Here is a 110,148-nt window from a genome sequence, read left to right on the forward strand (position 1 = left end):
CCGGCAGCAGATCGTTGTTGGGGTTGGGAAACTCGCCGCGCAGCGTCACCTGGCCGGTGGTCGCGTCGACGGCCGCCTCGGAGAAGAGCAGCCGGCCCTTCAGGCCATAGGGCGTGCCGTCATCGAGGATGAGCTGCACCTCTGCTTCGTTCTTGCCGCTGATCAGCTGGCCGTCCTGCAGCGCCTTGCGCAGCCGGATCAGGTCGGTCGCCGACTGGGTGAAGTCGGCATAGACGGGGTCGAGCTGCTGGATGGTTGCAAGGTTCTGTGTGTCGGTCGCGCTGACGAGCGCGCCCTCGGTGATCAGCGCCCGGCCGATGCGGCCGCTGATCGGCGCAGTCACATCGGCATATTGAAGATTGAGCTTCGCCTCGGCGAGACCGGCCTCGGCAATGCCGATATCGGCCTCGGCCTGGGCGAGCGTCGCAATCGCGTCGTCATACTGCTGAACGGCGGCGACCTGCGCTTCCTTCAGCCGCGACTGTCGGTCGGCGGTCTGCTTGGCCTGATCGCGCACGGCAATTGCCCGCTTCAGCGTCGCCGCGGCGCTGTCGACCTTGACCTGGAACGGCGCCGGGTCGATCCGGTAAAGCACGTCGCCTTCCTTGACCATCGTGCCCTGCTCGAACACCCGCTCCACCACGATGCCGGAAATGCGCGGCCGAACCTCGGCGATCCGCGTCGGCGTGATGCGGCCGGGAAGCTCGTTGGTGATCGGCAAGGGTTCCGCCGCCGTCGTGTAGACGGCGACCGCCGCCGGAGGGAAGGCCGGCGCGGCGGCCTGCTCTTCGTTCTTCTGGCAGCCGGCGAGAATGAGCACGGTTGCCAGCGAGGCGGCCAGTATCGGTCGGGTCATATGCATCGCAATGTCCAATATGCAAAGGACCGCCCGCGGCGTCTGCCGCGCGGTCCGTCAGGGAGATGAAGCGGTGCCGGAATCGGGGGGAAGATACCGGATAGCTAATATACAAACAGGAATGTATGTTAATTTCGGGCGGGGCGCAACCCCGGCTCGGTGCGGCGCGCCAAGGGTAGGAAAGCCATCAGTCGCAGTGCCTTTGGGCTTGTCGCTGCTTTCTGCTCACGCAGTTGTGATCGCCGATTGTGTTGGACTGCCCCTCATCCGCCTGCCGGCACCTTCTCCCCGCAAGCGGGGCGAAGGGACATGCCGCGCCGCTCAGGCCCTCTCCCCGTTGCGGACCGCAGAGAGGAAAAACGTGCCCGGATAGGTAGTGTGCCATCGGCGTCCCCTCTCCCCGCGTGCGGAGAGGGCTAGCCTGAATATCTCAAAGTAAGAGGTGCATCGGGCCCGCGAATCTGAGAAACTTCTTTTGCTACAAAGGGTTATCAGATTCGTTGAGGGGGTCCGATGCAAACACACTGTATCGCCGAGCAGCTCGAATTTGAAGGCTTCGACGGTCACAAAGTGGTCGCTGGTTTCGACGGCGGAGCGATCACCTCGGATGCCGGCGCCCTGCTGCTTCGCCATGTCGATGGGGTCATCGGACTGTTCGACCGGGTGGCCGCTTGCTTCGTTGATGACCGCGATCCGACGTGCACGGTCCACAGCGTGCGCACGCTGGTCGGGCAGCGCGTTGCGGCGATCGCGCTGGGCTACGAGGATGTCGATGACCACGACAGGCTGCGCCACGACCCGGTGCTCGCGCTTCTGTCGGAGCGGCTGACGCCGAAGCGGCAAGACTGTGCGGTGCTTGCCGGCAAATCCACCTTGAACCGGCTGGAGCACGGCCGTCTCGGCCAGCCGACGCGCTATCACAAGATCGCTTACGACAGGCAAGCGCTGGAAGCGCTGTTCATCGAGCTGTTCCTGGACGCGCACGACAGCCCGCCTGAGGAAATCGTGCTCGATCTCGACGCCACCGATGATCCGCTGCACGGTCACCAGGAGGGTCGGTTCTTTCACGGCTATTACAACTGCTATTGCTATCTGCCGCTGTACATCTTCTGCGGCCGCCACCTGCTTTCGGCCAAGCTACGGCGTTCGAACATCGACGCCAGCGCAGGCTCGGTCGCCGAAATCGATCGTATCATCGGGCAGATCCGCCAAAGCTGGCCAAACGTGCGCATCATCCTGCGCGCCGATTCCGGCTTCGCCCGCGACGAACTGATGGACTGGTGCGAGACCAACAAGGTCGACTATGTCTTTGGCCTTGCTCGCAACCCGCGGCTGGAAAGGCAAATCGCGCCGGCCATGGAGGAAGCAAGCCTGTTATCCCAGGCAAGCGCCCAGGCGACCCGCGTCTTCCGCGACTTCCTGTGGTCGACCAAGGACAGCTGGACACGACGACGGCGGGTCGTTGGAAAAGCGGAATGGACGCTGCTGGGCGCCAATCCGCGCTTCATCGTCACCTCCCTTAAGTCAGAGCGCTGGGCGGCACAGACGCTTTACGAGGATCTCTACTGCGCCCGCGGTGACATGGAGAACCGCATCAAAGAATGCCAGCTCGATCTCTACGCCGACCGCACCAGCGCCCACACCATGCACGCCAATCAACTGCGCCTCTGGTTCGCCTCGTTGGCCTACGTGCTGATCTGCGCCCTGCGCCGCCTTGGCCTTGCCCATACGCGGCTCGCCGAGGCGACCTGCGGCACCATCCGGCTGAAGCTGTTAAAGATCGGCGCCCAGGTCCGCGTCTCGGTGCGTCGCATCAAAATCGCGATGGCATCCGCCTGTCCCTATGCCGACGAATTTGCACTGGCACACGCCCGAATACGTGCCGCGGCCCGCTGATGCCGCCGGCCTGAAACCCTTCCGCAACCAGAACAGGAGACATCGCCGAACCCAGACCCGCCGCTCACAGTGGCGCCGACTCCGTTCGTCTTCGAAGCCGGAGCGCCAAACAGGCGTCCCGGCGGGCCGAGTTGCGCCACCGGCGCTAAAGGCGGTGAGAGAAGCGGGCTAGTCCTCGGGTTAAACCCGAGGAGAGGGGCGACATGCAGTGCTCCGCGCTACTGCCCGGAGTTGATCGCCCGGCCCTCGGAGTCGAAGCGGTGCACGCCGCCGATCACCGGGGTGGCGTGGACGACGTCGTCGGCCGCATAGCGGTGTTCGCCGAAGAGCCGCACCGTCAGCGGCCCGACCTCGTCGGATTCCAGATAGACGATGGTGTCGGCGCCGAGATGCTCGACATGGATCACCTTCGCCTTCCAGTTGCCGCCGTCGCGCGACAGGCCGATATGTTCGGGGCGGATACCGACGGTCTTGGCCTCGCCGTCGCCGAACCTGTCGCCGTCGATGAAATTCATCTGCGGCGAGCCGATGAAGCCGGCGACGAAGAGATTGGCGGGACGGTTATAGAGTTCCATCGGCGAGCCGACCTGCTCGATGCGGCCGCCGTTCAGGACGACGATCTTGTCGGCCAGCGTCATCGCCTCGACCTGGTCGTGCGTGACATAGATCATCGTCGCCTTGAGGCTGCGATGCAGCCGGGCGATTTCGAGGCGGGTGTTGACGCGCAACGCCGCGTCGAGGTTCGACAAGGGCTCGTCGAACAAAAAGAGTTTCGGCTCGCGCACGATGGCGCGGCCGATCGCTACGCGCTGCCGCTGGCCGCCGGAAAGTTCGGCCGGGCGGCGGGCGAGATAGGGTTCCAACGACAGCATGCCGGCCGCCTTGCCGACCTTCTCCTCGATCTCGGGCTTCGGCACGCCGGCCTGTTTCAGCCCCAGGCCCATATTGTCCTTCACCGTCAGGTGCGGATAGAGCGCATAGGACTGGAAGACCATGGCTATGCCGCGTTTGGCGGGCGCCACATGGCCGACTTCGACGCCGTCGATCTGCACGCTGCCGGAGGTCGCGTCCTCGAGGCCGGCAATGGTCCTGAGCAGGGTGGACTTTCCGCAGCCGGAGGGGCCGACGAAGATGACGAATTCGCCGTCCTTCACCTCGAGGTCGATGCCCTTCAGCACCTCATGGCCGCCATAGGCCTTGCGGATGGATTTGAGTTGCAGTGATCCCACGTGTCGCCCTCTTGGGTTAAAGCTTGACCGGCTTGCCGGTGCGAACGCTTTCGTCCGCCGCCAGGCAGATGCGGAGCGACTGCACCGCATCGTCCATGTGCCGGTCGAGATTGATGTTTTCGCGAATGGCCTTGAGCACGAAGGCCTGCTCGCGGTCGCAAAGGTCCTGATGGCCAGGCTCGCCTTCCATCTCGAGGTCCTCGTCGGGCTTGAGAAAACGGCCGTCCGGACCGGTCGCCGCGCTGTGCAGGCGGATGACGGCGGTCTTGGTGTGGACGTCGATGTCGTCGGACCTGGCGTCCCGATCCATGACGATCGACACGGAGCCGTTCGGGGAGATCACGTCCTTCACGAAAAAGGCGGTCTCGGAGATCATCGGCCCCCAGCCTGCCTCGTACCAGCCGACCGAACCGTCTTCGAAGATCACCTGCAGGTGGCCGTAATTGTACATGTCGGCGGCGATCTCGTTGGAGAGCCTCAGGCCCATGCCGCGCACCTCGACGGGTTTGGCGTCGGTGATCTGGCACATGACGTCGACATAATGGACGCCGCAGTCGACGATCGGCGCGGTCGTCTGCATCAGCGACTTGTGCGTCGCCCAGGTCGGTCCGCTCGATTGCTGGTTCAGGTTCATCCGGAACACATAGGGCGAGCCGAGCTTGCGCGCCTCGGCGATCAGCCGCATCCAGGACGGATGATGGCGCAGGATATAGCCGACGATGAGCTTGCGGCCGTTGGCGCGGGCACAGGCGACGACCCGCTCCGCATCGGCGACGGTCGTTGCCAGCGGCTTCTCGACGAAGACATGGCAGCCGGCCTCCATCGCCGTCACCGCATAGGCCGCGTGGCTGTCCGAATAGGTGTTGATCGAGCAGAGCTCCGGCCGGAGTTCGATCAGCGCCTCCGGGAAGGACGGCAGGATCCCGTAGCCGGAAAGCGCTTCCGGCAGAGCGACATTAGAGCGATTGACGAGGCCGGCGATCTCGAAGCCCGGGTTCTCGTGATAGGCCAGCGCATGGCTGCGCCCCATATTGCCGAGACCGGCGACGAGCACGCGGATCGGATTTGCGGAAGAACTCATTTGACCGCTCCTGCCGTGATGCCGCGGATCAACTGCCGCGAGAAGATGACGTAGAGGACGAGCACCGGGAAGATCGCCAGCGACAGGGCTGACAGAACCGCGTTCCAGTTGGTGACGAACTGGCCGATGAAGATCTGCGAACCGAGCGTCACGGTCTTCGTCGTTTCGGCCGGCGCCAGGATCAGCGGGAACCACAAATCGTTCCAGATCGGGATCATGGTGAAGACGGCGACCGTCGCCATGGCCGGCCGCACCAGCGGCAGCACCAGCCGGAAGAAGATCGCATATTCCGACAGCCCGTCGACGCGGCCGGCGTTCTTCAGGTCGTCCGAGACGGTGCGCATGAATTCCGACAGGATGAAGACCGCGAGCGGCAGGCCCTGCGCCGTATAGACGAGGATCAGCGCCGTCAGTGTGTTGACGAGGTTTGCCGCCACCATGCCCTGCAGGATCGCCACCGTGCCGAGCCGGATCGGGATCATGATGCCGAGCGCCAGATAGAGGCCCATCAGCGTGTTGCCGCGGAACCGGTATTCGGAGAGCGCGAAGGCGGCCATGGCGCCGAACAGCAGCACGAGCGCGATCGACACGACGGTAACGACGACGCTGTTCTGGAAATAGCCGATGAAGTCACCCTGCTTCAGCACCGTCTCGTAGCCGATCAGGCTGAAGCTCTCGGGCGTCGGGAAGGCGAGCGGCTCGCGGAAGATCGCATTGCGGCTCTTGAACGAGTTGGCGATCGTCAGGAACACCGGGAACAGCGCCACGAGCGTATAGGCGATCAACGCGACATGGACGGCGCCGGTCCGGGCGAACGAGGTTCTTGCTTTCGACATCCTGGTCTCCCTCAGAACTGGTAGCGGCGCATGCGGCGCTGGATGGCGAAGAGATAGAGCGACACGCCGGCCAGAATGATCAGGAACATGATCGCTGCGATCGTCGCGCCCATCGACCGGTCGCCGAGCTGGAGCTGGAACCCGAAGAAGGTGCGGTAGAGCAGGGTGCCGAGAATGTCCGTCGACTTGTCCGGGCCGGCCAGCGCGCCCTGCACCGTGTAGATCAGATCGAAGGCATTGAAGTTGCCGACAAAGGTCAGGATCGAGATGATACCGATCGCCGGCAGGATCAGCGGCAGCTTGATCTTCCAGAACTGGCTCCAGCCGGTGACGCCGTCGAGTTCGGCCGCCTCGATCACCTCGTCGGGAATGTTGAGGAGGGCCGCATAGATCAGCATCATCGGAATGCCGACATACTGCCAGACGGAGATGAGCGACACCGCGATCAGCGCCGAATCGGGCCTGCCGAGCCAGGGCGCGAACAGCCATTTCAGGCCGACGAGGTCCATGAGATAGGGCGCCACGCCCCAGATCGGCGAGAGGATCAGCTTCCAGATGAAGCCGACGATGACGAAGGACAAGAGCGTCGGCAGGAAGATCGCCGTCCGGTAGAAGGCGGTGAAGCGCAGCTTCGGGATCGACAGCATGGCGGCGAGCGCGATGCCGATCGGGTTCTGCACCACCATGTGGATCAGGAAGAAGACGAAGTTGTTCCGCAGCGCGTTCCAGAAATCCGCCGCCCAGCGCGGATCGCCGAACAGCACCTTGAAATTGCCGAGGCCCACGAAGCCATACTGGCCGTCGACGGTGTTGTAGAAGGACTGCCGCAGCGTCTCGATCAGCGGCAGGATCATCACCGCCGTGTAGACGATCAGAGCCGGCAGCAGAAAGACGAGGATATGCCAGCGGCGGGGGCGCTTGAGCGCGCCGGCGTCCATTGTGGTTTCGCGTGGTTTCATCGGCCTCTGGCCCGCTTTCTCAGGAGCTGTCGCCATCGGCACAGCCCGATTTCGCTCGAATTGCCGCCGTCCTTCGCGCGTCACGGCGCGCGGGTCACGGACATCGTCGGCACGGCCGCGTTCCGATCCGCCCGGCCTTGGGCCGGCGCTCGCCGCGGCGTCGTTCCCCTCACGAAATGGCTCGCGCGGGGCTAGGTGCGGCGCCGGTATAGGCGCCGCACGCGGGTTCAGTCTTATTTTGCCGGCTTGTACCAGCTGTCGAGACCGTCCTGCAGCTTCTTGGCGGCCACTTCCGGCGTGTCGGTGCCGTTGATGACGTTGGCCGATTCGACCCAGGTCTCGTTCTCGAGGTTCGGCGTGCCGCGCGACAGGATCTGGTAGGTCGAACGGATCGTCGACTTGCACTTTTCGCGCCAGGCGACGAATTCCTGGGCGAGCGGATCGGTCATCTTCACCGCCGTCGAGTTCAGGCTGAAGAAGCCCGGGAGCGCATTGGCATAGATTTCCGCGAATTCCGGCGAAGCGACCCAGGTCAGGAAGGTCTTGGCGGCTTCGGCGTTTGCGCTCTTGGCGTTGAGGCCGATACCGATGTCGTTGTGGTCGGAGATGTAGCAGGTGTCGCCGGCCTTCTTCACCGGCGGCGGGAAGGCGCCCATCTTGAACTGCGCCTGGGTGTTGAAGCCGGAGATTTCCCAGGAGCCGGCGGGGTAGATCGCCGCACGGCCGAGCGTGAAGAGGTTCTGGCTGTCCGGATAGGTCTGCGCCTCGAAGCCGTCGCCGAGATAGTCCTTCCACTTGGCGAGCACGCGATAGGGCTCGACCCAGGCATCGTCGGTCAGCTTCTGGTCGCCCTTCAGCAAGGCCAGGCGGCCTTCCTCACCCTTCCAGTAGTTCGGTCCGATATTCTGGTAGCCCATGGTCGCGGCCTCCCAGAGATCCTTGGTGCCCATCGCCATCGGGATGTAGTTGCCGTCGGCCTTGATCTTGTCGAGCGCCGCGAAGAATTCTTCCTCGGTCGTCGGAACGGAAAGCTTGAGCTGGTCGAAGGCGTCCTTGTTGTAGATGAAGCCGTGGATGACCGAGGCCATCGGCACGCAGAAAGTCGTCTTGCCGTCATCGGTGGTCCAGGCCGACTTGGCGACATCCGAGAAGTTCTCCATGCCGGCCAGGCTCGTCAGGTCGGCGAGGTGCTTCTTGTTGTAGAGTTCGAGCGAAGCGTCGAACGGGCGGCAGGTGATGAGGTCGCCGGCGGAGCCCGCGTCGAGCTTGGCGTTGAGCGCGGCGTTGTATTCGGTCGGCGCGGAGGGCGAGAAGACGACCTTGATGCCGGGGTTCTTGGCCTCGAAGGCGGGGATCAGCTTTTCCTGCCAGATCGCCAGGTCGTCGTTGCGCCAGCTCTCGATGGTCAGCGTCACGTCCTGCGCATGCGCATGCCCGGCCGAGCCGAGAATGCTCGATGCGAGCAGCAAGCCCTTGATTGTCGTACGGGTCATTCAGGTTCTCCCTCTTATAAGCGCCATCCCGGCGCGGTTTTGAATCCCAGTTTCATTCGCCCGAGGCGATCGCGATCGCCCGGCGCAAATTCTGATCGGCCTTGTCGAGTGCGGATTCGGCGGTGGCCAGGTCCTTGGCGCCCGAAGCCAGCAATATGGCCAGCTTGACCGAACCGGCCGCGGCGCTGATGAGCCTGCCGGCCTCGGCGGCGGAAACGCCGGTAATGTCCGAAACGATCCGGATGGCCCGGCCGCGCAGCTTGATATTGTCGGCGCGCAGGTTGACCATGTGGCCGTCGAGCACGTGGCCGAGATGGATGCCGACCAGCGTCGAGAACATGTTGAAGGCGATCTTCTGTGCCGTACCGGCGCCCATGCGCGTCGAGCCGGATATCACCTCCGGCGGCGTCTGGAGCAGGATCGCGACGTCGGTGTCTTCAAAGAGCGGTGCGGCGGGGTTGTTGGCCATCGCAATGACTTTCGCACCGCGCTTCCTGGCCTCCGCCGCGGCGGCGAGCGCATAGGGCGTCGAGCCGCTGGCGGAGACGGAGATCAAGCAATCGCCCGCCCGGATGCCGGCGCTTTCGACGTCGGCGCGCGCGAGATCCATGTCGTCCTCGTAGCCGCCGGCGAGATCGCCGAGGCTTGCGGTTCCACCGGCAAGAAGCACGACAATCTGTCCCGGGGCGATGCCGTAGGTGCCGGGAAGCTCGAGGGCATCCGCCATCGCCATCAGGCCGGAACTTCCCGCTCCCGCATAGACAAGCTTGCCTCCGCGGGAAAGCACGTCCGCGGCAATGGCCGCTGCGGACGAGATCGCTTCGATTGCCGCGTCGACGGATTTCGCTGCAGCCTGCTGGCCGGAGGCGAGCAGCCGAAGCGCAAGCGCCGGATGCATCACATCCAGGCCCTTGGCTTTGTCGTGGCGCTCTTCGGTCTTGGCTGCCGGCATTGTTGTTCTCCTCTTTCCCAAATTAATGCCAAAAAAATACCAATTGTCTAGAAGAAATTTAACTTTTGGCTAAACAAAAACAGCGTTACCAGAATTAAGTTAGTTTTTTCAAAAGTTTATATGAAAGGCGCAATGTTGGATCGAATAGCGCTTGGTTAATGGTATTTTTTTGGTATGTTAGGTGACGGAGGTGCCCATGACATCCTATCTGATCGGAATCGATGGCGGCGGAACGAGCTGCCGGGCGGCGGTCGCCGGTCCGGACGGTCGTATTCTCGGCCGCGGCAAGTCTGGCGCCGCCAATATTCTCACGGATCCCGAAACGGCGCTTCAGAATATTGCCGATGCGGCGGGGGCTGCCTTCGAGGATGCGGGGCTCGATCCGGCCGGCATAAGCCAGGCGCACGCCATTCTCGGCGTCGCGGGCCACAATGTCGGCGATGCCGTCCACTATGTGAAGCGGCGGCTGCCCTTCGCAGCCGCCGATATCGAATCGGACGGCCTGATCGCGCTGCAGGGCGCCCTCGGCGACAGGGACGGTGCCGTCGCCATTCTCGGAACGGGCACGATCTACATCGCCCGCCAGGGCGAAGCGGTCAGCTATGTCGGTGGATGGGGCTTTACGATCGGTGACCACGGCAGCGGTGCCCGTATAGGCCATGCCTTGCTGCAGGAGAGCCTGCTCGCCTATGACGGCATTCATGACGCCTCCCCGGTAACGGACTCCGTGTTGGCGGAATTCAACAACGATCCACGCGATGTCGTCGATTTTGCGCGGCTGGCGAAGCCCGGCGAGTTCGGCCGCTACGCCCCGCGGGTCTTCGACCATGCCGGGCGTGGTGATTCCGTGGCGAAGCGCTTGCTGAACGCTGCCGCGACGACTGTGGATGAAGCGCTTGACGTGGTTGTTTCCCGGGGGAGCCAGACGATCTGCCTGCTCGGCGGTCTGGCGCCGCTCTATCGTCCCTGGCTCGCCGAACGGCACCAGCCGCTCTTCGTCGAGGCGGAAGCCGATGCGCTTTCCGGCGCGGTTGCGCTTGCCGCGGCCCGCTTCGGGGCCCGGCCGGGAGCCGTCGCATGAACCAGCAGCTCGCCGCCATCCTGCCGCTCGAAAGCCTCCAGTCGGGAGGTGCGGGTCCGCTTTACCTGAAACTCCGGCAATCGCTCGAAGAGGCGATCCTGTCGGGCAAGCTCAATCATGGCGATGCGCTGCCCGCCGAGCGGGATCTCGCCGACTACGCCAATGTCAGCCGGGTCACGGTCCGCAAGGCCGTCGACGATCTCGTGCGAGACGGGCTGCTGGTGCGCCGCCACGGCTCCGGCACCTTCGTCGTCCGCCCTGTCTCGCGCGTCGAGCAGTCGCTGTCGCGTCTCACCTCCTTTACCGAGGACATGGCGCGACGCGGCCTCAACACGCGGGCCGAATGGCTGGAGCGGGGGCTTTTCCACCCGTCGCCCGACGAGATGATGACGCTCGGCCTTCCGGCCGATGCGCTGGTCGCGCGTCTCGGACGCCTGCGCATCGCCGACGACATGCCGCTTGCGATCGAGCGCGCCTGCGTTTCGGCCGAGTTCGTTCCAGATCCGCTTGCCGTCACCTCATCGCTCTATTCCGCGCTCGAAAAATCACAAGCCCGACCGGTCCGCGCCGTGCAGCGCATCTCCGCCTGCAACATCAAGAACCCCGATGCAACGATGCTCGGGGTTGCGGTCGGGGCGGCCGGCTTGTCGATCGAGCGCGTCTCCTATCTCGCGTCGGGTCGCGTCGTGGAATTCACCCGCTCGCTCTACCGGGGCGACACCTATGACTTTGTCGCGGAGCTGACGATTCCGGAAAGCTGACCGCCGGAGGGTGCGGTTTCCCGCCCGCGTCCCGCTCACGCCTGTTTACGAAAGGACTTGACGATGCAGACCAACATGCGGCGCGAGATCGACGAGATTCCCGAGGCCGTCGCGAGATTGCTCGATCGCTCGGCCACGGCACTTGCCGCCGCCGGCGCGGCACTGCGCGCCAAGGACCCGGCTTTTCTGGTGACCATCGCCCGCGGTTCCTCCGACCATGCAGCGCTGTTCCTGAAATATGCGATCGAACTCGCGGCGGGCCGTCCGGTCGCCTCGCTCGGGCCGTCGCTGGCATCGATCTACTGCGCCGAGCTGAAACTTGGCGGCGCCGCGGCGATCGCCATTTCGCAGTCCGGCAAAAGTCCCGACATCGTGGCAATGGCCGAGGCCGCAACCCGGGCCGGTGCCGTCTCGATCGCGCTGACGAACACCTTGCCCTCGCCGATCGCCGAGGCCTGCAGCCATCCGCTCGATATTCTCGCCGGCCCCGAACTCGCCGTCGCCGCGACCAAGTCCTATGTCAACTCCATCGTCGCCGGCCTTGCCGTCCTCGGCGAATGGACCGGTGACGCGGCCCTGAAGCGCGCCGTCGCCGACCTGCCGAATCAGTTCGCCAAGGCGGTGAAGCTCGACTGGCAGGATTTCGCCGCCGACCTCGGCGAGGTAGAGTCGCTCTATGTGCTCGGCCGCGGCCCGGCGCTGGCGATCGCCAGCGAGGCGGCGCTGAAATTCAAGGAGACGTCCGGCATGCATGCCGAGGCCTATTCCGCGGCGGAAGTGCTGCACGGGCCGGTGGCGCTGGTCGGCGCCCGCTTCCCGGTCCTGGTGCTCGCCGCCCGCGACGCCGCCGAGGCCTCGGTCGCCGAGATCGCCGACGCCATGAGCGCCAAGGGCGCGGTGGTGCACGTCACCTCGGCCCGGGCGCAACAAGCCAAGCGCCTGCCCTTCGTCGAGACCGGCCACCCGATTACCGACGCGCTGGCGCTGATCCTGCCGTTTTACGGCTTCGTTGAAGCCTGGTCGCGCTCGCGCGGTCTCAACCCGGACGCACCGGCGAGCCTGAAGAAGGTAACGGAGACACGATGACTGCGAGAAAGAAGATCACCGGAGCGCGGATTTTCGACGGCATCGACTGGCACGACGGATGCACGCTCCTCATTGAGGCAGGGCATATCAAGGGGATCGCGCCGCCCGGTGCCACTGCCGGCGAGGCGGAGACGGTCGACGCGCGCGGCCTGCTTCTCGTGCCCGGCTTCATCGACCTGCAGGTCAACGGCGGCGGCGGCGCGCTCTTGAACGAGCAGCCGACGCTCGACGGCATCCGGCAGATCTGCGCGGCGCACGCCAAATTCGGCACGACGGCGCTGCTGCCGACGCTGATTACCGACACGCGCGAGATCCGCGCCAAGGCGATCGAGGCTGGTCTTGCGGCCCAGGCCGCGGCGGTGCCCGGTTTCCTCGGCCTGCATCTCGAAGGCCCGCATCTCTCGGTCGCCCGCAAGGGAGCCCACGACCCGGCGCTGATCCGCCCGATGGAGGACGCCGATCTCACCGAGATGCTCGCCTGCGTGAAGGCGCTCGGCTCCCTGATGGTCACCGTCGCGCCGGAAAATACGACGAAGGAGCAGGTGCGCGCCCTTGCAACGGCCGGCGCCGTGGTCAGCCTCGGTCATACGGATGTCGGCTTCGAGACGGCCTGTGCCTATGCGAAGGCGGGCGCCCGGACCGTTACGCATCTCTTCAACGCCATGAGCGGCCTTGGCCACCGCGAGCCGGGGGTCGTCGGCGCAGCACTTGCCACCGGCACGCTGCATGCCGGGCTGATCGCCGATGGCTTCCACGTCGATCCGGCCTCGATGGGCATCGCGCTGCGCGGCAAGCGGGGGCCGGGGCAGATTTTCCTGGTGACCGACGCCATGTCGCCGATCGGCACCGATATGAAGAGCTTTTTCCTGAACGGCCGCGAGATCCTGCGCAAGGACGGACGCCTGACGCTTGCCGACGGCACTCTCGCCGGCGCCGATATCGACATGCTCTCTTCCGTCCGCTTCGTGCATGAAAAGCTCGGCCTGCCGATCGAGGAGGCGATCCGCATGGCCTCCGCCTATCCGGCCGACGTGATGGGCATCGCCTCGCACAAGGGCCGGCTCCTGCCCGGCACTGACGCCGATTTCGTGCTGTTGACGCCGGAACTCGGTATGAAATCGACCTGGATCGGTGGGGAACGGGTCTTTGCCGCTTAGGGCGGAAGACATCGGCTTGCAGAGGGGGTGTTCGTGTGCGCCTCCCTCTACGCGCTGCCAGATGCTCGCGGCAACCAGCCAGCTAGACCCAATTTCTCTCTAGGTCGTGAAGGCTCCGAGTCTCGCCTTCAGCGCCATGACGGTTGCCGTATCCGTGCGGCGGCGTTCCGGCGGCGCAAAGCCCATCTCAACCACCCTCGCATCATTAGCCGGCTCAAGAATTGAGCACGAGGAATGAACCTCGGTGACGCGCAGCTTTGGCAAGATCTGACCGATCATATGCACGGTGACGCCGGAGCCCGGCATGATCGAGAGCCGGCCGTCGGCCAGTTCCATCAACCGGGCCAGCATATCGACCGCTTCCGGCGCGGTTCTGGCGCCGCCGGAGGTCAGGATACGCTCGAAGCCGAGGTCCACTGCGCTGGCGATCGCCTCAGTGAAATCCGGCACAAGGTCGAAGGCGCGATGCAGAGTCAGCCCCAACCCAGCGGCCTGGCAGGTGAGCTCGCCGAGCGTCCGTGCGTCGAGCCGTCCGCCCGGCAGCGATGCGCCGAGCACGACGCCGGCGAGCCCGGCGGCGCGTACCGCATCGATGTCGCGGCGCATGATGTCGAGTTCGTCGGCGTTGAACACGAAGTCGCCGGGGCGCGGCCGGATCATCGCATAGGCCGGCACCGGCGCGCCGGCCGCAAGCGCCATTAGGCCGGCGCTCGGAGTCAGCCCGCCGACGGCGAGCGCCGAACAGAGTTCGATGCGGTCCGCGCCGCCTTCGACCGCAGCCGCCAGACCTTCGGCGTCATCGACGCAGACCTCGAGCAGGATGCTGCTCATCGGCCGGTCCCCCCGAAACCGAGCAGGGCGGCGCCGATCAGCCCCGGCTCCACCCGGCATTCGCCGCGCACAACCAGCGGTCTTTGGAAGCGGCGGAGGCTGCGCTCTCGTACCGCCCGGTCGATCTCGATGAGCAGCGCCTCGGAATTGGAGAGACCGCCGCCGACCGGCACGATGGTCGCGCCGGTGATGTTGATGACGAGCGCCAGCGGCGCGCTGACGAGGTCGACGAAGATGTCGATGGTCCGCGCCGCCTCGGTCTCTTCGGCCTGCCAGGCCGCGATGATTTCGCGGCTGGAAAGCGACCTGCCGTGGATCGTCTCGTGGAGACGCTCGAGCCCGCGCGCGCCTCCGACGGTATCGACGCAGCCGCGTTGGCCGCAGCCGCAGTCGAAGGTCGGGATCGCGATGGGTGGGTGCCCGGCGTATGACGCAGCCACCGGGCCGTGGCCCCATTCGCCGGCAAAGCCGCCATCGGCATTGATCAGCCTGCCATCCACCACCAGACCGCCGCCGACGCCGGTGCCGAGGATCGCCCCGAACACGATGCGATGGCCGCGACCGGCGCCGATCCCGGCTTCCGCCAGCGTGAAACAGTCGGCGTCATTGGCGATCACCACCGGCAGGTGAAGCGCCGCCTCGAGCTCGGCCGCCAGCTCGCGCCCGTCGATGCAGGGGATGTTAGCGCATTTGATCCGCCGCGTATCCGGATCGATGACGCCGGTGACCGAAATGGCAACTCGGTCGGGCACGCCGCCCGCCTCGTCGAGCACCGATTCTAGTGCTTCGACGAAACGGCGGAAATCGGCAAGCGGCGTCGTCCGGCGGGGCAGCGGGAAGATCCGCTCCGGCGAATGGGTGATGGCGCCCTTGATAGCCGATCCGCCGATATCGAAGCAGACGATCATGCCTCGCCCCGGATCAGCGCCTCAAGCGCCAGTGCTGCGGAAAGCAGCCGGTCGTCCTGGTGGTGCGGCGCGGAGAGAAGGAAGCCGACCGGCATCCCCGCCGCCCCGGTGCCGCAGGGAATGGACACGCCGCAGAAATCGAGGAAATTGCCGATCGACGTATTGCGCAGCGTCTTGGCGTTGACCTTGAAGAACAGATCGTCGTCGGCAAGCAGCGGATCGACCGGCGGCGCCACATGGGGCACTGTCGGATGCGCGATCAGTTCGCCAGGCTTCAGGCTTTCGACGGTCTCGTGGATCAAACGATCGCGGGCATAGAGAAGGGCGATGTAGTCGCCAACGGTGATTTTCTCGCCGAGGCGGGTCCGGACGACGACACGCTGATCCATGCGGGCGGCGTCCGATCCGGCAAGCCGCTCGCGGTGCAGCGCATAGGCCTCCGCATTCACCAATGCGCCGTGGCGGGCAATCAGCTCGAAGATTTCGGCGAAGCTCGGGAAAGCCTGCCGCCGTACCCGGACCCCGGCAGCCTCGAGCCTTTTGATCGCCGTCTCGAAAGCGGCGACGACCTCGGCCTCCGCCTCGTCGAAGACGATCGTCTCGGGAATGACGAGCGAGAGATCGGCAAGCTCGGCGCGGCGGATCACCGGCGCCGTCAGGCTGTGCATGGCCGCATCCGCCCAAACGGCATCCTGCACGCTGTGGCACAGGGGGCCGAGCGAATCGAGGCTCTGGGCGAGCGGAAAGACGCCCTTCATCGTGTATCGGCCGCGCGTCGCCTTGTAGCCGACAATGCCGGTCATCGCCGCCGGAATGCGCACCGAACCGCCGGTGTCGGTGCCGATCGCCAGCGGCACGAGCCCGGCGGCGACTGCCGCGGCCGAGCCGGAGGAGGAGCCGCCGGGAATGCGGTGCACGTCCGGCGACGCCGGATTGCGGGGCGTGCCGTAATGCGGATTGACGCCGAGGCCGGAGAAGGCGAACTCGCTCATATTGGTGCGGCCGACGCTCACCATGCCGGCACTGCCAAGCGCCGCAACGACGGCTGCGTCCGAGGAAGCCGGGGGATTGTCCTTCAGCACGACGGAGCCGGCGGTGGTGACGCTGCCCGCCATATCGAAGAGATCCTTCCAGGCGACCGGCAATCCGTCGAGCAGGCCGAGCGAGCGGCCGGCCTTGATCCGTTCGGAGGCCGCCTTGGCTTCCCGCTCGGCGCGCTCGCGCGTCAGCCCAACGAAGATCGACTGGTCGGCATGGGTTTCGATCCGCGTCAGCGTGTCGCCGGCGAGCGCGACCGGATCCAATTGTCCCGATTGCACGAGAACGGCGAGGCTCGCGAGCGTCTTGTGATGGGTCATGGCTTTTCCCCTGGCTGTCATCGGGTCCGGCGTAGCGGCCCAGCTGTTTTTCCGCTTTAGCATATCGCCGTGCACTGTGTTTGCCAGCGTCAGATTCTTAGGTGCAATGCCAGAGGACGCGGCGCAAGTGCCTTGCCGACGCCCGTGCGGCTGCCTACATCGGTCCCACTTGTCCTTTGCGGAGATCCATGATGATTCTCGACTCGGCGCGGCTCGCCTTCACCAATCTCTTTGCTTCGGAGACACGTGCCGTTTTCTGGAAGGTCATCGGCCTCACGCTGCTGGCGCTCGTCGCCCTCTGGTTCGCGCTGCGCGAACTGTTCGTCTGGCTTGCCCTTCCCTGGATCGACGTATTGATGCCCGGCACGCCGGAATGGGCCGGCTGGATCACCTTCGTCGTCGGCATTTTCGCCAGCCTGGGCCTCGCGCTCGCCTTGGCGCTGCTGCTCGCCCCGGTGACGGCGCTGATCGCCGGCTTCTTCCTCGACGATGTCGCCGAAGTGGTGGAGAAGCGCGACTATCCGGCCGAGCCGCCGGGGACCCCGCTGCCGCTCGCCGAGGCGATGGTGAGCTCGGTGAAATTTCTCGGCGTCGTCGTTCTCGGCAACATCCTCGCGCTCTTTCTGCTGCTCGTGCCGGGCGTCAACCTCATCGCCTTCTTCCTCGTCAACGGCTATCTGCTCGGACGCGAATTCTTCGAGTTCGCCGCCATGCGGCACCGCACGCCGGCCGAGGCGCGGCTCTTCCGCGCCAAGCACCGCGCCACGGTGTTTCTCGCCGGCCTGGTGGTGGCGGCTTTTCTGGCCGTGCCGTTCATCAACCTGCTGACGCCGCTCTTTGCAGCGGGCATGATGGTGCACTTGCACAAGCGGCTTTCGGCGCGCGATCCCGGCTTCGCCGCCGCGGACCCGGTTGCCGCCGGGGCACGCGGCTGACCGCTCGCTTGACGGGGTTGCCAGGCTGGTCAATCGGCCATCGAACAGGGAAAAACATGGAGACGCGCATGAGCGAGATGGAAAGCCGGATCGTCGGTTTGGAAGAGATGGTAGCGCATCAGGCGAAGACCATCGAGGAGCTTTCCGACCAGCTCGCCGAGCAGTGGAAGGTGGTCGAGCAGACGCGCGCCAAGCTCGACCGGCTGACCGAGCGGTTCCTGAGTCTCGAGGAAGAGACCCGCGAAGCGATCCCGGTGACGCGTCCGCCGCATTTTTGATGCGCGGCAGCAAGAAGCCGCCGGCTCCTTCGAACCGGCGGCTCCTTTGTCAGGCCGTGCCGATCAATACGGGCAGGTCTCGTCCGTCATGTAGTCGTGCACCTGCACCTTGCCGGCGATGATGTCGGCTTTCACCTTCTCGACCGCATCGAGCATTTCCGGCGTAATCAGCGGCTTGTTGTTCTCGTCGAGCGCGTAGCCGACGCCGTCTTCCTTAAGGCCGAGGTTGGAGATGCCGAACTCGAACTTGTCGTTCTTGGCCGCCGTGAAGGCGTCATAGACGGCGACGTCGACGCGCTTCAGCATCGAGGTCAGCACCTTGCCCGGCTGCAGCATGTTCTGGTTGGAGTCGACGCCGATGCCGAGCTTGCCGGCATCCGCCGCCGCCTGTAAGACGCCCACACCCGTGCCGCCGGCGGCGTGATAGACGACGTCCGCGCCCTGGTCGATCTGCGACTTGGCGATTTCGCCGCCCTTGACCGGATCGTTCCAGGCGTCCGGCGTCGTGCCCGTATAGGCTTCGAGCACCTTGACGTCTCCGCCGACCGACTTGGCGCCGCCGACATAGCCGCAGGCGAATTTGTGGATCAGCGGGATGTCCATGCCGCCGACGAAGCTGACGGTCTTCGACTTGGAGGCAAGCCCGGCCAGCACGCCGACCAGGTAGGAGCCTTCCTGTTCCTTGAAGACGATCGATTTGACGTTCGGCTTTTCGACCACCATGTCGATGATGGCGAATTTCGTATCCGGGTATTCCGCGGCGATCTTCTCGAGCGATGCGGCCCAGTTGAAGCCGGCCATGACGATCGGGCTATTGCCGTCGCTGGCGAAGCGGCGCAGCGCCTGTTCGCGCTGGGCATCGTTGGCGATCTCGAATTCGCGGTATTCGATGCCCGACTCGGCCTTGAACTTTTCGGCGCCGTTGAAGGCCGCCTCGTTGAAGGATTTGTCGAACTTGCCGCCGAGGTCGTAGATGAGCGCCGGCTTGGTGTCGGCGGCCAGCGCCGTCGCCGACATCATCGAGAAAGCAAAGAGACCGAGAATGGTTTTTTTCATCTTGCAGCCCTGTTGTCGCAATTGGATCTTTTTCGGGATTTCCGGCGGCGGCAGGAGCCTTCTCCGCGGAACCCGCCCCTCTTCTATTTAAGGCTTGGGTGGCCGCATCCTTGCACGGCTTCTCGCAAAAAACATCCAAAATTTTTCGGATGGTAAAAATGCCGCCGGCTCCCCGCTAAGAGCCGGCGGCTGGCGAAGATGGACGTGGATTTGGCTTCAGCCGATCGGGCAGCTGACGCCGGTGCCGCGCAGGCCGCAATAGCCGTCCGGGTTCTTGGCGAGATACTGCTGGTGGTAGTCCTCGGCGTAGTAGAAGGGACCTGCCATGGCGATCTCCGTGGTGATCTCGCGGCCGTGGTTGAAGGCGTTCAGCGCCCTCTTGAAGGCGTTGCGGGCCGCGTTCGCCTCGGCAAGCTGCCCTTCGTCAAAGACATAGACAGCCGAGCGATAGGTCGTGCCGATATCGTTGCCCTGGCGCATGCCCTGGGTCGGATCGTGCTCCTCGAAAAAGGTCTTGAGCAGGCGGGCAAGCGAGACCTTCTCCGGGTCGTAGACGACCAGCACGACCTCCGCATGGCCGGTCAGCCCAGTCGTCGTCTCCTGGTAGGTCGGGTTCGGCGTCAGCCCGCCGGCATAGCCGACCGCGGTCACGTAGACGCCGGGGATCTGCCAGAACAGCCGCTCGGCGCCCCAGAAGCAGCCCATGCCGAACAGCACTTTCTTCATGCCGTCCGGATAGGGGCCTTTGAGCGGCCGGCCGGAAACGAAGTGCGCCGCAGCCGTCGGAATTGCCTCGGCGCGGCCGGGAAGCGCGGTCTCGGCGTCCGGCAGGATGGTCTTCTTGTTGAACATGTCGATCAGAAACATCTGCGGCTCCTTTCGATGCACCAAAAGCGTTGAGCAAGGGAGACGGCTTCAGGCCGCAAAGCGCCCGGCGGCCGGCTTTTTCTTGTATCCCGCCATCCACAGGAGGAGGGCGATGACCAGGAACACGGCGAAGGCCGGCTGCATGAAGACCCAGTGCAGGGCGGTCAGCCAGATGGCGGGTCCCGCATCGGTTCGCTGCAGCGATTGCACCCAGTTGAGCGCGTCCGGGCCGAGCAGCGCGATCCCTTCCGCCAGCGGCGTCAGAACAGGCTCGGAAGCCGCCACCGACTGGATCGAATCGACCGTGCCGGCAAGCACGGCGGCCGTCAGCGCAACAAAGCTTGCAAACCGCAGCAAGAGCCGCATTCACCCTCCTCGGCCGGGTTCGCCTCCCGCGCCAGTCGATCGATTCCAGCCGTGTTTCTCCAACGCCGAGCGTCCTTTGACGCGGGGCCGATTCACGCTGGGCGTGTCTTGCGCAAAGAGATAGGCGCGCCGCCGGCCAAGCGCAATGGCGGGCCGAGCCACAACATCTCACGCAATGTCAACAATCTGTCAGAAACCAGTTGATCCGGCGCCAATCATCGGTATATATCGCGCCCGTCCGCCGGTTCTTGCCGGCAGTAGCCGGACTGACCAACGGCTGCAGACGGATGGACAGGTGGCCGAGTGGTTGAAGGCGCACGCCTGGAACGCGTGTATACGTGAAAGCGTATCGAGGGTTCGAATCCCTCTCTGTCCGCCATCCTGCCTCGTTATTCAAGCTTCGCAGGACCGTCAGAATGTCTCCAACGAAGCAGGGCGCTATCTTGATGCCGGGGATGCGTGACAGCGGCGCCGGCCCGTGGCATAGGGGTGCCCGAAAAATCCCACCAGGTCTTCTCCCCACATGATCCGCATCGAGAACATCAGCAAGTCCAACAGTCATCGCATTCTCTACATCGAAGCCTCGGCAGCCTTGAACCGTGGCGAGAAAATCGGCCTTGTCGGTCCGAACGGGGCGGGAAAGACGACGCTCTTCCGGATGATCACCGGCGAGGAACAGCCCGACGAGGGGCAGGTTTCCGTCGAAAAGGGCGTGACGGTCGGCTATTTCGACCAGGATGTCGGCGAGATGACCGGGCGCTCGGCGGTCGCCGAGGTCATGGAAGGCGCCGGCCCTGTCAGCGCCGTGGCGGCGGAGCTGCGCGAGCTCGAGGCGGCCATGTCGGACCCTAACCGGATGGACGAAATGGACGCGATCATCGAGCGCTATGGCGAGGTGCAGGCGCGTTACGAGGAACTTGACGGCTATGCGCTGGAGGGGCGTGCCCGCGAGGTGCTGGCGGGCTTGAGCTTCAGCCAGGAGATGATGGACGGCGACGTCGCCAAGCTCTCGGGCGGCTGGAAGATGCGCGTCGCGCTCGCCCGCATCCTGCTGATGCGCCCGGACGTCATGCTGCTCGACGAGCCGAGCAACCATCTCGATCTCGAAAGCCTGATCTGGCTGGAAGATTTCCTGAAAACCTATGACGGCGCCCTGCTGATGACCTCGCATGACCGCGAGTTCATGAACCGGATCGTTACCAGGATCATCGAGATCGATGCCGGCGCGCTGACGAGCTATTCCGGTGACTACGGCTTCTACGAGGAGCAGCGGGCGCTGAACGAGAGGCAGCAGCAGGCCCAGTTCGAGCGCCAGCAGGCCATGCTCGCCAAGGAGATCAAGTTCATCGAGCGCTTCAAGGCCCGCGCCTCGCATGCCTCGCAGGTTCAGAGCCGCGTCAAGAAGCTTGAAAAGATCGACCGCGTCGAGCCGCCGCGCCGCCGCCAGACGGTTGCCTTCGAGTTCCTGCCGGCGCCGCGCTCCGGCGAAGACGTCGTCAATATCAGGAGCGTGCACAAGGCCTATGGCAGCCGGTCGATCTATGGCGGACTCGACTTCATGGTGCGCCGGCGCGAACGCTGGTGCATCATGGGGATCAACGGCGCCGGAAAATCCACGTTGCTGAAGCTCGTCACGGGTTCCGCCCAGCCGGACAAGGGCAGCGTGACGCTCGGCGCCAGCGTCAAGCTGGGCTACTTCGCCCAGCATTCCATGGACCTGCTCGACGGCGACAGCACCGTCCTTCAATGGCTGGAGGAACGTTTTCCGAAGGCCGGGCAGGCGCCGCTCCGCGCACTCGCCGGCTGTTTCGGCTTTTCCGGTGATGACGTCGAGAAGCGCTGCCGGGTGCTCTCCGGCGGCGAGAAGGCGCGGCTGGTGATGGCCGCCATGCTGTTCGATCCGCCGAACTTCCTCGTGCTCGACGAACCGACCAACCACCTCGACCTCGACACCAAGGAGATGCTGATCAAGGCGCTCTCGGCCTATGAGGGCACCATGCTGTTCGTCTCGCACGACCGCCGTTTCCTGTCGGCACTGTCCAACCGGGTGCTGGAACTGACGCCCGACGGAATCCATCAATATGGCGGTGGCTACACCGAATATGTCGAGCGCACCGGGCAGGAGGCGCCGGGCCTGCGCGCATGAGAGGTCGGAGACGCTGCAGGGCTCAGTCTTCCTCCAGAGGCTCGATCGGGTCCAGAATATCGGCCGCCTCATACTTCGGTGAACCGACTTTCCGGTCGATCGGCCACATCGTCATCAGTTTCGCCGGAAACGGCTTCATCAGATCGGAAGGGTCCGCTTCCGGGGAAAGCCAGCGTTCGTAGTCCTGCGCGTGCAGGATCACCGGCATGCGGTCGTGGATCGTCGCGATCATCTCGTTCGCCGGGCAGGTGATGACGCAGAAGGTGCGGATGTCCTCGTCGGTCTTCGGGTCGCGCCAGGTATCCCAGAGTCCGGCAAGAGCGAAGGGCTGGCCGGATTCCATGGCGATCGCGTAGGGTTGCTTGTTCTTGCCGGTGCCGTAGATGTCCTTCCATTCGAAGAAGCCGTCGACCGGGATCAGGCAGCGGCGCCGGCGATAGGCTTCCTTGAACAGCCCGACGATCGAGATGCCTTCGCAGCGCGCATTGATCGGCGGCGGCCGGCCGGGCTGCGCCTTCGTGAAGCGCGGGATCAGCCCCCAGCGGGCGCTGACGAAGGTCGGGCCGAACACGTCCGGGTCGCGGATCACGTCGGTGATGATGATCGGATAGTAGAGCGAGGGCGCGCCGTTATAGCGCGGGAACTGGTTCGCCATCCCCTCGACCGCGTCCCGTTCGGCAAACGAGAATTCGCGCAACAGGCCGTCGAGATTGCTCTTGATGTAGACGCGTCCGCACATTCGCCTGCCTCCCCTTTCGGCAAAGGTATCGCGGCGGCCTCCGACGTCAATGTCGGGATAGCGCGCAGGCGCAGCCGCGGGATCAGGCTTCAACGAAGGCCTTTATGTTCTGGACTTGGATCTCCCATCCCTCCTCGTTGCCGTCCCGGGCCTCTTCGCGGCGGTCTTCCGGCAGTGTTTCGAAGCCGGATTCGCTGATCGTCAGATGCGTCCCCTTCGCCGTTGGCTTCAGGCGAAATTCGACGCGTGTCGAAGGTGCGCTCGAAATATCGGCGTCGGGGTTCTCGGAATGCGGCCAGCGGAACGCAAACAAACGGGGCGCATCAATCTCCTCCGTCACCGACGTCCACTTGACGCCCTCGTGACCGGGATAGGTGATCTGGCCGGTGGTGACCTGGCCGACGACGAAGGGACCGTCGAGCTTGACGCGAAACCATTGCCCGAAGGCCTCATGGTCGGTCAACGCGCTCCAGACCCGTTCGATCGGGGCAGCGAGTTCAATGCTCTTTTCGATACCGTTGGCCATGATCTGCTCTCCCGGATGGGCATGCTATCACGTGTCGATTGCCGCGGCTCAGCCTTCGGCCTCGCCCGGCCGCGTCCTCAGCCGGTTCTCGACGCTCTGCACGCCGATGACCGAGGCCGCTGCCTCCCCGGCGCAGGCGATGTCCGCGTCGCGCGCGACCGTGCCGGACAGAACGACCATATGGCCGAGTGCGATAACCTCTATGTCGCTCGTGTCGATGAAGCCGGCGTAGCGAAGAAAGCGCAGGACCTTCTGGGCCAGATCGTCATCGGTCAGATGCGGGTCGTCGTCCTTGTGCGAATAGATCGGATGCTCGTTCGACATTCCGGTATCCCCGTCCTCAAGCGCAACGCGCTGTAACACCGGAATGTTCCGGGCCCAGGAGCGCCGCCTTTTCCCGGACGCGCCCTTGCCTCGGCAGTCTAAACGAGTCTATGGCTCGGGAAGCCATCTGCATGAACAAGGCGCGGCTTCGGGCGCGCCCCCTCCGACCTGTTCCCTGGAATCGATCGTCATCGGTCGGTTTGCCGAAACGTCGTGTTTCAAGGCTCGCGCATGTCCGAAGTTTTCCTGAATGTGCTCCCGATCTTCATTTTGATCCTGACCGGCTGGCTGATCGTCAAGGTCGGCTACCTGAAGCCGGCCGTCGGCGAAGCGCTCGGCGATTTTGTCTTCCGGGTGGCCGTGCCGGTCCTGCTGTTCCGCACCATCGCCGAAGCGGATTTCAAGGAGGGGTCACCCTGGCCGCTCTGGGTCGCCTATTTCTCCGGCGTCGCGGTCACCTGGACCCTCGGCCACCTGGCCGCGACGCTCGGCTTCGGCCGCGATCCGCGCATGGGTGTTCTGGCGGGCGTCTCTTCGGCCTTCGCCAACACGGTGTTCATTGGCCTGCCGCTGGTTTCGCGCGTGGTCGGCGAGGAGGGGATCGTCGCGCTTTCGATCCTGCTTTCAGTGCATCTGCCGGTGATGATGATCGCCGGCACCGTGCTGATGGACCGTGCCGACCAGAAGGCCAGCGGCCGGCCGCGGCAGAGCCTCGTCAAGCTACTGGCCGGCGTCGGCCGCAATCTCGTCCGCAATCCGCTGGTGATCGGGCTCGCCTTCGGCGCGCTCTTCCATCTTCTCGGCCAGCCGCTCGGCGGCCCGGCCAAGATCGTCGTCGACCAGCTTGCCGGCGTCGCCGCACCCGCCGCGCTCGTCTCGATCGGCATGGCGCTCGATAAATACGGGCTCGCCGGCAATACCGGACTTGCCACCGTCACCAGCACGCTGAAGCTCGTCGTGCTGCCGGGCGCCGTCTTCGCCGCCTGCCATCTCCTGGGATTGAGCGACAGCTGGACCGCCGCCCTCGTCCTTACCTCTTCCGTGCCGACCGGGGTCAACGCCTGGCTGATCGCCAACCACTTCAATGTCGGCCACGGACTTGCCTCCTCGACCATCACCCTGACAACGGCGCTCGGCGTCGTCAGCGTGTCGGCCTGGGCCTATCTGCTGATGTGATGGGGGGGTACCCCCGGTTTTTGCCCCTCATCCCGCTGCCGCGACCTTCTCCCCGTTTTGACGGGGAGAAGGGACTATGCCGCACCGGCTCCGCTCCCCACCAAGCGCTTGAGAGCTAACTTCGGGCAGGTGCTCGCCGCGAGTCTCCTTCGCCCCGTTTACGGGGGAGAAGGTGGCCGGCAAGCCGAGGTTTTAGAACAGCCGGTCGAGCCAGCCGTGCCGGTCGGGGGCGCGGCCGTTCTGGATGTCGAGCAGCGTCGCCTTCAGCCGTGCCGCCACCGGGCCGGCACCGCCGTCGCCGATCGTAAAGTTGCGCGTCCGGCCCTTGACCTTGCCGATCGGCGTCACCACCGCGGCCGTCCCGCAGGCAAAGGCCTCGGTCAGCCGGCCGCTCTCGGCATCCGCCTGCCACTGGTCGATGGAATAGGGCTCTTCGCGCACGGTGAGGCCCAGGTCGCGGGCGAGGGTGATCAGCGAATCGCGGGTGATGCCCGGCAGGATCGTGCCGGTGAGCGGCGGCGTCTGCAGCGAGCCGTCTTCGAAGACGAAGAAGACGTTCATGCCGCCGAGCTCCTCGATCCAGCGCTTTTCGACGGCGTCGAGGAAGACGACCTGGTCGCAGCCCTCGCGTGTCGCTTCCGCCTGTGCGGCGAGGCTGGCGGCATAGTTGCCGCCGCATTTCGCCTCACCCGTGCCGCCCGGCGCGGCCCGCGTGTAATTTTCGGAAACCCACAGCGTCACCGCCGGCGCGCCGCCCTTGAAATAGGAGCCGACCGGCGAGGCGATGACGCAATAGAGATAGTCGGACGATGGCTTCACGCCGAGGATCGCCTCGGTGGCGATCATGAACGGCCGCAGATAGAGCGAGGCGCCTTCAGCCGCCGGAATCCAGTCTCGGTCGGTCCTGACCAAAGCCCGCACGGATTCGACGAACAGGTCTTCCGGCAACGGCGCCATCGCCAGACGGTTGGCCGAATTCGTGAAACGGCGTGCATTGGCGTCAGGCCGGAACAGTGTTGCACCGCCGTCGGGCAGGCGATAGGCCTTCATGCCTTCGAAGATCTCCTGGGCATAGTGCAGCACCACCGTCGAGGGGCTGAGCTCGAAAGCCTTTCTCGGCTCGATCTTGGCATCATGCCAGCCGCGTCCTTCGGAATAGCGGATCGTCGCCATGTGGTCGGTCAGCACGCGGCCGAAACCCGGGTTCTGCAGCAGGGCCTCGCGCTCGCTGGCTGCCATGGGGCTCGGATGCGTCTCGAACAGGAAAGTCTCTCTACCGCCGCTGGTCATCTATCGTCCGCTCCTTCGCTCCGAGCGCATCCGTCCCGCTCGCATGAAGAGGGGACCCGGCTTCGATCGGATTGCATTTGGTTACATTCTCAGTTGCACAGATATTAGCATCGCCAAAGGAAAATCCGATAGGCGCGGCATCGGCGCGAAGTTTTCCGGCGCTTCTGCGGGGCTGCGTCCGATCGGATAGAAAAAGCCCGGTCGATGACCGGGCTCTCCGAAATAAATATCGAGCGCTTAGTTTGCCGGGGCCGGAGCCGGAGCAGCAGGCGCCGCCGCCTGACCGCCTTCGGCCGGGGTTGGCGTGGCGGCCTGGCCTTCGGCAGGGGCGGCAGCCGGGGCTGCTTCCGTCGCGCCGGTGGCATCCGCCGCAGGCAGCGGTGCCGGGCTGTCGGCCTGTTCGCGCAGCCAGGCGAGCAGGTTGGCGCGCTCGTCCGGCTTCTTCAGGCCGGCAAAGCCCATGGCCGTGCCCGGCACATGCTTCTTCGGCGCTTCGAGGAAGTAGCTCAGGTGATCGTAGTCCCAGACGACCTTGCCGCCTTCGGAAAAGGTTTTCATGCCGGCCGAGTAGGAGAAGCCCTCATGCGAGGCGACCGGGCGATTGACGACGCTCCAGAGATTGGGGCCGACCTTGTTCGGTCCGCCCTTCTCGATGGTGTGACAGCTTGCGCATTTCTTGAAGACGGCTTCGCCGGCGCTCGCGTCGGCCTTGGCGAGCAGCGGGCCGATCGGCTCCGGCTTTGCTTCTTCGCCGGCGCCGGCACCGGCTTCGCCCGTCGGTTCCTCGGCGACGATCGCAAAGCCTTCCTTTTCGGGAGCTTCGGAATGGAAAATGCCTTCGGACGCAATGGACACGGTCATCAGCACGAAGACCGTACCCAGCAAGGCACCCACACCCATGTTCACATATGGATTCATCTGCAAACGCTCCCTTTGCCACCGGTGCAAACAAAAACCCGGCCCATCTTGAAATCGCGCGGAACCTATGTCTTTTGGCTCTGCGTTGCAACAGAGATTATCGACCCCGAAGTGAGACGTTTTGACACTTTCTGCGGGGTTTTTGAAGGCAAGACGATGAATCGTGAAAATTCAGGCAAAGCCCTCGTGCTCATTCCGGCGCGCATGGCCTCGACGCGCCTGCCGGGCAAGCCGCTTGCCGACATCTGCGGCCTGCCGATGATCGTCCAGGTGGCCCGGCGCGCCGCGGAAGCCGACGTCGGCCGAATCGTCGTCGCCGTCGATCATAGCGATGTCTTCGAGGCGGTGCGCGATGCCGGCTTCGAGGCGATCATGACGCGCATCGATCACCAGTCGGGCTCCGACCGGATCTACGAGGCCCTGCAGAAGGCCGATCCCAATGGCGAGGCCGAGATCGTCATCAACGTCCAGGGCGACCTGCCGACCATCGAGCCCGGTCCGATCCGCGCCGCACTGAAGCCGCTCGAAAATGCGGCAACCGACATCGCCACGCTGACGGTGGAAATTACCGACGAGCACGAAAAGACCAACCCGAACGTCGTCAAGGTGGTCGGATCGCCGCTGTCGGAGAGCCGGCTGCGCGCCCTCTATTTCACCCGCGCGACGGCGCCGCATGGCGCCGGGCCGCTCTACCACCATATCGGCCTCTACGCCTACCGGCGCAGGGCACTCGAGACCTTCGTGTCGCTGATGCCTTCGACGCTCGAGAAACGCGAATCGCTCGAACAACTTCGGGCGCTCGAAGCCGGCATGCGCATCGATGTCGAGATCGTCCATTCCGTGCCGCTCGGCGTCGACACGCCGGCCGACCTCGAGAAAGCCCGCCGCATACTCGCGGCTTGAGAAGGACAGCCAAAGTGACCGTCAAGACCAACAGGATTGCCTTCCAGGGCGACTTCGGTGCCAATTCCGACATGGCTTGCCGCGATATGTTCCCGTCCATGGAACCCTTGCCCTGCCAGACCTTCGAAGACGCCTTTCTGGCGGTCGAGAACGGCGAGGCCGATCTCGGCATGATCCCGATCGAGAATACCATCGCCGGCCGCGTCGCCGACATCCACCACCTGCTGCCCGAATCGCGCCTCCACATCGTCGGCGAATATTTCATGCCGATCCGCTTCCAGTTGATGGTGCTTCCGGGCGTCAAGCATGACGAGATCCGCACTGTGCACAGCCACATCCATGCGCTCGGCCAGTGCCGCAAGATCGTTCGCGCCAATCGCTGGAAGCCGATCGTCGCCGGCGACACGGCCGGCGCGGCGAAGCTCGTCGCCGAGACCGGCGACCGCTCGATGGCGGCGCTCGCCCCGCGGCTTGCCGCCGACCTCTACGGTCTGGAGATCCTCGCAGAGAACGTCGAGGACACCGACAGCAACGTCACCCGCTTCGTCGTGCTGTCGCGCGAGGAGCAGCGGACGACCCGCAAGTCGGACGACGAGCTGATCATCACCACTTTTGTCTTCAATGTGCGCAACATCCCGGCGGCGCTCTACAAGGCGATGGGCGGCTTTGCCACCAACGGCATCAACATGACGAAGCTCGAAAGCTATCAGCTCGGCGGCAAGTTCGTGGCGACGCAGTTTTATGCCGACATCGAGGGCCACCCGGACGACGAGGGCGTCCGCCACGCCATGGACGAGCTTCGCTTCTTCTCGGAGAACGTGCGGATTCTCGGCACCTACAAGGCGCACCCGATGCGCGGCGTGCTCTGAGGCCAGCGCCGGTATGATGCGTGGTGCGCCTCGCCCGCGCAGGCACGGGCTGACGTATGAGGTATACGCCGCTCTTGAAGCAGGCCGCATAAGCTCATTGGATGCTGCGCGCTTCGAAAGCGCAGGTCGTCCATCGCACCTTCTCGCAAGATTCGCCAATACCCGTCGCCAGCCTCCCCCTCCGTCATCCTCGGGCTTGACCCGAGGATCCAGGTCACGCTGGCCGGGATCGCCGTGGGCAGCGGGGCTTGCAACTGGATCCTCGGGTCAAGCCCGAGGATGACGAATTGGTGTGATGATGCCCGCCGCGCGCCGACCCGACTCCGAAAAGCGGCGAATCGCCGTTAACCGGCTACGCGTCCAGCGCATGCCTAATCTGCAATCATGGAACTACTTAAATCTTAGGCAAATGCCTATTTGACCTTCGTCAAGAAAAAGAAAATGGAGTGTCAAAAATGAAGATCCGTCAGAAGATCATGGAATACGCAAAGTTGCGCCGTGCGGTACGCGAGCTGAACGCTCTGGACGATCACGCGCTGAGCGACATCGGGCTTTCCCGTTCCCAGATTCAGGCTGCCGTCTACGGCCGCTAATATATAATGCATGGCCGCGCATCCTTTGGATACGCGGTGCCAAGTCTTCCGCACCCCGCCGCTCTTTGCGCGGGGTGCGAGCGTTTTACGGGCTCCTTCGAGCCTCATTCATCGAAGAGGCAGACCCGCAGGCGGTGCCCGTCCGGATCGAGCGCGACGAATGTCGGGCCGAAATCCATCTTCGTCAGCTCCTGCGCGATCGGCAGGCCCATCGCCCGCCATTCGTCGTAATGGGCGCGAACAGCGTCTTCCCCTTCGACCATGAAGGCCAGCTCGGCGCGGCTGCCTTCGCCGACCGGCTGAGGCTGCACGCCAGCCTTTGCCCACAGACCGAGAACGAACCCGTTCTGCAGTTCGAAGGATGAAAAGGTCGGGAAGGTGACCACCGGTTCCCTGCCGAGCAGCTTGCGATAGAATTCGACGCTCGCCAGTGGATCGGCGACATAGAGGACGATGAGATTGGCTTTTGCCATGACGGTCTCCTTGTTTCGAGACCCTGAAGCTACCGATCTCTGCTGTCAGTTTCTGTCAGCAGTCTACATCTGGCGCGAAGGAACTCATGCTCAGACTCCGACGGGGTTGACGCCCTGCGTGGCACGCCAATCCTTGAGCAGCGCCTGGCGGCGGCGTGGATAGCGACTGTCGAGCATTGCCGCCTCTGCGATCCGGTCCGTCCGGAAATGGCGGAAATCCTGGCGGAGCTCGCACCAGGCGGCGAGCACCCGCGTCTCCTCGAAAAATCCGAGCGCGAAGGGCCAGACCGTGCGGCCGCTGTCGCGGCCGTCAGTGTCGAGGTAGTGCAAGTCGAGCTTGTGTTCCGAGCGGATCGCCCTGCGCAACAGGCCGAGGTCGATCCGTTCGGCAATCGCTTGGCGCGGTCCCACGAGCAGCGTCGAACCGTCGAGCTTTTCCTTGAGCTCCGCCGGAAGCACCGAGCCGATCTTCGCCAGCGCGTCGGCGGCCGCAGCGAGCCTCTTGTCGCCACGCTTCGCCACCCAGCGCGAACCGAGCACCAGCGCCTCGATCTCCTCCTCGGAGAACATCATCGGCGGCAGCATAAAGCCCGGCTTGAGGACATAGCCGATGCCCGCCTCGCCCTCGATCTCGGCACCCTGGGCCTGCAGGCTGGCGATATCGCGATAGACGGTTCGGAGGCTGACGCCGGTCTCCTCGGCGAGCTTGCGGCCGCTCACCGGTCGCCGGTGACGTCTCAGCACCTGGAGGAGATCGATGAGCCGTTCCGATCGGGACACGGGTTCCTGTTCCTTCGCGCTCAGCTTCGTTCCGGCCAGGCCAGCCAGTCGCGCATGAGCTGGTGGGCGATCGCACCCTTCGGCGGCGGTATGTGCTCATCCGGCGTATTGGCGACCCCGGTCGAGCGCTCCAGCATCGCCTCGGTCTCGGCGCGGGTGAACCAGCGCACGTCCTCGAGTTCCTGTTCGTCGCGCTTGATGACGGTTGATCGCGCCTCGGCGTAGCAGCCGATCATCAGCGAATGCGGCAGCGGCCAGGGCTGCGAGGCATGATAGCGCACCCGGCCGATGCGGATGCCCGATTCTTCGTGCGTTTCGCGCCGCACGGCATTCTCGATCGTCTCGCCCGGCTCGACGAAGCCGGCCAGGCACGAATACATGCCGGGCGCGAAATGCGGGCTGCGGCCGAGCAGGCAGAGGTCGCGCTCGACATCGACCGTCAGCATGATGACGACCGGGTCCGTGCGCGGGAAGACCATGTGGCCGCAGGCCGTGCAGATGCGCCGGTAGCCGCCCGCCGCGCCGTCCATCGGCCCGCCGCAGCGGCCGCAGAAGCGGTTGCTGGCGTTCCAGGTGATCAGGCTCGACCCTTGCGCGAACTGTCCGAGCAGGTCCTCCGGCAGCATCTGCTGCCGGTAAAGCATGCGCGCATCGGCGATCTTGAATGGCTCCGGCACGGTCTCCTCGGTCAAGCCGGAAGGCACGGCGAGCCGCGGCTCGCCGTTCGGCAGGAAGCCGAGCAGGATCGCCTCGTCGATCGTCGGTTCGAGACCGGCGAGCTCATAGGGGGCGAAGAGCGGATCGATGATCTTCTCGTCGTGCTTGACGATCAGCTTGGCGCCGGAAAAGGCGAGGAAATGCGCGCCGGGATGTTTGAGCGCCTTCTCGACGCAATCGTCGGCGCGGTGCTCCGATTGCCGGTCGAGATGGTTTTCCGCAAAGGCGACGAAGGTGCTCGGCTCCGGATGGGGGCTGTGAAGATCGAAGATCGTTTTCGTCATGTTCAGAGATTTTCCAGGATACGTGCTGCAAATGCCTGATGCTCGACTTCCGGCCATGGCTCGGCCTTGCCGATGCCCCAGACCGGACCCGGCCAGTTGGGATCGCCCTCGCGCCGCGCGATGACGTGCACATGAAGCTGGCGGACGATGTTGCCGAGCGCGCCGATATTGATCTTCTCAGCTCCGGTGACCTTTTTGAGCGCGGTTGCCACCATGTTCGTCTCGAAAGTCAGCATCGTCTGGTCGAGCGGCGTGAGCTCGAAGACCTCGGTGACGTCGGCCCGCTGCGGAATGAGGATCAGCCATGGCCAGCGGCGGTCGTTCATCAGGCGCATCTGGCAGAGGCCGATCGAGGCGATCGGGATGCCGTCGCGCTCGAGGCGCTCGTCGAGCGTGAAACCGGTCAAGAAATTCTCCTGGGCAGCAACGGGATTCGCCTTGTATTCTATATCGATAGCAGTTTTTTGGCGGCTTGGCTTGCATTTGCTTGAGATATTGCCGATATGGAAGCCGGGAGGTTGGTGGTGGACGAGCCACTCGCCAACCGGGTCAGGTCCGGAAGGAAGCAGCCCTAACGAGCCCCGGCACGGGTCATCGTGCCAGCCTCCCACCTTCTCCGTCCTGTCGGGACAAGAGTTCGAACAGCGGCAGGGTCGATGAGCGACGAAGCGCCCATTTCATCCCCAGTTTCAACCGTCGAGAAACCGGCCGCCTACCGCGTCCTGGCGCGCAAATATCGCCCAAAGGATTTCTCCGATCTGATGGTCGGCCAGGAGCCGATGGTGCGCACGCTCACCAACGCCTTCGAGACCGGCCGCATCGCCCAGGCCTATATGCTGACCGGCGTGCGCGGCGTCGGCAAGACGACGACGGCGCGCATCCTGGCGCGGGCGCTGAACTATAAGACCGCCGAGATCGACAAGCCGACGATCGACCTGCGCATCCCCGGCGAGCACTGCCAGGCGATCATGGACGGCCGCCATGTCGACGTCATCGAGATGGACGCCGCCTCGCATACCGGTATCGACGACATCCGCGAGATCATCGAGCAGGTGCGCTACCGGCCCGTTTCGGCGCGCTACAAGGTCTATATCATCGACGAAGTGCACATGCTCTCGACCCAGGCCTTCAACGGCCTGTTGAAGACGCTCGAGGAGCCGCCGGAGCATGTGAAGTTCATCTTCGCGACGACCGAGATCCGCAAGGTTCCGATCACTGTCCTGTCGCGCTGCCAGCGCTTCGACTTGCGGCGCATCAGTGCCTCCGACCTGGTCGGGCTGTTCTCCACCATCCTCAACAAGGAGGCCGTGCGTTTCGAGCCGGAAGCGCTGGCGATGGTGGCGCGTGCCGCGGAAGGCTCGGCGCGCGACGGCCTGTCGCTGCTCGACCAGGCGATCGCCCATGGCGGCGGTTCGGTCGAGATGGAGACGGTGCGCTCGATGCTCGGTCTTGCCGACCGGGCCCGCATCGTCGATCTCTTCGAACACATCGTCAAGGGCGATGCGGCCGCGGCGCTCGGCGAATTCGCGGCACAATACGAGGCGGGCGCCAACCCGACGGTCGTCTTGACCGATCTTGCCGACTTCACCCATCTGGTGACGCGGATGAAATATGTGCCCGAGGCGGCGAACGACCAGTCCTTCAGCGAGATCGAACGCCGGCGCGGCGCCGAGTTCGCCGGCAGCGTCGCGGTCACCACCCTGTCGCGTATCTGGCAGATGCTCCTGAAGGGCATTCCCGAGGCGGAAAGCTCGGCGCGCCCGGCCGGCGCTGCCGAGATGGTGCTGATCCGGCTCGCCCATGCCGCCCATCTTCCTTCGCCGGAAGAGGCGGCGCGGCGCCTTCTCGAGCTTTCGGGCGGCGAGGCCGGCGACGGGCGCCCGGCGCCGGCCCGCACTAGCGGCAATACCCAGGCTCAGGCCGGTCAGCCGGTCCAGGCCCGCTCCGTCGAGGCTGCACCCGTCCAGCGCCCGTCCGCGAATGGCGCCACCATGCTGCGGGCCGTGCCCGATGTGGCGGCCCAGCCGATCACTGTCGGGCGGATCGAGGACAGGCCGGCGCAGGCACCTGCCGCGAAGGCGGAGCCCAAGGTTCCGGTCAATTCGGTGGGCGACATCGCCGATCTCTGCGCGAAGAACCGCGACATCAAGCTGAAGACGCTGGTGCGCGGCTTCCTGCGGCTCGTGCATATCGAGCCCGGCAGGCTCGACGTCAACCTTTCCGACGATGCGCCGAAGACGCTGCTCAACGAGCTGGCCGTCAAGCTCAAGGAATGGACCGGAATCCACTGGGTCGTCAGCTACAGCCGCGAGCCGGGCGAACCGACGCTCGTCGAGGCCGAGCAGCGCGCCCAGGAGCAGCGCGTCAACGACGCCCGTCAGGATCCGGACGTCGCCGCGATCCTGGCGCGCTTTCCGGGCGCGAGAATCACCGACGTGCGCATTCGCGCCGCGGAGGAGGAGGTCGAAGACCTCGCTCTGGCGGCGGCCGAATCCGCCGATGGCGACATCGTCCCCGGCGACGACATCGAGTAGCGCATCGCGAGACGCGGCGCTCTGAATTCAGGCATAAATACCAAAGGACAGGAGACGACGATGCGCGACATCATCGGCATGATGGGCAAGGTCAAGGAAATGCAGGCCAAGATGGAAAAGCTGCAGGCGGAGATCGCCGCGCTCGAAGTCGACGGCACCTCCGGCGGCGGCCTCGTCACGGTCCGGCTCGACGGCAAGGGCCACCTGAAGAGCCTGAAGATCGACCCGTCGCTCTTCAAGGAAGACGATGTCGAGATCCTCGAGGACCTGATCGTCGCCGCCCACAAGGACGCCAAGGAAAAGGCCGAGGCCGTGCAGGCCGAAAAGACCCGCGAACTGACCGCCGGCCTGCCGATCCCGCCCGGAATGAAGCTGCCGTTCTGACCGGCCGGTGCGGCGGTGGCGATCGCCACGCGGTGATCGCCGTCAAAGCGATTCCGTTTGTCGGTGAGATGCGCTAAAAGCCGGCCATGGCAAAGCGAGTCACCGGTCCCGAAATCGAAAAGCTCATCCAACTCCTGGCAAAGGTGCCAGGGCTTGGGCCCCGTTCCGCGCGCCGCGCCGCGCTGCATCTCGTCAAGAAGAAGGAGCAATTGCTCGGTCCTCTTGCCGAGGCGATGGGCGAGGCGCACCGCAAGGTCAAGATCTGCTCCTGCTGCGGCAATGTCGACACGATCGATCCATGCACCGTCTGTACCGATGAGCGGCGCGACCGGTCGGTGATCATCGTCGTCGAGGATGTCGCCGATCTCTGGGCGCTGGAACGCGCCGCGGCGCTGAACGCCGCCTATCACGTGCTCGGCGGCACGCTGTCGCCGCTCGACGGCATCGGCCCGGACGACCTGAACATCAAGGGCCTCGTCGACCGGGTCGCCAAGGGCGGGGTGCGCGAGCTGGTCATCGCCGTCAACGCCACCGTCGAGGGCCAGACGACGGCCCATTACATCACCGACCAGCTCGAGGGCATGGAGGTGAAGATCACCCGTCTCGCCCACGGTGTCCCCGTCGGCGGCGAGCTCGACTATCTCGACGAAGGCACGCTGACGGCGGCGCTCAGGGCCCGCACGACGATCTGAAGGGATGCCGATGCATTTGAAGTGTCGTATTCGCTCGTGGTTTGCCGGTTTTCGCGCCGGGGTCACCCCCCTCTGCCCTGCCGTGCATCTCCTCCACAAGGGGAGAGATCAGGTTGCGGCGCGCGCTCAATCCCACAGCGTTGCCGCGAACACGACTCTCTCTGCAGGCGGAAGCGGCCGCCGCCCGCCGATCTCCTCCCTTGTGGGGGAGATGCCCGGCAGGGCAGAGGGGGGTAGGCGCCGCGCGTGCCTCATCGCCGCCCTCGCTGCATTCCTAGCCCTCCACCTTCCCGCCCACGCCGCCACCAAGGCCGGCGTCGAGGCGCAGTTCCGGCAGTGGCTGCAGAGCGAACTCTGGCCTGAGGCGAAACAAGCCGGCATCTCCGCCGCTGCCTTCAAGGCCGCCTTCGCCGATGTGAAGCTCAATTGGGACCTGCCCGATCTGGCACCGCCCGGCTTCCCAAAGGCGAAGGAGCGCAAGCAGAGCCAGGCGGAGTTCTCCTCGCCGGGCTCCTATTTTTCCGAAAAGCGGCTGCAGGGCCTGGCGGCGAGCGGCCGCGGCCTCGCCTCCGCCCATGCCTCGACGCTGAAACGGATCGAGCGGACCTACGGCGTTCCGGGGCCCGTCGTCCTTGCCATCTGGGGGCGGGAATCCGGCTTCGGCCGGGCGAAGATCCCGCATCCGATCATGGACGTGCTGGCCACCAAGGCCTTCATGTCGACGCGGCCGGAGCTTTTTCGCCGCGAACTGATCGCGGCGCTGACGATCCTTGAGAGCGGTGACGTCAAGGAGGCGGAGATGCGCGGTTCATGGGCTGGCGCCATGGGCCAGCCGCAGTTCCTGCCGTCGAGCTTCCTGAAATATGCCGTCGACTTCGATGGCGACGGCCGCCGCGACATCTGGAATTCCGTACCCGACAGCCTCGCCTCGATCGCCAACTACCTTTCTGAGAAAGGCTGGCAGGGCGGCCGCGACTGGGGCTTCGAGGTGTCGATACCGGGCGGCGTCTCCTGTGCCCAGGAAGGGCCGGATCTGGCGCGGCCGATCGCCGATTGGGCCGGCATGGGGATCACCCGCGTCTCGGGCAAGGCCTTTCCGGCCGCCGAGCGCTCGGCATCGGGTATGATGCTGGTGCCGGCCGGCACGCACGGCCCGGGCTTCGTGGTCACGCCGAATTTCTACGTGATCAAGGAATACAACAATTCCGACCTCTACGCCCTCTTCATCGGCAACCTCGCCGACCGCATCGCTTTGGGCGGCGGGCCGTTCCGCGGCGAATGGGGCGACGTCGGCAAGATGCTGCGCTCCGACGTGCTCGGCATGCAGAAGGCGCTCGTCGCAATCGGCTACGACGTCGGCAAAGTCGACGGGCTGCCGGGCTACAAGACCCGCCGCTCACTCGGCGACTGGCAGGCGAAGAACGGCCTGGCGCCGACCTGCTTTCCGGACCCGTCGCTGAAGGCAAAGCTGCGCTGATAGCGATTAATTCTGCCCCTCATCCGGCCTGCCGGCCACCTTCTCCCCGCAAGCGGGGCGAAGGGGACGCGCGGCGCCGCCCCAATACCCCCTCCCCGTTAGGGCGGGGAGAGGGTTAGTCCTCGGGTTAAACCCGAGGAGAGGGGGCATTCGACGCGCCGCATGCCTCGGCGGCTGCGCCCCGGAGTCAGGGCCACGGCTCAATAGGAACTTCCGGAGCCTGGTGCCGAAGCAGCTTCGGCTTTGCCGCTCAATCCTGCGATCAGAGTGTATCGCGCTCGGTGCGCAGGTTGGAGACGACGCGCCGGTTCTGCACCTTGCAGGAGCGGTCCGTGCAGTCACGGACCTCGCGGTCGTTGCCGTAACCCTTGGCCCACAGGCGGTTGGGGTCTACGCCCTTCGAAACGAGATAGGCCATCGCCGCGTCGGCGCGCTGCTGCGACAGCGTTGCCATCTTCGAGGCGGAACCGGAATCGTCGGCAAATCCCTGCAGCTTGACCAGCCAACGCTGGTTGCTGTTGAGCCAGGTGGCCTGCTTGTCCAGCGTTGCCTTGGCGACGGCATCGAGCGTGGCCGAATCCTGCGTGAAATAGGTCCGCCGGCCGACATTCAGGATGAAGTCCTCTTCGCTGCCGGCCACGACATTCTCGAAACCGGGCGCCGGATCGTTGGTCTGTCCGGTGATCGGCGCCGCCGTCGGCTCTTCCAGCGCGGCGGTATCGGTGGTGTTGCAGGCGGCGAGCGTCAGGAGCATGGCCGCAGCGACAAGCAGCCGCGTATATCCGGGCAAAGCAGACATCAGGGTGGCATTCCTCATTCGACCGGGCCTCATTCGACCGGGCCTCATTCGACCGGGGTTGCTTGGCTGACCTCAGCGGCACTTTCAGCCTGGTCGGCAATGTGCGGCAGGACTTGAACCGCAGTGCCGATGGGGCAACGCTGATAAAGATCGATTGCATCTTCGTTGAACATGCGGATGCAGCCGCTGGAGGCATCCTTGCCGATGCTGCCCGGCTCCAGCGTACCGTGCAAGCGGTAGCCGGTATCGACGCCATCGCGAAGCAGGTACATGGCGCGCGGGCCAAGCGGGTTCTTTGGCGAACCCCCGTCGACCGATTCGGGCAGTTCGGGGTGGCGCTCACGCATCTCCGGCGGCGGCGTCCAGCGTGGCCAGAGCGATTTCCGGTCGATCGTAGCGCGACCATACCATTTGAAGCCCTCGCGCCCGACGCCGACGCCATAGCGGATGGCAGTCTTGTTCTCCATGATCAGGTAGAGAAAATGGTGCCCGGTATCGACAACGACGGTGCCGATCGGCTCGCTGCTGAAATATTTGACAACCTGGCGGCGCCACCTTTTGTCGATCTTGGCAAAGTTGGTGCTTCGGAACGTCACGCCATTGTCGGCGGCGGTGCCGGAAAAATAGGAAGAGGCCGCTGCGAATGTGGGTTCCTGGACAGCCACGGTGCCAAGTGATGCCAGACCGCCAAGCACAATATCCCTGCGTGTCCACCCCATCGGCAATATCCCCCTAAAGCCAAGCAGCGAAGTGGCAGTAAATCAGATTTTTCATTTGCCACAACATGAAACTTTTCCGCAGTCTCAAGAACAGTGCTTGTCTCTTTCTCCGCTCAATCTTCGAGGAATGGCAACACCGGGTCGAACCCTGTATTTTCGGCTCCGTACTGGGCGTCAGGTTTCGTGCCCATCCTCAATGCATCTCGGCCGGCTGCTTGTAGCGCTCGTAATGCCCGGGAACGATCGTCTGGCGCTCGATCAGCCGGTGGACATAGGGTGGCCGGGCGCCGCGGTGCAGTTCCGTCAGCTTGTCGCCGACGGCCGCGTCGGCCTGCGTGCGCCGCTGGTTGTGGCGAACATATTCGACCCAGGTCGGCACGTGGTAGGTCTCGGTCCATGTGGTCGGGTTTTCAAGGTCGCGCATCAGCGCCCAGTGGCCGGCGCCGTCGCGGATGCGGATGCGGCGCCGTTCGGCCATGGTCGTCAGGAATTCCGGGATGTCCGCCTCGTCGATCTCGTAGTCGATCATCACGACGATCGGACCGCTGCGCGGCTTCAGGTCGAGGGCGAGCAGTGGTTCGTTGAAGCGGTTGAGCGGATCGAGGTTCAGCGACGTGAATTCCGGCAGCGCGAAACGCAGGCCGATGGCGATGCCGGCCAGCATGAGAAGACAGGAGCCGATCAGCGCATTCGACGCGCCGTATGCCTCGGCGGCTGCGCCCCAGAGCCAGCTGCCGCCGGCAATTCCGCCGAAGGTCGTCGTCTGGTAGAGGGAGAGCGCCCGGCCGACCACCCATCGCGGCGTCGAGAGTTGCACCGTGGTGTTGAACAGCGACAGGGCCAGCACCCATGAGGCGCCGGAGACGGTGAGCACCAGCGAGGTGAGCCAGGCCGTCGTGCTGAGCGCCGTGACGATCGCGCTTGTGGCGAAGCCGGCGAAGGCTAAGCGCACGATCGTCTCGCTCGACAGGTGTTCCCTAAGCCGGGCGCTGAGCAGGGCGCCGCCGATCGCCCCGAGGCCGAAGGCGCCGAGCATGATGCCGTAGGTGAGCGGCCCGCCCTTGACGAGGTCGCGGGCGACGAGGGGCAGGAGCGCAAGGATCGCGCTTGCCGAAAGGCCGAAGGCGAAGCCGCGCAGCAGCACCTTGCCGATATTCGGCGACATCGCCACATAGCGAAGCCCGGCCGAAACGGCCCGACCGAGCCTTTCGCGCGGCAGCGGGCTTTGGGGGAGGCTCGGCCGCCAGCGGAAAATCGCGAACAGGATCGCGAAATAGCTGAGCGCGTTGACCGCGAAGGCCGCGGCCGCTCCGGCGGCGGCGACGATCGCGCCGCCGATTGCCGGGCCGACGCTGCGGGTGATGTTGAAGCCCATGCTGTTCAGGGCGACGGCCGCCGGCAGGTCGTTGCGTGGCACCATGTCGCCGACCGAGGCCTGCCAGGACGGATTGTTGAGCGCCGTACCGCAGCCGATCAGGAAGGTGAAGAGCAAAAGCAGCCACGGCGTGATGAGCCCGAAATAGGCAAACGCCGTGAGGAGCGCCGAAACGGCAAGCATGAATCCTTGCGCGACGAGCATGATCCGCCGCCGGTCGAAATTGTCGGCAAGCGCTCCCGAGACCAGCGAGAAGAGCATGATCGGCAGCGACGTCGAGGCCTGCACCAGCGCCACCATGTTCACCGATTGCGAGATCGACGTCATCAGCCAGGCCGCCCCCACCGCCTGGATCAACCCGCCGAAATTGGAAGCGAGGCTGGCGATCCAGATGATCCGGAAGGTGTCGTGGCGGAATGGCGCCAGTGGCGATATGCGGTTGGTCACCTCGGGTCTCTTTCATTGGGCGCGCTGATCGGAGAGCTTCGTTATAACCCTCGAAATCCGGCACGCCAGCCGCTTAAACTTGCCATTCGTGAAGCGTGGTCGCGATTTGTGCCCATTGCCGGCCGGGCCTGCCGCAAGCCTTGCAATTTGTGGCGATGGAGCGTATATGAGCCTCAAATTCTTGATCGGTAGATGAAGAGTGGGCCCGTCAGGACCCGCTCTTTTTTGTTAGCCGGTCCGACGAGGAGATGATCGTTTGTCTGATCCGACAACGGCTGAAATTGCAAACGAACCGCGGTTGATCACCGAAACCGGTCTCGACCGGCGCATAGCCGACATCATCGAACCCGTGCTCGTTCAGATGGGGTTCCGCCTGGTGCGCGTGCGCATGTCCGGCCAGAACGGCCTGACGCTGCAGATCATGACCGAGCGCAACGACGGCACCATGACCGTCGAGGATTGCGAGGACGTCTCCAAGGCCGTCTCGCCGGTTCTCGATGTGGAAGATCCGATCGACAAGGCGTATCATCTCGAAGTGTCGTCTCCGGGCATCGATCGCCCGATGGTGCGAAAGTCCGATTTCGTCCGCTGGCAGGGCCATCTGATGAAATGCGAGACTTCGATCATGGTCGACGGGCGCAAGCGCTTCCGTGGCAAGATCGTCTCGGTGGACGAGGAGGGCTTCCGCCTCGAACGCGACCAGCCCGCCTATGGCGAAGAGGCCGTCGTCGCCATTCCGTTCACCGCCCTTTCGGACGCACGGCTAATCCTGACCGACGACCTGATCCGCGACGCGCTGGCGGCCGACAAGAAGGCGAAGGCGGCGCGCGCCGCCAACGAGAATTTCGAAGACGAAGATAGAGATATCGAATGAGGCAGGGCGCGCTTTCCAGGCCCCTGTAACCAGACGGAGACAAGACATGGCAGTCAGTGCTAACCGGCTCGAGCTTCTGCAGATCGCGGACGCTGTGGCACGCGAAAAGGTCATCGACCGCGAGATCGTTCTGGCCGCGATGGCAGACGCGATCCAGAAGGCGGCCCGTTCGCGCTACGGTTCGGAATCGAACATCCGGGCGGACATCAATTCCAAGACCGGTGAAATCCGTCTGCAGCGCCTTCTCGAAGTCGTCGAGAAAGCCGACGATTACTCGACGCAGATCCCGCTCGAGCTTGCCCGCGACCGCAACCCGGATGCCAAGCTCGGCGATTTCATCGCCGATCCGCTGCCGCCGATGGATTTCGGCCGCATCGCCGCTCAATCCGCCAAGCAGGTGATCGTCCAGAAGGTGCGCGAAGCCGAGCGCGACCGCCAGTACGAGGAATTCAAGGATCGCGTCGGCGAGATCGTCAACGGCACCGTCAAGCGCGTCGAATATGGCAACGTCATCGTCGACCTCGGCCGTGGCGAAGGCATCATCCGCCGCGACGAGATGATCCCGCGTGAGAACATGCGCTACGGCGACCGCGTCCGTGCCTTCGTTTACGACGTCCGCCGCGAACAGCGCGGCCCGCAGATCTTCCTGTCGCGCACCCATCCGCAGTTCATGGTCAAGCTCTTCACCATGGAAGTGCCCGAGATCTACGACGGCATCATCCAGATCAAGTCGGTCGCCCGCGACCCGGGCTCGCGCGCCAAGATCGCCGTCGTCTCGAACGATTCGTCGATCGATCCGGTCGGCGCCTGCGTCGGTATGCGCGGCTCGCGCGTCCAGGCGGTCGTCGGCGAGCTCCAGGGCGAGAAGATCGATATCATCCCCTGGTCGCCGGATCCGGCTTCCTTCATCGTCAACGCCCTGCAGCCGGCCGAAGTGACCAAGGTCGTCCTCGACGAGGATGCGGAGCGCATCGAGGTCGTCGTGCCGGACGAGCAGCTGTCGCTGGCGATCGGCCGCCGCGGCCAGAACGTTCGCCTCGCCTCGCAGCTCACCGGCTGGGATATCGACATCCTCACCGAGCAGGAAGAAAGCGAGCGTCGTCAGAAGGAGTTCAACGAGCGCACCCAGCTCTTCATGGACGCGCTGGACGTCGACGAGATGGTCGGCCAGGTGCTTGCGTCCGAGGGCTTTGCCCAGGTCGAAGAGCTCGCCTATGTCGATCTCGACGAGATTTCCTCGATCGATGGCTTCGACGAGGAAACCGCGACGGAGATCCAGACGCGGGCCCGCGAATACCTCGACAAGGTCGAGGCCGAAATGGATGCCAAGCGCAAGGAACTCGGCGTTTCCGACGAGCTGCGCCAGATCGACGGGCTGACCAGCCAGATGCTGGTTGCCCTCGGCGAGGAAGGCATCAAGACGATCGAGGATTTCGCCGGCTGCGCCGCCGACGACCTCGTCGGCTGGACCGAGCGCAAGGATGGCGAGACGAAGCGCTTCGAGGGGACCTTCTCGAAGCTCGAAGTCAGCCGCGAAGAGGCCGAAGCAATGATCGTCCAGGCGCGCCTGGCGGCCGGCTGGATCACCGAGGAAGACCTCGCGGCCGATCAGGACGAGCCGATCGAGGTTGCCGAAGGCTCGGAGCAGGATGCCTGATCCACGATGACAGCCGCCACCGAAATCTTGCCTTCGGAAGTCCTGCCTTCGGACAAGGGCCCAAAGGACCGGAGCGGCAGCAGCCGGACCTGCATCGTCACGCGCGAGAGCGGCTCGCCGGATGAGTTGCTCCGCTTCGTTGCCGGGCCGGACGGGCGCGTCGTGCCCGACCTGAAGCGGCAGCTCCCGGGACGGGGCTGCTGGGTGAAGGCGGAGCGGCGCTTCGTCGAAAAGGCGGTGGCGAAGAAGCTCTTCGCCCGCGCCCTGCGCAGCGAGGTCAAGGCCGAGGCGGCGCTGGCCGACGAGGTCGACAGGCTGCTCGTCGAGCAGCTTGCCGGAATGATGAACATGGCGCGCAAGGCCGGCCAGTTCGTCTCCGGAGCCACGAAGACGGAGCAGGCGGTGCGCGGGCTCGCGGCGCTTGGCGTTTTCCACGCGATCGACGCGGCCGCCGACGGTGTGCGCAAGATCGACCAGGCTCGCAAGGCGATGAGCTTCGTCGCCGATGATGAAACGGAAATACCTGCGTTCCGCCCGTTTGCGGCGGCGGAAATGGAGGGGCTTTTGGGAAGTAATGCTTTTATCCATGCCGCAGCGCTTGCAGGGCAGGCGGGTGAGGGTGTAGTGAAGCGCGCAATCATGCTCGAAAAGTACCGAGGATCCGTCCCGGTCCGGGCCGAAGGCGGCGCTGATAAGCCACAGCAATGACACGCGTCACCGGCAGAGGCCGGCATCGCGAGCGCTGTTTGAGACAAATTGGAAGACGGGGTCAGGTGTTTCGCATCCGGCCCTGATCGCTAGGAACGGAACGGAATGACCGACAACAAAGACGACAAGACACTCAGCGTAGCGGGCAAGAAGACGCTGACCCTGAAGCCCTCCGGGGTGACGCAGGGAACCGTGCGCCAGGATATGGGCCGCGGTCGCACGAAGGCGGTCGTGGTCGAAACGAAGAAGACACGCGGCCTGACGCGGCACAAGGACGAGCGACCGATCACCCCGGTGAGCGCCGCGCCGGTGGCGCGGCCTGCCGAGCCGCGCCCCGTTCAGCCGCATCCGGCCGGTCGGCCGGCCCCGCAGCCGCAGCCGCATCAGCCGCGCTCCGAGCAGAACCGTCCCCGCATCGGTGTCGTGTTGAACGACCTTTCGGCCGGCGAGATGGAAGCCCGCCGTCGTGCGCTTGCCGACGCTCAGGTCCGCGATGCCGAGGAGGCCAAGCGCCGCGCCGAAGAGGAAGCGCGCCGCCGCGTCGAGGAAGAAGCGCGCCTTGCCCGCGAGAAGGAAGAGGCGGCCCGCCGCGCCGCCGAAGAGGCTGCTCGCCCCGCCGTCGAAGTCGAGAAGGCCGAGCCCGCCGTCGAGGCAGGGCGCCCGCTCGTCGCCGAGCGCCGTACCGACACCCGTCCGCAACCTGCCCGTCCGGCGTCCGCCGCACCGCAGGCCCCGGCGGCACCTGCTGCGGCCCTTCGTGGCCGTCGTGCAGGTGCCGAGGAAGAGGAAGAGCGTCCGCGCGGCGGAGCCGGCCCGGCCCGCGGCAAGGTCGTCCGTCCCGAGCCGGCAAAGCCTGCGCCCCGTGCCAAGGGCGACGAGGGCCGTCGCCAGGGCAAGCTGACGCTGACCGCTGCCGTCGACGAAGACGGTGGTCAGCGCGGTCGTTCGCTTTCGGCCATGCGCCGCCGCCAGGAGAAGTTCCGGCGCAGCCAGATGCAGGAGACCCGCGAGAAGATCTCGCGCGAGGTCGTCCTGCCGGAGACCATCACGATTCAGGAACTGTCGCAGCGCATGTCGGAGCGCGCCGTCGACGTCATCAAGTTCCTGATGAAGGAAGGCCAGATGATGAAGCCCGGCGACCTGATCGATGCGGATCTCGCCGAACTCATCGCCGGCGAATTCGGCCACACGGTCAAGCGCGTCTCCGAATCCGACGTCGAGGAAGGCATCTTCAACGTCGCAGACTCGGATGAAACCATGGTATCCCGTCCGCCGATCGTGACGATCATGGGCCACGTCGACCACGGCAAGACGTCGCTGCTCGACGCGATCCGCCACGCCAATGTGGTCGCCGGCGAAGCGGGCGGCATCACCCAGCATATCGGTGCCTACCAGGTCGAGCAGAACGGCCAGAAGATCACCTTCATCGACACCCCCGGCCACGCCGCGTTCACGGCGATGCGTGCCCGCGGTGCCCAGGCGACGGACATTGCCGTTCTCGTCGTCGCGGCCGATGACAGCGTGATGCCGCAGACGATCGAATCGATCAATCACGCCAAGGCGGCCGGCGTGCCGATCATCGTGGCGATCAACAAGATCGACAAGCCGACGGCGAACCCGCAAAAGGTCCGCACCGAGCTCTTGCAGCATGAGGTCTTCGTCGAATCGATGGGTGGTGAAGTGCTCGACGTCGAGGTTTCGGCGAAGAACCAGACCAATCTCGACAAGCTGCTCGAAGCGATCCTGCTGCAGGCCGAAATTCTCGATCTCAAGGCCAATCCGGACCGGACGGCCGAGGGCACGGTGGTGGAAGCCGAGCTCGACCGCGGCCGCGGTGCGGTTGCCACGGTTCTCGTCCAGAAGGGCACGCTGACGCCCGGCCAGATCATTGTCGCCGGCGACCAGTGGGGCCGCGTGCGCGCGCTCGTCAACGACAAGGGTGAACACGTCAAGGAAGCCGGCCCGTCCATGCCGGTCGAGGTCCTCGGCCTTTCCGGCACCCCGGCGGCCGGCGACAAGTTCGCCGTCGTCGAGAACGAAAGCCGTGCCCGCGAGATCTCCGAATATCGCCAGCGGCTTGCCCGCGAGAAGATGGTTGCCCGCCAGTCCGGCTCGCGCGGTTCGCTCGAGCAGATGATGAGCCAGCTACAGGCCTCCGGCCTGAAGGAGTTCCCGCTGGTCATCAAGGGCGACGTGCAGGGCTCGATCGAAGCGATCGCCGGAGCGCTCGACAAGCTTGGAACCGACGAAGTCAGGGCGCGCATCGTTCATTCGGGCGCAGGCGGCATCACCGAGTCGGATATCTCGCTTGCCGAAGCCTCGAACGCCGCGATCATCGGCTTCAACGTCCGTGCCAACAAGCAGGCGCGCGATGCGGCCGACCGGTCCGGCATCGAAATCCGCTACTACAACATCATCTACGACCTGGTGGATGACGTAAAGGCGGCGATGTCCGGCCTGCTTTCGCCCGAACGGCGCGAAACCTTCCTCGGCAATGCCGAGATCCTCGAGGTGTTCAACATCACCAAGGTCGGCAAGGTCGCGGGTTGCCGCGTCACCGAAGGCAAGGTCGAGCGTGGTGTTGGTGTCCGCCTGGTGCGCGACAACGTCGTCATCCACGAAGGCAAGCTCAAGACGCTCAAGCGCTTCAAGGACGAGGTCTCCGAGGTCCAGTCCGGTCAGGAATGCGGCATGGCCTTCGAGAACTACGAAGACATCCGCGCCGGCGACACGATCGAGTGCTTCCGCGTCGAACACATCACGCGGACGCTCTAAGTCGATCCGGCAACAGATTGTGGGAGCGCCGGATCATCTCCGGCGCTCCTTTTTTGGTGCGGACGAGAAGAGGTGCTCGCGGTGTTCCGTCTGCATCCGTCCCGCCTCCACTGCATGTTCCTTAAATCGGAGCCGATTCAAGGATAAGAACATGCAGCATTTCAAAGTGCTGCAGCGACCTTTGTGCGTCTGATATGACGCACGGCGCTGTAGCGAACCGATCGCGTCTCGATTGAGGTCGATGCGACCGCAATCGCCGTGATCCAGGATAAACACGATGACCAGATCCACATCCTCCGCTCCGTCCCAGCGCATGCTGCGCGTCGGTGAACAGGTGCGCGCCGCGATCACCCAGGTCCTGCAGCGCGGCGAGGTTCGCGACCCGTTGATCGAGAAGACGGTGATTTCGATTTCCGAAGTGCGCATGTCGCCCGACCTGAAGATCGCTACCGCCTATGTGACGCCGCTCGGTGTCGCCGATCACGCGGCGGTCATCGAGGCGCTGAACAAGCATGCGAAATTCATTCGCGGCCGGCTCGGGCCGCAGCTCCGGCAGATGAAGTACATGCCGGATGTCCGCTTCAGGGACGACACCAGCTTCGACAACTACCAGAAGATCGATGCGCTGCTGCGCTCGCCGGAAGTCAGCCGCGACCTCGATCCCGATACCGACGACCAAGAATAAGAAAGATCCATGTCCAAGCCGCGCAAACCCAAGGGCCGCCCGATCTCGGGCTGGCTGATCCTCGACAAGCCGCTCGATTTCGGCTCCACCGAGGCGGTGTCCAAGATCAAGTGGCTGTTCAAGGCGCAGAAGGCCGGCCATGCCGGCACGCTTGATCCGCTCGCCTCCGGCATGTTGCCGATCGCGCTCGGCGACGCCACGAAGACCGTTCCCTATGTCATGGACGGCCGCAAGATCTATGAGTTCACCGTGGCCTGGGGCGAGGAGCGCTCGACCGACGACCTCGAGGGCGATGTCGTCCGCTCGTCTTCCGAGCGTCCGAGCGAGGAGGCGATCCGTGTCCTGCTGCCGAAATATACCGGCGTGATCAGCCAGGTGCCGCCGCAGTTTTCGGCCATCAAGATCGATGGCGAGCGTGCCTACGATCTCGCCCGCGACGGCGAGACCGTCGATATCCCGGCACGCGAGGTGGAGGTCTTCCGCCTCGCCCTGATCGGCAGCACGCCGCACCTCGCCCATTTCGAGATCGAATGCGGCAAGGGCACCTATGTCCGTTCGCTCGCCCGCGACATGGGCCGCGATCTCGGCTGTTTCGGCCATATCGCCTCGTTGCGCCGTACTTTCGTCGCGCCCTTCGGGGAAGAGGATCTGGTCCCGCTCGCCGATCTCGTCGCACTGGAGAAGATCGAAGACGATGCGGAACGACTTGCCGCGCTCGACGATTATCTGATCGACACCGGCGAGGCGCTTTCCGATCTGCCGCATGTTGCGGTGAGCGACGATCAGGCGCATCGGCTGAGGATGGGCAACCCGATCATCCTGCGTGGACGGGATGCGCCGCTGCCGGCCCCCGAGGCCTATGCGACGGCGCGCGGCAAGCTTGTCGCCATCGGCGAGGTCGCCGAAGGTGAATTTCGACCGAAGCGTGTGTTCGCCGACCATTGACCGGCGGCCGGCGCCCCGCCAAGAATCGGTCCGGACTGCGTGAGCGGCGCATGGGCGCTTAACGCGGCGGCTGCATGTTTCCTTTAATCCTAGCCGGTTTAAGGATCAAAGCATGCCGTGATTCAAAGGCTACAGCGTCCTTCGTGCACCTGAAAAGACGCACGGCGCTGTAGGAAGCCCGGGGCCGCAGTCGCGGCACGGTCCAGGCGGCGAAAGGCGGTTCGGATGCTCAAGGCGCCAGAGAAAAGCGAGGGCGAGGTCTCATCCGGCGGTCTTCAGGCCGTTGCCGCCTTTGTTCGCCAATATCTTCGCAGGCCGTTCAGCTTCTATCTGCTCTCGCTGCTGCTGATCGCGATCGTCCCTTCCTTCATCTTCTCGTTCGTCATTGTGAAGCGTAGCGTCGACGCGCAGGAGCAGGTCGTCACCTCGCTGCTCAAGGCCTCGACCGGGTCGGTTACCCGGATCGTCGAGCGCGAGGTCGAGGGTATGATGACAACGCTCAAGGTGCTGTCGACCTCCGGGGCCGTCGATCTCCGCAATCTGCGCGGCTTTTACGACCGCGCTTCGAGCGCACTGGCCGGCACTCATTCCAACCTGATCGTCGTCGACAGCGACCACAATTTGCGGATGAGCACCGGCGTCCCTGTCGGAACGCTGTTGGGGCGGGCATCCGATCCGGACCTCGACATTGCCTTCAAGAGCAGCGGACCGGTCGTTTCGGGCGCCTTCTTCGCCAACACCGCCAAGAGCTGGGTCTTCAACGTCTATCTGCCGATAAACGGTCCGGACGGCGAACGCTATCTGTTGGGCCTCACCCAGGATGCCGCCCGCATGGCCAAGGCGGTCAACCGCGACACGCTTTCACCCGGCTGGAATGCCGCACTGGTCGACGGCAAGGGCAAGGTGATCGCTTCCTCGGATCCCTCGACCCGTCCCGGTGAAGCGTTCTTTCTGGACGCGCTGCCTCAGATCAGCATCGGCGTCAGCGATATCAACGAGCATGGCGTGGCCTACCGCGTCGTTTCGGAATTCTCCGTCGTCACCGGCTGGCGCATCGTTGCCTGGGCGCCGCGTGAGATCGTCGATGCGCCGATCCTCTGGTCGTTTCTCTGGCTGTCGCTCGGCGGCATCATCTTCGCCAGCATCGCCATCGCCGGATCGTTGATCATCGCGCGGTTGCTGACGCAAGGCGTCAAGCTGCTGGCGCTCGACGCGCGGCGCCTCGGCGCCGGCGAAGTGATCGAGCCACGCCGCTACGTCATTACCGAAGTCGAGGCCGTGTCGGCGTCACTTGCCCGCGCGGCGGCGGCACGAACCAGGGCCGAGGCGGAAATCCGGCTCCTCATGCGGGAGGTCGCGCACCGTTCGAAGAACCAGCTCACCGTCATCCAGTCGATGCTGGCCCAATCCGCCTGGTCGAGCGAGGACACGTCGGAATTCGTCGATGCGTTCCGCAAGCGGCTGGCTGGCCTCGCCCGATCGACCGATCTGATGATTGCCAATGCAGCGATGGGCGTGGATTTCCGCGAGCTTGCCGAGGAGCAGTTGCAACCCTTTGCCCCCGACGAGCCGGGCCGCATCGTGCTTGACGGGCCGGCCTTGCGGCTGGAGACGCAAATGGCGCAGACGCTCGGCATGGTGCTTCACGAACTCGCGACGAACGCGATCAAGCATGGGGCACTCGCCAATGCGACGGGGACGATCAAGCTCGAATGGTCCTCGTCAGCTGGTGCAACCATCATCCGCTGGCGCGAAAGCGGCGCGGATCTCGTCGAACCGGCACCGACGCATCGAAGGGGTTTCGGATCGGTGGTGATCGAGCGGATGCTCGGCATGGCCTTGCGCGCCGAACTCGAAAGGACCATGCATGCCGACGGCATCGAATGGTGCATCCGCATCCCTCGTACCGGCGGTGTCGAGGACGGTGCGTAGCAGGGGCTGCGGTCGCCCGTGGGGGCCGGTGGCGCCGATCGGCGGCCGGCTCGATCGCCCTTTCCTTTTGCGTCCGTTTCGGTTATAGGCACGCCAGCGAAAGGCACCGCCTCTTCGTGTGAACGGCCGCGGCTGGACGACATCCCGGCTGCCGGCGACCCCTAATCCTCGAAATCGAAAGGATCAACCGATGTCGATCACTGCAGAGCGCAAGGCTCAGCTCATCAAGGATTTTGCAACCGTTGAAGGCGATACCGGTTCTCCGGAAGTCCAGGTTGCGCTCCTGACGGAACGGATCAACAACCTGACCGAACACTTTAAGGACCACAAGAAGGACAACCATTCCCGCCGTGGTCTTCTCGCGATGGTTTCCAGCCGTCGCTCGCTCCTCGACTATCTGAAGAAGAAAGACGAAGCGCGCTACAGCAAGCTGATCGGTGCCCTCGGCATCCGTCGCTAAACGACTGTCCGGCGGGTCGCTCGGCGATCCGCCGGCTTTTTTATTTGGGCGTTGAGCGCCCGCCAATACTCTCCCTGGGCGCCGGAGGCGCCTAGAACGGAGAGATGTCCAGCGAGCCGGATGGGCCGGTATCGCGGATCAACCGATGGCCCGTCATGGGGCAGGATTGCAGGATGCTTCGGCGCCTGCTTGCCGAAGCGCTTCCATGCGGGTGAGCGCGGCAAAGCGGTGAGCGGCCGGTTCCATTTGAAGCCTCCCGTTGTCTTGCCCGTGATGCGCCACACCATGCGGCACCAAGATCGCCTGCGCTGCAACAGCCGCGGACGATCTCCCGCACATGAAGGACAGAACATGTTCGAGACCCACAAGGTAGAAATCGAATGGGCTGGGCGTCCGCTCAAGCTCGAAACCGGCAAGATCGCCCGCCAGGCCGACGGCGCCGTTCTCGCCACCTACGGCGAAACCGTCGTGCTCGCCACGGTCGTTTCCGCCAAGGCACCGAAGCCCGGTCAGGATTTCTTCCCCCTGACCGTGAACTATCAGGAAAAGACCTATGCCGCCGGCAAGATCCCCGGCGGCTATTTCAAGCGTGAAGGGCGCCCGAGCGAAAACGAGACGCTCGTCTCGCGCCTGATCGACCGGCCGATCCGCCCGCTCTTCCCGGACGGCTACAAGAACGACACCCAGGTGATCGTCACGGTCATGCAGCATGACCTCGAAAACAATCCCGATGTCGTTTCCATGGTTGCGGCCTCCGCGGCGCTGACGCTTTCCGGCATCCCCTTCATGGGACCGATCGGCGGTGCCCGCGTAGGCTACATCAACGGCGAGTATGTGCTGAACCCGCATCTCGACGAAATGGACGAATCCTCGCTGGATCTGGTCGTCGCCGGCACGCAGGAAGCCGTGCTGATGGTCGAGTCGGAGGCCAAGGAACTGCCGGAAGACGTCATGCTCGGCGCGGTCGTTTTCGGCCAGCAGGGCTTCCAGCCGGTCATCGACGCGATCATCAAGCTTGCCGAAGTCGCCGCCAAGGAGCCGCGCGAATTCGATCCGGAAGATCATTCCGCCCTCGAAAACGCCATGCTGGCAATCGCCGAGGACGAACTGCGCAACGCCTATAAGATCACCGAAAAGGCTGCCCGCTACGCCGCGGTCGACGCCGTCAAGGCCAAGGTCAAGGAGCACTTCCTGCCGGAAGGCATCGAGAACCCGGCCCATACGGCCGAGGAAATCGGCTCGGTCTTCAAGCACCTGCAGGCCAAGATCGTCCGCTGGAACATTCTCGACACCAAGAGCCGCATCGACGGCCGCGATCTCGAAACCGTTCGCCCGATCGTCTCTGAAGTCGGCCTTCTGCCGCGCACGCACGGTTCGGCGCTGTTCACCCGCGGTGAAACGCAGGCGATCGTCGTTGCCACGCTCGGCACAGGCGAAGACGAACAGTACGTCGATTCCTTGACTGGCATGTACAAAGAACGCTTCATGCTGCACTACAACTTCCCGCCCTTCTCGGTCGGCGAAACCGGTCGCATGGGCTCCCCGGGCCGCCGCGAAATCGGTCACGGCAAGCTCGCCTGGCGCGCTATTCGCCCGATGCTGCCGGAAGCCGAGCAGTTCCCTTACACGCTGCGCGTCGTTTCGGAGATCACCGAATCGAACGGCTCCTCCTCGATGGCAACCGTCTGCGGCACCTCGCTGGCACTGATGGATGCCGGCGTGCCGCTCGCCAAGCCGGTCGCCGGTATCGCCATGGGCCTGATCAAGGAAGATGAGCGCTTTGCGGTTCTCTCCGACATCCTCGGCGACGAAGACCACCTCGGCGACATGGACTTCAAGGTTGCGGGCACCGAAGCCGGCATCACCTCGCTGCAGATGGACATCAAGATCGAGGGCATCACCGAAGAGATCATGGGCATCGCGCTCAACCAGGCCAAGGGCGGCCGTCTCCACATCCTCGGCGAAATGGCCAAGGCCATATCCGAGAGCCGCGGCCAGCTCGGCGAATTCGCGCCGCGCATCGAAGTGATGAACATTCCGGTCGACAAGATCCGCGAAGTCATCGGCTCGGGCGGCAAGGTCATCCGCGAAATCGTCGAGAAGACCGGTGCCAAGATCAACATCGAGGACGACGGCACCGTCAAGATCGCTTCCTCTTCCGGCAAGGAGATCGAAGCGGCTCGCAAGTGGATCCACTCGATCGTCGCCGAACCGGAAGTCGGCCAGATCTATGAGGGAACGGTCGTCAAGACCGCCGATTTCGGCGCCTTCGTCAACTTCTTCGGCGCCCGCGACGGCCTCGTCCACATCTCGCAGCTCGCCTCCGAGCGCGTCGCCAAGACGACCGATGTCGTCAAGGAAGGCGACAAGGTCTGGGTCAAGCTGATGGGCTTCGACGAGCGCGGCAAGGTTCGCCTTTCCATGAAGGTCGTCGACCAGGCGACCGGCAAGGAAGTCGTCGCCGAGAAGGGCGAAAAGAAGGACGGCGGCGAAGCGGCTGAATAAGCCGGCTTCAGCCAGTTGAGACGGGGCGCGGAGCGGATGGCTCCGCGCCCCTTTCTTGTAAGACGAATGGAAACGACCCATGAGCCGCGACGCGCTGAAAACCCTGTTCCACCCCTTCGAAACCGGTATCATCGATCCGCCGGGGGAAGGCGAGCGTGTGCTCTTTCTCGGTGCCGAGGCGGGCTACAGGCTGCCCGAGGGCTTCGTGGCACCGATTTCCGCCGTGCAGCCCCTGCGGCCGCTCTATCGGGCCCTTGAGGCGATGCGGGCCGATGTGAGCCCTGTCGTTGCGGGCGAGGACTATGACGTCGCTCTGGTGCTCTGCGGCAAACACAAGGGCGAGAACGAGGACCGCATCGCCGAGGCGCTGAAGCGCACGCGCGAGGGCGCCCTCATCGTCGTTGCCGGCAGCAAGGAAGACGGCATCCAGTCGCTGAAGAAGCGCGTCGCCAAATTCGAATGGGATGGCGACCATCTGCCGAAGTACCACGGCGTCGCCTTCTGGTTCACGCGGCCGGAGGATGTGGCCGATGCCATCCAGAAACTCGCCAAGGCTCCGGTGCGGGTGGACGATGTCTTCGAGGCAGCACCAGGCATGTTCTCGCATGATCGCGTCGACGCCGGTTCGGAACTTCTCGCCTCGCGCCTGCCGAAGGATTTCACCGGCCATGCGGCCGACTTCGGCGCCGGCTGGGGTTATCTTTCCGTGATGCTGGCGCAGGCCTCCCCCGGGCTCAAGGGCATCGATCTGTTCGAGGCCGATCACGAGGCGCTGGAAGCGGCGCGCCGCAACGTGAAGGCGAACGCGCCGACAACCCCGGCGCGTTTCTACTGGCACGACCTGACCAGTGAGGAAACCCGCGACAAATACGACCTGATCGTCATGAATCCGCCCTTCCACGAGGGGCATGCCGCCGAGCCGGCGATCGGGTCAGCGATCATCAAGGCGGCGTTGAAGGCGCTAAAGCAGGGCGGCAGGCTCATGCTCGTCGCAAATCGCGGCCTGCCTTACGAGCAGGTCCTGGCAGAGAACGCCAAGGAGTATGGCGAGACCTGCCGCAATGCGCGCTTCAAGGTGCTCTGGGCGAAGCGCTGAACGGCGATACCTGAAGACGACCCTTTTCCCGGTCTCCGCCCCTCATCCGCCTGCCGGCACCTTCTCCCCGCAAGCGGGGCGAAGGGACTCGCCGCGAGCTCTCAGTTCCCTGTCCCCGGGTGCGGGGAGAGGTTAGTCCTCGGGTTAAACCCGAGGAGAGGGGCAATCTTCAAAGGTCCTGGTAAAGGCGCGAGCCTGGAGAGTGCGTCTACTCCGAGTCGGCGACGCGCAAGGTCTCGAGCGCCGGCATCGAGGTGATGTTGTAGCCGGAATCGACGTAGTGGATTTCGCCGGTGACGCCGCGGGAAAGGTCCGAAAGCAGGTAGAGGGCCGAACTGCCGACGTCCTCGATGGTGACGGTGCGGCGGAGCGGCGAGTTCTTCTGCTGCCAGGAAAGCATGGCACGGGCATCCGAAATGCCGGCGCCCGCCAGCGTGCGGATCGGGCCGGCCGAGATGGCGTTGACGCGGATGCCGCGCGCGCCGTAATCGGCGGCGAGATAGCGCACCGAGGCTTCGAGCGCCGCCTTGGCGACGCCCATGACGTTGTAGTTCGGCATCACCCGCACCGAGCCGCCATAGGTCAGCGTCAGCATCGTGCCGCCGTCGCTCATCAGTTCGGCGGCCCGCCTGGCGATCTCGGTGAAGGAGAAGCAGGAGATCACCATGGTGCGGCTGAAATTTTCCCGCGAGGTGTCCGCGTAGAGCCCCTTCAGTTCGCTCTTGTCGGAGAAGCCGATGGCGTGGACGATGAAGTCGAGCCTGCCCCAGCGCTCTTTGATGGTCTCGATGACGGTGTCGACGGAGGCGATGTCCTCGACGTCGCAGGGCAGCAGGAAGTCGGAATTCACCTCCGCGGCAAGCGGCTTGACACGCTTGCCGAGCGCCTCGCCCTGATAGGTGAAGGCCAGTTCGGCGCCCTGCGCAGCGAGTGATTTGGCGATCCCCCAGGCAATGGAGTGGTTGTTGGCCACACCCATGATGAGGCCGCGCTTTCCGTTCATCAGTCCGTTCATCTGGTTATCCGTTGTAGCGCTGGAAGACGAGCGTCGCATTGGTGCCGCCGAACCCGAAGGAGTTCGAGAGAACCGTGTCGATCTTGGCATTGTCGATGCGCTTGCGGACGATCGGCACGCCTTCGAACTCAGGGTCGAGCGTGGCGATATGGGCGCTTTCGCCGATGAACCCGGCCTGCATCATCAACAGGCCGTAGATCGATTCCTGCACGCCGGCGGCGCCCAGCGAATGGCCGGTCAGCGACTTGGTCGACTGGATGTGCGGGATCTTCTCGCCGAAGACCTCGCGGATGGCGCCGATTTCCTTCTGGTCGCCGACCGGCGTCGAGGTGCCGTGCGTGTTGATGTAGTCGACGTCGCCCTTCACCGTGGACAGCGCCTGGCGCATGCAGCGCACGGCGCCTTCGCCTGACGGGGCGACCATGTCGTAGCCGTCCGAGGTGGCGCCATAACCGACGATCTCGGCATAGATCTTGGCGCCGCGGGCCTTGGCGTGCTCCAGTTCCTCGAGCACGAGGACGCCGGCGCCGCCGGCGATCACGAAGCCGTCGCGGTCGACGTCATAGGCCCGCGAGGCCGACGACGGCGTATCGTTGTACTTGGAGGACATGGCGCCCATGGCGTCGAAGAGGTTCGACATGGTCCAGTCGAGGTCCTCGTGTCCGCCGGCGAACATCACGTCCTGCTTGCCCCACTGGATCATTTCCGCGGCATTGCCGATGCAATGCGCCGAGGTCGAGCAGGCCGACGAGATCGAGTAGTTGACGCCGTGGATCTGGAACCAGGTGGCGAGCGTCGCGGAGGCCGTCGAGGACATCGCCTTCGGCACCGCGAAGGGGCCGATGCGCTTCGGGCTGACGTTCTTGCGGGTGGTTTCGGCGGCCTCGACGATGGTGCGCGTCGAAGCGCCGCCGGAGCCCATGATGATGCCGGTGCGCTCGTTGGTGATGTCGGAGGCTTCGAGACCGGCATCGGCGATCGCCTGCTTCATCGCCACGTGGTTCCAGGCGCCGGCCTGCGACAGGAAGCGCATGGCGCGCCGGTCGACGAGATCGGTCGGGTCGAGCGTCGGCTGGCCCCAGACCTGGCACTTGAAGCCGTGCTCGGCGAAGTCCGGGGAAAACGTGATGCCAGACTTTGCTTCGCTGAGCGACGCGGTGACTTCGTCGGCATTGTTACCGATCGAGGAAACGATGCCGAGGCCCGTTACAACAACCCGTCTCATGGTAGATGACCTTTTGTTCGTTTGGATCCGTGCGGGGAGAGCGATGGCCCCGCAGCTCAGTCGGCCTTTTCCTGGAAAAGGCCGACTCTGAGGTCGGTAGCCTTGTAGATCACTTCGCCGTCGGCCTTCATCCAGCCGTCGGCAATGCCGAGGACCAGCCGGCCGCGCATCACCCGTTTGAAGTCGATGCCGTATTCGACGAGCTTGGTCTTCGGCGTCACCATGCCGGTGAACTTTACCTCGCCGGTCGAGAGGGCGCGGCCCTTGCCGGGCTCGCCGAGCCAGCCGAGGAAGAAGCCGGTCAGCTGCCACATGGCGTCGAGGCCGAGGCAGCCCGGCATGACAGGGTCGCCCATGAAGTGGCAGGGGAAGAACCAGAGGTCCGGGGTGATGTCGAACTCGGCCCGCACAAATCCCTTGTCGTGGGGGCCGCCGGTTTCGGAAATCTCGGTGATGCGGTTGAACATCAGCATCGGCGGCAGCGGCAGCTGCGCATTGCCGGAGCCAAACATTTCGCCTCGGCCGCAGGTCAGGATTTCCTCATAGCTGAAGCTGGATTGCCTGGTGGTCATGAATGGTTGCTTCCCCGATTTCTCAAGTGTTCTCCGACCTGCTTTAGAGCAAGTTCGGCCCGAATTGAAGCGCGGCCTGCATTGGTCGCCGCCGGTTGCAGTTTGTCACGTTCTTCCAAGTAGAGCGACATGCGGGTAGGAAAACCTGTCTCGCCGCTCCCTGTGGCGATAGCGTTCCGCCGTCGCTTACAGTATGAATGTGGCGTCTGCCAGAGTTAAATGCCAGCCTTCCCCCGCTTTAGGCCGATTTTCAGGCCCTTGCGGCCGCTTCCACGGTCGGAATCTATTGAAAGCCTCGGCGCCAGAAGTTATATCGCAAGCTGATACTCCATAAACTTGGCAGGAATATCGGAACGGCTCTGCATGACGAAAGCAATGGAAATCTCTTCGCAGGAGCGGCTGCGCAATTCGGGACTGCGCCCGACGCGCCAGCGGATCGCGCTCGCCGATCTGATTTTCGCCAAGGGCGACCGCCACCTGACGGTCGAGGAATTGCATGAAGAGGCGGTCGACGCCGGTGTCCCGGTATCGCTCGCGACCGTCTACAACACGCTGCACCAGTTCACCGAAGCCGGCATGATCCGCGTTCTCGCCGTCGAGAGCGCCAGGACCTATTTCGACACCAACGTCTCGGATCACCACCATTTCTTCATCGAGGGCCAGAACGAGGTCCTCGATATTCCGGTCAGCAACATACAGATCGGCAATCTCCCCGAGCCGCCGGAAGGCATGGAGATCTCCCATGTCGACGTCGTGGTCCGGCTGCGCCGCAAGTCGCAGCGCTAGCGCCGTGCGTCTGCTCTGACGCCCAAAGGAAAATGCTGCAGCACTTGATGCAGCAGCTACATCACCTCGTCCGGATCGCGGCCCGGACCCGCCTTGCCGGTCGGCAGCGTCCAGCCATATCGAAGTGCCCCGCCGCGCACCGCAAAGGCAGCAGCCACACCAAGCGCCGAACTCGCAACGAGCGGCAGGCCGATGAGCGCCGCCACGACGAAGGCACCGGCACCGACCATTGCGGCGGTGACGTAGATTTCCGGCCGGAGCAGCACCGAGGGTTCGCCGGCCAGGAGATCGCGCAGGATGCCGCCGAAGGTCGCGGTCAGCATGCCGGTGACGATCGCGACCGTCGGCGAGCCGGTCGCCGCCAGCCCCTTGGCCGCGCCCATCACGCAATAGGCCGAAAGCCCGACCGCATCGAGCCAGACGAGCAGCCGGTACCGCGATTCGAAGCGGTGCGAGGTCAGGAACACAAGAAGCCCGACCGCGGCGCACACGAGCACATAGGCCGGGTTCAGCACCCAGAAAACCGGCGTCGCACCCAGGATCACGTCGCGCATCGTCCCGCCGCCGATACCGGTGACGGAGGCGAGGAACAGGTAGCCGATGATGTCGAGCTGCTTGCGCGAGGCCGAAAGCGCGCCGGTCGCGGCGAACACGGCGATACCGCCATAGTCGAGAATTTCAAGAATCGGCATGTATGCTCCGGTGCAACTGCGTGGATCCGGGATCGACGCTCTAGGCGATCTTTAGCGCAACGCCGCGATTAAGTCAGGGGGCAGGCGGATGAGGGGCGTCACCGGTACCTTACGGCAGCAGCGTCTGCGTCCGGCCGAGCAGATAGTAGGCGAGAAGCCCGGTCCATTCCTTTGCGGCGGTCGTCGCCAGTTGCGCGTTGAGCGAGGGCTGGCTGAAATCGAAGCCAAGCCGCACCTTGCCGCTCGTCCGGTAGTCCGCCGGCCAGGGAACGACCGCGATGCCGTTGGCGCGGAAGAGGCCGACGGAGCGCGGCATATGATAGGCCGAGGTGACCAGCGCGCAGCGTTCAAGGCCGTTCGCTGCCAGCAGATCCTTGGTGTAGCGCGCGTTCTCGAAGGTCGTGCGAGAATCTTCCTCGCGGATCACCCGATCGGCGCCAATCCCGAACGCGTTGAAGAAGCCCTGCGAGGCGCGCGCATCGCCCTCATAGGCGCCGCTGATCGAGCCGTCGCCGCCCGAAACGAGAATGCGCGCCGCCGGATAGGCTTTGGCGAGCCGCACCGCCTCGACGAAGCGATCCGCCGCCTGGTTGAATTCCATGCCGCCGCGGCTCGCGATCACCACATTCTCGAAGGCGCCGCCGAGCACGATGATGCAGGCGATTTCCGCCGGCGGTGGCGAGGGGCGGGGAAACCGGTCCTCGAGCATCTGCAGGAAATAGGGACCGGTGGTGGTGAAGAGGCTGAGGAACAGGACGATCAGGCCAAGCGAGGCGAAGACGCCGCCGCTGCGGTGGAAACGGGCGAGTATGAGCAGCATGCCGACCAGGATGCTGAAGAAGGCTAAGGACAGTGGCTGGGCGATGAGCCAGAAGATCTTCGAGGCGAGGAACATGCAGATTGCTCTTCGGCTCGCTTGGTTAAAATTTTGTGAACTCCATCGTCAACGGCGAGTAGCGTGACGCGAGATCGCTCAATATCGTATCGCATGGAGTGTGGAGAGATTTTGGTGGAGCTAAGCGGGATCGAACCGCTGACCTCTTGCATGCCATGCAAGCGCTCTCCCAGCTGAGCTATAGCCCCATCAAGGGTCCGGCGGTGCCGGTTCCGGGAAACCGTCGGGCGTTGTGTCCGGCGAGTGGCGGCTTATTACTTCTGCTTTTGGCAGATGGCAAGCCGAAAATTGAGGGCCGGGGCGATTTTATTTTCTCTTCCGGCCGTCCGCCCGGCCGCCGCATGGTCTGGCGGCCGAAGCGGCTTTTATCTGTCTTTTGAAAGTCTTAGACGTCTTCGTCTTCGTCCGAGACGCCGATGAGGTCGCTCATGTCGTCGTCATCGTCCTCGTCGTCGGCCTCGAGGAAGGTGTCGTCGTCGTCGCCGTCGATCTCGACGTCGTCATCGCCGAGATCCGGCAGGTCGTCGCCGCCCGATGCCTCGTCGTCGGCGTCCTCGAGCGAAACGAGTTCGACCTCGGTATTCTCTGCATCGACTTCCTTGACGTCTTCCTCTTCCTCCTTCTCGAGCACCTTGGCGACGGAGCTCTCCTCGAAGAAGGACAGCGGATAGGACTTGCCGGTATAGGGGGAGACGATCGGTTCACGGTTCAGATCGTAGAATTTGCGCCCCGTTTCCGGGTCGATGCGCTTTGTTCCAAGTTCCGGTTTTGCCACAGTCAAAGCCTCTTGAATGGCCGGGCGAACCGGCTCTTGCCGGTCAAGCCGGCGGGTGGAAAGGTATCAAGCTGATGATGATGATTAGCCGGTCCCCATAATCGTCTTGCCGTCGTCTGTCAAAGACAAACTTCCGCGGCAAACCTCGCGGTCGGCCGAGGCGCATTTTCTTCCTGGGGGAGGATGACCCCTTTTGCGCTTTATGTTACGGAGCCCGCAACACTGGCGGCCCCTCGTTCCATGCCCAAGCAGGGCTTGATCCTTGCGCCGCCGCCGAGCCGGATTGTCAGAGGTAAACATCATGTCCCATGGCCTGAGCCCGCGGCCCGCCACCGCAAAGAAGTCCGCCGATCTCAAGGGCACGGTCCGCATTCCCGGCGACAAGTCGATCTCGCACCGCTCCTTCATGTTCGGCGGCCTTGCCTCCGGCGAGACGCGCATCACCGGTCTTCTCGAGGGGGAGGACGTCATCAACACCGGCAAGGCGATGCAGGCGATGGGCGCCAAGATCCGCAAGGAGGGCGACACCTGGATCATCAACGGCGTCGGCAACGGCGCGCTGCTGGCGCCCGAAGCACCGCTCGATTTCGGCAATGCCGGCACCGGCTGCCGGCTGACCATGGGTCTGGTCGGCGTCTACGATTTCGATTCCACCTTCATCGGCGATGCCTCGCTGACCAAGAGGCCGATGGGCCGCGTGCTCGATCCACTGCGCGAGATGGGCGTCCAGGTGAAGTCGGCCGAAGGCGACCGGCTGCCGGTGACGCTGCGCGGGCCGAAGACGCCGAACCCGATCACCTATCGCGTGCCGATGGCATCCGCCCAGGTGAAATCCGCCGTGCTGCTCGCCGGCCTCAACACGCCCGGCATCACCACCGTCATCGAGCCGGTGATGACCCGCGACCACACGGAAAAGATGCTGCAGGGCTTCGGCGCCAATCTGAGCGTTGAAACCGATACCGCAGGCGTCCGCACCATCCGCCTCGAAGGCCGCGGCAAGTTGACGGGCCAGGTGATCGACGTCCCGGGCGATCCGTCCTCCACCGCCTTCCCGCTGGTCGCGGCGCTGCTCGTGCCGGGATCCGACGTCACCATTCTCAACGTGCTGATGAACCCGACCCGCACCGGCCTGATCCTGACGCTGCAGGAAATGGGCGCCAATATCGAAGTCATGAACCCGCGCCTCGCCGGCGGCGAGGACGTCGCCGACCTCCGCGTCCGCTATTCGGAGCTGAAGGGCGTCACCGTGCCGGAAGAGCGCGCCCCGTCGATGATCGACGAGTATCCGGTGCTCGCGGTCGCGGCCGCCTTTGCCGAAGGTGCGACCGTGATGAACGGCCTCGACGAACTGCGCGTCAAGGAGTCCGACCGCCTTTCGGCCGTCGCCGACGGCCTCAAGCTCAACGGCGTCGATTGCGACGAGGGCGAAGCCTCGCTGGTCGTGCGCGGCCGCCCCGGCGGCAAGGGCCTCGGCAATGCTGCGGGCGGCCAGGTGAAGACCCATCTCGACCACCGCATCGCCATGAGCTTCCTCGTCCTGGGCCTCGCCTCCGAGCACCCCGTGACCGTCGACGACGCGACGATGATCGCCACGAGTTTCCCGGAATTCATGGACCTGATGACGGGGCTCGGCGCGACGATCGAGTGAAGAACCTATTAGGTGATCTGCAGGGCTCGCACGCACCGAAAGTCGAATTGGTAGCTACCGGACGACGGACGTGCCGCAAGCACCGGTGGAGGCGGCCTTCTGACAGCCTCGCTTATGAGCCGTCGCCCGAGAGCGACGGCTCTTGCGTTACTGCGTGCCACCCGATGGGGCTTGCTGCGTGCCCTGTCCGCCTGCGGGAGCGGGTTGTGTGGTTTGTCCGCCTTCGGGCGCCTGTTGTGTTGTCTGCCCATCAGCCGGCGTTTCGATGGTCGGTGCGTTGACATTCACGTCGGTGTCACCCTCCGCCACCAGCACCGTCGAACAGGTCGCCACCAAAGAGGAACAAGGCGCCGACGACAAGCAGAACTAGAACTATAGCGACGGCCCAGCCGCCGCCACTACCAGTATTCACAACCGTTGGACCTCTATCAGCCATTTAATTTCTCCTTATTCTTCACGCTGTGGCAAAACTCATAGGAATGATTTAGGTTCCACCAAGAACAAGGACCGCAAATCGCAGTGAGATGAGCCTTTGGATGGGTTTGAAAACCGCAGTTAAAGAGCTCGACGCAAAATAATGTTGGTGTTCTTCAACCGGATGGAAGAATTCTCCCATAGTTTGCCCGCTGTGCAGGTTGAATGTCGCATCGGATGGTGCCTTGGTGATCCGCGCCTGACCCGCGGGCAGGTGCCCCAATCCGCAACAGGCTGGCCGGCGAACGGTAAATTATCGGATGATCGTGGATTCTCCGCCGATTCTGATCTAACAGGCCCGGAGAAAAGACCGCAGGACCAAATATGATCATCATCGCCATCGACGGGCCCGCAGCCGCCGGCAAGGGGACGCTTTCGCGCCGGATTGCCGAGGAATACGGCTTCCACCATCTCGACACCGGGCTTACCTATCGCGCCACGGCGAAGGCGCTTCTCGATGCCGGGTTGCCGCTCGATGACGAGGCGGTGGCCGAGACGATGGCGCGCGAGGTCGAGCTTGCCGGGCTGGACCGCTCGGTGCTCTCGGCGCATGCGATCGGCGAGGCGGCCTCGAAGATTGCCGTGATGCCGGCGGTGCGCCGGGCGCTGGTCGAGGCGCAGCGCGGCTTTTCGCTGAAGGAGCCGGGCACCGTGCTCGACGGCCGCGACATCGGCACCGTCGTCTGCCCGGATGCGACGGTGAAGCTCTATGTCACGGCCTCGCCGGAAGTCCGCGCCAAGCGCCGCTATGACGAGATCATCGCCGTCGGCGGGAGGGCCGATTACGCGGCGATCTTCGAGGACGTGAAGCAGCGCGACGAGCGCGACATGGGCCGCGCCGACAGCCCGCTGAAGCCCGCCGAGGATGCGCACTTGCTCGACACGTCCGAAATGGGTATAGAGGCCGCATTCCAGGCGGCGAAGACCCTGATCGACGCTGCCCTGAAGACGATTTGAGGGAAGGTTTTTTCGGCCCATGGTCGGATGTGTCTTCCTCTAAAAGCCTGAAATTCCGTCCATGCGCCGGATTGCCCTTGAAGAGGGCGGACTGGGTTCAGGCCTGTTCAACACCAGCCCCCGGCGCATATGCGTCTCCGGCAGGAGATGCAGCAGGAGATTATATGTCTGCAACCACCCCCACCCGTGATGATTTCGCAGCACTTCTCGAAGAGTCCTTCGCCAAGACGGACCTCGCCGAAGGCTATGTCGCCAAGGGCGTCATCACGGCCATCGAAAAGGACGTCGCCATCGTCGACGTCGGTCTGAAGGTCGAAGGCCGCGTTCCGCTCAAGGAATTCGGCGCCAAGGCCAAGGACGGCTCGCTCAAGGTCGGCGACGAAGTCGAAGTCTATGTCGAGCGTATCGAAAACGCGCTCGGCGAAGCGGTTCTGTCGCGCGAGAAGGCTCGCCGCGAAGAGAGCTGGATGCGCCTGGAAGTGAAGTTCGAAGCCGGCGAACGCGTCGAAGGCATCATCTTCAACCAGGTCAAGGGCGGCTTCACCGTCGATCTCGACGGCGCCGTGGCCTTCCTGCCGCGTTCGCAGGTCGACATCCGTCCGATCCGCGACGTCACGCCGCTGATGCACAACCCGCAGCCCTTCGAAATCCTCAAGATGGACAAGCGCCGTGGCAACATCGTCGTTTCGCGCCGCACGGTTCTCGAAGAGTCGCGCGCCGAGCAGCGTTCTGAAATCGTTCAGAACCTCGAGGAAGGCCAGGTTGTCGAGGGCGTCGTCAAGAACATCACCGACTACGGTGCGTTCGTCGACCTCGGCGGCATCGACGGCCTGCTGCACGTCACCGACATGGCATGGCGCCGCGTCAACCATCCGTCGGAGATCCTGAGCATCGGCCAGCAGGTCAAGGTTCAGATCATCCGCATCAACCAGGAAACCCACCGCATCTCGCTCGGCATGAAGCAGCTCGAGTCCGATCCGTGGGATGGCATCGGTGCGAAGTATCCGGTCGGCAAGAAGATCACCGGTACGGTCACGAACATCACCGACTACGGTGCGTTCGTCGAGCTGGAGCCGGGCATCGAAGGCCTGATCCACATCTCCGAAATGTCCTGGACCAAGAAGAACGTCCATCCCGGCAAGATCCTGTCCACCAGCCAGGAAGTCGACGTGGTCGTTCTCGAAGTCGATCCGACCAAGCGCCGCATCTCGCTCGGCCTCAAGCAGACGCTCGAGAACCCGTGGCAGGCATTCGCGCATGGCCACCCGGCTGGCACCGAAGTCGAAGGCGAAGTCAAGAACAAGACCGAGTTCGGCCTGTTCATCGGCCTCGACGGCGATGTCGACGGCATGGTTCACCTCTCCGACCTCGACTGGAACCGTCCGGGCGAGCAGGTCATCGAGGAATTCAACAAGGGCGATGTCGTCCGTGCTGTCGTTCTCGATGTGGACGTCGAGAAGGAGCGTATCTCGCTCGGCATCAAGCAGCTCGGCAAGGATGCGGTCGGTGAAGCTGCCGCTTCCGGCGAACTGCGCAAGAACGCCGTCGTTTCGGCTGAAGTCATCGGCGTCAACGATGGCGGCATCGAAGTGAAGCTCGTCAACCACGAGGACATCACCTCGTTCATCCGCCGCGCCGACCTGTCGCGCGACCGTGACGAACAGCGTCCGGAGCGTTTCTCGATCGGTCAGGTTGTCGACGCCCGCGTCACCAACTTCTCCAAGAAGGATCGCAAGATCCAGCTGTCGATCAAGGCCCTGGAAATCGCGGAAGAGAAGGAAGCCGTCGCTCAGTTCGGCTCGTCCGACTCGGGTGCCTCGCTCGGCGACATCCTGGGTGCAGCGCTGAAGAACCGCCAGACCAACGAGTAATCGTTGTCAGGCCTGAAATGATGAGCCCGCGGACAGCGATCTCCGCGGGCTTTTTTGTGGGCTAGTCTAGCCCGCTTCTCTCACCGCCTTTAGCGCCGGTGGCGCAACTCGGCCCGCCGGGACGCCTGTTTGGCGCTCCGGCTTCGAAGACGAACGGAGTCGGCGCCACTGTGAGCGGCGGGTCTGGGTTCGGCGATGTCTCCTGTTCTGGTTGCGGAAGGGTTTCAGGCCGGCGGCATCAGCGGGCCGCGGCACGTATTCGGGCGTGTGCCAGTGCAAATTCGTCGGCATAGGGACAGGCGGATGCCATCGCGATTTTGATGCGACGCACCGAGACGCGGACCTGGGCGCCGATCTTTAACAGCTTCAGCCGGATGGTGCCGCAGGTCGCCTCGGCGAGCCGCGTATGGGCAAGGCCAAGGCGGCGCAGGGCGCAGATCAGCACGTAGGCCAACGAGGCGAACCAGAGGCGCAGTTGATTGGCGTGCATGGTGTGGGCGCTGGTGCGGTCGGCGTAGAGATCGAGCTGGCATTCTTTGATGCGGTTCTCCATGTCACCGCGGGCGCAGTAGAGATCCTCGTAAAGCGTCTGTGCCGCCCAGCGCTCTGACTTAAGGGAGGTGACGATGAAGCGCGGATTGGCGCCCAGCAGCGTCCATTCCGCTTTTCCAACGACCCGCCGTCGTCGTGTCCAGCTGTCCTTGGTCGACCACAGGAAGTCGCGGAAGACGCGGGTCGCCTGGGCGCTTGCCTGGGATAACAGGCTTGCTTCCTCCATGGCCGGCGCGATTTGCCTTTCCAGCCGCGGGTTGCGAGCAAGGCCAAAGACATAGTCGACCTTGTTGGTCTCGCACCAGTCCATCAGTTCGTCGCGGGCGAAGCCGGAATCGGCGCGCAGGATGATGCGCACGTTTGGCCAGCTTTGGCGGATCTGCCCGATGATACGATCGATTTCGGCGACCGAGCCTGCGCTGGCGTCGATGTTCGAACGCCGTAGCTTGGCCGAAAGCAGGTGGCGGCCGCAGAAGATGTACAGCGGCAGATAGCAATAGCAGTTGTAATAGCCGTGAAAGAACCGACCCTCCTGGTGACCGTGCAGCGGATCATCGGTGGCGTCGAGATCGAGCACGATTTCCTCAGGCGGGCTGTCGTGCGCGTCCAGGAACAGCTCGATGAACAGCGCTTCCAGCGCTTGCCTGTCGTAAGCGATCTTGTGATAGCGCGTCGGCTGGCCGAGACGGCCGTGCTCCAGCCGGTTCAAGGTGGATTTGCCGGCAAGCACCGCACAGTCTTGCCGCTTCGGCGTCAGCCGCTCCGACAGAAGCGCGAGCACCGGGTCGTGGCGCAGCCTGTCGTGGTCATCGACATCCTCGTAGCCCAGCGCGATCGCCGCAACGCGCTGCCCGACCAGCGTGCGCACGCTGTGGACCGTGCACGTCGGATCGCGGTCATCAACGAAGCAAGCGGCCACCCGGTCGAACAGTCCGATGACCCCATCGACATGGCGAAGCAGCAGGGCGCCGGCATCCGAGGTGATCGCTCCGCCGTCGAAACCAGCTACCACTTTGTGACCGTCGAAGCCTTCAAATTCGAGCTGCTCGGCGATACAGTGTGTTTGCATCGGACCCCCTCAACGAATCTGATAACCCTTTGTAGCAAAAGAAGTTTCTCAGATTCGCGGGCCCGATGCACCTCTTACTTTGAGATATTCAGGCTAGCCCAGGTCTCCGAGTTTTGTGTAGAGGTCGTGGGCTTCGCTCGCCTCCGGATCGGCCGCATCGTCGCCGTCGTTTTCGGGATCCTGCTCCTTTTTCTCGTCTTCCCGATCCTCTCCCTCGGCGCCTTCGCCGTCATCGCCGGGGTAACGGTCTGTCCTGCCGTCCCCGTCATCAGCATCCTCCTGCGCCGGCGGATAGGGCACCATCGCGAAGGGAATGATCTCCGGGAGGCCGCTCTCGACGAGGAGGGCGATTGCCTGTTTTATGGTGACGTCCTCGCCAGCCGGCGCTTGCCTTTGGGCGGCAGGCGAGCCGCCCGAGGCAGTCTCCGTTTCTTCCGCGACGGTCGGTCCGGCGATGGGGTCGGCGCTCGCCTCGGCATTGTCCGGTGCGGAGCCGTCCGGCAAGCGGTCTAGCCGTTCAGGCGCCGACCGCGTCGGCGCGGGTCCTCGTTCGCCGCCTCCGGGCACCGACGGGCGACGATTGTCCGCTGCTATCTCTGGCAGATCGAGGCTGGCCTGGAGCAGCGCCTCGACCGCATCCGCGAGGGGGTACTCCGGCAAGGTTTTCGCTGGCGCCGAAGCCTGGGCCGGCTGGCGTGCATCGCTCCCTTTGGGGCGCGATGGCCCATAGGTTCCATCCGCCTCGAATCCGTCGATGTCGCCTTGCCCAGTGGCTTCCGCCGCGCCGGATGTCTGGTCCGGCTTTTCGTGCGGGGCCTCTGCCAACGGTCGGGGGACCTCCGCTTCATCGGCTTCGGCAAGAGCTGGCAGGGCTTCATCTCCTGCGGCAGTTGCTATGGCACTCTCTGAATTCTCCGCCAATGCCGACTGCGTCGCCTCCGCCGTCTGGACCCCTTCCTCCGCGAGCCTGTCCGAAACCGCCGCAAGATCGCTGTTGCCGGCTGGTGATTGCCCGTACCGCGCAGTCGGGGGCTGTCCCCGTTCGGGCGCCGCCTGGGTCGGCTGGCCGGATTCGGCCGCTTGCTGCGTCTCTTCAGGAGCGAGCTCGGCGGCCGTCCCGTCGTCATCCGCGCCGTAGGTCTTCTTCAGCATCGCCTGCAGCAGCGCCGGGTCGCGCGATGGGAGCGCCTGGGGCGCAGCAGCTTGCTGGGGCGTTGGCAGTTGCAGCGGCAGGTTTCGAATTCCGGCGGCGAGCAACGGTGTCGTGGGGTTCCCAAATCCTGCCGACGGCCCGCTTTGCGTCAGGGCTGCCAGCCGTCGCGCCAGGCCGCCTCCGCCAAGCTGTCTTTCGATCACCAGTCGTTCCGGCAGCGGCAAGGCCTCCACCACCTCGACCAGACGCCGAACGAAGGCGCGGCCGCCTTCCTGCGGCAGCGGCGGAAACTTGAGGATGCGGGCCAGATCCTCGATGATCCGCACCAGCGCGTCGCGCGGCAGAACCTCCTTGCCGGAAAGATGGCGCCCGAGCATGTCGAGCAGCTTCTGGATCGCTTCGGCGCGCTGGCCGGTAGGCGGCGGGACTCGTCGAATCGCTTGGACGATGTCGTCGCCGGGCGTAGTTGCGTTCCTGATCGTGCCAATCGGTATCGGCATCCTCGTCTCCAATTGCGTGCGTCGGCGCCATGTGGAGCCGCGCTCGCCATCGAACGTTTCTGCTGGAGGGCGCCTCATGCGCGTAGCGGCCGATGGGCCGGGCCCGCCGCGGCCTGACCGCCGGCATGGGACTTGGGCATGATCACCAAGAATAGGGTAAAGAAGTTTATGAAGTCTTAACCATGACCGCAGCGGCAGCAACACGGGAGCGCGTTTTCCGCGGCCTCATGCACCCGATCATGCGTTCGATGCTTCGACCTTGCGGTAAGGCCGCTGCGAGTTCATCCTGTCGAAGCTAGCCTCGATGGAGCTGCCGATGACATTCCGTCCGCCGCAATCGCTCAGCCGTTTCGATACCGGAAGCGGCGTCAACGTCCTCGAATACGAGCTCATGGCCGAGCGTGCCGATGCCTTGGGGCGGCACGGCCTCAAGGTCGAGAAAGCAATCGCTGCTCTCAACGGCTTCGACCGGGAGCGGAACCGGCCGGAGGAACGCCAGCGGCTTCTCGACGACGCCGCCGACGCCGTCTGGGCCTTTCTCATCCAGCGCGAAATCTGCGGCCTGCGCGACAGCCGCGACGCGGTGCGCCGCTACGGCATTCCCAACGAGGTCATGGCGCGGCTCGGGATCGTCAGAAAACGATAATGCGCACTTTCCGCCGCGGGACGCGGCAGTCTGCTCGCGTCGCGTCTTCAAGCATCAGGGAGGCCCGGCGGACGCCGCAGCCGCGCCTCGTTCGAGCGAGCCCTTACCAGCCGTATCTGTAGTACCGATGGCCGTAGTAAGGCCGATGGTAGCGATACGGAGCGCCGTAGTACCGGTTCGGATAGTAACCGGGGTAGTAGCCCGGGCCGTAGTAGCGCGTGCCGTAGTAATACCGGTTCCCGTAATAGTAGCGGCCCGGATAGTATCCGACGCCCGGCCCGAAATAGAAGCTGATGCCGGCCCGTCGGTAGCCGGGATAGTAGCCCGGCCAGCCACCGTAATAGCCGCCGCGCCAGCGCGGATAGTAGCCCCGGCCATAATATCCACGGTGGGTTACGCTTTGGACGCCCGCGGGCGCCTTGATCTCTATGTCGAGCGCCGGACGCGGCATGGCCTGGACAGGCGCGACAGGGGGGATCATGGAGGCGGCCGCCAGCACGCAGCTCATAACGAAATTCCGAAATCCCGTCATTGTCTCCTCACTTTCCGAAGACGTGCTTCCGCTGTGTCCCCTACTTCATAGACATTTGTTTTGATTGGTTTATTCCATGACGCCGGGGCGCGCGCACGCGTACTCAGGCGCCGGATTTCCGCGCCGCTCAGCCGTCGATGAAAGCATGCGCCTCTCCGGGCCTCATGTCACTGAAATTCTTATCCATCTTTACGAGGCCAGGACCCCCAGGTCTGCTCCGCAGGAGGTGGGACAGGACGGCCCGGCGCCGCTTCCGGCCCCTTTTTCACGTCCGGGCGTGAAAACTTCAAAATGCCTGTTGACACTTCGCCCCCGGCCTTTTACATGCCGGTCCGTCGCCCAGATGGCGGAATTGGTAGACGCGCAGGTTTCAGGTACCTGTGCCGCGAGGCGTGGAGGTTCGAGTCCTCTTCTGGGCACCATTTCCCATTAGAAATGCAGAAAAAGCCCGGTTTTTCCGGGCTTTTTGCGTTTTCAGGATCTGTGATCGGCGGGGGCGCCTTAGGCCGCCGTCCCGGCCTGCTGCTCGGCGATCGCGGCGGCTGACAGAACCTCGAAGATCTCGAGCGCGCTGGCCCGCCCCTTTGCCTGGGCGAAGCCGAGCGGGCGGAAGGCGATGGTGTCGCCGCATTGCGCCACGACGGCGCCGCTCGCCAGGATGGTCGTGCCGTAGTCCTTGTTCATGCCCTCGAGCCGCGAGGCGACGTTCACCGTGTCACCCATGGCGGTATATTGCAGGCGTTCCTTGGCGCCGACGCTGCCGACCACGGCCGGGCCGGTATGGATGCCGATACGGGTGCGAAACTCCGGCAGTCCTTTCTCCCGCTGTGTCGCGTTGAAGGCGTCGAGCCGGACTTCGACGGCCAGCGCGCAGCGGCAGGCGTGTTCGGCATGGCGTGGGTCGGCGACGGGCGCGTTCCACATGGCAAAGACCGAGTCGCCGAGAAACTGGATGATCGTGCCGTCATGGGCGGCGACCACCTCGCTGAAAATGTCGAAATAGTCAGACAGCATCGCCACCACCGCCTCCGGCGAATGGTGCTCGCTGATGGTGGTGAAGTCGTAGATGTCGGTGAACAGCGCCGTCACCTCCTGGCGCCAGCCGGAGCGGCCGGTGAACTGCCCGGATTCGATGCCCTTGCGGACCAGTTCGCGCGGCACATAGAGCGCGAAGGTGAAGATCGCGTCGCGGGCCTTGTTCATCGCGCTGTTGAGCGTCGAGATTTCCGTCACATGCGAGGGCACGTCGATCGGCGTGGTGAAATCGAGATCCTGCAGCCGGTTGGCGCTGGCGGTGAGCTGGTTGAGGGACTTGGTGATCAGATGCGCGAGCACCAGCGAACAGAGAACGGCAAGCACCACCACCGAACCCGAGATGGCGAGGCTCTGGACGAGCGTCTCGTTGGCGGCCGCCATCAACTCGTCGAGCGGCGCCGCGACGACCACCCGGTGTCCAGACAGAAGCTGCGCCGATTCGAGCGGCGTCACCATGGCGAGATAGGTGCGGTCGCCGACGTCGACGAAGCTCGCCTTGCCGGGTGCCGGCGGGTCGCGCCGAATGCTGTCGACGAGCGGGTCGGCCTCGGGCACGGCCACCGGCGCGGTGCTGTCCTTGGTCGCGAGGATGCGCCTCATCGCCGTCGGATCGGAATGCATGATCGGCCTTCCGACTGCATCGAGAATCAGGGAGACGGAGTCGCGCGTCAGCCGTTCGCGGGACAGGAAGTCGGTGATCGTGTCCAGGACAACATCGGCGCCGATGACGATCTTCGGGTTGCCGCGATGGGCCTGCGAGATGGTCATGCCGAGCTTGGCGGTCGTTGCCGTCTCGTAGGGGCCGGTCGCCATTGGCGCCTTGCCGTTGACGGCCGCACGATACCAGGGCCGGATCCGCGGGTCATAACCGGCCGGAGCCACCCGGCGTTCGGCGAACTGCAGGCCGCTCGCGTCGAGGAAGAGGACGCGGTCAAACGGCTTTCCCTGGTCGTCCCGTTCCATCGAGCGCACCGCAAGCGTCGCCCCTCGCGGCGCGTCGAGCGCCATCCGCCAGGCGGACGACCTCAAATCGACCACATGGAAGAAGGCGCCGCTCGGATAGGCGACGTAGACGCCGTCGATATGCGGCGAGCGGATGATCCCTTCGCGCAGCAGTGCCACCTTGTCGTTCATGCGCTCCGGCGGCGGCACCAGAAAGGCGTTGGCGACCGATGCGACGAGGCCGACCAGCGCCGATGTATCGCCGGAAAGCACGCCGAGCCGACCGACGAGGCGGTCGACGAAGGCCCCCATATTCGCCTCGGCATCCTCGATCGCCGCATTGCGGGCACGGCGGTAGTCGAGCCCCACCAGAGTGGCGGACACCACGATCAGCACGGCGACCATGACGAGGCTCAGCAGCGACCGGAGCGTCCAGGTCTCAAGACGCTTGTTCTCGTCAGAGCCGCGCATGTCCGTGCCCCTATGCGGATTGGCTGAAAGATTCTTGCAGTATCGGGTGGGTTTGCATAGGGCTGTTTATTGCCGTTGTCAGCAGGCCGCCCTCAATTGACGCTGACCGGCCGCGATCGCATCCGCGCCACCGTCTCGCGTTCGGCCCGCTTGCAGCGCATCGGCGGCAGGTCGCGGTCCATCAACTCCATGTCGTCGAGCACCATCTCGCCCATCTTCTTGAACGCCGAATCGAGCGCGCCGGCGCGGTGCGCCGACCGCAGGAAGCCGGGAAGCAGCCGGACCGGATGGTCGAGCGGCAGCGGCTCCTCGGGGAAGACATCGCTCGCCGCCACGATCCGGCCCGCTTCGACCGCGGCGATCAGCGCGTCGAAATCGACGACGCCGGCGCGGCTCAAAAGGATGAAGGCCGCTCCTGGCCGCATCCTGGCGAAGGCGTCGGCACCGAGAAAGCCCTCGTTCTCGCTGGTGACCGCAGCGACGACGAAGACGAAGTCGCTGCTTGTCAGCACCGTCTCGAGCGAGGCCGGCTCGACCCCGGCGTCGGTGAGAATGGAGCCGGGCAGCCAGGGATCGTAGACGCGGACCCTGGCGCGGAAGCCGGAAAGCACGCGGTTCAACGCCTTGCCAAGTTCGCCGAAGCCGATGATGCCGATCTCGGAACCGGAGAGGAGCCGCGCCGAACGGTTGCCTTCGCCGCCCCAGAGCTCGCGTCCGTCGCGGAAGGCAACGTCGGCATCGACGATGCCGCGGGCGAGATTGAGCGCCATGGCGAGACCCATCTCCGCGACCGGCTCGGCAAAGACCTGCCCGGTCGTCACCACGTGGATGCCGCGGTGGAAAAGCACCTCGTAGGGCATGTTGTTGAGGAGGTTGCTTTCGACATTGAGGATGGCGCGCAGCCGCGGCATGCGAGCGAGCGTCCGCTCATCGAGCGGCGGCTGGCCGATGATGTAGCGGACCTCGGCGAGCGTCGCGTCGTCGAGCCCGGCGATGTTTTCCGGGTCAGCTTCGACGACGCGATACCGCCTGTTGAGGGCGTCCAGCGCTTGCCGGCTGAAGATCAGCTCGAGGGTGCGGGGCGCCGGCGCGCTGATGACAAGCGGTCGGTTCGTCTCGGACATGTTTTTCTCCGTTCTTTTAGCCGGCAAAGCCTCGCTGCACTCAGTAGTTCAAACCCCGCTTCTGCCGTTCGAGCGACGGCGGCAGCTGGCCGCTCTGGAAGACCGGGCCGTCGCCCTTGCGGCATCGGTAGATGGTGTCATAGCGGGGCCGGCCATGGGAGGGCTCGAAGGGTCCATAGCGGTCGATGAAGACCTGTTCGCAGACCGTGCTCTCGCCATCCTGCAGCGGGTTCAGCGGCCGCACGCCGGGAAGGTCGCGGAAGCTCTGCGCGAAATTGAGGGGCACCTCGTCGGCAAGCCCGGCTTTGGCCGAGAGGCTCAGCATGAAGGCGGTCAGGGAAAACGACAGCGCGGAACGGAACGAGGTCATGCCAGTGAAACTTTCGGGAGGACGGCGGAAAGCGCCGGCGTTGTGACACGGTATCGCGGCCGACAAACTTGCGCTATAGGCCTGCTACGCTCTACAGCGCCGCGCGTCCGGTCAGGCACGCTGAGGCCGCTGTAGCACTTTGAAACGCTGCATGATCTTGCCTTGAATCCGATCCAGGGAATCATGCAGCAACGATCTGGGGATTCTCGATGGCGAATACAATACGGTTCCACGAAGGTGACATTTCCGCGGCCGACGCGGCCCGCTATGCCGGCGCGATCGCCATCGATACGGAAACGCTCGGCCTCGTTCCCCGCCGCGACCGTCTCTGCGTCGTGCAGCTCTCGCCGGGCGACGGCACCGCCGACGTGATCCGCATCGCCGCCGGCCAGAAAGAGGCGCCGAACCTCGTCCGGATGCTTGCCGATCCGGCCCGCCAGAAGATTTTTCATTTCGGTCGCTTCGACATCGCGGTGCTGTTCCACACCTTTGGCGTGACCTCTACGCCGGTGTTCTGCACCAAGATCGCCTCGCGGCTGACCCGCACCTATACGGACCGGCACGGGCTCAAGGACAATCTCAAGGAACTGCTCGACGTCGACATTTCGAAGCAGCAGCAGTCCTCCGACTGGGCGGCCGATATCCTCTCGCCGGCGCAGCTCGAATACGCCGCCTCGGACGTGCTGCACCTGCATGCGCTGCGCGACAAGCTGACGGCGCGCCTCATCCGCGACGGCCGCATGGAGCACGCCGACGCCTGCTTCGCCTTCCTGCCGACGCGCGCCAAGCTCGACCTGCTCGGCTGGGAGGAGACGGATATTTTCGCGCATAGCTGAGGGTAGCGTTCTCGCTTCCGGGGACGGCGACCTCGCGCACTGTTGTCCTTGGCTTACTCCGATCCTCGATTCAACCCCACTCCGGCGTCATCCTCGGGCTTGACCCGAGGATCCATGCGCAATCCAAAAACGCTTGAAAATAGATCACGCCGGCTCGGATAAATGCCAACACCGATGCTTGTGATTGGATCCTCGGGTCAAGCCCGAGGATGACTCGTTGAGAGGGCATCAGGGCGGCCAGAGACATAAGTCCCACGCACGAACCTCTGGAATGGCCCCAAGAGAACTCCCACTCATCTCTTCACGGCATGAGCCACAGCAGCGCGGCATAACGCGCCGCCTTGCCGATCGTCACATACACAAGGAACGCGCCAAGCGGCGTGCGGAGCAGTCCGGCGGCTAGCGTCAGCGGGTCGCCGACGATCGGCAGCCAGGAGAACAGCAGCACCGGCCGGCCGTAGCGCGCGAAGATCGTCTCGGCCTTTTGCCGCGCCTGGCGCGAGACCGGAAACCAGCGCCGGTCTTCGAAGCGGATGGCGAAGCGGCCGAGCGCGAAATTGACGAGTGCGCCGAGCACATTGCCGGCAGTGGCTGCGAGAAACAGCGCCGTCCGACTCGTTTCGGCCGAAAGGGCAGCGGCAACCACCGCCGCCTCCGACAGGCCGAAGAGCAGGGTCGCGGAGAGAAAGGCGGCGCCGAAGACGCCGGCGAGGAGAGGGAAATCCAGGGCTTCAAGTCCTGTCGACGTGGCCGAGATCGCGCTCCGGCGCGATCACGTCGCGGATCCGCTGCTTCAATTCCTTCGGTCCCGGGAAGCCGCCGTCGCGCTTGCGCTCCCAAATGAGCTCGTCATCGACGCGGATCTCGAAATTGCCGCCGGTGCCGGGAATCAGCGCCACCTCGCCGAGCGAATCGGCGAAGGTCGAGAGCAGCTCCTGCGCCATCCAGCCGGCGCGCAGCAGCCAGTTGCACTGGGTGCAGTAGAGGATCGTGACGCGCGGCTTCTCGCTCATTTGACATGTCCTGTTTTCGGCAAACATAGCCTTCCGGCGTCGGTGGAACAACCGGCCCTTCACCGGCTCTTCACATAAATGTCAACTTGAACAATCATGTTTTTATCGCGCGGTCCTTGTTTTCAAACGGATGTCCGGCAAGAGACTTTTGCATTGCAACACTCTGCGAGAGGGAATCCATGACCACTGCCACCCCGCGCGCCATCCTGCCGGCGCTCGAGAAGATCTACCTGCCGCTCGACACCTTCGCCGAGACACTGCTGCGCGTGCTCGCCGGCGCGCTGCTCGTCACCCATGGTTACGGCAAGATCCTCGATCCCTTCGGTGCCGTCGGCATGGTGGAAGGGCTCGGTTTCTATCCGGGCGTCTTCTGGTCGCCGCTGCTTTCGGCCACCGAATTCTTCGGCGGCATCTTCATCGCCATCGGCTTCCTGACCCGGCCCGCCGCGTTCGCGGCCACCATCGTGCTGCTCGTCACCGTCTATTTCCACGGCATCGTCCAGGGCCAGGGCCTCGGCGGCGCCGAGAAGTCGATCCTCTGGGCGGCAATCACCTTGTTCTTCGCCATCCGCGGCGCCAACGGCCAGTCGGTCGACGCCAAGCTCGGCAAGCAGTTCTGATAGTCTCGCCGGAGGTGCGGCCCCGCCGTGCCTCCGGCCCCCGGCTGCGGCCCCGCCACCATTCTTCTGCACTTGCGCAACAGTTCCACCCATGGTCATCTCCGGCAAGAAGAGTCCGAGGAGGAGCCATGCGTGAAGCGATCGAAGGCGGCTGTTTCTGCGGCCGCATCCGCTATCGGCTGAAGCGCCCGCCGATGTTCGTCCATTGCTGCCATTGCCGCGACTGCCAGCGTCAGGTCGGCAGCGCCTTCGCGATCAACGGCCTCGTCGAGGCGGAAAACCTCGAAATTTTGACGGGAGAGCCGGTCATGGTCGCGCTGTCGACCGACAGCGGCCGCCCGCACGACGTCTATCGCTGCGCCGATTGCCAGTCGTCTCTCTGGAGCGACTATGGCCGGCGCAAGTGGCTTGCCTTTCTGCGTCTGGCGACCCTCGACCGGCCGTCGGAGTTCACGCCGGACGTGCATATCTACACGCGCTCGAAACTCGATTGGGTGTTGCTGCCGGAGGGCGCCAGGGCCTTCGAGGCCTATTACGACGTTCAGGCGGAATGGCCCCAGGAGAGCCGCGATCGCCTCATCGAGGCCCGCGCCAAGGCAAAGGGGCAGGCGCGACCGTGACCAAAAGCGAGCGCGACAAGATGGCGGCCGGCGAATGGTACCGGTGCCTCGATCCGGAACTAGACGCCCTGCGCGATCGTGCGCGCAAGGCGGTGCATCAGCACAACACCTTGCCGCCGGATGAGCGCGGCGCCATCGCCCCGGCGCTTAAGGCGCTGTTCGCCGCCGTCGCAGCGGATTGTTTCGTCGAGGCACCGTTCCATTGCGCCTACGGCATGAACATCACGCTCGGCGCCGGCGTCTACCTGAATGCCGGCTGCACCATTCTCGACTGCGCCCCGGTCGTCATCGGCGATGGCTCGATGCTGGGCCCCGGCGTGCACATTTACTGCGCCGAACACCACAAGGATGTGGCGCTCCGCCGCGCCGGCTTGGAGATCGACCGACCGGTGACGATCGGCAAGGACGTCTGGATCGGCGGCGGGGCGATCATCTTGCCCGGTGTGACGATCGGCGACGGGGCGATCGTCGGGGCAGGGGCGGTGGTGACGAAGGACGTGGCGGCGGGTGTGACAGTGGTGGGGAACCCGGCGCGAGTTGTTCGTTGAACCGGAAGAGGATGGAAGAGAGTCGATGACCGCAGCAATGATCAGGGTCCGCCCGGCACGGGCCGAGGACGTGCCGGCGCTCTGCGCCTTCCTGAACGAGATCATACGGATCGGCGGCACCACCGCCCATGAAACCCCGTTTACCGACGAGAGCTTCGTCAGCCATTTTCTGGCCGGGCCGGGCTTCGTCAGTTGCTTCGTCGCGGAGGATGGCTCGGGTCAGCCCTGCGCCTTCCAGGGCCTGGAGCGCTCGGGCGGCCTGCCTGAAGATTGGGCGGACATCGGCACCTTCGCCCGGCCGCATGCAAAACGACCGGGTTCCGGCACGGCGCTGTTCGCCGCCACCAAAGCGCATGCCCGCGACGCCGGCCTCACGGCGATCAACGCCACGATCCGCGCCGACAACATCGCCGGCCTCGCCTATTACAGCAAGATGGGCTTTACCGACTACAAGGTCGACAAGGCGGTGCCGCTGAAGGATGGGCTTTCGGTCGATCGGATTTCGAAGCGGTATTGGCTCGGGGAAGCTTGAGGCCAGCACGCCCTCCAGCACCTCCCTCTCCCGGTTGTCATCCTCGGGCTTGACCCGAGGATCCACGTGCAAGCCTCACCAGAGTTCGAAATACAGGTCGCGCCAGTCCGGATTCATTGTCTCTATCAATTCGACCTTCCACAGTCGGTACCATCGTTTGAGCGACTTCTCGCGCTGTATGGCGGTGCCGATCTGCAGATGCTCCTCGTACCAGACGAGTCGGTTGCAGCCGTATTTCGATGCAAAACCCAGTGTCAGGCCCTCCCTGTGTTCGAAGATGCGGCTCTCGAGGTTTGACGTCACGCCAATGTAGAGCGTTCCGCGCTTCTGATTCGTGACGATATAGACGTATCCGGCCATGCCGACGATGGTGATCGTGTATGGATCCTCGGGTCAAGCCCGAGGATGACGGGGGAGGGGGCGTCTTTGATCTGCGGCGCTATTTAAATTATGCCGCAAACGCCTTTTGGCCAACGCCGTGCCGGCCACTACTCGAGGTTGCGGCGATCGAAGTTTGAGGTCACCTCAATGTAGAGCGTTCCGCGCTTCTGATTTGTGACGATGTAGACGCATCCGGCCATGCCGACGCATGGTGCTTGCGCATGGATCCTCGGGTCAAGCCCGAGGATGACGGAGGAGGGGCGAACTTGGCCGCTCATCGTGGATGAGCGATTCGCCGCAACGAAGGGGTACTTCGCGAATGCGTCCGTGTCGCAACGGGAAGCGGCGCCTCCCCACTCGTCATCCTCGGGCTTGACCCGAGGATCCATGCGCAGGCACCTTTGCGCTCAAAAGCCCCGGAATGCGAAACCCGTGGCGGCGACTATTTTATCGTGCTGGTTTGACAGATCACCGATCAACGCGCCGAGGTCGCTGACCGAAATGGCAGCCATGAGATGGATAGCCACGACGTACGCTTCGCCGTTGATCATTACCCGCGGGTTGAGGCCGGCCATGACGTGGGCAATGTCCGGCGCCGGGATGAGAGGCGCGACGATCCTGGTCTTCAGGGCATCGAACAGGTCGGCCTGAATATCGACCACCAATGTTTCGCTTTGCTTCAGGCGGTAGACGTGAAAGCGCGCCATCAGAACTGCCGCAGCTTGGCCAGCGGCAGTCCACGTTTTTCGACAAAGTCATTGGCGTCGACGATCGACTTGGCATTCTCGACGCGCCAAAGCCGTTCCTGTTCTGCCCTGACAGCCTGAGCGATGCCCTCTTCTGCCGCCCGCGAAACATTGATCTTCAGGTCGCGCGCCTGCGAAAGCAGATCGCCATCAAGCGAGAGATTGGTCGGGCGCCTTGCAATCGATCGTTTCATGTTCGCTTTCCACGAAGATGCGCACAGTATATGCGCATCCTCACAGGAAGAAAACAATCACTCGTCGCCCATCTTCAGCGCGGCGATGAACGCCTCCTGCGGGATCTCCACCTTGCCGAACTGGCGCATGCGCTTCTTGCCGGCCTTCTGCTTTTCCAGAAGCTTGCGCTTGCGGGTGGCGTCGCCGCCGTAGCACTTCGCCGTCACGTCCTTGCGCAGCGCCGAGATGGTTTCGCGGGCAATGACGTTGCCGCCGATCGCTGCCTGGATCGGGATCTTGAACATGTGCTTCGGGATCAGCTCCTTGAGCTTCTCGCACATTTCGCGGCCACGCTTTTCGGCCGCCATCCGGTGCACCATCATCGACAGCGCGTCGACCGGCTCGCCGTTGACGAGGATCGACATCTTCACAAGGTTGCCTTCCTTGTGATCGGTGATCTGGTAGTCGAACGAGGCATAGCCCTTGGAGATCGACTTCAGCCGGTCGTAGAAATCGAACACAACTTCGTTGAGCGGCAGGTCGTAGGTCAGCATCGCGCGGGTGCCGACATAGGTCAGCTCGATCTGGATGCCGCGTCGGTCCTGGCAGAGCTTGAGGATGCCGCCGAGATAGTCGTCGGGCGTCAGGATCGTCGCGCGGATCCACGGCTCGTGGATCTCGGAGATCTTGACGACGTCGGGCATGTCGGCCGGGTTGTGCAGCTCGCGCTCCGAGCCGTCGGTCATGAACAGCTTGTAGACGACCGAAGGCGCCGTTGCGATCAGGTCGAGGTCGAACTCGCGCTCCAGGCGCTCCTGGATGATTTCAAGGTGCAGGAGCCCGAGAAAGCCGCAGCGGAAGCCGAAGCCGAGTGCTGCAGACGATTCCATTTCGAACGAGAACGAGGCGTCGTTGAGGCGCAGCTTGCCCATCGCCGAGCGTAGGTCCTCGAAGTCGGCGGCATCGACCGGGAAGAGGCCGCAGAAGACCACCGGCTGCGCCGGCTTGAAGCCTGGCAGTGCCTTGTCGGTCGGACGCTTGTCTTCGGTGATGGTATCGCCGACGCGGGTATCGGCCACTTCCTTGATCGAGGCGGTGATGAAGCCGATCTCGCCAGGGCCGAGCGCATCCATGTTGACCATCTTCGGCGTCAGCACGCCGACCCGTTCGATCGTGTACTTGGCGTCGGTGCCCATCATGCGGATGGTCTGGCCCTTGGTCAGCACGCCGTCGATGACACGCACCAGAACCATGACGCCGAGATAGGTGTCGTACCAGCTGTCGACGAGCAGCGCCTTCAACGGCGCCTTCTCGCCGCCGGGGCTCTTCGGCGCCGGCAGCCTGTGAACGATCGCTTCCAGCACATCCGGAATGCCGAGGCCGGTCTTTGCCGAGATCAGCACCGCGTCGGAGGCGTCGATGCCGATCACCTCTTCGATCTGCTCCTTGATGCGGTCGGGTTCGGCCGCCGGCAGGTCGATCTTGTTGAGCACGGTGACGAGCTCGTGGTTGTTGTCGATCGCCTGGTAGACGTTGGCGAGCGTCTGGGCTTCGACGCCCTGGCTGGCATCGACGACGAGCAGCGAGCCCTCGCAGGCCGACAGCGAGCGCGAGACCTCGTAGGCGAAGTCGACGTGGCCGGGCGTGTCGATCAGATTCAGCACATAGGTGTCGCCGTCATTAGCCTTGTAGTGCAGCCGCACCGTCTGGGCCTTGATGGTGATGCCGCGCTCACGCTCGATGTCCATGCTGTCCAGCACCTGCTCGGACATCTCGCGCTCGGCAAGCCCGCCGGTCAGCTGGATCAGCCGGTCGGCCAGCGTCGATTTGCCGTGGTCGATATGCGCCACGATCGAGAAGTTGCGGATATGCGACAGGGGCGTCTTGGAAGATGGTGTGCTCATGGGGCGCATATAGCAGTGCGATCAGGCGGCGCAAAGCGGGAAATGAAGGCTTCGTTCACTATAAATCGGGCGGGGCGCGCGGCTATTCCGCTCTCGCTTTCGCCTCGGCGAGCGCGCCCGCGTTCGGCACCTGCGCGCTTTTGATTTCGAAGGTCTCGCAGAGCTGCGGGGGCACCCGTTCGCGCATGCGCAGGCGGATGAGCACGAAGGCCGCATAAAGGACCGCCACCGCCATCGTTGCGTAAATGAACAGCTCTGCGCCGAAGGCCGGCGTCAGCACCGTCACCAGCATCGGCACCAGCGTCGCCGCCGCCGACCAGGCGACGAGCATGGTGCTGGCGAGCGGCACGAAATCGGCCGGATCGGTGCGGTCGTTGGCATGCGCATTGGCGATCGAATAGACCGTTTCGACGGCGCCGGCGAAAAGCGCGAAGACGAGCATCAGCAGGAGAAGGCTGTCGAAGGAGACGACGAGGGCCGCGAGCCCCGCCGCCACGATCAGCGCGCAGGTGGCGACGAGAACGATGCGCCGGTCGATACGGTCCGAAAGCGATCCCATCGGAAACTGGATGACGAGCAGCCCGAACTGCATGACGAACATCAGCGTTGCCACGTCCTGCTGGCTGACTGCATTGGCAGCGGCATAGATCGGCGTGAAGCCCTGCACCAGCATCGACAGCCCGCCGGAGGCAAGCACGCCGACAAGGGCGACCGGGGAGCTGCGCCAGGCCATGGCAATATCGATGCTGACCTTGGCGGGCGCCGGCGGCGTCGGCAGGCGCGTCATCCCGATCGGCAGGATGGCGACCGCCGTGAAGAAGATCGTGATGATCGGCGCGAGATTGCCGTCGACGGGGATGCGGCCGAAAAGCCAGGCGCCGGCCCCGAGCCCGATCACATAGGCCATGTAGAAGAGTGCCATCGCCTTGCCGCGCCAATGGTTGTCGCTGGCGTGGTTCAGCCAGCTCTGGCTGATGATGAAGTTGGTGTTGGCGGCTGCCCCGTAGAGGGCGCGGGCGAAGATCCAGAGGGTGGGGTGGACACCGAGGCTGATCAGCACGGCAGCGAGGATGACCAGCGCCATCGAGCAGGAGAAGGCGCGCGCATGGCCGACGCGGCGGATCAGCGGACCGGCCAGCACACAGCCGATCAGGCCGCCGAAGGCGATCGCCGTGACCGCCGCGCCCGGAACCCAGTCCGGCGCCGCCGAGCGTGTCAGCACGAACGGGACATAGGCAAGCATCATGCCGTTGCCGATCGCAACAGCCGTCATCGAGGTGACGATGCTGGCAATCGACAAGAGCGACGAACGGCCGCCTTCCATGTGCCTCTCCTCCGCTGCTGTTTCTCCCGATGCAAAACCTACCGTGCCGCCGCGCGTCGCATTGTCGCCGGAGCGGCATGCGGCAAATTTATTTTGAGGTCGGGCGCCGCTTGACTCCACTATATGAGAAATGCAATCTCAAATAATGGAGCAAGCGGTCCCCTCTTTGGAACAGACGATCGGCGAACGGGTGCGCGAGATGCGCACGGTACAGGCCCTGACGCTCGACGAACTCGCAATCCGCTCCGGCGTCAGCCGCGCCATGATCTCGCGCATCGAGCGCGGCGAGGCGAGCCCGACGGCGCAATTGCTGGCGAAACTCTGCAGCGCGCTCGGCACGACGCTCTCGGCGCTGTTTGCCTCGGCGGCGGAAAATGCCTCGCCGGTCGCACGGCGGGCCGAACAGCGGCTGTGGCGCGATCCGGAGAGCGGCTATCTGCGCCGCTCGGTGTCGCCGGACGGGCTTGGCGCGCCGGTCGACATCGTCGAGGTCGAGTTTCCGCCGGGCGCCCGCGTCGTCTTCGAACGCCAGCCGGCCGACCGCGGCATCACCCAGCACCTCTGGCTTTTCTCCGGACGGCTCGAACTGACGATGGAGAGCGGGCCGCAAATCCTCGAGGCGGGCGACTGCCTGTTCATGGGGCTCGAAGAGGCCCATGTCTTTCACAATCCCTATGACGAGCCGGCGCATTACGCCGTCATTCTCTGCCGCACCAAGGTGTAACTATGCCTGACGTCACGATCCGCGTGCTTACCGAAGAACAAGCCCGCGCCGCCCTGCCGGCGCTGGCCGACGTCCTCTCCGACTGCGTCGAAGGCGGCGCCTCGGTGGGGTTTATGCAGCCTTACCCACCGCAGGCCGCCGTCCCCTTCTGGGAGGGTGTGGCCGCCGCCATCGGTCGCGACGAAACCGTCCTCCTGGTCGCCGAGGTAGATGGTCGGGCTGTAGGCACGGTGCAGCTCGGCCTCGCGACGATGCCGAACCAGCCGCACCGCGCCGATATCAAGAAGCTGCTCGTGCACCGCGACGCGCGCGGCCTGGGTCTTGCCCGCGGCCTGATGGAGCACGCGGAAGCCGAGGCGCGCAAGCGTGGAAGGAGAGTGCTGGTGCTCGACACTGCGACCGGCGAGCCGGCGGAGGCGATCTACGAGCGTTTCGGCTGGCTGCGGGCCGGCGTCGTTCCCGACTACGCGCTGATGCCGGACGGCCGCTATTGCGCGACCACGTTCTTCTACAAGCATCTCGCTGCCTAGCGAGAATATTGGCCGATCGCCGCCGCTCGCGACCGTTGGCCTATGAACCTCCCCAATCAGGACATCCAAAATGCGCGTTTTCTATTCCGAAGATCATAAGCTCCGAGATGCCAGGACCGAACTCCATGGCGGCGAGCTCGTGCCGCCCTTCGAGGCGCCGTTCCGGGCCGAATGGATCCTCGCCGCCGTCAAGGAAGCCGGGTTCTCCGATGTCGTCGCGCCCGAACGGCACGGCATGGAGACGGCGCTGAAACTCCATTCGGCGGATTATCTCGAATTTCTTGAGACCGCCTGGGAGCGCTGGGTCGCAGACGGCTATCGCGGCGAAGCGATCCCGGCCTGCTTTCCGGCGCGGCGCATGCGCCAGCATCCGCCGAAGGATATCGACGGCGCACTCGGCTACTATTCCTTCGCCGCCGAAACGGCGATCACCGAAGGCACCTTTGCCGCAGCCCGCGCCGCGATGGATTGCGCTATTTCGGCGGCCGATCATGTCGCTGCCGGCAAACCCGCCGCCTTCGCGCTCTGCCGCCCGCCCGGCCATCATGCGGCGATCGATCTCTTCGGCGGCTATTCCTTCATCAACAATGCCGCCTGCGCCGCCCAGCGCCTGCGCGATCGCGGCGCCGCGAAAGTCGCCGTGCTCGACGTCGACTTCCACCACGGCAACGGCACCCAGGATATCTTCTACGAACGCGGCGACGTCTTCTTCGCCTCGCTGCACGGCGATCCGGTCGACGCCTTCCCGCATTTCCTCGGCTTCGCCGACGAGGAGGGGTCTGGAGAGGGGCTCGGCACGACGAAGAACTATCCGCTGGCGCGCGGCACCACCTTCGAGACCTGGGTCGCGGCGATGGAGGACGCCCTGTCGCGCATCGCCGGTTTCGGCGCCGAAGCGCTCGTCCTGTCGCTCGGTGTCGATACCTTCGAGCGCGACCCGATCAGCTTCTTCAAGCTGAAATCGGAGGATTTCCTGCGGATGGGCGCGCGCTTGAAGGAGACCGGCCTGCCGGTGGTCGTCTGCATGGAAGGCGGCTACGGCGTGCCGGAGATTGGCCTCAACGTCGCCAACGTGCTGAAGGGCATCGCCGGGTGATTTTCGCGGTGCCGGGCAGTGCGGCAAAGCCCAGCTCAGGACACGAAGAACTGCGACAACCCCTGGCCGGCGGCGAAGGCCGCATAGGCGAGCACTGCGAAATAGATCGTCGTTGCGACGAGGAAGAGATAGCCGCCGGCCACCATTAGCCCGTCGCGCTGGATGATGCCGAGCGACAAGAGCAGGATGGCGATGCCTGGCAGCGTGTTCGACAGCGGGATCAGGCCGAGCGGGAACATCAGGAGCACGCCGCCGGCCATGATCATCAGGCCGTTGAAGCGGCTCATCACGGCGCCCTGGGTCAGGAAATGGAGCCTGGGGCGCACGTAGCGGTCGAGCTTCGAGACCAGCGCTGCCCCCTTCTGCAAGGTCGGAACGAGCTTTTCCGTCTCGATCTGCCGGTCGAGAATGCGCTGCGGCAGCCAGGGCAGGCGATTGAGGGTGATCGCCAGCGAGATCAAAATGATCGCCGCGCCGAAGACGGTGCTGACGCCGGGGATCGAGACCGGGATCAGGAAGGGCAGCGTCAGCAGCGCGCAGAGAAGCAGGAAGCCGTGCTCGCCGATCTCGATCATCAGCTCGCGCAGCGTGATCGTATTGCCCCTGATCGAGGCGATCATGCCGGCCAGCGTATCGCTGAGACTGCGCTCCGTGTCGTCGAACTCGATCGCCATGTGTACTGTCCCTCTCGTCTGGCTCCTGCGCCGGGAATGCCATCCTGGCGCGAGCATGTGAAGCTTCGGTTAGCGGGCGCTGTGGACAGCAATGTGGCGGAGCCAGCTCGCAATTGCTGCACTGCCGAAATGTTACGGTCTGCCTGTCCATGTGGAAAGCGCCGCACCCCTTCATCTTCCTGCCGCAATCGCTAGTATGAAGCACCTTTAGCACCAATGGGGACCATTGATTCGATGATCAAGAAATGCGCCATCCTGGCTGTCGCGGCCGTCTATCTTTCCGGATGCACGACTACCGATCCCTACACGGGAGAACAGAAGATGTCGAACACGGCCGGCGGCGCATTGATCGGTGCGGGCCTCGGCGCCGCAACCGGCCTGCTTGTCGGCGGCAGCTCGGCCGGACGCCGTGACGCCGCGCTCGTCGGCGCCGGCATCGGTGCGCTCGGCGGCGGCCTGATCGGCAACTACATGGACCAGCAGGAATCGGAATTGCGCGCCCAGTTGCAGGGCACCGGCATCTCGGTGACGCGTCAAGGCGACCGCATCATCCTCAACATGCCGTCTAACATCACCTTCGCGACCGACCGCGACCAGGTGATCCCGCCCTTCTATCCGACGCTCGACTCGGTCGCGATCGTACTGCGCAAGTACAACAAGACGCTGATCGACGTCGACGGCCACACGGACTCGACCGGCAGCGCCGCCCACAACCAGGATCTCTCCGAGCGCCGCGCCGCTTCGGTCGCCAACTATCTCGGCAGCCGCGGCATCGACCAGCGGCGCATCTCGACCATGGGCTACGGCATGGAGCGCCCCGTCGCGTCGAACTCCAGCGAGGCCGGCCGCGCCCAGAACCGCCGCGTCGAAATCTCGATCGCGCCGATCAAGCAGGGCTGATCTGCCCGCCAATACCATTGATCCAGGGCCGCGCGGTTTTCCGTCGCGGCCTTTTTTTGAGGCGGCCACCACATAGGGTCCAGTTCGCCACCACGCAGCTCTCCAGCGACGCATCCACGCCTCCTACGGTCGTCATCCTCGGGCTTGACCCGAGGATCCATTTACCAGCACTCAAGCTCAAAAAAGTCGGCTTGCCGGAACGCCTTGCGTGTGGATCCTCGGGTCAAGCCGAGGATGACGGGTGGAGAGAGGCGCGATCCTTGTTATCAAAAACGTAGAGCCAACCGGGGCGACATCAGCTCTTCGGCGGATAGGCGTGCTCGTTTCCGTGGAAGTCGGTGACGGTGTAACAGCCGCCGCCTTCCGCCTCGATCGCACTGGCGCTGATGACCGCCTTGCCGTGGCCGCCGGGAATGTCGAGGATATAGGTCGGCTGGCAGAGGCCCGAGACTCGGCCGCGCAGCGAGGCGACGAGCGCCTGGCCCTTTTCGATCGTCAGCCGGAAATGGCTGGTGCCGGGCGCAAGATCCGGATGGTGCAGGTAATAGGGCTTGATCCGCGTCTCGACGAAGGCGCGCATCAGTTCGGCAAGCACTTCCGGGTCGTCATTGACGCCCTTGAGCAGCACCGATTGGCTGACCATGACGATCCCCGCATCGATCAACCGGGCGGCGGCGGCCCGCGCTTCGGCCGTCAGTTCGCGCGGATGATTGGCGTGGAGCGCCACATAGGTCGCCTTGCCGCTGCTTTTAAGCGCCGCAATGAGATCCGCGTCGATGCGGTGCGGCTCGACGACCGGCACGCGCGTATGAAAGCGGACCACCTTGACGTGCGCGATCGCGTCGAGCCGCTCTAGGATTTCTTGAAGCCGCCGCGGCGACAGCACCAGCGGATCGCCGCCGGTGAGGATCACTTCCCAGATCTCCGGATGCTCGGAAATATAGGCGATTGCCGCGTCGAGCTCGGAGGGCGTCAGCGTGCCGAGCCCTTGTGGGCCGACCATCTCGCGCCGGAAGCAGAAGCGGCAATAGACCGGGCAGACATGCACGGCCTTCAGCAGTACCCGGTCCGGATAGCGGTGGACGATGCCCGAAACGGGGCTGTGAGCGCCGTCGCCGATCGGGTCGGCTCGTTCCTCCGGCGTCAGCGTCAGCTCGGCCGCGTCCGGCACGAACTGCCTGGAAATCGGATCCTGCGGATCGGTGCGGTCGATGAGGTTTGCGACAACCGGGCTGATGGCGATCGCGTATCGGGAGGCGACGCGGGCGATCGCTTCCTCGGCCGAGGCGTCGATCAGGCCGGCTTCGACCAGATCGCCCGCCGTACGAAGGGGACGGTGCGCGGTCATGCCCTCACCTCCGCCACCGGCGCCCAGAGCACCTGGTCGATGCGCGCCGCGCCGGTCGCCAGCATCACCAGCCGGTCGAAGCCGAGCGCGATGCCGCTTGCCTCGGGCATCAGGGCAAGCGCCGCCAGAAAATCCTCGTCGAGCGGGTAGGTTTCGCCATAGACCCGCGCCTTTTCCGCCATTTCCAGCTCAAAGCGGCGGCGCTGTTCCGTGGCATCCGTCAGCTCGCCGAAGGCATTGGCAAGCTCCACCCCGCAGGCATAGAGCTCGAAGCGCTCGGCGACGCGGCGGTCGCGCGGCGTCGGGCGGGCGAGCGCCGCCTCGGCGGCCGGATATTCATCGAGGATCGTGGCGCGGCCCATGCCGAGATTGGGCTCGACCTTTTCGACGAGCACGCGGCTGAAGAGGTCGGCCCAGGTATCGTCCTCGGCAACGCGGAGGCCCGCCTCCCGCATCGCCGCCGCCAGGCTTTCGCGATCGGTATCGCCGTCCTTTCCGATCGAAGCGAGAAGATCGATACCGGCAAAGCGCGCAAAGGCGTCGGCCACCGAAAGTCGCTCCGGTTCGAGGAAGGGGTCGCAGCTTCGGCCCTGATAGGCGAGCGACCGCGTGCCGGTGGTCTCGGCGGCAAGCGCCAGGATCCCGGCGCAATCGCGCATCAGCGTCTCGTAGGTCTCCTCGGCGCGGTACCATTCGAGCATGGTGAATTCGGGATGGTGCAGCGGGCCGCGTTCGCGGTTGCGGTAGACATGGGCAAAGCAGGCGATGCGTCTTTCGCCGGCAGCAACGAGCTTCTTGCAGGCGAATTCGGGCGAGGTGTGCAGATAGAGCGGCTGCACCGATCCGTCCGGCCCAAGCGCCTGCGTGGCGAAGGCGTGCAGATGCGCCTCGTTGCCCGGTGAGACCTGCAGCGTCGCGGTGTCGACTTCGATGAAGTCCCGCTCGCCGAAAAAGCGGCGCAGCGCCGACTGGATGCGGTTGCGGCCGATCAGGAAGGGGCGCCGGTCGGCATGGACATCCGGGGTCCACCAGGGAGAAGCATGCGGCATGGTCGGTTCGATCCAAGCTTTCTTCGGCGCGCAGGCCGGCTCAGGCTGGCTATTTGCGCGGAATTAGGGTAGTGGCGGCGCGAAATCTAAAATTTTCGCGTCCTTTCCGGGCCGATCTCCGGCCCGCACGTGTCGCTGATACCTCTGTTACAAGGAAGACTAATGGTCAAGGTCATCGCCTCTTCGGTCCGCAAGGGCAACGTTCTCGACGTCGACGGCAAGCTCTATGTCGTGCTCACCGCCCAGAACTTCCACCCGGGCAAGGGCACGCCGGTCACGCAGGTCGACATGCGCCGCATCTCGGATGGCGTGAAGGTCTCGGAGCGCTACCGCACCACCGAGCAGGTCGAGCGCGCCTTCGTCGAGGACCGCGAGCACACCTTCCTCTATGAAGACGCCGAAGGCTTCCACTTCATGAACCCGGAGAGCTACGACCAGCTCGTCATGTCGGCTGACGATATCGGCGACCTGAAGGCGTATCTCCAGGAAGGCATGGCTGTGATGCTGTCGATCCACGAAGGCATTGCGATCGCCATCGACCTGCCGCGTCACGTCACCCTCGAGATCACCGAGACCGAACCGGTCGTCAAGGGCCAGACGGCGTCTTCCTCCTACAAGCCGGCCCTTCTTTCGAACGGCGTCCGCACCTCGGTGCCGCCGCATATCCAGGCCGGCACCCGCGTCGTCATCGCGACGGAAGACGGTTCCTACGTCGAACGCGCCAAGGACTGAGGTAGATCCGGGCAGAGCCCCGTTGAGATATCTCAACTCGGTGTTTGCCCCTCACCCTAGCCCTCTCCCCGCAGGCGGGGAGAGGGGACGAGGTTGGCGCCACGAGTCCCCTTCTCCCCGCTTGCGGGGAGAAGGTGGCGGCAGCGGGATGAGGGGCAGAGGCTGCTCACACGCCAGCTCCGTATGCGCCGGTTTTTTGCACGTCACGAGATCGAGGCACAGCATGTTTCCACTGTCGCATATGATGAAGGCCTTCATCCGCAAGGGCACGCTGACCGTGATCGATGCGGACGGCAAACGGCACGTCTTTTCAGGCGAGCCCGGTCCGAGCGTCACGATGCGGCTGACGGACAAGCGGCTCTATCGCAGTCTCGTCCTCAACGCCGAGCTCGCCGCCGGCGAGGCCTACATGGACGGGACGATGCGCTTCGAGGAGGGGTCGACGCTTCGGGATTTCCTGACGCTCTTCTCGATCAACCGGCTGTCGCTCGGCTCCTACCCGATCCAGAAGCTGTTGCGGGCGATCAAGATGCGCTTCCGCAAGCGCCAGCAGGCCAATCCCAAGGGCAAGGCGCAGCAGAACGTCGCGCATCACTATGATCTCGGCAACGCGTTCTACAAACTCTTCCTCGACGAGAACATGCTCTATTCCTGCGCCTATTTCCGCGAGCCGGATGAGACGCTGGAGGCAGCGCAGCGCAACAAGCTGCGGCTGCTCGCCGCGAAGCTTTGTCTGAAGCCCGGCATGAAAGTGCTCGATATCGGCTGCGGCTGGGGCGATCTGGCGCTCTATCTGGCGGCGCTCGAGAATGTCGAGGTCCTCGGCGTCACCCTGTCGAAGGAGCAGCAGGCGCTCGCCTCCGAGCGGGCACGCGCCGCGGGCATGGCCGACCGGGTGCGTTTCGAGCTGAAGGACTATCGCGATGTCGAGGGACCCTTCGACCGCATCGTCTCGGTCGGCATGTTCGAGCATGTCGGTGTCCATCACTATGACGAGTTCTTCAACAAGCTGAATGCGCTGATGCGGGATGACGGCCTCGCCGTGCTGCATTCGATCGGTCATATGAGCCCGCCCGGTATGGCGAGCCCCTGGCTCAGGAAGTACATTTTTCCCGGAGCCTATTCGCCGGCCTTGTCGGAGGTCTTCGAGGTGGTCGAGCGCAACAGCCTCTGGGTGAGCGACCTCGAATTCCTGCGCGTCCATTATGCGACGACGCTCGCCCATTGGGCCGCGCGCTTCGAGGAAAACCGCGACAAGGTGATCGCGATGTACGACGAGCGCTTCGCCAGGATGTGGGAGTTCTACCTGATCAGCGCCGAGATGATGTTCCGCACCGGCAGCCAACTCGTCTTCCATATGCAGCTGTCACGCTCGCGCGACGCGGCGCCGATCGTCCGTGACTACATCACCGACCAGCAGCGCGCCTATATCGATCGGGAAAAGGCACTCGATCTGGCGATCTGAATTTGCCCCTCTCCTCGGGTTTAACCCGAGGACTAGCCATCTCCCCGCGCGCGGGAGAGGGGACTCAAGCGGCCGCCGCGAGTCCCTTCGCCGCGCCTGCGGGAGAAGGTCGCGGCAGGCGGATGAGGGGCGTCCCGCCTCCTTGTCGGACCTGCCCGGAGCTTGACGCCCAATAAGTCGCGGACTATTCTTTAGAATTATTCTAAAGAAGGTCTTGCCAATGTTTTCCCGCCTCTTTGCCCGTTCGAAGCGACCTTTTCTCTCGCTGAACGAACAGGAAATCCTGGCACTCGCCATCTCCTGCGAAGAGGACGACGGTCGCATCTATCTCGCCTATGCGGATGCGCTGCGCGACAAATATCCGCACTCCGCCAAGGTCTTCGAGGAAATGGCCGAGGAGGAGAGCCACCATCGGCAGGCTCTGATCGACCTGCATGTGGCGCGCTACGGCAGCCGCATTCCGCTCATCCGGCGCGAGCATGTGCGTGACTTTCCGGAGCGCAAGCCCGACTGGCTGATTGCCGAAATGCCGATCGAAACGGCCCGTGCCGAGGCGGAGGCCATGGAGGCGGCGGCCCACCGCTTCTATCTCGAGGCAGCGGCCCGCACGCGCGACGCGGCGACGCGCAAGCTGTTGGGCGATCTGGCGATCGCCGAGAAGACGCATGAATCTCTCGCCCGCCGGCTCGGCGAGAGGCTGACACCTGCCGACGTGCGCGCCGAAGAGGATGAGACGTCGCATCGCCAGTTCATCCTCACCTATGTGCAGCCGGGACTGGCAGGCCTGATGGATGGCTCGGTTTCGACGCTGGCGCCGATTTTCGCCGCCGCTTTCGCAACCCAGGATACCTGGCAGACCTTCCTGGTCGGGCTTTCGGCCTCGGTCGGTGCAGGCATTTCCATGGGTTTCACCGAAGCCGCCCATGACGATGGCAAGCTTTCCGGCCGGGGCTCACCGGTCAAGCGCGGCCTCGCCTCCGGGATCATGACGGCGCTCGGCGGCCTCGGCCATGCGCTTCCTTATTTGATCCCGCATTTCTGGACGGCGACAGTGACCGCGGCGGCGATCGTCTTCTTCGAACTCTGGGCCATCGCCTTCATCCAGAACCGTTTCATGGAGACGCCGTTCCTCAGAGCAGCCTTTCAGGTCGTGCTCGGTGGTGGCCTTGTGCTGGCGGCGGGCATCGTTATCGGCAATGCCTGACGGATGCTGGAAAAAATGAGCCAACGACATGAAAAAAAGGGCCGCGAACCGGCCCTTCTTGAAGATTGACTTGTCTTGGTAATTCTCCGGCCGCTCACTTGCCGACGGAGCCGACCAGCACCTCGGCGCTGTTGTCGATCGTCACCCAGCGGCCGCTATTGTTCGCGGCCTGGCGCTTCAGGAAGCGGTAGGGCGTGTTGGTCCAGAGCCTGACGCTGTTTTCGAGATTGTCGAGGATGAAGTCGCCCTGGGCAGTGCGCACCGTCAGCACTGCATGGCCCTCTCCGTCGGGCTTGCGCACGACGGTCATCAGCAGGTTGCCGGCGGCAAAGCCGCGCTGCATCAGGCGCCGGCGCTTCTCGAGTGCGAAATCCTCGCAGTCGCCCCGGCCTTTCGGATAGGACCAGACCTCGTCCCTGCCGAGAAGCTCCTGGTCGGTGACCGGCGAGATTTCGCGGTTGACCGCGGCGTTCACCTGCCGGATGACGGCCCAGCCGCTCGCCGTGACACGCGGCGCTGCGCCCGCCCGAGACCGGACGCCGCATTCGCCCCTGTTCTTCTGACAGAACTCGAAATGCCCGATCGGCTGCGAGGTTGCCGAGCCGGTCTGCATCCAGGGAGTCGATCCCGACTGGGCGGGAATTGCCATGCTTGCCGAAGCGAAAACTGCGCAAAACGCAGCGACGCCTGCCTTTACCCCGGTCCAAAATGCCATACAAATCCCCTGCAAGCACGTGCGTGCACGCGCAATCTCAAGTTGATGACAGCTTTTGTAGGCTTCCCCTAGCGCTGCTCTAATCGTTAACAAAGAGTTAATATGGTCGGACCGTATGAGTCAATCTACCGATTCGTCGGATGACCTTTATGGTTAAGATCAGCCACGAAAAGGCAGCGGAAGTCCTGCATCCCGGGGTGTCCGGGAGACGGTCCAAAAAACCGGCGGTGAGTTAACGGATGCCGGCCGGGGACTCAGGCCTTGGCCAGTATGGCACTGATGGCCTGTTTCAGTTTGACGATGTCTTCCTCGCGCGACAACCGGTGGTCGCCGTCGCGAATGAGGGTCATCACGATGTCGTCCGCCGGCATGTGCTCCATCAGCTTCAGCGCGTGCGTATAGGGCACGTCCGGATCGCGCATCCCCTGCAGAATATGCACAGGGCAGCCCGTCTCGATCGGTCCCTTGAAGACCCGGTTCTTCCGCCCGTCCTCGATCAGGGCGCGGGTGAACACATTGGGCTCGGGGCTATATTCCGAAGGCTCCTCGAAATAGCCGCGTTCGGCAAGCGAGGTCCGTTCGGCCTCCGTCAGATTGGGTTCGATCAGCTCGGCGGTGAAGTCCGGGGCGGGAGCGATCAGCACCAGACCGGCGACGCGGTTCCCCTGGCCGCGCGCCCTCAATTCTTCGATGAGGCGCAAAGCGACCCAGGCTCCCATCGAGGAGCCGACCAGGATCATGCGGCCGGCAACCACATGATCGACGACGGCGAGGCTTTCCTCGACCCAGCGCGAGATCGTACCGTCCCGGAAATCGCCGCCGGAAGCGCCATGACCGGAATAGTCGAAGCGGATGCAGTCCGTTGCCAGCGCATGGGCGTGGCGTTCGACCTCAAGCGCCTTCGTCCCGGTCATGTCGGACCGGTAGCCGCCGAGCCAGACGAGGGCGGGGCGGCTGGCCGGGAGTTCGGCACGGAAAATCCGCATGGCGATGTTGCGCGCCGCGGCGTCCGCACCCACCTTTAGATGTGTGACTTCGGTTTCGGCCGGCATTGCTGACATCGCTTCATCCCTTGCAATCACCCGTTTCGATCAGATATCCCGCCAAAAAACAGATTCGCCAAGGCCACGAAGAGGTGATTTTCGTTGCGGGCCATGCTATTGACTCCGGAGCCGCAATTCACACATTGCCGTCAGTGACTGTTTCAAGCGCACCGTTTGAGATGACGCTGATTGTTTCTTTAGACCACTATCACGTAAACAGCTCGAGGAGAGTACGACCATTCGCAGACCGTTCAAAGCGGACGCCCCAGTCAAGGAAGGGCCGCGCGCAAACAAGGAAATCCGGGTTCCCCGGGTTCAGCTCATCGACGCCGAAGGCCAGAATTTGGGCAGCGTCCCGATCGACCAGGCGCTCCGCATGGCGGAAGAGTCCGGTCTCGATCTGGTGGAGATCGCGCCGAATTCCGAGCCGCCGGTGTGCAAGATTCTCGATCTGGGCAAGCTGAAATACGCCAACCAGAAGAAGGCGGCCGAGGCGCGCAAGAAGCAGAAGATCGTCGAGATCAAGGAAATCAAGATGCGCCCGAACATCGACACCCATGACTATGAGGTGAAGATGAAGGCGATGAACCGCTTCTTCGAGGACGGCGACAAGGTCAAGGTGACGCTGAAGTTCCGCGGCCGCGAAATGGCCCACCAGGAGCTCGGCATGAAGCTTCTGCTGCAGGTCAAGGACGATACGCAGGCGATCGCCAAGGTCGAAGCCGAACCGAAGCTCGAAGGCCGCCAGATGATGATGGTGCTTGCGCCGAAGTAAGGCCTGCAAGTAGCGTGGTCGGCACGCGAAAAATAAATTCCATGTAAAAAGCCGCCCTCGGGCGGCTTTTTGCGTTCTCCAGCGCCGTACGCCTTTCAGACCCGCCAAGGTCGCTGCAGCACTTTGAATTGCTGCATGTTTTCATCCTCAAATCGGCTCCGATTTCAGAAAGCATGCAGTAGCGCATTGTAAGCGCTGCCTGACAGAATGCTGACAGCCGCGCTCAGCCGCCTGTCAGTTGCCGGGTGCCAGTCTCTGCCCGTTCCGAAACAAGGAAGGGTAAAGATTATGCATAGCGCATTCAAAAAAGTGCTGCTCGTTTCAGCAATGAGCTTGTACGGCCTCGCCGGAGGACCGGTGACGATGGCTCTTGCGGATACGGGCGCGGCCAGCAGCTTCGAAGCCGGACCTAACGGCGGCTTCGACACGAGCAGCCCCACCAGCGTCGGCGAAGGCGGAACCGGTGGTGGACAGGACACCGGCACGGGTGGCGGACAGGACACCGGCACGGGCGGCGGCGAAGGCGGCGGCAGCGGCGGTGAAGGCGGCGGCAGCGGCGGCGAAGGCGGCGGCAGCGGCGGTGAAGGTGGCGGCACCGGCGGCGAAGGCGGCGGCACCGGCGGTGAAGGCGGCGGCACTGGCGGTGAAGGCGGCGGCAGCGGCGGCGAAGGCGGCGGCACCGGCGGCGAAGGCGGTGGCACCGGCGGCGAAGGCGGTGGCGGCGGGCAAGACGCTGGCGGAACGCCGACGGGGAACTGATCCGATTCCGAGCTGAGCTCCTCACTGCGGCGGTGGCTGTCGCCATCGCCGCAGACTCATCGAATTCGTGCCTCTCGCATCATTCCTGCTGCGAGGGGCACGTTCGTTTCAGCAGGAAATGAAGGTCCACCCCTGTTTCCGTCACTTTTCTGTCGGATGCTGTGGCGACTTGTGTTGAGGGGATAATGAGAGACCGTATCTGCCCGGAGCGCGCAGCACCGTATCGTCCCGCCTCGCTCATGCGCCGGAGTCTGGCCGCATTTCTTTGCTGGTCGTTCGCCTCGTGTGCCGTGCCGTTGTCGGCCAGCGGTGCCGCCTTGGCCGCGGACGGCAAGAGCAGCCGCGGCAAATCGGATGCCGGCGGCAGCACCGGCGATACCGGCACAAGCGGGGGCCATCGCAGCCAGCCGGCCGCCGAAGGCAGCAGGAGCCGGGAAACCAGGAGCCAGGAGGATGCGCGCGAGGCGGTCGCCAAGGGAGAGATCCTGCCGCTCAGCAGGCTGCTCGCTCTGGTCGATCGCGATCTCTACGGCATGGTCATCGCGGTCGATCTGGTGCTGTACATGGGGAGCGACGTCTACCAGCTGAAGACGCGTGATGGCGAAGGCGTCATCCGCGACCTCAGGATCGATGCGCGCACCGGCAGATTCATGAAATTCTGAGGCAGACATGCGCATACTACTGGCAGAGGACGACGTTAACATCGCTGGCCACGTTCGCGGGAAGCTCGAGGCCGAAGGCTACGCCGTCGATACGCTGGCGCATGGCCCGGATATCTGGGAGCGCGGCGAAGACAGCGGCTATGCGGCCATCATTCTCGACCTCGGTCTGCCTGGCCTCGATGGATTGTCGATCCTCAAGCGCTGGCGGCACGACGGCGTGGAAACGCCCGTGGTCGTCCTGACCGCCCGCGGATCCTGGATGGAACGCGTCGACGGTTTCGAGGCCGGCGCCGACGACTATATTCCCAAGCCGTTTCGAGCCGAGGAACTGCTGGCGCGGCTGAGAGCGCTGTTGCGGCGGGCCGGCCCGCGTTTCCAGATCGTCAAATCGGCGGGCCGCTTCACGCTCGACGAGGCGACCCGCCGGGTCACCTTCGACGGCGAGGCGCTCGACCTCAGCCCGCTCGAATATCGGATGGTCGCCTATTTCATCGAACGCAAGGGCGAGGTGCTGACCCCGCTCGAACTGGCAGGCCACGTCCAGGGACGTGACGACGATTCGGCCAAGAACGCCGTCGAGGCGATGATCGCCCGGTTGCGCCGCAAGACCGAGAGCGGCGCCATCGAGACGCGTCGCGGCTTCGGCTATCTCCTGCCGGGCGACCCTTCATGATGCGGTCGCTGCGGCTGCGGCTGGCGGTCGGAGCGGTGATCGCGATCGGCCTCGTTCTGCTCGTGGCGTGGCTTTCGCTGACGCGGCTGTTCACCGATTACGTGGTCGAGCGGTACCGCAGCGAGATGATGACGATCGTCGACACGCTCGCCGCCGAACTCGCCCTGGGAGACGGCAAGCTGATGCTGGCGCGCGAGCCGGCAGATCCGCGTTTCGACCTGCCGAACGGCGGTCGCTACTGGCAGATCTCACCCGTCGGCGGCGATAATCTGCGGTCGCGCTCGCTCTGGGACGTGGCGATCGATGCCGACGCGCCGGTCGGCTCGCGCTACGAGGGCTTTTCCGTCACCGAGGGTCCGGACGGACATCCGATGCTGGTGCACAGCCAGACCCTGTCGCTTGGCGAGAATGCCCCGGTGATCGCATTTGTTGCGTCAGCGGCGTTTCCGCAACGGGAACTCGAGGAAGCCCTGAACGATTTCCAGGCGCCGCTGCGGCTGATGTTGCTTGCGACGGCCGGGGTGCTGGCCGCGGCCGCCTTTTTCCAGAATGCCATCGGGCTCGTGCCGCTCCGCCGCCTCGGCGAGCGGGCGGCTTCGGTGCGCGCCGGCCGCGACCAGGATTTCGGCACCGCCGGCCCAAGCGAGGTGCAGCCGCTGGTCAATGAGATCAACCTGCTCCTCAAGGAGCGCGAAATGGCCGTCGAGCGGGCCCGCGCCCGCGCCAGCGATCTCGCCCACGGCCTCAAGACGCCGCTGACGGTGCTGGCGCAGCTTGCCGAGCGGCTGCCGCCGGAGGATCGGTCCCTGGCGCTCCGGCAGGTGGAACTCGCCCGCCAGCGGGCAGACCGGCAGCTGCAGGCCGCACGCATGGGCGTCGAGCGCATGGCGACGACGTCGGTCATGGGCCTCGGCGGCAAGCTCGTCAGCGTCCTTCGTCCCGTCACCGCCGAGCGGAATGTCGCCTGGAAGGTCTCGATCGACAGCTCGCTCTCTCTTGATGTCGATCCGGCCGACCTTGCCGAATGCCTCGGCAACCTGCTCGACAACGCCGCCAAGTGGGCACGCTCGTTGATCCGCTTCTCGGCACGCCGGGCCGGCGGCGCAATCACCATCCTGATCGAGGACGACGGGCCGGGCATCGCCGAACAGGACCGCGTGCCGATCCTCAAACGCGGCGCGCGGCTCGACAGTACCGACGCCCGGGAGCCTGAAGGCACGGGGCTGGGTCTCGCGATCAGCGCCGACATCGCCGACGCCTACGGCGCCTCATTGACCCTCGAGCAGTCGGATCTCGGGGGCTTGAGAGCGCGGCTGACCTTTCCGGTCAGGGTCGTGCGGCGTCCGCTGCGCGATCCCGCCTGACGCCGCGGTTCGTTCGCGATGATCAAGGGGCGGCTTGCGCTTTTGCAGGACTTCGGCTAAAAGCCCCCCGTCCGAACGGTCCGGCAGGGCATGCCGTGGCCGTTCTTAACGCTGGAAACCCGCCTCGTCAGCCGGTTTCGCCTATCAAGAACAATGGAGTAGCAAAATGCCCAAGATGAAGACGAAGTCGTCTGCCAAGAAGCGGTTCAAGGTCACCGCTACCGGCAAGGTGAGAGCTGCCGCTGCCGGCAAGCGCCACGGCATGATCAAGCGTACCAACAAGTTCATTCGCGACGCGCGCGGGACCATGGTCCTCGCCGAGCCTGATGGCAAGAAGGTCGTCAAGAACTACCTGCCGAACGGTCTCTGAGACGTCGGGCATATTGGATACTTAAGGAGATCATGACATGGCACGTGTAAAACGCGGCGTAACCGCTCACGCCAAGCACAAGAAGACGCTCAAGGCCGCCAAGGGTTTCTACGGCCGCCGCAAGAACACGATCCGCGCCGCCAAGGCAGCGGTCGATCGTTCCAAGCAGTACGCCTACCGCGACCGCAAGGTCAACAAGCGCAATTTCCGCGCCCTCTGGATCCAGCGCATCAACGCTGCCGTCCGTGAATTCGGCCTGACATACGGCCGCTTCATCGACGGTCTGAACAAGGCCGGCATCGAAGTCGACCGCAAGGTTCTGTCCGACATGGCGATCCATGAGCCGGCAGCATTCGGCGCCCTCGTCGAGGCTTCCAAGAAGGCGCTCGCCTATCTCAAGGAAGCCGGCACGGCAAACGAGTTTGAAAGCGCTGTCCGTTAAGCCAGCGTTTTCCCAAGACCGTTTCTGAAATTGTTGGGAAACCCGCGCTGGCAGGGCTGGCGCGGGTTTTTTCTTATTCGGCGCATCGCCCGCGATCCACATCGCTGAAGTGTTGAACCGATAGACCGAACCATTCCCGCATCGAGGCAGGACAGAATGAGCGAACTGGAAACTTTGGAACGGACATTGCTGGCGGACATCGATGCCGCGGCCGACGAGGGGGCGATCGAGGCGTTGCGCGTCGGTGCGCTCGGCAAGAAGGGCTCGATCTCGGAACTCCTGAAGACGCTCGGCACGATGAGCCCGGAAGAGCGCCAGACGCGCGGCGCCCGCATCAATGCGCTCAAGAATATCGTCACCGAGGCGATCTCGGCCCGCAAGCTCGCCCTCAAGGATGCTGCGATCGCTGAGCGGCTGGCCCGCGAGACGGTGGATATCAGCCTGCCGGTACGCTCCTCGCCCGCCGAGCGCGGCCGCATCCACCCGATCAGCCAGATCGTCGACGAGATCACCGCGATCTTCGGCGACATGGGTTTCTCGATCGCCGAGGGCCCGGATATCGAGACGGACTATTACAATTTCACGGCGCTGAATTTCCCCGAAGGCCATCCGGCCCGCGAGATGCACGACACGTTCTTCTTCCAGCCGGATGAGAACGGCGAGCGCAAGGTGCTGCGCACCCATACCTCGCCGGTGCAGATCCGCACGATGGAGGCCGAGAAGCCGCCGATCCGCATCATCATTCCCGGCAAGACCTACCGGCAGGATTCCGACGCCACCCATTCGCCGATGTTCCATCAGGTCGAGGGCCTGGTGATCGACAAAACGGCGAATGTCGCCAACATGCGCTGGGTGCTCGAAGAGTTCTGCAAGGCCTTCTTCGAGGTGGATCAGGTGACGATGCGCTTCCGCCCGTCCTTCTTCCCCTTCACCGAGCCGTCCTTCGAAGTCGATATCCAGTGCGACCGCTCCGGCCCGATCGTCAAGTTCGGCGAAGGCAAGGATTGGATGGAGATCCTCGGCTGCGGCATGGTGCATCCGAACGTGCTGCGCGCCGGCGGCCTCGATCCGGACGAGTACCAGGGCTTTGCCTGGGGCATGGGCCTCGACCGCATCGCCATGCTGAAATACGGCATGCCGGACCTGCGCGACTTCTTCAATGCCGATGTCCGCTGGATGACCCATTACGGCTTCCGCCCGCTCGACATGCCGACGCTGTTCGGCGGCCTCTCGGCCTGATCTTCGCGCAGAAATAATAGGACACAGGTGAAATCATGAAGTTCACGCTTTCCTGGCTGAAGGACCATCTGGATACCGAGGCCTCGCTCGAGGAGATCTGCGCGCGCCTGACGATGATCGGGCTCGAGGTCGAGGATGTCGACGACAAGGCCGCCTTCAAGCCCTTCGTCATCGCCAGGGTCATTTCCGCCGAGCAGCACCCGAATGCCGACAAGCTGAAGGTTCTGAAGGTCGACACCGGCTCCGGCGAGCCGGTGCAGGTCGTCTGCGGCGCCCCCAATGCACGCAAGGGCCTCGTCGGCGCCTTCGCGGCCCCCGGCACCTATGTGCCGGGCATCGACGTGACGCTCTCGGTCGGCAACATCCGCGGCGTCGAAAGTCGCGGCATGATGTGCTCGGAAAAGGAATTGGAGATTTCCGATGACCACACCGGCATCATCGACCTCGCCGAGGACGCCCCGCTCGGCGCGAGCTACGCCGCCTATGCCGGCCTCGACGATCCGGTCATCGAGATCAACCTGACGCCGAACCGGCCGGATTGCACCAGCGTCCACGGCATTGCCCGCGACCTCGCCGCCTCCGGCCTCGGCACCCTGAAGACGAAGCCGGCGCCGTCCTTCTCGGTCGAAGGCGAAACGCCGGTCAAGGTCCGGCTCGACCTCGGCGACGACCGGCATCTCTGCCCCGGCTTTGCGCTGCGCCTGGTGCGCGGCGTCAGGAACGGCCCGAGCCCGGCCTGGATGCGCCAGCGCCTGACGGCGATCGGGCTTCGGCCGATCAACGCGCTGGTCGACATCACCAACTACCTGACCTTCGACCAGGGCCGTCCGCTGCACGTCTTCGACGCGGCCAAGGTCAGCGGCAACCTGACGGTTCGCCGTGCCAAGGAGGGCGAGAAGGTGCTGGCGCTCGATACGCGCGAATACACGCTGTCGCCCGCCAATGTGGTGATTGCCGACGAGGACGGCGTCGAATCGATCGGCGGCGTCATGGGCGGCGAGCATTCCGGCTGCGACGAGGCGACCACCGACGTGCTGATCGAGTCGGCGCTCTGGGATCCGATGAACATCGCCAAGACCGGCCGCAGCCTCGGCATCATCACCGATGCGCGCTATCGTTTCGAACGCGGCGTCGATCCGGAATACATGGTGCCGGGCCTCGAACGGGCGACGGAACTGGTGCTGCAGCTCTGCGGCGGCACGGCCGCGAAGCTGGACGTCGTCGGCTATGAGGGCCACACGCCCAAAATCGTCGATTTCCCGGTTTCCGAGGTCAAGCGGCTGACCGGTCTCGACGTCTCGTCGGAAGAGAGCGTCTCGATCCTCGAAAAGCTCGGCTTCGGCGTGGCGGGGTCCGGCGAACGCTTCCGCGTCACCGTGCCCTCCTGGCGGCCCGACGTCGACGGCAAGGCGGACCTCGTCGAGGAAGTGATGCGCATCCACGGCGTCGACAACATCGTCGCCGCGGCCTTGCCGAGCCACAAGGCCGTCAACGGCAAGATCCTGACGACACTGCAGATCCGCACCCGCCAGGCGCGGCGCGCGCTTGCAAGCCGCGGCATGCTCGAAGCGGTCACCTGGTCGTTCATCTCGGAAGACCAGGCAAGGCTGTTCGGCGGCGGCCAGCCGGCGCTGAAGCTCGCCAATCCGATCGCCGCCGACATGTCCGACATGCGTCCGTCGCTGCTGCCCGGGCTGCTGACCGCTGCGCAGCGCAACGCCGACAAGGGCTATGGCGATGTGGCGATCTTCGAGGTGTCCGGCACCTATGAGGGCGACACGCCCGACACCCAGCGCCGCGTCGCCGGCGGTGTGCGCCGCGGCACCGCATCGCTCACCGGCGCCGGCCGGCTGTGGTCGAATGCGGCCAAGGGCGGCGGCAAGCCGGTCGACGTCTTCGACGCGAAGGCCGATGCGATCGCCGTGCTCGAAGCCTGCAGCGTGCCGATGGGCAATGTCCAGTTCGAAGCCGGCGGTCCGGCCTGGTATCATCCGGGCCGCTCCGGCACGATCAAGCTCGGCCCGAAGATCGTGCTTGGCGCCTTCGGCGAGTTCCACCCGAAAACCCTCGACGCCCTCGACGTCTCCGGTCCGATTGCCGGCTTCGAGATCTATGTCGATGCGATGCCGGAGCCGAAGAAGAAGACGACGCGCACCAAGCCGGCGCTGGAACTCTCGCCGTTCCAGGCGGTGAAGCGCGACTTCGCCTTCGTCGTCGACAAGACGGTGGAAGCGGCGGCGATCGCAAGGGCGGCCTCCGGCGCCGACCGCAAGCTGGTGACCGGTGTCAACGTCTTCGACGTCTTCGAAGGGTCGTCGCTTGGCGAAGGCAAGAAGTCGATCGCCATCGAGGTGACGATCCAGCCGGTCGAGCGCACGCTGACCGACGAGGATTTCGAGGCGCTGACCGCTCGCATCGTCGCCAATGTGGCGAAAAGCACCGGCGGCGTGCTGCGCGCCTGACGATGAACAAGGCGCTGTAGGCGAGAGAGCCAAAGAACCCCTCCCCAACCCCTCCCCACAAGGGGGAGGGGCTTACGATGCCGCGCCCGCATCCCCTCGCTACCAGCGATTTCGGGAGCGGGGAGGTTGATGGTCGCACCTGCCCGGGTCGCGGGCGCCGAGCCCCTCCCCCTTGTGGGGAGGGGTTGGGGAGGGGTCTTCTCACTGCCGACGCGAGCGTCAGCCAACAGGTTGCAGTAACTCGATCCGATTCCCAAACGGATCGCTGAGATAGCGGCGCACAAAGCCCGCGAGCGGCTCGTCTTCACTGACTTCAACCCCGGCCGCCTGAAGCCGTGCAACCAGTTCGGAGAGGTTATCGATGATCAAGGCGGGATGCGCCTTGCGAGCGGGCGAGAAATCCTTCTCGACACCGAGATGGATCTTGACGCCAGCCTGCTCGAACCAGCAACCGCCGCGCACCGCGAGAATGGGCGGCTTGGCCACCTCCGGAATTCCGAGCAGGCCGGCATAGAACCGCCGAGCCTCCGCTTCGCCGCCTTCCGGCATGGCGAGCTGCACATGGTCGATTGCAATCACCTTTCCGGATCCTGGCGGCATGATCCCTCGTCTTGAACCCGGACGGACTACGCGTGCCGATGCCAGACCTTGTTGACGATCAGCCAGCGCCCGTCGATCTTCAGCAGAGACAGGTAGTCCGTATAGCGCGAGCCGCCGAACTCATCGATCACCTTGACGCTCGCCGCGTCGCCGGTGACATGGATCAGGTCAAGCTCCATCAGCGGTTGCGTCTCCGGCGGTGCCGAACCTTCCTCCGAGACGGCGGCGATGAAGGCGTCGCGCGTGAGCCATTCGACCGAGTCTTTGAAATTGCCAACGATCGAGGCGCTGGGATGAAAGGCCTTCCGCAGCGCCGCCTCATTGGCGAAAGCCATGCCGTCGACATAGAGATGGACGACTGCGCTGATGGCCTGCTCGTCGGACATGCTTCATTCCTCCATTCATGGGCGGCGAAGGAAGCACAGCTGCGTTCCGCGCGCTCGTGCATCCGGGGCACTATCATAGTTAGGGTATCGCAGCGGAATTGCGATACCCGTGGCCGGTAGCCGGCTTTCTACCTTTTCGATTCGCGCGTCGGCCGCCACGTGGAGGAAGGGGTGCTCGAAGACGGATGCACGCCGATGCCGGCCGGCTATCTCCAATAGCCGAGCTGTCGCCGGATGCGTCCGGCGCTCCGGGCTTTCATCGATTTCTTCCGCCACCCGGCATGATCGGCGACCGGCCCATTCGCCGGTCGCCGATAACGATCAGGCGGCCTTCCTGTTCGATTTGGCCGTTGCAAGTTTCGTGAGGTCCTGATCGGTGACGACCTCTTCCTTCAGGGTTGCATCGAGAAGCGGCACCGCGTCCTTGAGACCGATGGTCTGCGCCCAGGTCTTCAAGGTGCCGTAGCGGGCGATCTCGTAGTGCTCGACGGATTGCGCGGCAGAGATCAGGCCAGCGTCGAGGGCGGCCGTGCCCTTGAACTCGTCCATGATTTCCTCGCCTTCGGCAATAATCCCCTCGATGGCCTCGCAGGTCTTTCCTTGGGCCCGTTTGCCGATCAATTCGAACACTTGCTGCAGCCGCTCGACATGCGTTTCGGTCTGTTCCCGGTGCTTTTCGAACGCCGCCTTGAGCTCCGGTGCCTGGGCGCCGCGTGCCATCTTCGGAAGAGCCTTCAGGATCTTGCGCTCGGCATAGTAGATGTCCTTGAGCGCGTCATAGAACAGGTCGTCCATTGTCTTTTCCTTGGGCATTGTCGATTTCCTTCCTTGTCCGGTGGGGAGGTTTGGCAGTGACGCCCACTCAACATCAGACAGAGGCATTTGTTCCTGTCCCACGGGGAAAATGCGCAGCTTGTCCGTCCTTTCTTCCCGTCGATCGGCTGCGGCTGCGGCCGCTAGCGCTCTACCGAAATCGGGTGGCGGCAACAGCCGCCGTCTGGGATTTTGCGGCTCGTCAACGACAACAGGCGTGAGGAACACACTATGGCGAGACTTGAAGGAAAAGTGGCGATCGTGACGGGTGCAAGTTCGGGAATAGGCCGTGCGGCCGCCTTTCTCTTTGCGAGGCAGGGCGCAAGGGTCGTGGTCGCCGCAAGGCGCGTCGAGGCCCTCGAGCAGCTCGTCGGCGAGATCACGGAACAGGGCGGCGAAGCGGCAATGCTCGCCGGCGACCTGCGGGACGAAGGCCTGAACGAGGCGCTGGTCGAGCTGGCGCTCGGCCGCTTCGGCGGCCTGGATATCGCCTTTAACAATGCCGGCGCACTGGGCGCCATGGGCGAGGTCTCGGTGCTCTCGCTCGAGGGATGGCGCGAGACGCTCGACACCAACCTGACCAGCGCCTTTCTCGCCGCCAAGCATCAGGCACCGGCCATGATTGCGCGCGGCGGCGGTTCGCTCGTCTTCACCTCGAGCTTCGTCGGGCACACCGCAGGATTCCCGGGCATGGCCGCCTATGCGGCCAGCAAGGCCGGGCTGATCGGCCTGGTGCAGTCCCTGGCGGTCGAGCTCGGAGCCCGCGGCGTGCGGGTGAACGCGCTGCTGCCGGGCGGCACCGACACGCCGTCCAATGTCGCGAACCTGCCAAGTGCCTCTCCCGAGACGCGCGGCTTCGTCGAAGGCCTGCACGCGTTGAAACGCATGGCGCAGCCGGCGGAAATCGCCGAGGCGGCGCTTTATCTTGCCTCCGATGCTGCTAGCTTCGTCACCGGCACCGCATTGCTTGTCGATGGCGGCGTTTCGATCAGCAGGACATGATGAACGGGAGAGGGAGGAAAGAATGAGGAAACCGGGGTCGATGAAGTCGCTGGAAGATCTCGGCCGCGTGCGCCTGTCGAAAAACTTCTTCCTGCGCGATTTCCTGCATTCGGAAATCGCCGATTTCTACCGGATTCCCAACATCCCTGATGATCCGGATCTAGCCGTCGAGGCCGGTCGCAGGCTCTGCGAGGAGCTTCTCGAGCCGTTGCAGGCGACCTTCGGCCGGCTGCACATCCGCTCCGCCTACCGCAACCGCGCGGTGAACGAATTCGGCAACAGGAACAAGCTCAACTGCTCGACCAATGCCGCGACGGCGGCCGACCATATCTGGGACATGCGCGACGCGGAGGGCTGTATGGGCGCGACCGCCTGCATCGTCATTCCGTGGGCTTGGGACCGGGAACATGCGGCGGGCGGCTGGCAGAGTCTCGCCTGGTGGATCCACGACCACCTTCCCTATGCCTCGCTCTGTTTCTTCCCAAAACTTTGGGCCTTCAACATCCAGTGGCATGAGCGGCCGCAGCGGAGGATCCGCAGCTTCGCCGAGCCGCGCGGGCTGCTGACGAAGCCGGGCATGGCCAACCACCAGGGCAGCCATGCGCATCTCTACCCGGGTTATCCGCCGCTCGTGATGGCGGCGGGATCATAGGGGTTTACTGGCTCACGTCGTTGAGCCTTTGGATTGCCTCCTCCGAGAGCTTGAGTTCCGCGGATCTCACGAGGCTTTCGACCTGATCGCGATTGGTGGCGCTGGCGATCGGGGCGGTGACGCCGTCGCGGGCGATGATCCAGGCGAGCGCGATCTCCGCCTGTTTCGCGCCGGTCTCCTCGGCGATCTCGTCGAGCACGCCGAGAATGCGCATGCCGCGCCCGTCGAGATATTTCTCGACGCCGCCACCGCGGGCCGAGCCTTCGAGATCCGTGTGCGAGCGGTACTTGCCGGAAAGGAAGCCGCGCGCCAGGCTGAAATAGGTGATGACGCCGATCTCCTCGGCGATGCAGAGATTGCGCAAGGTACCGTCATAGGCGGCGCGGTCGTAGAGATTGTATTCGGGCTGCAGCACCTCGTAGCGCGGCAGGCCTCTTGCCGCCGCGATATCGAGGGCGTCGCGCAATTGCCCGGCATCGAGGTTCGAGGCGCCGATCGCCCGCACCTTGCCTTGCGACAGCAGCGTCTCATAGGCGGCAAGCGTTTCCTCGCAGGGCGTCTGCGGATCGGGCCAATGCGACAGATAGAGGTCGATATGGTCGGTCTGCAGGCGCCTCAGCGAGTCCTCGACCGCTTGCTGGATCCAGCGGCGCGAAAGTCCTTTGCGTTCCGGGCCAAGTTCCGAGCCGACCTTGGTGATGATCACTGCCTCGTCCCGCGCGCGCCCGGACTGCTTCAGCCACCCGCCGATGATCGTCTCGGACTCGCCGCCCTGGTTTCCGGGGACCCAGGAGGAATAGACATCCGCCGTGTCGACGGCGTTGAAACCCGCATCGAAAAAGGCGTCGAGAAGGCCGAATGACGTCTTCTCGTCCGCGGTCCAGCCGAACACATTGCCGCCGAAGACGAGCGGGGCGATTGAAAGACCCGTACGGCCAAGTCTGCGCATTTCCATGGTTTCGCTCCACGTTGGTTGGATGAAAACAAGCTGCGATCGGGAGGATTGCCGGTGAAACATAGGCCAGTTCCCTGCGGAGGACACCCGCCGGATTGGATTTTCTGGTCAGTTCGAGCCTTGCTCGGCACGTACCTCGGCGATAGTCTCGGCCCGCCCTGATCGTGCGATCTGGAAATATCAGGACGCGATCGATCCCCACACAGGTGCGGCCCGAGGGAGCCTCTGCCTTTCTTCGCGAGTCCGCTCTAACAGGAGACTGCTCCATGTTGCGCTTCGGAATATTGTCGACGGCCAGGATCGGCCGCGAACTGGTCGTGCCGGCCATTCAGGACGCCGAGAATTGCGTCGTCACGGCAATCGCCAGCCGCGACGTGGCCAAGGCGAGGGCGATGGCCGATCGCTTCTCGGTGCCGCATGCCTTCGGTTCCTATGAGGAGATGCTCGCCTCGGACGTCATCGACGCCGTCTACATCCCGCTCCCGACTTCGCAGCACGTCGAATGGGCGATCAAGGCGGCCGATGCCGGCAAGCATGTGCTTTGCGAGAAGCCGCTGGCGCTGAAGGCCGCGGAGATCGACGCGGTGATCGCGGCGCGCGACCGCAACAAGGTGCTGATATCGGAAGCCTATATGGTGACCTACAGCCCCGTCTGGCGGAAAGTGCGGTCGCTGTTGTCCGAGGGTGCCATCGGCAAGCTGCGGCACGTCCAGGGCGCCTTCACCTATTACAATCGCGACCCCGGCAACATGCGCAATGTACCGTCGCTCGGCGGCGGCGGCCTGCCGGACATCGGCGTCTATCCGGCGATCACCACCCGGTTCACCACCGGCAGGGAGCCGCTGCGCGTCCAGGCCAATACCGACCGAGATCCGGAATTCGGCACCGACATCTATTCGAGCGTTCGCGCCGACTTCGGAGATTTCGAGCTGAGCTTCTACATCTCCACCCAGCTCGCCGCCCGCCAGGTCATGGTCTTCCATGGCGACCAGGGTTTTATCGAAGTGAAATCGCCCTTCAATGCGGACCGCTACGGCCGCGAGGAAGTGGAGCTTACCAACCAGAATCACGCCCAGTCGCAGCTTTTCCGCTTCCAGGATGCGCGCCAGTACAAGCTCGAGGCGGAAGCTTTCGCGCGCGCCGCGAAGGGCGAGGCGGAAGAGGTCGTGACACTCGAGAGCTCCCGCCTCAACCAGAAATTCATCGACGCGATCTATCGCGCCAGCGAGCGGGATGGCTGGGAACCGGTCTGAGGCCGGCAAGGCGGCCCGCCACAACGGCGGGCCTCGCCAGAAAAACCGTAGAAAGGCGCCGCGGACTGCTGATCTTCGGCGCCCGGTCGGCTACAAAGGCGCATGACCTCTTTCTTCGATTCCGATTCTTCGTCCAATGTCGCCGAATATTCGGTGTCGGAGCTGTCCGGCTCGATCAAGCGCACGCTCGAACAGGCCTTCGAGCATGTCCGCGTGCGCGGCGAGATTTCCGGCTATCGCGGGCCGCATTCATCAGGCCATGCCTATTTCGCGCTGAAGGATGATCGCGCCCGGATGGAAGCGGTGATCTGGAAGGGCACTTTCGCGCGGTTGAAGCTTCGCCCGGAGGAGGGGATGGAGGTCATCGCGACCGGCCGGGTCACGACCTTCCCCGGCTCGTCGAAGTACCAGATCGTCATCGATTCGCTGGAACCGGCCGGCGCCGGCGCGCTGATGGCGCTCCTCGAGGAGCGCAAGCGCAAGCTTGCGGCCGAGGGCCTGTTCGATGCGGCGCGCAAGCGGCCGCTGCCTTTCATGCCGAAGGTGATCGGCGTCGTCACCTCGCCGACCGGCGCGGTCATCCGCGACATCCTGCACCGAATCGCCGATCGCTTCCCGGTCCACGTGGTCGTCTGGCCGGTGCGCGTTCAGGGTGACGGGGCGTCCGAAGAGGTCGCGGCGGCGATCCGGGGCTTCAATGCCCTGGAGGAAGGCGGACCCATTCCGCGCCCGGACGTGCTGATCGTCGCGCGTGGCGGCGGCAGCCTCGAGGATCTCTGGGGCTTCAACGACGAGGCGGTGGTCCGGGCGGTGGCGGCCTCCGGCATTCCGCTGATCTCCGCCGTCGGGCACGAAACCGACTGGACGCTGATCGATTACGCCTCGGACCAGCGGGCTCCGACGCCGACCGGAGCGGCCGAGATGGCGGTGCCGGTGAAAGCCGATCTCGAGGCGCAGGTCGCCAATCTGTCCGCCCGGCTGCAGGCAGCCGCGACGCGGCAGATGGATCACCGGCGCCACGCGCTCCGGGCGCTGGCCCGGGCGTTGCCGTCGCTCGACCAGTTGCTCGCCTTACCGAGAAGACGCTTCGACGAGGCGGCCGCCGGTCTCGGCCGCGGCCTGCAGATGAATACCGCCAACAAGCGCCGCAGCTTCGAGCGCATCGCGGCGCATCTGCGACCGGAACTGCTGACGACGAGGATCCGCGAGCAACGGCGGCATCTCCTCGAAGCGATAAACAAGGCCGAGCGCTGTGTGGAGCGCCAGATCGACCGGCGGCAGGCGCGCGTTTCCGCCGCCGACGCATCACTTCGCACGCTGCCCTCGCGTCTCGCGGGTCAGATCCATCGCTCATCGGATCGGGTCTCGGGTCTGGGCAGGCGGGCGGACGCGGCGATGGCTGCCGAGATGCGCCGGCTGAAAGGCGCGCTCGCGGCGCAGGACCGCGTGCTGCAATCGCTGTCCTACCGAAATGTCCTGCAGCGCGGTTTCGCGCTGGTGCGCGATGCCGCGGGCGATCCGGTGAAGCAGGCGGCGGCGGTGACGGCGGGCATGGCGCTGTCGCTCGAGTTTGCCGACGGCCGCGTTTCGGCGGTTGCGGGCGAGGAGGGCGCCCCCCCGCCGGCTGCGCCGAAGAAACGGGCGAGCCGGCCGGTCGTGCCGACGAAGCAGGGAAGCTTGTTCTAAGAGGAAGGGTGGCGATGCGGATTCTGATGGTCCTCGCCCACCCGCTTGAGGACAGCTTCGCGGCGAGTGTCGCAAAAGCTGCCAAACATGCCCTGGAGGGCCGCGGCCATACCGTCGATCTGCTCGATCTCTATCGTGAGCGGTTCGATCCGCGGCTCAGCGCCGCGGAGCGCGGCAGCTTTTTTGCGGAGCGATACGACGCCTCCGAGGTCACCGGCTGGATCGAGCGGCTTCGGGCGGCCGAAGGCCTCGTGCTCGTGTTTCCGCAGTGGTGGTTCAATTTCCCGGCGATCCTCAAGGGCTTCTTCGACCGCGTCTTTGCGCCGGGTGTCGCCTTCGAGCACGATCAGGCGGGCGGACGGATCATTCCGCGTCTCAGCAACATAAAACTCTTCTGGGCACTGACGACGACTGGGTCGCCCTGCTGCATGATTCCTTAAATCGGAATCGATTTAAGGACAAAATCATGCAGCATTTCAAAGTGCTACAGCGACCTTAGCGCGTCCGGTTGGACGCGCGGCGCTGTAGTGGGTGGTGCATCTCTATATGGGCAATCCGGTGCGCCGGCTGCTCAAGCGCGGCATCGCCGCCTTCTGCAGCAAGCGCCTCGACTTCCGGATGATCAATCTCCACGACATGGACCGGGCGACGGCGGCGAAGCGCAAGCGCCACCTCGATCGGGTGCGCGCCTTGGTGAGCCGCATCTGATCGGCTCATTCGAATGTCGCGAGAAATTTCCTAAGCAGCGCGTCGAGCGCCTCCTGCTCGTCGGGCTCGAGGCCCGC

Annotated in this window: 112 protein-coding genes, 3 tRNA genes, 1 other RNA gene and 1 pseudogene (2 of these 117 running past the window's edge); 60 read left to right on the forward strand and 57 right to left on the reverse strand. The window is 64.5% G+C overall.

The window, feature by feature from the left end; genetic code table 11:
* A protein-coding gene (locus NGR_RS28720; RefSeq protein WP_012709991.1) for an efflux RND transporter periplasmic adaptor subunit crosses the window boundary here: on the reverse strand, positions 1 to 862 show its 5' portion. 341 nt of this gene lie to the left of the window's left edge; the window shows 862 of its 1,203 coding nt (coding positions 1–862); its start codon is at positions 860 to 862; its stop codon lies off the left edge, out of view.
* A gap of 507 nt (positions 863 to 1,369) precedes the next feature.
* Here NGR_RS28720 and NGR_RS28725 point away from each other — a divergent pair.
* A complete protein-coding gene (locus tag NGR_RS28725; RefSeq protein WP_012706579.1) occupies positions 1,370 to 2,752 on the forward strand; it encodes an IS1380-like element ISRsp7 family transposase in 1,383 nt (460 codons plus the stop codon).
* Between the two features lie 218 nt (positions 2,753 to 2,970).
* On the opposite strand, the gene NGR_RS28730 is transcribed toward NGR_RS28725, so the two are convergent.
* The 6 genes from NGR_RS28730 to NGR_RS28755 all read right to left on the reverse strand — a co-directional run bounded on the left by NGR_RS28730 (position 2,971) and on the right by NGR_RS28755 (position 9,302).
* Positions 2,971 to 3,981, reverse strand: a complete 1,011-nt coding sequence (locus NGR_RS28730; RefSeq protein WP_012709994.1) for an ABC transporter ATP-binding protein — start codon at positions 3,979 to 3,981, stop codon at positions 2,971 to 2,973.
* 16 nt (positions 3,982 to 3,997) lie between these two features.
* On the reverse strand, positions 3,998 to 5,062 hold the full coding sequence (locus NGR_RS28735; protein WP_012709995.1) for a Gfo/Idh/MocA family protein: 1,065 nt from the start codon (positions 5,060 to 5,062) through the stop codon (positions 3,998 to 4,000).
* Positions 5,059 to 5,898, reverse strand: coding sequence for a carbohydrate ABC transporter permease (locus NGR_RS28740; RefSeq protein ID WP_012709996.1), 840 nt, complete (start codon positions 5,896 to 5,898; stop codon positions 5,059 to 5,061). The genes NGR_RS28735 and NGR_RS28740 overlap by 4 nt, the downstream gene beginning before the upstream one ends.
* 11 nt (positions 5,899 to 5,909) lie before the next feature.
* Complete coding sequence (locus tag NGR_RS28745; protein WP_164924555.1) at positions 5,910 to 6,857, reverse strand: carbohydrate ABC transporter permease; 948 nt, start codon at positions 6,855 to 6,857, stop codon at positions 5,910 to 5,912.
* A 233-nt stretch (positions 6,858 to 7,090) separates the two neighbouring features.
* On the reverse strand, positions 7,091 to 8,350 hold the full coding sequence (locus tag NGR_RS28750) for an ABC transporter substrate-binding protein (RefSeq protein WP_012709998.1): 1,260 nt from the start codon (positions 8,348 to 8,350) through the stop codon (positions 7,091 to 7,093).
* Positions 8,351 to 8,402: 52 nt separating this feature from the next.
* Positions 8,403 to 9,302, reverse strand: a complete 900-nt coding sequence (locus NGR_RS28755; protein WP_012709999.1) for an N-acetylmuramic acid 6-phosphate etherase — start codon at positions 9,300 to 9,302, stop codon at positions 8,403 to 8,405.
* 196 nt (positions 9,303 to 9,498) lie between these two features.
* Here NGR_RS28755 and NGR_RS28760 point away from each other — a divergent pair, with 196 nt between their 5' ends.
* The 4 genes from NGR_RS28760 (at position 9,499) to nagA (ending at position 13,387) form a co-directional block, all read left to right on the forward strand.
* The gene (locus tag NGR_RS28760; RefSeq protein WP_012710000.1) at positions 9,499 to 10,383 is read left to right on the forward strand and encodes an N-acetylglucosamine kinase; all 885 of its coding nucleotides are present in this window, start codon (positions 9,499 to 9,501) and stop codon (positions 10,381 to 10,383) included.
* Positions 10,380 to 11,144 carry a GntR family transcriptional regulator gene (locus tag NGR_RS28765; RefSeq protein WP_012710001.1) on the forward strand — a complete coding sequence of 255 codons (765 nt, stop codon included), beginning with the start codon at positions 10,380 to 10,382 and terminating at the stop codon, positions 11,142 to 11,144. Before NGR_RS28760 ends, NGR_RS28765 begins: the two co-directional genes overlap by 4 nt.
* Before the next feature lie 63 nt (positions 11,145 to 11,207).
* Entirely contained in the window at positions 11,208 to 12,230 is a 1,023-nt protein-coding gene (locus tag NGR_RS28770; RefSeq protein WP_012710002.1) for an SIS domain-containing protein, read from the forward strand.
* A complete protein-coding gene (gene nagA, locus NGR_RS28775) occupies positions 12,227 to 13,387 on the forward strand; it encodes an N-acetylglucosamine-6-phosphate deacetylase (protein WP_012710003.1) in 1,161 nt (386 codons plus the stop codon). The genes NGR_RS28770 and nagA overlap by 4 nt, the downstream gene beginning before the upstream one ends.
* A 99-nt stretch (positions 13,388 to 13,486) precedes the next feature.
* Here the strand turns inward: nagA and NGR_RS28780 are convergent, their stop codons facing one another.
* From NGR_RS28780 to NGR_RS28790, 3 genes are read right to left on the reverse strand one after another with little or no spacing between them, the layout of a single operon-like run.
* A complete protein-coding gene (locus NGR_RS28780; protein WP_012710004.1) occupies positions 13,487 to 14,218 on the reverse strand; it encodes a copper homeostasis protein CutC in 732 nt (243 codons plus the stop codon).
* The gene (locus NGR_RS28785; RefSeq protein ID WP_012710005.1) at positions 14,215 to 15,126 is read right to left on the reverse strand and encodes an ROK family protein; all 912 of its coding nucleotides are present in this window, start codon (positions 15,124 to 15,126) and stop codon (positions 14,215 to 14,217) included. The genes NGR_RS28780 and NGR_RS28785 overlap by 4 nt, the downstream gene beginning before the upstream one ends.
* Positions 15,123 to 16,484, reverse strand: a complete 1,362-nt coding sequence (locus tag NGR_RS28790) for an amidase (protein ID WP_012710006.1) — start codon at positions 16,482 to 16,484, stop codon at positions 15,123 to 15,125. Before NGR_RS28790 ends, NGR_RS28785 begins: the two co-directional genes overlap by 4 nt.
* A 191-nt stretch (positions 16,485 to 16,675) precedes the next feature.
* Here NGR_RS28790 and NGR_RS28795 point away from each other — a divergent pair, with 191 nt between their 5' ends.
* Positions 16,676 to 17,419, forward strand: a complete 744-nt coding sequence (locus NGR_RS28795; protein ID WP_164924695.1) for a sulfate transporter family protein — start codon at positions 16,676 to 16,678, stop codon at positions 17,417 to 17,419.
* A 68-nt stretch (positions 17,420 to 17,487) separates the two neighbouring features.
* Positions 17,488 to 17,697, forward strand: coding sequence for a SlyX family protein (locus NGR_RS28800; RefSeq protein ID WP_164924556.1), 210 nt, complete (start codon positions 17,488 to 17,490; stop codon positions 17,695 to 17,697).
* Between the two features lie 63 nt (positions 17,698 to 17,760).
* On the opposite strand, the gene NGR_RS28805 is transcribed toward NGR_RS28800, so the two are convergent.
* From NGR_RS28805 to NGR_RS28815, 3 genes are all read right to left on the reverse strand, one after another.
* A complete protein-coding gene (locus NGR_RS28805; RefSeq protein WP_012710009.1) occupies positions 17,761 to 18,753 on the reverse strand; it encodes a BMP family lipoprotein in 993 nt (330 codons plus the stop codon).
* Between the two features lie 216 nt (positions 18,754 to 18,969).
* Complete coding sequence (gene msrA, locus NGR_RS28810; protein WP_012710010.1) at positions 18,970 to 19,620, reverse strand: peptide-methionine (S)-S-oxide reductase MsrA; 651 nt, start codon at positions 19,618 to 19,620, stop codon at positions 18,970 to 18,972.
* 48 nt (positions 19,621 to 19,668) lie between these two features.
* Positions 19,669 to 19,986 carry a hypothetical protein gene (locus NGR_RS28815; protein ID WP_012710011.1) on the reverse strand — a complete coding sequence of 106 codons (318 nt, stop codon included), beginning with the start codon at positions 19,984 to 19,986 and terminating at the stop codon, positions 19,669 to 19,671.
* Positions 19,987 to 20,275: 289 nt separating this feature from the next.
* Between NGR_RS28815 and NGR_RS28820 the strand changes: the two genes are divergently transcribed.
* Positions 20,276 to 20,365 (forward strand) — tRNA-Ser (locus NGR_RS28820).
* Positions 20,366 to 20,509: 144 nt separating this feature from the next.
* Entirely contained in the window at positions 20,510 to 22,132 is a 1,623-nt protein-coding gene (gene abc-f, locus NGR_RS28825) for a ribosomal protection-like ABC-F family protein (RefSeq protein WP_012710012.1), read from the forward strand.
* Positions 22,133 to 22,154: 22 nt separating this feature from the next.
* Here the strand turns inward: abc-f and NGR_RS28830 are convergent, their stop codons facing one another.
* From NGR_RS28830 to NGR_RS28840, 3 genes are all read right to left on the reverse strand, one after another.
* A complete protein-coding gene (locus NGR_RS28830; protein ID WP_012710013.1) occupies positions 22,155 to 22,871 on the reverse strand; it encodes an SOS response-associated peptidase in 717 nt (238 codons plus the stop codon).
* An 82-nt stretch (positions 22,872 to 22,953) separates the two neighbouring features.
* Entirely contained in the window at positions 22,954 to 23,397 is a 444-nt protein-coding gene (locus tag NGR_RS28835; protein WP_012710014.1) for an SRPBCC family protein, read from the reverse strand.
* A 48-nt stretch (positions 23,398 to 23,445) separates the two neighbouring features.
* The gene (locus NGR_RS28840) at positions 23,446 to 23,721 is read right to left on the reverse strand and encodes a BON domain-containing protein (RefSeq protein ID WP_012710015.1); all 276 of its coding nucleotides are present in this window, start codon (positions 23,719 to 23,721) and stop codon (positions 23,446 to 23,448) included.
* Between the two features lie 231 nt (positions 23,722 to 23,952).
* On the opposite strand from NGR_RS28840, the gene NGR_RS28845 reads away from it, so the two are divergent.
* A complete protein-coding gene (locus NGR_RS28845) occupies positions 23,953 to 24,897 on the forward strand; it encodes an AEC family transporter (protein ID WP_012710016.1) in 945 nt (314 codons plus the stop codon).
* 192 nt (positions 24,898 to 25,089) lie between these two features.
* Here the strand turns inward: NGR_RS28845 and NGR_RS28850 are convergent, their stop codons facing one another.
* Positions 25,090 to 26,187 (reverse strand): branched-chain amino acid aminotransferase, encoded by a 1,098-nt coding sequence (locus NGR_RS28850; protein ID WP_012710017.1) that lies wholly within the window; start codon positions 26,185 to 26,187, stop codon positions 25,090 to 25,092.
* Positions 26,188 to 26,424: 237 nt separating this feature from the next.
* Entirely contained in the window at positions 26,425 to 27,105 is a 681-nt protein-coding gene (locus tag NGR_RS28855; protein WP_012710018.1) for a c-type cytochrome, read from the reverse strand.
* Between the two features lie 156 nt (positions 27,106 to 27,261).
* Between NGR_RS28855 and NGR_RS28860 the strand changes: the two genes are divergently transcribed.
* The 3 genes from NGR_RS28860 to NGR_RS28870 all read left to right on the forward strand — a co-directional run bounded on the left by NGR_RS28860 (position 27,262) and on the right by NGR_RS28870 (position 29,470).
* Positions 27,262 to 28,008 carry a 3-deoxy-manno-octulosonate cytidylyltransferase gene (locus tag NGR_RS28860; protein ID WP_164924557.1) on the forward strand — a complete coding sequence of 249 codons (747 nt, stop codon included), beginning with the start codon at positions 27,262 to 27,264 and terminating at the stop codon, positions 28,006 to 28,008.
* Positions 28,009 to 28,022: 14 nt separating this feature from the next.
* A complete protein-coding gene (locus NGR_RS28865) occupies positions 28,023 to 28,877 on the forward strand; it encodes a prephenate dehydratase (RefSeq protein WP_012710020.1) in 855 nt (284 codons plus the stop codon).
* 455 nt (positions 28,878 to 29,332) lie between these two features.
* Positions 29,333 to 29,470, forward strand: coding sequence for a DUF1127 domain-containing protein (locus NGR_RS28870; RefSeq protein WP_012710021.1), 138 nt, complete (start codon positions 29,333 to 29,335; stop codon positions 29,468 to 29,470).
* Positions 29,471 to 29,574: 104 nt separating this feature from the next.
* On the opposite strand, the gene NGR_RS28875 is transcribed toward NGR_RS28870, so the two are convergent.
* The 4 genes from NGR_RS28875 to NGR_RS28890 all read right to left on the reverse strand — a co-directional run bounded on the left by NGR_RS28875 (position 29,575) and on the right by NGR_RS28890 (position 32,173).
* Positions 29,575 to 29,943, reverse strand: coding sequence for a VOC family protein (locus tag NGR_RS28875; protein ID WP_012710022.1), 369 nt, complete (start codon positions 29,941 to 29,943; stop codon positions 29,575 to 29,577).
* 90 nt (positions 29,944 to 30,033) lie between these two features.
* Positions 30,034 to 30,723, reverse strand: a complete 690-nt coding sequence (locus NGR_RS28880) for a helix-turn-helix transcriptional regulator (RefSeq protein ID WP_012710023.1) — start codon at positions 30,721 to 30,723, stop codon at positions 30,034 to 30,036.
* A 20-nt stretch (positions 30,724 to 30,743) separates the two neighbouring features.
* A complete protein-coding gene (gene nudC, locus NGR_RS28885) occupies positions 30,744 to 31,724 on the reverse strand; it encodes an NAD(+) diphosphatase (RefSeq protein ID WP_164924558.1) in 981 nt (326 codons plus the stop codon).
* Positions 31,725 to 31,726: 2 nt separating this feature from the next.
* Positions 31,727 to 32,173, reverse strand: a complete 447-nt coding sequence (locus tag NGR_RS28890; RefSeq protein ID WP_432654034.1) for an HIT domain-containing protein — start codon at positions 32,171 to 32,173, stop codon at positions 31,727 to 31,729.
* 64 nt (positions 32,174 to 32,237) lie between these two features.
* Between NGR_RS28890 and ffs the strand changes: the two genes are divergently transcribed.
* The 5 genes from ffs (at position 32,238) to NGR_RS28915 (ending at position 36,811) form a co-directional block, all read left to right on the forward strand.
* An RNA gene (ffs, locus tag NGR_RS28895) (signal recognition particle sRNA small type) lies at positions 32,238 to 32,335 on the forward strand.
* A gap of 45 nt (positions 32,336 to 32,380) precedes the next feature.
* On the forward strand, positions 32,381 to 34,258 hold the full coding sequence (locus NGR_RS28900) for a DNA polymerase III subunit gamma/tau (RefSeq protein ID WP_164924560.1): 1,878 nt from the start codon (positions 32,381 to 32,383) through the stop codon (positions 34,256 to 34,258).
* A 60-nt stretch (positions 34,259 to 34,318) separates the two neighbouring features.
* On the forward strand, positions 34,319 to 34,642 hold the full coding sequence (locus tag NGR_RS28905) for a YbaB/EbfC family nucleoid-associated protein (protein ID WP_012710027.1): 324 nt from the start codon (positions 34,319 to 34,321) through the stop codon (positions 34,640 to 34,642).
* Positions 34,643 to 34,728: 86 nt separating this feature from the next.
* A complete protein-coding gene (gene recR, locus NGR_RS28910) occupies positions 34,729 to 35,334 on the forward strand; it encodes a recombination mediator RecR (RefSeq protein ID WP_012710028.1) in 606 nt (201 codons plus the stop codon).
* Positions 35,335 to 35,545: 211 nt separating this feature from the next.
* Complete coding sequence (locus NGR_RS28915) at positions 35,546 to 36,811, forward strand: lytic murein transglycosylase (protein ID WP_240545177.1); 1,266 nt, start codon at positions 35,546 to 35,548, stop codon at positions 36,809 to 36,811.
* Between the two features lie 262 nt (positions 36,812 to 37,073).
* Here NGR_RS28915 and NGR_RS28920 read toward each other — a convergent pair whose 3' ends face one another.
* The 3 genes from NGR_RS28920 to NGR_RS28930 all read right to left on the reverse strand — a co-directional run bounded on the left by NGR_RS28920 (position 37,074) and on the right by NGR_RS28930 (position 40,151).
* A complete protein-coding gene (locus NGR_RS28920) occupies positions 37,074 to 37,628 on the reverse strand; it encodes an OmpA family protein (protein ID WP_164924561.1) in 555 nt (184 codons plus the stop codon).
* A 26-nt stretch (positions 37,629 to 37,654) separates the two neighbouring features.
* Positions 37,655 to 38,329 carry a L,D-transpeptidase gene (locus NGR_RS28925; protein WP_012710031.1) on the reverse strand — a complete coding sequence of 225 codons (675 nt, stop codon included), beginning with the start codon at positions 38,327 to 38,329 and terminating at the stop codon, positions 37,655 to 37,657.
* Between the two features lie 193 nt (positions 38,330 to 38,522).
* Positions 38,523 to 40,151 (reverse strand): MFS transporter, encoded by a 1,629-nt coding sequence (locus NGR_RS28930; protein ID WP_012710032.1) that lies wholly within the window; start codon positions 40,149 to 40,151, stop codon positions 38,523 to 38,525.
* A gap of 256 nt (positions 40,152 to 40,407) precedes the next feature.
* Between NGR_RS28930 and rimP the strand changes: the two genes are divergently transcribed.
* From rimP to NGR_RS28980, 10 genes are all read left to right on the forward strand, one after another.
* Positions 40,408 to 41,025 carry a ribosome maturation factor RimP gene (gene rimP, locus NGR_RS28935; RefSeq protein WP_012710033.1) on the forward strand — a complete coding sequence of 206 codons (618 nt, stop codon included), beginning with the start codon at positions 40,408 to 40,410 and terminating at the stop codon, positions 41,023 to 41,025.
* Positions 41,026 to 41,071: 46 nt separating this feature from the next.
* Positions 41,072 to 42,682 (forward strand): transcription termination factor NusA, encoded by a 1,611-nt coding sequence (gene nusA, locus NGR_RS28940; RefSeq protein ID WP_012710034.1) that lies wholly within the window; start codon positions 41,072 to 41,074, stop codon positions 42,680 to 42,682.
* Between the two features lie 6 nt (positions 42,683 to 42,688).
* The gene (locus tag NGR_RS28945; RefSeq protein ID WP_012710035.1) at positions 42,689 to 43,390 is read left to right on the forward strand and encodes an RNA-binding protein; all 702 of its coding nucleotides are present in this window, start codon (positions 42,689 to 42,691) and stop codon (positions 43,388 to 43,390) included.
* 105 nt (positions 43,391 to 43,495) lie between these two features.
* Entirely contained in the window at positions 43,496 to 46,165 is a 2,670-nt protein-coding gene (gene infB / locus NGR_RS28950; protein ID WP_012710036.1) for a translation initiation factor IF-2, read from the forward strand.
* Between the two features lie 277 nt (positions 46,166 to 46,442).
* The gene (gene rbfA, locus NGR_RS28955; RefSeq protein WP_012710037.1) at positions 46,443 to 46,850 is read left to right on the forward strand and encodes a 30S ribosome-binding factor RbfA; all 408 of its coding nucleotides are present in this window, start codon (positions 46,443 to 46,445) and stop codon (positions 46,848 to 46,850) included.
* A gap of 9 nt (positions 46,851 to 46,859) precedes the next feature.
* Positions 46,860 to 47,795, forward strand: a complete 936-nt coding sequence (truB, locus tag NGR_RS28960; protein WP_012710038.1) for a tRNA pseudouridine(55) synthase TruB — start codon at positions 46,860 to 46,862, stop codon at positions 47,793 to 47,795.
* Between the two features lie 225 nt (positions 47,796 to 48,020).
* Complete coding sequence (locus NGR_RS28965) at positions 48,021 to 49,727, forward strand: sensor histidine kinase (protein ID WP_012710039.1); 1,707 nt, start codon at positions 48,021 to 48,023, stop codon at positions 49,725 to 49,727.
* Between the two features lie 190 nt (positions 49,728 to 49,917).
* The gene (gene rpsO, locus NGR_RS28970; protein ID WP_012710040.1) at positions 49,918 to 50,187 is read left to right on the forward strand and encodes a 30S ribosomal protein S15; all 270 of its coding nucleotides are present in this window, start codon (positions 49,918 to 49,920) and stop codon (positions 50,185 to 50,187) included.
* Positions 50,188 to 50,538: 351 nt separating this feature from the next.
* Positions 50,539 to 52,692, forward strand: coding sequence for a polyribonucleotide nucleotidyltransferase (pnp, locus tag NGR_RS28975; protein ID WP_012710041.1), 2,154 nt, complete (start codon positions 50,539 to 50,541; stop codon positions 52,690 to 52,692).
* A 79-nt stretch (positions 52,693 to 52,771) separates the two neighbouring features.
* Positions 52,772 to 53,788 carry a class I SAM-dependent methyltransferase gene (locus tag NGR_RS28980; RefSeq protein ID WP_012710042.1) on the forward strand — a complete coding sequence of 339 codons (1,017 nt, stop codon included), beginning with the start codon at positions 52,772 to 52,774 and terminating at the stop codon, positions 53,786 to 53,788.
* 208 nt (positions 53,789 to 53,996) lie between these two features.
* On the opposite strand, the gene fabI is transcribed toward NGR_RS28980, so the two are convergent.
* Genes fabI through fabA form a run of 3 tightly spaced genes read right to left on the reverse strand, consistent with a single transcriptional unit; the run spans position 53,997 to position 56,600 of the window.
* Positions 53,997 to 54,803 carry an enoyl-ACP reductase FabI gene (gene fabI, locus NGR_RS28985; RefSeq protein ID WP_164924562.1) on the reverse strand — a complete coding sequence of 269 codons (807 nt, stop codon included), beginning with the start codon at positions 54,801 to 54,803 and terminating at the stop codon, positions 53,997 to 53,999.
* 4 nt (positions 54,804 to 54,807) lie between these two features.
* The gene (gene fabB, locus NGR_RS28990) at positions 54,808 to 56,028 is read right to left on the reverse strand and encodes a beta-ketoacyl-ACP synthase I (RefSeq protein ID WP_012710044.1); all 1,221 of its coding nucleotides are present in this window, start codon (positions 56,026 to 56,028) and stop codon (positions 54,808 to 54,810) included.
* A gap of 56 nt (positions 56,029 to 56,084) precedes the next feature.
* The gene (gene fabA, locus NGR_RS28995) at positions 56,085 to 56,600 is read right to left on the reverse strand and encodes a 3-hydroxyacyl-[acyl-carrier-protein] dehydratase FabA (RefSeq protein ID WP_012710045.1); all 516 of its coding nucleotides are present in this window, start codon (positions 56,598 to 56,600) and stop codon (positions 56,085 to 56,087) included.
* Between the two features lie 363 nt (positions 56,601 to 56,963).
* Between fabA and irrA the strand changes: the two genes are divergently transcribed.
* Entirely contained in the window at positions 56,964 to 57,386 is a 423-nt protein-coding gene (irrA, locus tag NGR_RS29000; RefSeq protein ID WP_012710046.1) for an iron response transcriptional regulator IrrA, read from the forward strand.
* A 56-nt stretch (positions 57,387 to 57,442) separates the two neighbouring features.
* Here irrA and NGR_RS29005 read toward each other — a convergent pair whose 3' ends face one another.
* The 4 genes from NGR_RS29005 to NGR_RS29020 all read right to left on the reverse strand — a co-directional run bounded on the left by NGR_RS29005 (position 57,443) and on the right by NGR_RS29020 (position 59,748).
* Positions 57,443 to 58,078, reverse strand: coding sequence for a trimeric intracellular cation channel family protein (locus tag NGR_RS29005; protein ID WP_012710047.1), 636 nt, complete (start codon positions 58,076 to 58,078; stop codon positions 57,443 to 57,445).
* Between the two features lie 109 nt (positions 58,079 to 58,187).
* Complete coding sequence (locus tag NGR_RS29010) at positions 58,188 to 58,973, reverse strand: YdcF family protein (RefSeq protein ID WP_012710048.1); 786 nt, start codon at positions 58,971 to 58,973, stop codon at positions 58,188 to 58,190.
* 112 nt (positions 58,974 to 59,085) lie between these two features.
* Positions 59,086 to 59,161: transfer RNA gene (locus NGR_RS29015), tRNA-Ala, on the reverse strand.
* A 197-nt stretch (positions 59,162 to 59,358) separates the two neighbouring features.
* Positions 59,359 to 59,748 carry a TIGR02300 family protein gene (locus NGR_RS29020; RefSeq protein ID WP_012710049.1) on the reverse strand — a complete coding sequence of 130 codons (390 nt, stop codon included), beginning with the start codon at positions 59,746 to 59,748 and terminating at the stop codon, positions 59,359 to 59,361.
* Between the two features lie 301 nt (positions 59,749 to 60,049).
* Between NGR_RS29020 and aroA the strand changes: the two genes are divergently transcribed.
* Positions 60,050 to 61,396: a 3-phosphoshikimate 1-carboxyvinyltransferase gene (gene aroA / locus NGR_RS29025; protein ID WP_012710050.1), complete on the forward strand. Its 1,347-nt coding sequence runs from the start codon at positions 60,050 to 60,052 to the stop codon at positions 61,394 to 61,396.
* Between the two features lie 295 nt (positions 61,397 to 61,691).
* On the opposite strand, the gene NGR_RS33290 is transcribed toward aroA, so the two are convergent.
* A complete protein-coding gene (locus tag NGR_RS33290; protein WP_240545178.1) occupies positions 61,692 to 61,832 on the reverse strand; it encodes a hypothetical protein in 141 nt (46 codons plus the stop codon).
* A 362-nt stretch (positions 61,833 to 62,194) separates the two neighbouring features.
* On the opposite strand from NGR_RS33290, the gene cmk reads away from it, so the two are divergent.
* Positions 62,195 to 62,827, forward strand: coding sequence for a (d)CMP kinase (gene cmk / locus NGR_RS29035; RefSeq protein WP_012710052.1), 633 nt, complete (start codon positions 62,195 to 62,197; stop codon positions 62,825 to 62,827).
* Between the two features lie 164 nt (positions 62,828 to 62,991).
* A complete protein-coding gene (rpsA, locus tag NGR_RS29040; protein WP_012710053.1) occupies positions 62,992 to 64,698 on the forward strand; it encodes a 30S ribosomal protein S1 in 1,707 nt (568 codons plus the stop codon).
* A 238-nt stretch (positions 64,699 to 64,936) separates the two neighbouring features.
* On the opposite strand, the gene NGR_RS29045 is transcribed toward rpsA, so the two are convergent.
* Entirely contained in the window at positions 64,937 to 66,319 is a 1,383-nt protein-coding gene (locus NGR_RS29045; RefSeq protein WP_012706579.1) for an IS1380-like element ISRsp7 family transposase, read from the reverse strand.
* 93 nt (positions 66,320 to 66,412) lie between these two features.
* Complete coding sequence (locus tag NGR_RS29050; RefSeq protein ID WP_012710054.1) at positions 66,413 to 67,972, reverse strand: hypothetical protein; 1,560 nt, start codon at positions 67,970 to 67,972, stop codon at positions 66,413 to 66,415.
* A gap of 316 nt (positions 67,973 to 68,288) precedes the next feature.
* On the opposite strand from NGR_RS29050, the gene NGR_RS29055 reads away from it, so the two are divergent.
* Positions 68,289 to 68,618, forward strand: coding sequence for a DUF6665 family protein (locus NGR_RS29055; RefSeq protein ID WP_012710055.1), 330 nt, complete (start codon positions 68,289 to 68,291; stop codon positions 68,616 to 68,618).
* A 103-nt stretch (positions 68,619 to 68,721) separates the two neighbouring features.
* Here the strand turns inward: NGR_RS29055 and NGR_RS29060 are convergent, their stop codons facing one another.
* Positions 68,722 to 69,150, reverse strand: coding sequence for a hypothetical protein (locus NGR_RS29060; protein WP_012710056.1), 429 nt, complete (start codon positions 69,148 to 69,150; stop codon positions 68,722 to 68,724).
* Between the two features lie 337 nt (positions 69,151 to 69,487).
* Here NGR_RS29060 and NGR_RS29065 point away from each other — a divergent pair.
* Positions 69,488 to 69,572 (forward strand) — tRNA-Leu (locus NGR_RS29065).
* 79 nt (positions 69,573 to 69,651) lie between these two features.
* On the opposite strand, the gene NGR_RS29070 is transcribed toward NGR_RS29065, so the two are convergent.
* From NGR_RS29070 to NGR_RS29080, 3 genes are all read right to left on the reverse strand, one after another.
* Positions 69,652 to 71,598: an adenylate/guanylate cyclase domain-containing protein gene (locus tag NGR_RS29070; protein WP_012710057.1), complete on the reverse strand. Its 1,947-nt coding sequence runs from the start codon at positions 71,596 to 71,598 to the stop codon at positions 69,652 to 69,654.
* Positions 71,599 to 71,690: 92 nt separating this feature from the next.
* Positions 71,691 to 72,722: a hydroxyacid dehydrogenase gene (locus NGR_RS29075; protein ID WP_012710058.1), complete on the reverse strand. Its 1,032-nt coding sequence runs from the start codon at positions 72,720 to 72,722 to the stop codon at positions 71,691 to 71,693.
* 40 nt (positions 72,723 to 72,762) lie between these two features.
* A complete protein-coding gene (locus NGR_RS29080; RefSeq protein WP_012710059.1) occupies positions 72,763 to 73,092 on the reverse strand; it encodes a hypothetical protein in 330 nt (109 codons plus the stop codon).
* Between the two features lie 209 nt (positions 73,093 to 73,301).
* Between NGR_RS29080 and NGR_RS29085 the strand changes: the two genes are divergently transcribed.
* Complete coding sequence (locus tag NGR_RS29085) at positions 73,302 to 73,928, forward strand: ribonuclease D (RefSeq protein WP_012710060.1); 627 nt, start codon at positions 73,302 to 73,304, stop codon at positions 73,926 to 73,928.
* A gap of 301 nt (positions 73,929 to 74,229) precedes the next feature.
* On the opposite strand, the gene NGR_RS29090 is transcribed toward NGR_RS29085, so the two are convergent.
* Positions 74,230 to 74,574, reverse strand: a complete 345-nt coding sequence (locus NGR_RS29090; protein WP_012710061.1) for a YqaA family protein — start codon at positions 74,572 to 74,574, stop codon at positions 74,230 to 74,232.
* A gap of 85 nt (positions 74,575 to 74,659) precedes the next feature.
* Positions 74,660 to 74,941 (reverse strand): SelT/SelW/SelH family protein, encoded by a 282-nt coding sequence (locus NGR_RS29095; protein ID WP_012710062.1) that lies wholly within the window; start codon positions 74,939 to 74,941, stop codon positions 74,660 to 74,662.
* 179 nt (positions 74,942 to 75,120) lie between these two features.
* Between NGR_RS29095 and NGR_RS29100 the strand changes: the two genes are divergently transcribed.
* From NGR_RS29100 to NGR_RS29115, 4 genes are all read left to right on the forward strand, one after another.
* Positions 75,121 to 75,561 (forward strand): DoxX family protein, encoded by a 441-nt coding sequence (locus tag NGR_RS29100; RefSeq protein WP_012710063.1) that lies wholly within the window; start codon positions 75,121 to 75,123, stop codon positions 75,559 to 75,561.
* 128 nt (positions 75,562 to 75,689) lie between these two features.
* Positions 75,690 to 76,181, forward strand: coding sequence for a GFA family protein (locus NGR_RS29105; RefSeq protein WP_012710064.1), 492 nt, complete (start codon positions 75,690 to 75,692; stop codon positions 76,179 to 76,181).
* A gap of 20 nt (positions 76,182 to 76,201) precedes the next feature.
* Positions 76,202 to 76,729: a sugar O-acetyltransferase gene (locus tag NGR_RS29110; protein ID WP_432654035.1), complete on the forward strand. Its 528-nt coding sequence runs from the start codon at positions 76,202 to 76,204 to the stop codon at positions 76,727 to 76,729.
* Positions 76,730 to 76,754: 25 nt separating this feature from the next.
* On the forward strand, positions 76,755 to 77,261 hold the full coding sequence (locus NGR_RS29115) for a GNAT family N-acetyltransferase (RefSeq protein ID WP_012710066.1): 507 nt from the start codon (positions 76,755 to 76,757) through the stop codon (positions 77,259 to 77,261).
* Positions 77,262 to 77,336: 75 nt separating this feature from the next.
* Here the strand turns inward: NGR_RS29115 and NGR_RS29120 are convergent, their stop codons facing one another.
* The 6 genes from NGR_RS29120 to NGR_RS29145 form a co-directional block, all read right to left on the reverse strand.
* Positions 77,337 to 77,621, reverse strand: a complete 285-nt coding sequence (locus tag NGR_RS29120) for a GIY-YIG nuclease family protein (protein WP_012710067.1) — start codon at positions 77,619 to 77,621, stop codon at positions 77,337 to 77,339.
* Between the two features lie 128 nt (positions 77,622 to 77,749).
* A complete protein-coding gene (locus NGR_RS33880) occupies positions 77,750 to 78,031 on the reverse strand; it encodes a hypothetical protein (RefSeq protein WP_012710068.1) in 282 nt (93 codons plus the stop codon).
* Between the two features lie 18 nt (positions 78,032 to 78,049).
* Entirely contained in the window at positions 78,050 to 78,349 is a 300-nt protein-coding gene (locus NGR_RS29130) for a CcdB family protein (protein ID WP_012710069.1), read from the reverse strand.
* Entirely contained in the window at positions 78,349 to 78,582 is a 234-nt protein-coding gene (locus NGR_RS29135) for a type II toxin-antitoxin system CcdA family antitoxin (RefSeq protein ID WP_012710070.1), read from the reverse strand. The genes NGR_RS29130 and NGR_RS29135 overlap by 1 nt, the downstream gene beginning before the upstream one ends.
* A gap of 57 nt (positions 78,583 to 78,639) precedes the next feature.
* Positions 78,640 to 80,475, reverse strand: coding sequence for a translation elongation factor 4 (lepA, locus tag NGR_RS29140; RefSeq protein WP_012710071.1), 1,836 nt, complete (start codon positions 80,473 to 80,475; stop codon positions 78,640 to 78,642).
* Positions 80,476 to 80,548: 73 nt separating this feature from the next.
* The gene (locus tag NGR_RS29145) at positions 80,549 to 81,790 is read right to left on the reverse strand and encodes an MFS transporter (RefSeq protein ID WP_012710072.1); all 1,242 of its coding nucleotides are present in this window, start codon (positions 81,788 to 81,790) and stop codon (positions 80,549 to 80,551) included.
* Between the two features lie 145 nt (positions 81,791 to 81,935).
* Here NGR_RS29145 and NGR_RS29150 point away from each other — a divergent pair, with 145 nt between their 5' ends.
* The 3 genes from NGR_RS29150 (at position 81,936) to NGR_RS29160 (ending at position 84,140) form a co-directional block, all read left to right on the forward strand.
* Positions 81,936 to 82,514 (forward strand): helix-turn-helix domain-containing protein, encoded by a 579-nt coding sequence (locus NGR_RS29150; RefSeq protein WP_165447162.1) that lies wholly within the window; start codon positions 81,936 to 81,938, stop codon positions 82,512 to 82,514.
* 2 nt (positions 82,515 to 82,516) lie between these two features.
* On the forward strand, positions 82,517 to 83,044 hold the full coding sequence (locus NGR_RS29155) for a GNAT family N-acetyltransferase (RefSeq protein ID WP_012710074.1): 528 nt from the start codon (positions 82,517 to 82,519) through the stop codon (positions 83,042 to 83,044).
* A 70-nt stretch (positions 83,045 to 83,114) separates the two neighbouring features.
* A complete protein-coding gene (locus tag NGR_RS29160; RefSeq protein ID WP_012710075.1) occupies positions 83,115 to 84,140 on the forward strand; it encodes a histone deacetylase family protein in 1,026 nt (341 codons plus the stop codon).
* A 35-nt stretch (positions 84,141 to 84,175) separates the two neighbouring features.
* Here the strand turns inward: NGR_RS29160 and NGR_RS29165 are convergent, their stop codons facing one another.
* Entirely contained in the window at positions 84,176 to 84,814 is a 639-nt protein-coding gene (locus NGR_RS29165) for an exopolysaccharide biosynthesis protein (RefSeq protein ID WP_012710076.1), read from the reverse strand.
* A gap of 234 nt (positions 84,815 to 85,048) precedes the next feature.
* Between NGR_RS29165 and NGR_RS29170 the strand changes: the two genes are divergently transcribed.
* Positions 85,049 to 85,714, forward strand: a complete 666-nt coding sequence (locus NGR_RS29170) for an OmpA family protein (protein WP_012710077.1) — start codon at positions 85,049 to 85,051, stop codon at positions 85,712 to 85,714.
* A gap of 295 nt (positions 85,715 to 86,009) precedes the next feature.
* Here NGR_RS29170 and NGR_RS29175 read toward each other — a convergent pair whose 3' ends face one another.
* Together NGR_RS29175 and epmA are read right to left on the reverse strand one after the other, a co-directional pair.
* Positions 86,010 to 87,062, reverse strand: a complete 1,053-nt coding sequence (locus NGR_RS29175; RefSeq protein WP_012710078.1) for a lysine-2,3-aminomutase-like protein — start codon at positions 87,060 to 87,062, stop codon at positions 86,010 to 86,012.
* On the reverse strand, positions 87,059 to 88,111 hold the full coding sequence (gene epmA, locus NGR_RS29180; RefSeq protein ID WP_012710079.1) for an EF-P lysine aminoacylase EpmA: 1,053 nt from the start codon (positions 88,109 to 88,111) through the stop codon (positions 87,059 to 87,061). Before epmA ends, NGR_RS29175 begins: the two co-directional genes overlap by 4 nt.
* Before the next feature lie 162 nt (positions 88,112 to 88,273).
* Between epmA and efp the strand changes: the two genes are divergently transcribed.
* From efp to mbfA, 3 genes are all read left to right on the forward strand, one after another.
* Positions 88,274 to 88,843 carry an elongation factor P gene (gene efp, locus NGR_RS29185; protein ID WP_012710080.1) on the forward strand — a complete coding sequence of 190 codons (570 nt, stop codon included), beginning with the start codon at positions 88,274 to 88,276 and terminating at the stop codon, positions 88,841 to 88,843.
* 223 nt (positions 88,844 to 89,066) lie between these two features.
* On the forward strand, positions 89,067 to 90,308 hold the full coding sequence (cfa1, locus tag NGR_RS29190; RefSeq protein ID WP_164924563.1) for a cyclopropane-fatty-acyl-phospholipid synthase: 1,242 nt from the start codon (positions 89,067 to 89,069) through the stop codon (positions 90,306 to 90,308).
* A gap of 220 nt (positions 90,309 to 90,528) precedes the next feature.
* Positions 90,529 to 91,512 carry an iron exporter MbfA gene (mbfA, locus tag NGR_RS29195; protein ID WP_012710082.1) on the forward strand — a complete coding sequence of 328 codons (984 nt, stop codon included), beginning with the start codon at positions 90,529 to 90,531 and terminating at the stop codon, positions 91,510 to 91,512.
* A 94-nt stretch (positions 91,513 to 91,606) separates the two neighbouring features.
* On the opposite strand, the gene NGR_RS29200 is transcribed toward mbfA, so the two are convergent.
* Positions 91,607 to 92,227, reverse strand: a complete 621-nt coding sequence (locus tag NGR_RS29200) for a transglutaminase-like cysteine peptidase (RefSeq protein WP_012710083.1) — start codon at positions 92,225 to 92,227, stop codon at positions 91,607 to 91,609.
* A gap of 254 nt (positions 92,228 to 92,481) precedes the next feature.
* Positions 92,482 to 93,288, reverse strand: coding sequence for an alpha/beta hydrolase (locus NGR_RS29205; RefSeq protein ID WP_012710084.1), 807 nt, complete (start codon positions 93,286 to 93,288; stop codon positions 92,482 to 92,484).
* Positions 93,289 to 93,508: 220 nt separating this feature from the next.
* Here NGR_RS29205 and infC point away from each other — a divergent pair, with 220 nt between their 5' ends.
* From infC to pheT, 9 genes are all read left to right on the forward strand, one after another.
* Complete coding sequence (gene infC, locus NGR_RS29210; RefSeq protein ID WP_164924697.1) at positions 93,509 to 94,045, forward strand: translation initiation factor IF-3; 537 nt, start codon at positions 93,509 to 93,511, stop codon at positions 94,043 to 94,045.
* A gap of 288 nt (positions 94,046 to 94,333) precedes the next feature.
* Complete coding sequence (locus NGR_RS29215) at positions 94,334 to 94,804, forward strand: hypothetical protein (protein ID WP_012710086.1); 471 nt, start codon at positions 94,334 to 94,336, stop codon at positions 94,802 to 94,804.
* Positions 94,805 to 94,989: 185 nt separating this feature from the next.
* The gene (locus NGR_RS29220) at positions 94,990 to 95,466 is read left to right on the forward strand and encodes a PepSY domain-containing protein (RefSeq protein WP_012710087.1); all 477 of its coding nucleotides are present in this window, start codon (positions 94,990 to 94,992) and stop codon (positions 95,464 to 95,466) included.
* A gap of 7 nt (positions 95,467 to 95,473) precedes the next feature.
* A complete protein-coding gene (locus NGR_RS29225) occupies positions 95,474 to 96,139 on the forward strand; it encodes a response regulator transcription factor (RefSeq protein ID WP_012710088.1) in 666 nt (221 codons plus the stop codon).
* Positions 96,136 to 97,503 carry a sensor histidine kinase gene (locus tag NGR_RS29230; protein ID WP_012710089.1) on the forward strand — a complete coding sequence of 456 codons (1,368 nt, stop codon included), beginning with the start codon at positions 96,136 to 96,138 and terminating at the stop codon, positions 97,501 to 97,503. Before NGR_RS29225 ends, NGR_RS29230 begins: the two co-directional genes overlap by 4 nt.
* Positions 97,504 to 97,669: 166 nt before the next feature.
* Entirely contained in the window at positions 97,670 to 97,873 is a 204-nt protein-coding gene (rpmI, locus tag NGR_RS29235; protein WP_012710090.1) for a 50S ribosomal protein L35, read from the forward strand.
* A 37-nt stretch (positions 97,874 to 97,910) separates the two neighbouring features.
* Positions 97,911 to 98,315: a 50S ribosomal protein L20 gene (gene rplT, locus NGR_RS29240; protein WP_012710091.1), complete on the forward strand. Its 405-nt coding sequence runs from the start codon at positions 97,911 to 97,913 to the stop codon at positions 98,313 to 98,315.
* A 156-nt stretch (positions 98,316 to 98,471) separates the two neighbouring features.
* A complete protein-coding gene (pheS, locus tag NGR_RS29245; protein WP_012710092.1) occupies positions 98,472 to 99,554 on the forward strand; it encodes a phenylalanine--tRNA ligase subunit alpha in 1,083 nt (360 codons plus the stop codon).
* Between the two features lie 35 nt (positions 99,555 to 99,589).
* Positions 99,590 to 102,016 carry a phenylalanine--tRNA ligase subunit beta gene (gene pheT, locus NGR_RS29250; protein ID WP_012710093.1) on the forward strand — a complete coding sequence of 809 codons (2,427 nt, stop codon included), beginning with the start codon at positions 99,590 to 99,592 and terminating at the stop codon, positions 102,014 to 102,016.
* A 219-nt stretch (positions 102,017 to 102,235) separates the two neighbouring features.
* On the opposite strand, the gene NGR_RS29255 is transcribed toward pheT, so the two are convergent.
* The 3 genes from NGR_RS29255 to NGR_RS29265 form a co-directional block, all read right to left on the reverse strand.
* On the reverse strand, positions 102,236 to 102,616 hold the full coding sequence (locus tag NGR_RS29255) for a VOC family protein (RefSeq protein ID WP_012710094.1): 381 nt from the start codon (positions 102,614 to 102,616) through the stop codon (positions 102,236 to 102,238).
* 26 nt (positions 102,617 to 102,642) lie between these two features.
* On the reverse strand, positions 102,643 to 103,002 hold the full coding sequence (locus NGR_RS29260; RefSeq protein WP_012710095.1) for a nuclear transport factor 2 family protein: 360 nt from the start codon (positions 103,000 to 103,002) through the stop codon (positions 102,643 to 102,645).
* 321 nt (positions 103,003 to 103,323) lie between these two features.
* Positions 103,324 to 103,815 (reverse strand): ferritin-like domain-containing protein, encoded by a 492-nt coding sequence (locus NGR_RS29265; protein ID WP_164924564.1) that lies wholly within the window; start codon positions 103,813 to 103,815, stop codon positions 103,324 to 103,326.
* Positions 103,816 to 104,046: 231 nt separating this feature from the next.
* Here NGR_RS29265 and NGR_RS29270 point away from each other — a divergent pair, with 231 nt between their 5' ends.
* Together NGR_RS29270 and NGR_RS29275 are read left to right on the forward strand one after the other, a co-directional pair.
* Complete coding sequence (locus NGR_RS29270; RefSeq protein ID WP_012710097.1) at positions 104,047 to 104,817, forward strand: SDR family oxidoreductase; 771 nt, start codon at positions 104,047 to 104,049, stop codon at positions 104,815 to 104,817.
* Positions 104,818 to 104,839: 22 nt separating this feature from the next.
* A complete protein-coding gene (locus NGR_RS29275) occupies positions 104,840 to 105,469 on the forward strand; it encodes a hypothetical protein (protein ID WP_012710098.1) in 630 nt (209 codons plus the stop codon).
* Positions 105,470 to 105,473: 4 nt separating this feature from the next.
* On the opposite strand, the gene NGR_RS29280 is transcribed toward NGR_RS29275, so the two are convergent.
* Positions 105,474 to 106,424 carry an aldo/keto reductase gene (locus NGR_RS29280; protein WP_012710099.1) on the reverse strand — a complete coding sequence of 317 codons (951 nt, stop codon included), beginning with the start codon at positions 106,422 to 106,424 and terminating at the stop codon, positions 105,474 to 105,476.
* Positions 106,425 to 106,690: 266 nt separating this feature from the next.
* Between NGR_RS29280 and NGR_RS29285 the strand changes: the two genes are divergently transcribed.
* From NGR_RS29285 to NGR_RS33885, 3 genes and pseudogenes are all read left to right on the forward strand, one after another.
* Positions 106,691 to 107,677, forward strand: coding sequence for a Gfo/Idh/MocA family protein (locus tag NGR_RS29285; protein WP_012710100.1), 987 nt, complete (start codon positions 106,691 to 106,693; stop codon positions 107,675 to 107,677).
* Between the two features lie 102 nt (positions 107,678 to 107,779).
* A complete protein-coding gene (xseA, locus tag NGR_RS29290; protein ID WP_012710101.1) occupies positions 107,780 to 109,363 on the forward strand; it encodes an exodeoxyribonuclease VII large subunit in 1,584 nt (527 codons plus the stop codon).
* Positions 109,364 to 109,377: 14 nt separating this feature from the next.
* Positions 109,378 to 110,071, forward strand: a pseudogene (locus tag NGR_RS33885) (NAD(P)H-dependent oxidoreductase).
* Between the two features lie 5 nt (positions 110,072 to 110,076).
* Here NGR_RS33885 and NGR_RS29305 read toward each other — a convergent pair.
* Positions 110,077 to 110,148, reverse strand: the 3' end of a protein-coding gene (locus tag NGR_RS29305; RefSeq protein WP_012710104.1) for a MarR family winged helix-turn-helix transcriptional regulator. The gene runs 426 nt beyond the window's last position; only the last 72 of its 498 coding nucleotides appear in the window; its start codon lies beyond the right edge, outside the window; it ends in the stop codon at positions 110,077 to 110,079.

This window comes from Sinorhizobium fredii NGR234 (assembly GCF_000018545.1).
Taxonomy (GTDB): Bacteria; Pseudomonadota; Alphaproteobacteria; order Rhizobiales; family Rhizobiaceae; genus Sinorhizobium; species Sinorhizobium fredii_A.

Bases quoted from the DNA above. Each gene is read 5' to 3' on its own strand.
- NGR_RS33290 (WP_240545178.1), bottom strand. From the start codon at position 61,832: ATGGCTGATAGAGGTCCAACGGTTGTGAATACTGGTAGTGGCGGCGGC.
- irrA (WP_012710046.1), top strand. From the start codon at position 56,964: ATGACGAAAGCAATGGAAATCTCTTCGCAGGAGCGGCTGCGCAATTCG.
- NGR_RS29060 (WP_012710056.1), bottom strand. From the start codon at position 69,150: ATGACGGGATTTCGGAATTTCGTTATGAGCTGCGTGCTGGCGGCCGCC.
- NGR_RS28925 (WP_012710031.1), bottom strand. From the start codon at position 38,329: ATGGGGTGGACACGCAGGGATATTGTGCTTGGCGGTCTGGCATCACTT.
- lepA (WP_012710071.1), bottom strand. From the start codon at position 80,475: ATGCGCCCCATGAGCACACCATCTTCCAAGACGCCCCTGTCGCATATC.
- NGR_RS28795 (WP_164924695.1), top strand. From the start codon at position 16,676: ATGATTCTCGACTCGGCGCGGCTCGCCTTCACCAATCTCTTTGCTTCG.
- NGR_RS28850 (WP_012710017.1), bottom strand. From the start codon at position 26,187: ATGACCAGCGGCGGTAGAGAGACTTTCCTGTTCGAGACGCATCCGAGC.
- NGR_RS29080 (WP_012710059.1), bottom strand. From the start codon at position 73,092: ATGACCTCGTTCCGTTCCGCGCTGTCGTTTTCCCTGACCGCCTTCATG.
- NGR_RS28845 (WP_012710016.1), top strand. From the start codon at position 23,953: ATGTCCGAAGTTTTCCTGAATGTGCTCCCGATCTTCATTTTGATCCTG.
- infB (WP_012710036.1), top strand. From the start codon at position 43,496: ATGACCGACAACAAAGACGACAAGACACTCAGCGTAGCGGGCAAGAAG.
- NGR_RS29050 (WP_012710054.1), bottom strand. From the start codon at position 67,972: ATGCCGATACCGATTGGCACGATCAGGAACGCAACTACGCCCGGCGAC.
- NGR_RS29100 (WP_012710063.1), top strand. From the start codon at position 75,121: ATGACCACTGCCACCCCGCGCGCCATCCTGCCGGCGCTCGAGAAGATC.
- NGR_RS29005 (WP_012710047.1), bottom strand. From the start codon at position 58,078: ATGCCGATTCTTGAAATTCTCGACTATGGCGGTATCGCCGTGTTCGCC.
- efp (WP_012710080.1), top strand. From the start codon at position 88,274: ATGGTCAAGGTCATCGCCTCTTCGGTCCGCAAGGGCAACGTTCTCGAC.
- truB (WP_012710038.1), top strand. From the start codon at position 46,860: ATGTCCAAGCCGCGCAAACCCAAGGGCCGCCCGATCTCGGGCTGGCTG.
- NGR_RS29265 (WP_164924564.1), bottom strand. From the start codon at position 103,815: ATGCCCAAGGAAAAGACAATGGACGACCTGTTCTATGACGCGCTCAAG.
- nusA (WP_012710034.1), top strand. From the start codon at position 41,072: ATGGCAGTCAGTGCTAACCGGCTCGAGCTTCTGCAGATCGCGGACGCT.
- NGR_RS29145 (WP_012710072.1), bottom strand. From the start codon at position 81,790: ATGGAAGGCGGCCGTTCGTCGCTCTTGTCGATTGCCAGCATCGTCACC.
- NGR_RS29095 (WP_012710062.1), bottom strand. From the start codon at position 74,941: ATGAGCGAGAAGCCGCGCGTCACGATCCTCTACTGCACCCAGTGCAAC.
- NGR_RS29110 (WP_432654035.1), top strand. From the start codon at position 76,202: ATGGCGGCCGGCGAATGGTACCGGTGCCTCGATCCGGAACTAGACGCC.
- NGR_RS28745 (WP_164924555.1), bottom strand. From the start codon at position 6,857: ATGAAACCACGCGAAACCACAATGGACGCCGGCGCGCTCAAGCGCCCC.
- NGR_RS28915 (WP_240545177.1), top strand. From the start codon at position 35,546: ATGCCCGGCAGGGCAGAGGGGGGTAGGCGCCGCGCGTGCCTCATCGCC.
- rbfA (WP_012710037.1), top strand. From the start codon at position 46,443: ATGACCAGATCCACATCCTCCGCTCCGTCCCAGCGCATGCTGCGCGTC.
- cfa1 (WP_164924563.1), top strand. From the start codon at position 89,067: ATGTTTCCACTGTCGCATATGATGAAGGCCTTCATCCGCAAGGGCACG.
- pheT (WP_012710093.1), top strand. From the start codon at position 99,590: ATGAAGTTCACGCTTTCCTGGCTGAAGGACCATCTGGATACCGAGGCC.
- NGR_RS28750 (WP_012709998.1), bottom strand. From the start codon at position 8,350: ATGACCCGTACGACAATCAAGGGCTTGCTGCTCGCATCGAGCATTCTC.
- NGR_RS28725 (WP_012706579.1), top strand. From the start codon at position 1,370: ATGCAAACACACTGTATCGCCGAGCAGCTCGAATTTGAAGGCTTCGAC.
- NGR_RS28800 (WP_164924556.1), top strand. From the start codon at position 17,488: ATGAGCGAGATGGAAAGCCGGATCGTCGGTTTGGAAGAGATGGTAGCG.
- epmA (WP_012710079.1), bottom strand. From the start codon at position 88,111: ATGCCGCATGCTTCTCCCTGGTGGACCCCGGATGTCCATGCCGACCGG.
- mbfA (WP_012710082.1), top strand. From the start codon at position 90,529: ATGTTTTCCCGCCTCTTTGCCCGTTCGAAGCGACCTTTTCTCTCGCTG.
- NGR_RS28765 (WP_012710001.1), top strand. From the start codon at position 10,380: ATGAACCAGCAGCTCGCCGCCATCCTGCCGCTCGAAAGCCTCCAGTCG.
- NGR_RS29260 (WP_012710095.1), bottom strand. From the start codon at position 103,002: ATGTCCGACGAGCAGGCCATCAGCGCAGTCGTCCATCTCTATGTCGAC.
- NGR_RS28735 (WP_012709995.1), bottom strand. From the start codon at position 5,062: ATGAGTTCTTCCGCAAATCCGATCCGCGTGCTCGTCGCCGGTCTCGGC.
- NGR_RS28840 (WP_012710015.1), bottom strand. From the start codon at position 23,721: ATGTCGAACGAGCATCCGATCTATTCGCACAAGGACGACGACCCGCAT.
- NGR_RS29200 (WP_012710083.1), bottom strand. From the start codon at position 92,227: ATGGCATTTTGGACCGGGGTAAAGGCAGGCGTCGCTGCGTTTTGCGCA.
- NGR_RS28805 (WP_012710009.1), bottom strand. From the start codon at position 18,753: ATGAAAAAAACCATTCTCGGTCTCTTTGCTTTCTCGATGATGTCGGCG.
- NGR_RS28835 (WP_012710014.1), bottom strand. From the start codon at position 23,397: ATGGCCAACGGTATCGAAAAGAGCATTGAACTCGCTGCCCCGATCGAA.
- NGR_RS28875 (WP_012710022.1), bottom strand. From the start codon at position 29,943: ATGGCAAAAGCCAATCTCATCGTCCTCTATGTCGCCGATCCACTGGCG.
- NGR_RS29055 (WP_012710055.1), top strand. From the start codon at position 68,289: ATGACATTCCGTCCGCCGCAATCGCTCAGCCGTTTCGATACCGGAAGC.
- NGR_RS29155 (WP_012710074.1), top strand. From the start codon at position 82,517: ATGCCTGACGTCACGATCCGCGTGCTTACCGAAGAACAAGCCCGCGCC.
- NGR_RS29280 (WP_012710099.1), bottom strand. From the start codon at position 106,424: ATGGAAATGCGCAGACTTGGCCGTACGGGTCTTTCAATCGCCCCGCTC.
- fabB (WP_012710044.1), bottom strand. From the start codon at position 56,028: ATGAGACGGGTTGTTGTAACGGGCCTCGGCATCGTTTCCTCGATCGGT.
- NGR_RS28755 (WP_012709999.1), bottom strand. From the start codon at position 9,302: ATGCCGGCAGCCAAGACCGAAGAGCGCCACGACAAAGCCAAGGGCCTG.
- NGR_RS28785 (WP_012710005.1), bottom strand. From the start codon at position 15,126: ATGATCGTCTGCTTCGATATCGGCGGATCGGCTATCAAGGGCGCCATC.
- NGR_RS28870 (WP_012710021.1), top strand. From the start codon at position 29,333: ATGAAGATCCGTCAGAAGATCATGGAATACGCAAAGTTGCGCCGTGCG.
- NGR_RS28815 (WP_012710011.1), bottom strand. From the start codon at position 19,986: ATGCGGCTCTTGCTGCGGTTTGCAAGCTTTGTTGCGCTGACGGCCGCC.
- pheS (WP_012710092.1), top strand. From the start codon at position 98,472: ATGAGCGAACTGGAAACTTTGGAACGGACATTGCTGGCGGACATCGAT.
- NGR_RS29205 (WP_012710084.1), bottom strand. From the start codon at position 93,288: ATGTCAGCAATGCCGGCCGAAACCGAAGTCACACATCTAAAGGTGGGT.
- NGR_RS28900 (WP_164924560.1), top strand. From the start codon at position 32,381: ATGAGCGACGAAGCGCCCATTTCATCCCCAGTTTCAACCGTCGAGAAA.
- NGR_RS29075 (WP_012710058.1), bottom strand. From the start codon at position 72,722: ATGTCCGAGACGAACCGACCGCTTGTCATCAGCGCGCCGGCGCCCCGC.
- NGR_RS28830 (WP_012710013.1), bottom strand. From the start codon at position 22,871: ATGTGCGGACGCGTCTACATCAAGAGCAATCTCGACGGCCTGTTGCGC.
- NGR_RS29285 (WP_012710100.1), top strand. From the start codon at position 106,691: ATGTTGCGCTTCGGAATATTGTCGACGGCCAGGATCGGCCGCGAACTG.
- NGR_RS28790 (WP_012710006.1), bottom strand. From the start codon at position 16,484: ATGACCCATCACAAGACGCTCGCGAGCCTCGCCGTTCTCGTGCAATCG.
- NGR_RS28945 (WP_012710035.1), top strand. From the start codon at position 42,689: ATGACAGCCGCCACCGAAATCTTGCCTTCGGAAGTCCTGCCTTCGGAC.
- recR (WP_012710028.1), top strand. From the start codon at position 34,729: ATGGCAAAGCGAGTCACCGGTCCCGAAATCGAAAAGCTCATCCAACTC.
- NGR_RS28905 (WP_012710027.1), top strand. From the start codon at position 34,319: ATGCGCGACATCATCGGCATGATGGGCAAGGTCAAGGAAATGCAGGCC.
- NGR_RS28965 (WP_012710039.1), top strand. From the start codon at position 48,021: ATGCTCAAGGCGCCAGAGAAAAGCGAGGGCGAGGTCTCATCCGGCGGT.
- NGR_RS29165 (WP_012710076.1), bottom strand. From the start codon at position 84,814: ATGGCGATCGAGTTCGACGACACGGAGCGCAGTCTCAGCGATACGCTG.
- cmk (WP_012710052.1), top strand. From the start codon at position 62,195: ATGATCATCATCGCCATCGACGGGCCCGCAGCCGCCGGCAAGGGGACG.
- NGR_RS28780 (WP_012710004.1), bottom strand. From the start codon at position 14,218: ATGAGCAGCATCCTGCTCGAGGTCTGCGTCGATGACGCCGAAGGTCTG.
- NGR_RS28770 (WP_012710002.1), top strand. From the start codon at position 11,208: ATGCAGACCAACATGCGGCGCGAGATCGACGAGATTCCCGAGGCCGTC.
- abc-f (WP_012710012.1), top strand. From the start codon at position 20,510: ATGATCCGCATCGAGAACATCAGCAAGTCCAACAGTCATCGCATTCTC.
- NGR_RS29150 (WP_165447162.1), top strand. From the start codon at position 81,936: ATGGAGCAAGCGGTCCCCTCTTTGGAACAGACGATCGGCGAACGGGTG.
- NGR_RS29225 (WP_012710088.1), top strand. From the start codon at position 95,474: ATGCGCATACTACTGGCAGAGGACGACGTTAACATCGCTGGCCACGTT.
- NGR_RS29275 (WP_012710098.1), top strand. From the start codon at position 104,840: ATGAGGAAACCGGGGTCGATGAAGTCGCTGGAAGATCTCGGCCGCGTG.
- aroA (WP_012710050.1), top strand. From the start codon at position 60,050: ATGTCCCATGGCCTGAGCCCGCGGCCCGCCACCGCAAAGAAGTCCGCC.
- NGR_RS29270 (WP_012710097.1), top strand. From the start codon at position 104,047: ATGGCGAGACTTGAAGGAAAAGTGGCGATCGTGACGGGTGCAAGTTCG.
- rpsA (WP_012710053.1), top strand. From the start codon at position 62,992: ATGTCTGCAACCACCCCCACCCGTGATGATTTCGCAGCACTTCTCGAA.
- xseA (WP_012710101.1), top strand. From the start codon at position 107,780: ATGACCTCTTTCTTCGATTCCGATTCTTCGTCCAATGTCGCCGAATAT.
- NGR_RS28740 (WP_012709996.1), bottom strand. From the start codon at position 5,898: ATGTCGAAAGCAAGAACCTCGTTCGCCCGGACCGGCGCCGTCCATGTC.
- NGR_RS29220 (WP_012710087.1), top strand. From the start codon at position 94,990: ATGAGAGACCGTATCTGCCCGGAGCGCGCAGCACCGTATCGTCCCGCC.
- NGR_RS29215 (WP_012710086.1), top strand. From the start codon at position 94,334: ATGCATAGCGCATTCAAAAAAGTGCTGCTCGTTTCAGCAATGAGCTTG.
- NGR_RS29130 (WP_012710069.1), bottom strand. From the start codon at position 78,349: ATGGCGCGCTTTCACGTCTACCGCCTGAAGCAAAGCGAAACATTGGTG.
- msrA (WP_012710010.1), bottom strand. From the start codon at position 19,620: ATGTTTCTGATCGACATGTTCAACAAGAAGACCATCCTGCCGGACGCC.
- NGR_RS29085 (WP_012710060.1), top strand. From the start codon at position 73,302: ATGGCGAATACAATACGGTTCCACGAAGGTGACATTTCCGCGGCCGAC.
- NGR_RS29160 (WP_012710075.1), top strand. From the start codon at position 83,115: ATGCGCGTTTTCTATTCCGAAGATCATAAGCTCCGAGATGCCAGGACC.
- NGR_RS29255 (WP_012710094.1), bottom strand. From the start codon at position 102,616: ATGCCGCCAGGATCCGGAAAGGTGATTGCAATCGACCATGTGCAGCTC.
- rpmI (WP_012710090.1), top strand. From the start codon at position 97,670: ATGCCCAAGATGAAGACGAAGTCGTCTGCCAAGAAGCGGTTCAAGGTC.
- NGR_RS29175 (WP_012710078.1), bottom strand. From the start codon at position 87,062: ATGACCGCGCACCGTCCCCTTCGTACGGCGGGCGATCTGGTCGAAGCC.
- NGR_RS29115 (WP_012710066.1), top strand. From the start codon at position 76,755: ATGACCGCAGCAATGATCAGGGTCCGCCCGGCACGGGCCGAGGACGTG.
- nagA (WP_012710003.1), top strand. From the start codon at position 12,227: ATGACTGCGAGAAAGAAGATCACCGGAGCGCGGATTTTCGACGGCATC.
- NGR_RS29105 (WP_012710064.1), top strand. From the start codon at position 75,690: ATGCGTGAAGCGATCGAAGGCGGCTGTTTCTGCGGCCGCATCCGCTAT.
- NGR_RS28860 (WP_164924557.1), top strand. From the start codon at position 27,262: ATGAATCGTGAAAATTCAGGCAAAGCCCTCGTGCTCATTCCGGCGCGC.
- NGR_RS33880 (WP_012710068.1), bottom strand. From the start codon at position 78,031: ATGGATCCTCGGGTCAAGCCCGAGGATGACGAGTGGGGAGGCGCCGCT.
- NGR_RS29135 (WP_012710070.1), bottom strand. From the start codon at position 78,582: ATGAAACGATCGATTGCAAGGCGCCCGACCAATCTCTCGCTTGATGGC.
- pnp (WP_012710041.1), top strand. From the start codon at position 50,539: ATGTTCGAGACCCACAAGGTAGAAATCGAATGGGCTGGGCGTCCGCTC.
- fabI (WP_164924562.1), bottom strand. From the start codon at position 54,803: ATGAACGGACTGATGAACGGAAAGCGCGGCCTCATCATGGGTGTGGCC.
- NGR_RS28855 (WP_012710018.1), bottom strand. From the start codon at position 27,105: ATGAATCCATATGTGAACATGGGTGTGGGTGCCTTGCTGGGTACGGTC.
- nudC (WP_164924558.1), bottom strand. From the start codon at position 31,724: ATGACGAAAACGATCTTCGATCTTCACAGCCCCCATCCGGAGCCGAGC.
- fabA (WP_012710045.1), bottom strand. From the start codon at position 56,600: ATGACCACCAGGCAATCCAGCTTCAGCTATGAGGAAATCCTGACCTGC.
- rpsO (WP_012710040.1), top strand. From the start codon at position 49,918: ATGTCGATCACTGCAGAGCGCAAGGCTCAGCTCATCAAGGATTTTGCA.
- NGR_RS29120 (WP_012710067.1), bottom strand. From the start codon at position 77,621: ATGGCCGGATACGTCTATATCGTCACGAATCAGAAGCGCGGAACGCTC.
- NGR_RS29045 (WP_012706579.1), bottom strand. From the start codon at position 66,319: ATGCAAACACACTGTATCGCCGAGCAGCTCGAATTTGAAGGCTTCGAC.
- NGR_RS29170 (WP_012710077.1), top strand. From the start codon at position 85,049: ATGATCAAGAAATGCGCCATCCTGGCTGTCGCGGCCGTCTATCTTTCC.
- NGR_RS29230 (WP_012710089.1), top strand. From the start codon at position 96,136: ATGATGCGGTCGCTGCGGCTGCGGCTGGCGGTCGGAGCGGTGATCGCG.
- NGR_RS28760 (WP_012710000.1), top strand. From the start codon at position 9,499: ATGACATCCTATCTGATCGGAATCGATGGCGGCGGAACGAGCTGCCGG.
- NGR_RS28920 (WP_164924561.1), bottom strand. From the start codon at position 37,628: ATGAGGAATGCCACCCTGATGTCTGCTTTGCCCGGATATACGCGGCTG.
- rplT (WP_012710091.1), top strand. From the start codon at position 97,911: ATGGCACGTGTAAAACGCGGCGTAACCGCTCACGCCAAGCACAAGAAG.
- NGR_RS28980 (WP_012710042.1), top strand. From the start codon at position 52,772: ATGAGCCGCGACGCGCTGAAAACCCTGTTCCACCCCTTCGAAACCGGT.
- NGR_RS29010 (WP_012710048.1), bottom strand. From the start codon at position 58,973: ATGTTCCTCGCCTCGAAGATCTTCTGGCTCATCGCCCAGCCACTGTCC.
- NGR_RS29070 (WP_012710057.1), bottom strand. From the start codon at position 71,598: ATGCGCGGCTCTGACGAGAACAAGCGTCTTGAGACCTGGACGCTCCGG.